Source organism: Saccharopolyspora sp. NPDC000995, from assembly GCF_053599315.1.
This window is the reverse complement of the sequence record NZ_JBSFLZ010000004.1, coordinates 1-112,621: the sequence shown is the minus strand read 5'-3', so window position 1 is coordinate 112,621 and position 112,621 is coordinate 1. Positions and strand designations below refer to the sequence as shown.

Below are 112,621 nucleotides of genomic sequence, written 5' to 3'. Positions count from 1 at the left end.
TGCTGGGCCTGCATTGGCAGGTCAACGTGATCGAGCCCGAGGGCTTCTTCGGCGGGATGCTCGCGGAGCCGGTGGCCCGCAGCGGCGTGGTCGGGCGGGCCGCGCGATTCCACCAAGCGGCCCGCGAAGCGGGGGCCGAGCTGGTGTTGACCCGGTTCACGGTGCCCCCGGGAGAAGGCGGGTTGGTGCGCAACACGGCGTTCATGCGCGCCGTCGGCGATGCGCAGCACGCGTTCCGGCCGGATGCGCCGGGATCAGCGCTGATCGGGGAGATGTCCGATTCGGACGGGCGGGTGGTGGACAACCAGCGGCTGTCCGGACTGGCCGGCAACGACATGGTGCCGTGGCTGCGCGACCGGGGCATCGACATCCTGCTGATCACGGGCGTGGCCACGAACCTGACGGTCGAGCAGACCGCCCGGCACGGCACCGACCTTGGTTTCACCGTGCACGTGGTGCGCGACTGCGTGGCGGCGGCCGACGATGCGGTGCACGCCGCGTCCCTGGCGAACCTCGACTTGGCGACGGCGGGCTGCCTCACCGCGGAACAGGCCCTGGCCCTGCTCAGGTGACGCGTTTTCGCAACTCCGGACATCGAGTCTCTCGGGCCGCCACACATAGCAGTCCAGAAGACTCACGGCCGGAGTGACCAGCGTGGATCTATTCGAGCAGTGACAGCACCGGGGCGGCCTTGATGATTACTTCCTGCCACTCCCGGTCCGGGTCGGAGTCCGCGGTGATCCCGCCGCCGACACCCAGGTGCAGCACGCCGTCTGCGTACTCCAAGGTGCGGATGGCCACGTTTAGCTCCATGCCCGCGACGGGCGAGACCATGCCGACCGCGCCGCAGTACGCGTCGCGCGGCTGCGACTCCAGCTCCGCGATGAGCTCCAGCGCCCGTACCTTCGGCGCACCGGTCACCGAGGCGGGCGGGAACGCCGCCGACAACAGCGCCGAGTTCGGCAGGTCGGCGGGAACCTCCGCCCGCACGTCCGACACCAGGTGCCACACGCCGGGGTGCGGCTGCACGTCCAGCAGCCGGGGCACCGTCACCCGGCCGACCTCGGCGACCCGCCCGAGATCGTTGCGCGCCATGTCCACGATCATCACGTTCTCCGCGATGTCCTTTGTGGACGACCGCAGCAGCTCGGCATTGCCGTCCTCGTGCGGGCCCCGGCGCGGCAACGTGCCCTTGATCGGACTGGAGCGCACCACCCGACCGTGCCGGGCCAAGAACAACTCCGGCGACAACGACGCGATCGCGCCCCACGATCCGGCGACGTAAGCGGCCCGCGCGGGCTGCAAACGCGCACTACCGGCGGCGAAAACCTCCAGCGGATCGCCCCGGAACGGCACCTCGAACCGGCTGCAGATGTTGGCCTGGAAGATCTCGCCTGCGGCGATCTCCGCCACGCAGCCGCGCACGGCTTTTCCGTGCTGGTCGGCGTCCGGTCTGCCGACCGGCCCCGCCTCCCAGGTCGCCGTCGGCGGATCGCCTGCGGCGACCACCTCGGCGAGTTCCGTGACCAGGTCCGGTTCTGCGGCGCGGAGCGCCTCGAACCACCACTGCCCGTCGGAGTCGAGGCGGAGCACGTGATCGGCCCAGCCCCACGCGGCCAGCGGCAGGCGTCGGGGGCGGGTGTGCTGCCCGGGGTCGGTGAGGCCGTAGCCGAGGTAGCCGATCCACCCGCCGCCGACCGCCCGCGGCCCCGCCTGGCCAGGGCTGCTCGGCGTACCCGGGCTGCTCGCGTCGCCGGAGGGGCCTGGCAGGTCCGGGGTGGTGAAGGCCAGCTCCGGTGGGGTCGCGGCGATCTGCACGGATGGGGCGAGGACGGCGGTGCCGCCGAACCAGTCGCCGGTGAGCGCTGCCGGTGGCGGGAGCCCGCGGCGACGCGCGCGAGCCGCGAGGCGGCGCAGCACCTGGGCCGCGCTCGCGTCGCCGTCAATCGGTCGGGTGAAGACCGGCACGCCGACAGTATGACCACGCCCAACGCCTGCTCCGGACCGGCATCCGCGTTGCCGGGGACGAGCCCCATCACGCGAGCCCCCGCCCTGGCAAGCTGTTCGTCTTGATCAGAGCCGTCCGCCCAAAGCTGGCTGCCGTGCTGTCCGTGACGAGCACCACGTTGCTCGGACGTCAGCGCCGGACTGGTGGAGGTGCCCGACTGGCCGTGAAGTCCTGGCCGTGCCCCACAAGTGGTGAAACGCGCTCCGGACTGAGATCTGCCTGCGACGTACGCCACCGCTGGCGAGCACGGCTGCGATGCCAATGCGGACCCCATCGCCACACCCGCCCGTTTTCGCTGGTCAGAGCCCCTTGAGCGCGGTGCGGTGCCATCGCCGGCAAACGGCCACCTACCTGCGGGAACACCACTCCTGCGCGAGCTCGTGCGCCACTGGTCCCGCCGGGCGCCGTTTCCCTAAGGTGGTGGCATGGTGCGCGTGCTCTCTGCGACCAGGCTCACGAGGATCACCGGCGAGGACTCCTGCAACCGCACGGCCAGCCGGTTCGGCATCCACGCGACCGACCTCGGGATCATGTGGGACGACGGCCGGGGCGGCGTGCTGGCGGCGTTCGGCGACACCTACGGCGAGGGTTGGGGCGGGCACGGCGCAGGCCCCGGGCACGCCGACTGGCGGTACAACGTGATCGCCCGGTCCACCAACACCGATCTCGACGTCGGCCTGAAGTTCGACTCGGTCCTGCAGCGCGAGGACGGCATGGCCGGGCAGGTGCTGCCCGGCGACCGCAGTGGGGTGCCCGAACACACCGTGATCCCCACCTCCGGTATCGCGGTCGGTGGCCGGAATTACTTGCATTACATGTCGGTCCGGCACTGGGGGACGCCGGGCGTGTGGCACACCAACTACGGCGCGCTCGCTTACTCCGACGACGGCGGCAGCACCTGGACGAAGTCCGAGACGGCGGTGTGGCCGAACCGGCGGCAGTCCTGGCTGAGCCGGTTCCGGCGGCGCGACCAGCGCGGGCACCCATTCCAGATGATCGGTTTCGCGGGCATGCTGGACCGCCGCGTGTACCTGCTCGGCACCCCGAGCGGGCGGTTCGGCGCGGGGCACCTCGCCCGCGTCGGCGTCGATGACCTGCTCGAACCGGCGGCCTACCAGTACTGGACCGGGGCGGGCTGGGGCGCCGACCCGTTCGCCGCCGAACCGGTGCTGCCGGGCCCGGTCGCCGAGCTCTCGGTGCAGTACAACCGGCACTTCGGCCGGTGGTTCGCCGTGCACCTCGACGAGCACCGGGCGGCGATCGTGCTGCGCACCGCGCCGGATCTCACCGGGCCGTGGACCGACGGTGAGGTGGTCGTGTCCGGCGCCGACTACCCGGCGCTCTACGGGGGCTTCCAGCATCCGTGGGCCGCGGACCGGCCGGCGATCTACTTCACCCTGACCCAATGGGGCCCGTACAACGTCGACTTCTTCCGCGCCGATCTGGCGTGATCGAGGGCCCCTGGCGAGTTCCGTGCACACCCGCCACTCGCACCGCAGCGGGTTCTCAGCGGTCGCCTTGCGAGGACAGCACCGATGCCGTGGCCGTGCACAACCCGGCAGATCCCGCAGCCGAGATGGTCTCTGGGGTTCCGCTACCGGCACCACCGCGCGAACATTTCCACTTACCAGAACCCGTTCGAGATCAGGTCCTCCGGAACCGTAGGCTAAGCGCTATGAGTGCCTCTGTGTTGACCGCTGTGGCCTGGCCCTATGCGAACGGCCCGCGGCACATCGGCCACGTTTCCGGTTTCGGTGTGCCCTCGGACGTCTTCTCGCGCTACCAGCGAATGGCGGGCAACCGGGTGCTCATGGTGTCCGGTACCGACGAGCATGGCACCCCGATCTCGGTCCAGGCTGAGAAGGAGGGCCTCACCACCCGCCAGCTCGCCGACAAGTACAACCGGGTGATCGCCGAGGACCTGCAGGGCCTCGGCCTGTCCTACGACCTGTTCACGCGCACCACCACCGGCAACCACTACCAGGTCGTCCAGCAGATCTTCCTGGCGCTGCACCGCAACGGCTACATCGTGCCGAAGACCACCACCGGCGCGATCAGCCCGTCCACCGGCCGCACGCTGCCCGACCGCTACATCGAGGGCACCTGCCCGATCTGCGGTTACGACGGCGCGCGCGGCGACCAGTGCGACAACTGCGGCAACCAGCTCGACCCGTCCGACTTGATCAACCCGGTGTCCCGGATCAACGGCGAAAAGCCGGAGTTCGTCGAGACCGAGCACCTGTTCCTGGACCTGCCGGCGTTTACCGAGTCGCTGGGCAAGTGGCTGTCCACCCGCACCGGCTGGCGGCCCAACGTCCTGAAGTTCGCCCAGAACCTGGTCGAGGACATGCGGCCACGGGCGATCAGCCGGGACCTTGACTGGGGCGTGCCGATCCCGCTAGACGGCTGGCGCGACCAGCCGATGAAGCGTTTCTACGTCTGGTTCGACGCGGTGATCGGCTACTTCTCGGCCAGCGTCGAGTGGGCCCGCCGCATCGGGCAGCCCGACGCCTGGCAGCAGTGGTGGACCAACCCGGCCGCCGAGGGCTACTACTTCATGGGCAAGGACAACATCACCTTCCACGCCCAGATCTGGCCCACCCTGCTGATGGGCCACAACGGCCAGGGCGACCGCGGTGGCGAGGTCGGCCCGTACGGCGAGCTGAACCTGCCGGACGAGATCGTCTCCAGCGAGTTCCTCACCATGAGCGGGTCGAAGTTCTCCACCTCCCGCGGCACCGTGATCTACGTGCGGGACTTCCTCCGCGACTTCGGCCCGGACACCCTGCGGTACTTCATCTCGGTCGCCGGGCCGGAGAACCAGGACACCGACTTCACCTGGGACGAGTTCGTCCGGCGCACCAACTTCGAGCTGGCCAACGAGTGGGGCAACCTGGTCAACCGGTCCATCTCGATGGCCGCGAAGAACAACGGTGCGGTGCCCGCGCCGACCACGCCACAGGCCGCCGACGAGGAGCTGAAGGCGTTGTCCCGCAACGCTTTCGACACCGTCGGCGGGCAACTGCAGCGGTCCCGGTTCAAGGCCGCCGCACAGGAGGCCATGCGGGTCGTGTCGGCGGCGAACAAGTACCTGTCCGACCAGGAGCCGTGGAAGCTCAAGGAGGACCCGGACCGCCGGGACGCCGTGCTGCACACGGCGCTGCAGGTGGTTTCCGACGCGAACACGCTGCTAACCCCCTTCCTGCCGCACTCGGCGCAGAAGGTGCACGAGCTGCTCGGCGGCACTGGGGTCTGGTCGGCGCAGCCGGAGATCCATGAGGTCACCGACCTCGACGACGCGAGCGTCGAGTACCCGGTGCTGATGGGCGACTACGCCAACGAGCAGGCGTCGTGGCGGTCCACCGAGATCGAGGTCGGGCGGCCGCTGCAGAAGCCGACGCCGCTGTTCGCCAAGCTGGACCCGAAGCTCGGCGAGACCGGCCCCGAGTGGGCCCCGATCGAAACCTGACCACCTGAGGTGAGGGGCACCGGCACCCGTTGAGACCCGCGGGTGCCCCTCACCCACGTAGAACCCCAGTTTCAGTTGAAACTGCCTTTCCACCCGAGGTCTGGCCGCGGTTTCAATTGAGACCGCGGTCGACCCACCCGAGTGCGGCCTGCGTTGGAGGGTGCCATGAGCAAGCGGGAGCTGCCGCCGGTGCCGGAGGCGTTGCCCGCGCCCGCGGTCGACGCGCACACCCACCTGGACGCGTGCGGCGCGAAGACGCCCGAGGAGGTGCGCGCCATCGTGGATCGCGCGCAGGCCGCTGGGGTCGGCCGGGTGGTGACCGTTGCCGACGACATCGCCTCCGCGCAGTGGGCCGTCGAGGCGTCCACTTGGGACGACCGGGTGTTCGCCGCGGTGGCGCTGCACCCCACCCGGACCAAGGACTTCGACGACGCCGACCGCGAGGTCCTGGAGCAGCTCGTCGAGCACCCGCGGGTCGTCGCGGTCGGTGAGACCGGGCTCGACTACTACTGGGACTACTCACCGCCGGGGCCGCAGCAGGAGGCCTTCCGCTGGCACATCGACCTCGCCAAGCGCGTCGGCAAGCCGCTGATGATCCACGACCGCGAGGCGCATCAGGACATCCTGCAGATCCTGGCCGCGGAGGGGGCTCCGGAAACGGTGGTCTTCCACTGCTTCTCCGGGGACGCGGAGTTCGCCCGGGACTGCGCGGACGCCGGCTACGTGCTGTCCTTCGCCGGGACGGCGACCTTCCGCAACGCCAAGGCGCTCCGGGAGGCCGCGCAGCTGGTTCCGCTGGAGCAGTTCGTGGTGGAGACCGACGCGCCGTTCCTGACCCCCCACCCCTTCCGCGGGCGCCCGAACGAGCCGTACTGCGTCAATTACACCCTCCGGGATCTCGCCGAACTCCGTGGCATGACGCTCGAAGAACTGGTCGTAGCGACAACGGCCACTGCCGAGCGAGTCTTCCGACTCGATCAGGCGTAATCCCACCCTGCAGCTTCTCACCCGCTGTCTTTTGATACCGGGCGTTGAGCCACGCCCGCTTGCGGTCAGCGACGCCGTCCCTACCGTCCACTTTGGAAGCCGGGATGGGGACAACCCCGAAACTTCGTCCCCGCTGGACGGAGGTCCTCCTGCCCGGAGGCACGGCAGTCAGGATTGCGATGAAGTTCGGTTTGTTCGCGAAGGCGACGGTAGTGGCGAGCATCGTGGTCTGCGGTGGCGCGCCGATGGTGGTGGCGTCTCCAAGTGCGCCGCCAGCCGCACGAGCGGCCGTTTGGGACCGGCTGGCGAAGTGCGAGTCGGGCGGGAACTGGTCCGCCAACACCGGCAACGGCTACTTCGGCGGCCTGCAGTTCAACCGCCGAACGTGGGCGGCCCACGGCGGCGAGAAGTACAACCGGTACCCGCACCGGGCCTCGCGGGAGCAGCAGATCGTCATCGCGGAAGCGCTGCGCAGCACCCGGGGCGGATTCGGCGCCTGGCCCGCGTGCGCGCGGAAGCTGGGCTTGCCGAGGTGAGGTGATCAACTCGATTCGTGGGCCCGGATCCCACGGGCGAGGGGAGGGTGGGACCGGCCCGAGCGCGTTGCGTGCTCGGGCCGGACTCATGTTCCGGCCCGAGCCGATCATGGAAACCGCTGGTGTCAGCGACGTGTGATATGTCACCAAGGCGGGCAGCGCTCCGTTAATGCACCGTCGGCGGTACCCCCGAATGGGTCAAAGCGGGGCGATCTCGCTTACTGATCGTGCTTGGTTGCGCGGCAAAGCGCTGTAACGCAGGTCACATGATCGATCGGACTTCTTGGCTACCGCCATTGATCACGCTAGAGTCTCGGCCTCGTAACCGATGACAACCAGTCATGGGGAACGCCCGTTAGTCTCGCCGGTGTACGTCGGGGAAGCGGGCCACGGGCAAAGGCGCTCGCGGTCGGCTAGGACGGCGCTTGGCTACGGGAGTCGGATACAGACGCGAAGCACGAAGGTTGTGTGCCCGCAAGGACCGAGGGAGTCAAGCGACGACATGGGTCTCGCCCGACACCGCCCCCGTTCCGAAACGCGCGAGCGCGACTTCCGCCTTCGGGAGGTAACGACCCTGTGAACGGACGCGGCGAGCCCAGCTATCCCGGCCATGCCCATCGGTCGGACGACGGCTACTGGGCCGAATCCTTCGAACCTGCGACGGACTGGTTCACCCCGGTTCAGGCCGACCAGCACACCGCTGTCGGACTCCTGGACCGTCCGGAGCCGCAGCACTACCCGGCCGAGGACCACCCGAGCTTCCCGCCGGGAGCGCTCGAGATCACCTCGGCGGACATCTACGAGGTGCTCGGGCCGGACGCCGAGGACATGCTCGCGACCGCCGAGATCGACATCGACGAGGTCATCCGGCTGATCAGCGCCGAGACCATCGTCCTGCCGCCGCTGGTCATCCCGGAGGCGCTGCCGGAGGGCGAGGAGAGCGACGCCCCGCCACAGGAGGTCGTCGAGGCGATCACCACCTGGAAGCGGCGCTTCCTCAAGGGCGCGGTGGCCGGCGTGCTGCTCACCCTCACCGGCACCGGCGGCGCGGCCGCCGCCATGGACAAGTCCGTGACCGTCGAGATCGACGGGCATGACCGCACGATCAGCACCTACGAGGGCACCGTCGGTGAAGTCCTGGAGGACGAGGGCATCACCGTCGGCCAGCACGACGCGCTGAGCCCCTCCCCGCAGGCCAAGGTCAGCCACGGCGACACCATCACCCTCGACCGCGGACGGCTGCTGAAGCTGACCGTCGATGGCGAGCAGCGTGAGGAATGGGTCCGCTCGGTTACGGTGGACCAGGCGCTGCGCCAGTTCGGCGTCCAGGCCGACGGCGCGTGGGTCTCCGCCGACCGCACCATGGCCGTGCCCGAGCAGGGCATGGACCTGGTCGTCAAGACCAGCAAGAACATCACCATCATCGACGGGGCGAACGAGCCGCGGCAGCTGACCACCACCGCCGTCGACATCGACGAGCTGGTCCGGGAGCAGAAGCTCGAACTCGGCCCCGAGGACGCGATCACCCCCGGCGGCGACCAGCGACTCGCCAGCGGCGCCGAGGTGCGCATCGACCGCACCGGCAGCACGGTGATCAACGTGACCTTGCCGGTCCAGCCTCCGGTGCAGGAGATCGTCGACAACACGATGTTCAAGGGCGAGGAGCGGGTCGAGTTCCCCGGCGTGCCCGGCGAAAAGATCGTGTTCACCCGGGTAACCACCCGCAACGGCGAGGAGACCGGCCGGGAATCCGTCGGCGAGAAGATCACCAAGGAAGCCCAGCCCAAGGTCGTGCGGATCGGCGGCAAGCAGCCCCCGACCTCCGGGGTCTGGGACAAGCTGGCGCAGTGCGAGGCCACCGGGAACTGGGCGGCCAACACCGGCAACGGCTACTACGGCGGCCTGCAGTTCAACAAGTCGACCTGGGATGCCTACGGCGGCGACCAGTACGCGCCGTACCCGCACCAGGCCAGCCGCGAGCAGCAGATCGCGGTGGCGGAGAAGATCCGCGCGGCGCGGGGCGGCGGCTACGGCGCCTGGCCGGGTTGCTCCTCGAAGCTCGGCCTGTGAGCTGACCTTCCGGGTATCAGGCCATATCGTCAGGTGAGGGGTACCCGCGGACCAGTTCGGACGCCACGGGTGCCCCTCGCTCGTCACCTGGTCGGGGTGGTGAGTTCGGGCGCGGGTAGTTTTTCGGTGTGGACGACCAGCAGGCGACGCTGCTCGGCCCGGCCGATGTGCGACGGCTGGCCGAGGAACTCGACATCCGACCGACTAAGAAGCTCGGCCAGAACTTCGTGCACGACCCGAACACCGTGCGCCGGATCGTGGCCGCCGCGTCGGTCTCCGCCGCCGACGTCGTGCTGGAGGTCGGCCCCGGCCTTGGCTCGCTGACCCTCGCCCTGCTGCCCGCTGCGGGCGCCGTAACGGCGGTCGAGATCGATCCGGTGCTCGCGGCGCGGCTACCGCGCACCGCCGCCGAGTTCGCCCCGGCGCTGGCCGATCGGCTCACCGTGATCGAGGCCGACGCCTTGCGGGTCCGCGCCGAGGACTTCCCGGCGCCGCCGACCGCGCTCGTCGCGAACCTCCCGTACAACGTCGCCGTGCCGGTGGTGCTGCACCTGCTGGCCGAGTTGCCGAGCCTGGCGCATGGTCTTGTCATGGTGCAGTCCGAGGTCGCCGACCGGATGGCCGCCAAGCCGGGCGGCCGCGTCTACGGCGTGCCGAGCGCCAAGGCTGCGTGGTTCGCCGACGTGCGCCGCGCGGGCCCGGTGCCGCGCAAGGTGTTCTGGCCGGTGCCCAATGTGGACTCCGGCTTGGTGTCGTTCCAGCGCATCGAGCCGCCGTCGACCGCGCCGCGCCAGGACGTCTTCCGCGTGGTGAACGCGGCGTTCGCCCAGCGACGCAAGACGTTGCGCGCCGCGCTGTCCGGCTGGGCCGGATCCGCGGCTCGGGCGGAGGAGGTTCTCCGGGCCGCTGGGGTGGATCCGGCGGTTCGCGGTGAGCAGTTGGAGATCGGCGATTTCGCGCGCATCGCAGAGGCTGCGGCTACCGAAAGTGGTCGCTGAACCACCCGTCAGGCCCCTTGCCCATCCGAGACCGATCCGCTACCCGGAGTCACCGACAACACCTGGCGTGCCGGGAAAATTCCCCTTCGTCCGGGTGTGTGATTTGGCAAACGATTTCGGAAAGTGACGACTATCAACTTGCGCTGGAATCCGCCAGTGGGGTCTACTATTCGGGAAATCCATCCCGAGCGGCCGAGAGACCTGGCTCCGCGAAGCCGCAGCAACCACCCGGTGGGCAGGTGCTAACGCCAGGACCGATGGAGTTGTTGTGGAGTCCAACGCACTGCCAGCCGGCCCGCCTGCGGGTCAAACCCGAGCCCAGCTGGCCCGATCCCGGCGAAACCACATCCGGAGGCTGCTGACGCAGCGTCGCGTCATCGACCATGGGCGTCGCACCACCACCGCCTGTCGTCGCGAGATGTGACCCAGCTCTTCCTCTCTTTCCGAAGTTCCTTGGCCTGTCGCCCTTTCGCGTGCGCGGCCGTCGCGAGCTGATGTGGAGCCGATCGTGATCACAGTCGAGAACCTGACCAAGTCCTTCCAGTACAACAACGGAACCGTCCGCGCCCTCGACGGCGTGACGATGGAGGTTTCGGCCGGCGCGGTGTGCGGTGTGGTCGGTCCGAGCGGGGCCGGCAAGTCCACCCTGGCCCGGTGCATCGCGCTGCTGGAGAAGCCGGACAGCGGTGCCATCCGCGTCGACGGCACCGACCTGGTTTCCCTCGGCGGCAAGTCCCTTCGCGCCGCGCGCCGACAGATCGGCGTTGTGCCGCAAGGAGATTCGCTGCTGCGCCAGCGCACTGCCGCGGGCAACGTCGCGTTGCCGCTGGAAGCGGCCGGTATCAGCGGCCCGCAGCGGCGCACCCGCGTCGGCGAGCTGCTGGACCTCGTGGGCCTGACCGACAAGGCCTCGGTCTACCCCGACCAGCTCTCCGGCGGGCAGCGCCAGCGCATCGCGGTGGCGCGTGCGCTGGCCGCCAAGCCTTCGGTGCTGCTGGCCGACGAGCCGACCTCGGCGCTCGACCCGGGCACCACCGACTCGGTGCTCACCGTGCTGGACCGCGCCCGCGCTGAACTGGGTGTCACCGTGCTCGTGGTCACCCACGACATGGCCGTGGTGCGCAAGATCGCCGACGATGTCGCGGTGCTGGAGAACGGCCGGGTGGTCGAGCACGGCAAGGTCCTCGACCTGGTCGCCGAGCCCGGCAGCCGGGTGGGCACCACGCTGCTGCCGGACACCGACCAGGCCGAGTCGTTCAAGCCAGCCGGCGGTCGGCACGACGTCGTCGCCGAGGTCGTGCTGGTCGGCTTCGCCGCGGTCGGCGCGCTGCTGCCGGAGGCCGCCAGCAGGTTCGGGGTCGACCTCGCGATCCTGGGCGGGGGGCTGACCCGGCTGGGGGACACGCCGGTAGCGAAGTTCAAGGTCGGCCTGAGCGGCGAGCGCGCCGAGTCGGCCCTGAAGTGGATGGTCGATCGGGACGCGCATGTGCGACGTGCCCCGGTTTGCGTTGACGGAGCTGCTGCGTGAGTGATGTGACCCCCTGGTCGGAGGTCCTTGGACTACTTGGTGAAGCGACGGTCGACACGCTCTACATGGTGTTGGTGTCAACCCTGCTGGCAGTGCTGGGAGGGCTGCCGCTCGGCGTGCTTCTGCATCTGACCTCGCCGGTCGGCCTGAGCCCGAAACCCGTGCTGTACCGGGTGCTCGGCGTGGTCGTCGACGTGGTGCGGTCCGTGCCGTTCGTCGTGCTGCTGGTAGTCCTGGCGTCGTTCACCCGGCTGCTGATCGGCACGTCGATCGGCAGCTCCGCGGTGATCGTCCCGCTGACCATCGGCGCCGTCCCGTTCTTCGCGCGGTTGACGCAGAACGCGTTGCGCGAGGTCAGCTTCACCGTGGTCGAGGCCGCGATCACGACTGGATCGAGCCGGCTGCGGATCGTGTGGACGGTGCTGCTCGGCGAGGCGCGGGCCGCGCTGGTCGGCGCGGTCGGCGTCACCGCGGTGGCGCTGATCGGCTACGCCGCGATGGCCGGTGCGATCGGCGGCGGCGGGCTGGGCACGACCGCGATCCAGGACGGCTACCAGGGCTACGACGACCGGATCCTGTGGGCATCCGTCGTCGTGCTCGGCGTGCTGGCCTTCGCGATGCAGCTGATCACCGACCGCACCGCGAAGCTGGTCGACCGGCGGCGAACCGCTACCAGCTGACACCCCCGGAGCCACCCCTTGCCTGGGGACCTTCCCACTCTGTCCAGAAAGGACAAACCCTGATGCGTTTGCGTTTTGCTGCCCTGGTGGCCGTGGCCGGCCTGGCGCTGGCCGCGTGCGGGAGCGGCGGCAGCTCGGCCGCCGAGGACCCGAACGCCCCGCTGCGGATCGCGGTCAGCCCGACCCCGCACGGCGAGATCCTGCAGTACGTCAAGGACAACTTGGCGCAGCAGGCCGGGATCGGCATCGAGATCACGAAGTTCGACGACTACAACCGGCCGAACGAAGCCGTCGCGCACGGTGAGCTGGACGCGAACTACTTCCAGCACCAGCCCTACCTGGATGAGTACACCAAGCAGCGCGGTGGCGACTTCGTCTGGATCCAGGCGGTGCACCTGGAGCCGCTGGCGGTGTACTCCAAGCAGTTCAAGTCGCTGCAGGAGATCCCGAACGGCGCGACGGTCACGCTCTCCAACGACCCGGCGAACCAGTTCCGCGGGCTGAAGCTGCTGGAGCAGGGTGGCCTGCTGGGGCTCAAGCCGGAGGCAGCGGTGGGCACCCGGCTGGAGTCGGCGATCGCCGAGAACCCCAAGAAAATCCAGCTCAAGGACCTGTCGCCGGACCAGCTGCCGCGCTCGGTCGATGACGCCGCCGCCGCAGTTGTCAACGGCAACTACGCGATCAAGGCGAACCTGCAGAACCCGATCGCAGTGGAGAGCCCGGCGAACAACCCGTACGCCAACGGCCTGGTGACCACCCCGGCCCTGGCCAAGGACCCGCGGATCCTGAAGCTCGCCGAGCTGCTGCGTTCCCAGCAGGTCAAGGACTTCATCAACCAGAAGTACGGCGGCGTCGCCGTCATCCCGGCGTCCTGACCGGAGTTCCCTCGGAGGTGAGGGGCACCCTTGAGTGGTTTAGCCGATGGTTTAGCCGCCCAAGGGTGCCCCTACCTCGTTTGTGTGCTGTCTTGGAGCCCGGTTTCGGGGTTTTTCTTTGAATCGGCGCTTAGCCCAACCTCGCAACTTGCACCGCCGAGGGTTCTCAGACCTCGCCTGGCGAGGACAGCCCCAGCGCTGCGTCATGGTGATACGCAAGTCGGGGATCGGCGGAGTCCACGTGGCGACCGTAATTCCCGCAGGGGACCGCGACCCGCACCGCCGAGAAAGGTCAGCCGGAAAGGATCTCAAGGTGCAGGGAAGCAAGCGGTGGGCTTTCGCGGACACGTACGCTCTAAGAGTGCTCTCCGTGGTTCCTACCCCCATCACCGTTCGCGTCCCGGCCAAGGTGAACCTGCACCTGTCGGTCGGTGACCCGCGCCCGGACGGCTACCACGAGCTGGTCACCGTCTTCCAGGCGCTGTCGATGACCGACGAGGTCACCGTGCTCGTCGCCGAGGAACCGGGCATCGACGTGCACGGCGAGGGCGCGGATTCGGTGCCCACCGGGCCCAGCAACCTCGCGTGGAAGGCCGTGCAGCTGCTCGCCGAGCACAGCGGGCGGGATCCGGAGGAACCCGGGGTGCGGCTGTCGATCAGCAAGGGCATCCCGGTCGCTGGCGGGATGGCCGGGGGCAGCGCCGACGCGGCGGCGACGCTGCTGGCACTGAACAACCTGTGGCGGCTGGAACTGGGCCGCGACGAGCTTAGCGAGATCGCCGCGAAGCTGGGCAGCGACGTCCCGTTCTCGCTGCAGGGCGGCACGGCGCTGGGCACCGGCCGCGGCGAGCGGCTCGTACCGGTTTTGGCCCGGCACACCTTCCACTGGGTGATCGCGCTGGATCGCCGGGGCTTGGGCACGCCCGGCGTCTACACCGAGCTCGACCGGCTGCGGGCGGAGGCGAAGCCGAACCGGGTCGGGGAGGTCGAGCCGCTGCTGGAGGCGCTGTCGTCCGGCGATCCGCGACAGCTCGCCCTGCTGCTGGGCAACGACCTGCAGGCCGCGGCCGTCTCGCTGCGGCCCGGGCTGCGGCGCACGCTGCGCGCGGGCGTGCAGGCGGGAGCGCTCGCGGGGATCGTGTCCGGCTCGGGCCCGACCTGCGCCTTCCTCTGCACCGACGCGGACGCGGCGGTCCACGTGGCGGCCGAGCTCTCCGGTGCGGGGGTGTGCCGCACGGTCCGCGTCGCGCACGGCCCGGTCCCGGGCGCGCGGATCGTTTCCGAGGAACCAGCGCACCGCCCGACCCCGCCCCAGGTCCACGCCTGAAGTCCGTTTCAATTGAAACTGGACGACTAGGACTCCCTTGGCGCAGTTTCAATTGAAACTGCGCCGGGATGCCAGCCCGTGATCACGCAACGCAGTTGATGGAGTAGACGAGCACCCGATGGTGAACCTGGTCAATCTGGAGTCGGTCAGCAAGAGCTACGGCGTGCGCCCGCTGCTGGACGGAGTTTCGCTGGGCGTCTCGGCGGGCGAGCGCATCGGGGTCGTCGGCCTCAACGGCGGCGGCAAGACGACGCTGCTGGAGGTCCTCTCCGGCATCGCCGAACCCGACAGCGGCCGGGCCAGCCAGTCCCGCGACCTGCGGATGGCGGTAGTCACGCAGCGCACCGAGCTGCCCGCGGACTCGACCGTGCGCAACGCGGTGCTCGACCCGCACGGCTTCAGCGCCGAGCACGAATGGGCCGCCGACCCGCACGTGCGATCGGTGCTGACCGGCCTCGGAATGACCCGCCTCGGCCTGGACACCCCGGTCACCGACTTCTCCGGCGGCGAGCGCCGCCGCGTCGCGCTGGCCGCCGCGCTGGTGCGCGACCTTGACTTGCTGGTGCTCGACGAGCCGACCAACCACCTGGACGTCGAAGGCGTGCACTGGCTGGCCGACCACCTGCTGGAGCGCAAGTGCGCGCTGGTGATCGTCACCCACGACCGCTGGTTTCTGGACACCGTCTGCAACCGCACCTGGGAGGTCGTCCAGGGCCGCGTCGAGCAGTACGAGGGTGGATACGCCGACTGGATCTTCGCCCGCGCCGAACGCGCCCGCATCGCCCAGCAGGCCGAGGAAAAGCGACAGAACCTCGCCCGCAAGGAACTCGCTTGGCTGCAGCGCGGCGCGAAGGCCCGCACCTCGAAGCCCCGATACCGGATGGAGGCCGCCGAGGCGCTGATTGCCGACGTGCCGGACCCCCGCGACACCGTCGAGCTGGTCGCGTTCGCCAAGCGGCGCCTCGGCAAGACGGTGCTGGAGCTGGAGGATGTCGACCTCCGCATCGCGGACCGCGCGCTGCTGGACGCCGTCACCTGGCGCATCGGCCCCGGCGACCGGATCGGCCTGGTCGGCGTCAACGGCTCCGGCAAAACCACGCTGCTCAAGCTGCTCGCCGGGGAACGCGAACCCGACGCGGGCAAGCGCGTCGAGGGCAAGACGGTGCGGCTGGCGCACCTGACCCAGGAACTACACGATCTGCCCGGGCAATGGCGGGTGCTGGAAGCGATCGAGGACGTCGCCGAGCGGGTCACCCTCGGCAAGTACGAGCTGTCAGCGTCGCAGCTCGGCGAGCGCTTCGGGTTCGGCAAGGGGCGGCAGTGGACGCCCGTCGAGGACCTCTCCGGCGGCGAGCGCCGGCGCCTGCAGCTGGCGAGGCTGCTGATGGCCGAGCCGAACGTGCTGATCCTCGACGAGCCCACCAACGACCTCGACATCGACACGCTCCAGCAGCTCGAAGACCTGCTGGACAGCTGGCCGGGCACGCTGGTGGTCGTCTCCCACGACCGCTACCTGGTGGAGCGGGTGTGCGACAGCGTGCGCGCGCTGTTCGGCGACGGTCGGCTGACCCACCTGCCGGGTGGTATCGACGAGTACCTGGAGCGTCGGCAGTCGCTGCTGGACGCCGCCGAAGGCAGCGTCGGCAAGCAGGCAACCGACGCGGCGAAGCCGCGTGGACGCTCCGGAGCGGAGGACCACGCGGCGCGCAAGGAGCTCGCGCGCTGCGAGCGCCAGCTCGACAAGCTCTCGGAGCGCGAGGCGGGCCTGCACGAGAAGCTCGCGGAGGCCGCGACGGAGCCGGAGCGGCTGGCTGAGCTGAACGCGGAGCTGCGGGCGCTGCAGCAGGAGAAGGACGACATCGAGACCCGCTGGATGGAACTCGCCGACCAGCTCGGGTGACCAGGAGGCGTCAGACCGGCACCCACCGGAGTGGCGAACGCTGTGCGGCCGATCACGGTGCTCGTAAGCTGCGTCACATGAGTCGGTTCGTGGAGACACTGGTGGCGTCCGCCCGTGAGAACTCCGGTGCGCAGGCGCGGGGGCTCACGACGGGCGAGCCCGAACAACCGTGGTTCCGGACGTGGGCTGAGGTGCACGCCGATGCGCTGCGGATGGCCGGGGCGCTGGGCGACGACCTCGCGCCCGGGCGGGTCGTCGCTATCCTCGCCGCAGATCCGGGGCTGATCGCGCCCGCCGTGCAGGCCGTGTGGCTGGGTGGCGGCAGCGTGACCATGCTGCACCAGCCCACGCCGCGCACGGACCTCACGCACTGGGCCGAGGACACCGTTCGGGTGCTCAAGATGATCGGTGCCCGGCTGGTGCTGCTGGGCGCTCCTTTCGAGCAGCTGGCCGGGGTGCTTGAGGAGAGCGCGATCGTCTACCGGGACCTGGCCAGCCTCACCGGCGGCGAACCGCTCGCCGAGCCGGTCGCGGTCGACGAGGACGCGACGGCCCTGCTGCAGCTAACAAGCGGCTCAACCGCCGAGCCCAAGGCAGTGCGGATCACGCACGGCAACCTCTACGCGAACCTGCGGGCGATGGTTGCTACCGCCGATCTCACTCCCGAGCGCGACATCGCGGTGTCCTGGCTGCCGCTGTTCCACGACATGGGGATGGTCGGTTGCCTGACGGTGCCGATGGCCATCGGGATGTCGGCGGTCAAGGTCACCCCGGCGGACTTCGTGGCCCGACCGCTGCTGTGGCCCGAGCTGATCAGCCGGTACCGCGCGACCGTGACCGCCGCGCCGAACTTCGCCTACTCCATCGTCGCCCGCCGGATGGCTCGCGCCGACGACGGCGACTTCGACCTCTCGAGCCTGCGGTTCACGCTCAACGGCGCCGAACCCATCGATCCGTCGGCGGCGCAGTCGTTCACCGAGGAGGGCGCCCGGTTCGGACTCCGCTCGAACTGTATGGTGTGCGCCTTCGGGATGGCCGAGGCCACGCTCGCGGTGTCCTTCGCCCCGCTGGGCCGGGGTTTGGAGGTCGACGTCGTCGACGCGGATGTGCTGGAGCAGCAGCACCGTGCGGAGCCGGTATCGGCGGATGCCGAGCGGGCGCGGCAGTTCGCGCTGCTGGGCCACCCGCTGCCGGGGCTGGAGGTCGACGTCGTCGACGACGCCGGGCAGCAGCTGGGGGAGCGGCAGGTGGGGCGGCTGCGGATCCGGGGAGCGGCGGTGACGCCGGGCTACCTCACCGTCGACGGGCCGCTGTCCACACAGGACGAAGACGGCTGGCTGGACACCGGGGACGACGGGTACCTGGTCGATGGGCAGGTGGTGATCTGCGGTCGCCGCAAGGACGTGATCATCATGGGCGGCCGCAACATCTACCCGGTGGACATCGAGCGGGCCGCATGCCAGGTCGAGGGGGTGCGCGCGGGCAACGCCGCCGCGGTCCGGCAGGACGCCGGGAGCCGCCGCGAACGCTTCGCGGTGGTGCTGGAGTCGCGCTTGGCGGGCGAGGAGAACGCGGAGAAGGCGCTGCGCAAGGAGGTCGCGGCCCGCATCGTCGACGCCGTGGGCGTCCGCCCGTCGGCGGTCGTGGTGCTGGCTCCGGGTTCGCTGCCGAAAACCCCGTCCGGGAAGCTCAAGCGAGCCGCGACCGCGTCCCTGGTTCCCAGCAACTGACCGCTGGCTAAGGGTTTGCTGTCCGGGTTTCAAGTTCAAGCAGCGGCTGGCGCATTTGCAGGCGCTAGACGCGATCGGCCGACCGAGGTTTGGCTGGAGGGTGTGCCACCGGGGAAGGTCGTGCGCTTCGCCGGTGAGGCGCGGATCGCCGACGTCGACGACATGCGCAAGACCGGCGACGCGAAGCGGGTGACGCTGCTGATCAGCCTGGTGCACCAGCAGCGGATCGAGGAGCGCGACGAGGTGGTGACCATGTTCTGCAAGAGCATGGCCGCCGGTGCACAAGCGGGCCAGGGAACGTCTGGCGGAGCTGCAGGAGGAGCACCTGCGCGGAAACCGAACGGCTGGTCGGAATGCTTGCCGACCCCGCTGCAACCAAGGGCCCAATGGCCACACACGACACGCTAGAGATGAACCTGTCCGGCATACTTGCCGACCCCGCCGACTACCCCATCAGCGGAAAGATCCACCGGGTGAAGCGGGCGCAGTGATCTGGGAGGGCAGGGGCGGCGATTTCGCGCGAAATCGCCGTTGTGGGTTTCAGTGGAACTGGTTCTGGGCGGCTTCGAGGCCCTTGGTGACCACAGCTTCCACCGCGTCCGCGCAGACGTCGATGAAGTAGGCGAGCTCCTTGCGCTCCGTCCCGGAGAAGTCCTTCAGGACGTAGTCGGCCGGGTCCATCCGGCCGGGCGGGCGGCCGATGCCGAAGCGGACCCGCACGTAGTCGCGGGTGCCCAGGGACTTGCTGATCGAGCGCAGCCCGTTGTGGCCGTTCTCGCCGCCGCCGCGCTTGAGCCGGATGGTGCCGAACGGCAGGTCGAGCTCGTCGTGGATCACGATCAGGGTTTCCGGCGGCGCCTTGTAGAAATTCACCGCGCCGGCCACCGGGCCGCCGGAGAGGTTCATGAACGAGCGCGGCTTGACCAGCACGGCACGCGCGCCAGCCAGCCGTCCCTCGACGGCCTCGGCGCCGGCCTTGTGCGCCTTGAACTTCCCGCCGATCCGGTCGGCGAGCTCGTCGGCGACGAGGAAACCGATGTTGTGCCGGTTTCCGGCGTAGCGCGGACCGGGGTTGCCGAGCCCGACGATCAGCGCAACCGAGTCCGGAGTGCTCACGGGAAGAAGTCTCCTGCTCTAGATGGCACGCAGCGCGCTGTCCCGCTCAGGTCGAGGGGGACAGCGCGCGGTGCGCCCGACGTCGGGGGCTCAGGCCTCTTCGGCCACGCCCTCGGCGGCCTCGGCGGGGGCCTCTTCGGCCATCGCCGAGGCGGCTTCGGTTACGTTGACGACCAAGGCCTCGGGGTCGGATTGCAGCGTCACGCCCGCGGGCAGCTGGATGTCGGAGGCGTGGAACTGGGTGCCGATCTCGGCACCGGCGATCGACAACTCCAGCTGCTCGGGGATGTGCAGCGCCTCGGTCTCGATCTCGACGTCGGTGATCTCCTGGCTGACCAGGCCGCCGGGGCCGGCCTCGCCGGAGAGCACCACCGGAACCGCGACGGTGACCTTCTCGCCGCGCTTGACCAGCAGCAGGTCGACGTGTTCGATGTAGTTCTTGATCGGGTGCGTGGTGATGGTCTTGGTTAGCGCGAGCTCGCTGTCGCCACCGGACACATCAAGCGTCAGCACTGCGTTGTTCCCGTTCTCGCGGATCGCGCGGGCGAACTCCACGGAGGGCAGGGACAGGTGCTTCGGGTCGGAACCATGACCGTAGAGCACCGCGGGGATCTTGCCGGTGCGGCGGGTGCGGCGGGCCGCCCCCTTGCCGAACTCCGTGCGCTGCTCGACGGCGATACGTACCTCGGACACGGTGGTGCACTCCTCATGACGTCGGGCGGAACGTGAATTGGTCGCTGGCCTGCGGCGGTGGGGCGCGCTACTGGCGTGACTACGACGCGGTGCCGAACGGGCACCCAGGGTATGAGCGACATCAGTGCGCCAACCGAATGGTCGGCGGCCACCGTGCCACCGCGCCGATCACGCCGGGCGAACGTCCCGACCTCGCCGAGGCAACCCGAACAGTCTAAACGGTGCTTGCACAGTCGTTTTCGCATGGGTGACCCCACCCGGTTCAGGTCCCTTCCGGGGTTCAGCGCAGGCGTCCGAGCTCGATGGTTACATACAGGAACTTAGTGCACCTTGAAAATCATCAGTAACTAATGGTTAGCGTCGGTGACCAGGGCAGAAGGAGGATGCGATGATACTGGTCCTGTTCGGCGCCACCGGCTAGTTCGTGCTCGGCGCGACTGCGGGTGCGGATGGGGCTGATCGTGGCGATGCCGGGGCGGCCGAGCCGGACGGCACGAAGCTGCTCGACGCGGTGCCAGCGCTGTTCGCCGCGGCCGAGCGGCACGGCCTGCGGATCGCAGTGGTCGGCGGTGCCGGCAGCCTGAGGGTCGCCGGTGGCGGCCCGAGGTTGATCGACACCCCGGAATTCCCGGACGAGTTCAAGCCGGAGGCGGGCGCGCACGCGGAGGTGCTCGCGGCGCTCCAGGAGGCGTCCGCCGGGGTGGACTGGTTCTACGTCAGCCCAGCGGCGAACTTCGGTGCCCACGCCCAGGGCGGGCGGACCGGGGCCTACCGTCTCGGCCGCGACGTGCTGGTGACCGATGCCCGGACGGCAACTCCTCGACCAGCGGCGAGGACTACGCGATCGCGTTCGTCGACGAGCTGGAGCGGCCCGCGCACCGGCGGCAGCGCTTCACGGTCGGCTGCTGAGCAGCCCGAGGCCGGTGATGCCACTCACAGAAGGCCGGTCCCGAAATATTTGAAGAATCAATAATGTTGAGTTGGGAGAGGCTCGCGCCGTGCGGTGCGAGCCCCCGATTACCCGACGGCTCCAGGAGTTAGTTCATGACCGCGATCGACCAGGCCGAGCAGTTGGTGCTCGGCGCGGACGCCCAGGATCTGCTGTTCCGCGACGCCCGCACAGCCAACAGCTTCAGCAACGAGCCCGTCACCGACGAGCAGGTCCAGGCAATCTATGACCTGGTCAAGTGGGCCCCGACGTCGATGAACCAGCAGCCGCTTCGGATCGTGCTGGTGCGAACCGAGGAGGGCCGGCAGCGGCTGCTGCCGCACCTGATGGAGGGCAACCGGGCCAAGACCGAGAAGGCCCCGCTGGTGGCGATCCTGGCCGCTGACACCGACTTCCACGAGAACCTGCCGCGGGTGTTCCCGCACGCGGAAGGCGTGAAGGACATGTTCGCGGCCAACGACGAGCTCCGCCTGAACCACGCGAAGCTCAACGCGAGCTTGCAGATCGCCTACTTCATCCTCGGCGTGCGCGCCGCTGGGCTGGCCGCGGGCCCGATGAGCGGGTTCGACGCGGCCGGGATCAACGCGGAGTTCTTCCCGGAGGGCAAGCAGCAGTCGCTGGTGGTCGTGAACATCGGCAAGCCGGGCGAGAACCCCTGGTTCGACCGACTGCCGCGCCTGGACTACGACGAGGTCGTCACAACCGTCTGAAATCAGCGGTCCGATTTCCATTGAAATCGCGGAACCGCGAAGCAGCGAGCGGCCCCGGTCCGAAGTGGACCAGGGCCGCTGGTGATTCGTGGCAGTTGGACCTCGTCGGTCAGGCGCGGCCGTCGAAGAGGCTGGTGACGGAGCCGTCCTCGAAGACCTGGTGGATGGCCTCCGCGACCAGCGGGGCGATCGACAGGACCGTGAGGTTCGGGAACCGGCGCTCCTCCGGGATCGGCAGCGTGTTGGTCAGCACGACCTCCTTCGCGCCGCAGGACGACAGCCGCTCCACCGCCGGGCCGGACAGCACGGCGTGGGTGGCGGCGATGATGACGTCCTTCGCACCGGCCGCCAGCAGTTGCTCGGTGGCCTTGGTGATGGTGCCGCCGGTGTCGATCATGTCGTCGACCAGCACGCACAGCCGACCTTCGACGTCACCGACGACGCGGTTGGCGACCACCTGGTTGGGCTTGCTGGGGTCGCGGGTCTTGTGGATGAACGCCAGCGGCGTGCCGCCGAGGTCGTCGGCCCACTTCTCCGCCACCCGGACCCGGCCGGAGTCGGGGGAGACCACGGTGATCTGCTCGCCCGCGTAGGTGTCGCGGATGTAGCTGGCCAGCAGTTTCTGGGCCATCAGGTGGTCCACCGGGCCGTCGAAGAAGCCCTGGATCTGGTCGGTGTGCAGGTCCACCGCCATGATCCGGTCCGCGCCGGCGGTCTTGAACAGGTCGGCCATCAGCCGCGCCGAGATCGGCTCGCGACCCTTGTGCTTCTTGTCCTGGCGCGCGTAGCCGTAGAACGGCATGACCACGGTGATGCGCTTGGCGCTGGCGCGCTTGAGCGCGTCCACCATGATCAGCTGTTCCATGATGGCGTCGTTGAGCGGGTTGCAGTGCGACTGGATGACGAAGGCGTCGCAGCCGCGCACCGACTCGTCGTAGCGCACGAAGATCTCGCCGTTGGCGAACTTGTAGGCAGCCTGGGGCGTGACCGTTACGTCGAGCTGCTTGGCCACCTCCTCGGCAAGTTCCGGGTGACTGCTACCGGAGAAGAGCTTGAGGCTCTTCTTCGGGGTCGCAGACATGGCACTCACGGTCATCGTCCCTCCCCGTAAGACGTCCGTCACTGGGCGTCGTTCGTCGGATTGGTGGTTGGTACTTTCGACAAAGCCTGTTGCGCGGCCTGGTCTGCGGCGGTGCCGGGGCGGCGTCTGGCGACCCAGCCTTCGATGTTGCGTTGCTGCCCGCGGGCGACCGCCATCGCGCCTGGCGGGACATCCTGGATGATCACGGAACCGGCGGCGGTGTAGGCGCCGTCACCGACCTCGACTGGGGCGACGAACATGTTGTCCGCGCCGGTCCTGGCGTGTGATCCGATCACGGTGTGGTGCTTGGCCACCCCGTCGTAGTTGACGAAGACGGTGGCGGCGCCGATGTTGCTCTGCTCGCCGATCGTCGCGTCGCCCACGTAGCTCAGGTGCGGCACCTTGCTGCCGTCGCCGATCGCGGCGTTCTTGGTCTCGACGAAGGTGCCGATCTTGCCCTTCGTGCCGAGCCGCGTGCCGGGGCGCAGGAAGGCGAACGGCCCGACATTGGCGTCCGGCCCGATCTCGGCGCCCTCGCCGTGGGTGCGCACCACGGAGGCGCCGGGGTGGATCACGCAACCGGTGAGCGTGGTGTCGGGGCCGACGATCGCGCCCTCGCCGACGGTGGTGCCGCCGCGCAGCTGCACGCCCGGCTCCAGCAGGACGTCGCGCTCCAGCACCACGTCGCAGTCCAGCCACACCGAGTTCGGGTCGGTGATCGTGACGCCCGCGCGCATCCAGCGCAGCAGCAGCCTGCGGTTGAGCTCGGCGCCGAGGCGGGCCAGCTGCACCCGGTCGTTGATGCCTTCCACCAGCCACGGGTCGGCGCAGACCAGGGCGCCGACCGGGCGGCCGTCGTCGCGCGCGATCGACAGGACGTCGGTCAGGTAGAGCTCGCCCTGGGCGTTGTCGGTGGACAGCCGCTTGAGCGCGTTGGTGAGGACTTCCGCGTCGAAGGCGTAGACCCCGGAGTTGATCTCGGTGATCGCCGCCTGCTCGGGTGTGGCGTCCTTCTGCTCGACGATGCCGGTCACCCGGCCGTCGGCGTCGCGCAGCATCCGGCCGTAACCGGTCGGCTCGTCGACCACCGCGGTCAGCACGGTGACGGCGTTGCCGGAGTCGTGGTGCTCGGCGAGCAGGCCGCGCAGTGTGTCGCTGTCGAGCAGCGGCACGTCACCGTAGCTGACCAGCACCGTGCCGGTGAGGCCGTCGGGCAGTTCGGAGAGTCCGCACGAGACAGCGTGCCCGGTGCCGAGCTGCTGTTCCTGCACCGCTGTGCCGATCGGGCGGTCGAGGGCGCCCGCCAGGCCTTTCAGGTGCTCGGTAACGGCGTCGCGGCCGTGCCCCAGCACGACCACCAGCGCATCGGGGTCGACACCGGCCGCAGCGCGCACGGCGTGTTCGACCAGGGGCCTGCCCGCGAGCCGGTGCAGCACCTTCGGCGTCACCGATCGCATCCTGGTGCCCTCGCCGGCGGCGAGCACGATCGTGCTGACGGATTCCGAAGACGCATCGCTGCGGGAGGAGGGCTGGGCGGTGTCGCCCTGGAGCATCAGCGCTCTCCCTTGATCTCTAGAAGCGGCTCGGCGGCGTCGATCAGCCGTCGCGCCGACAGTGCCTGTTGCGTCCAAGCGGGTGAAGGGTATCCGGCCCGCCGCCCCCTCGGCTCCGGTGCCCCTGCGCGCCTGTCCGGCGGATGTGATGGTACCGCCGACCGGCGGTATTCCGTGTGCGGAGTCAGCCCCCTAGCTGCGGCTTTGTGATCTTCCCTGCATTTTCGGAGCCCCTGCGGCGCTGCCCGCTGTGGCCGATCACACGCCTGGTGAACCACGGGATCTGACAAGGGCGGAGGGCCCTCCGGTCGACGATGCCGGGCAGAGGGACCCTTCATCGCCACTCGAAAGCGTCAGCGGGCGTCCGGGGGGATCCACACCGAGTGATCTTCGACGGGTGTGTCTGGCGCGTCGTTGGTCACGCCGGAGAACGCCCAGACGCGGTTGCCGCCGTCGCGCTTCGCCTGGTACATCGCGGCATCCGCGCGCGCCAGCACCTGCGAGGCCGATTCCTGCGGGCGCATCGCGACGACGCCGATCGACAGGGTCACGCCACGCGAGAGCTCGCCGGGCAGCCGGTCGACCGCCTCGGCGGTGCGCTGCAGCGCAGCCTCCGCGGCACTGAGGGTCGCGCCAGGTAGCAGCACGACGAACTCGTCACCGCCGTAGCGGGCCACGAAGTCATCGGTGCGCAGGGTGTCGCGCAGGGTCATCGCGACGGTGCGCAGCACGTCGTCGCCCTCCGCGTGTGAGCAGCGGTCGTTGACGCCCTTGAACCCGTCGAGGTCGACCAGCGCCACGGCCAGCGGCTGCGCATCGGGCGCGTTGAGCAGCGTCTCCAGTCGGTCGTCCAGCGCGCGGCGGTTCGACAGGCCGGTGAGCGGGTCCTGCAGGGCCTGCCGGGTGATCGCGTCGTGCTTGTGGATCAGCCGCGAGTTCTCCAACCTGGTGACCAAAGTGGACAGTCGGGTCTGGCGCATCGCCCACAGCTCGGTTTCCAGCTCCAGCGCGTAGTCCCGCAGCGCGTCGTGAGTGCCTCCGGTGCCGACTTCGATCAGCTGCGCGTACTCGCGGGCCAGCGAGATGCGCAGTGTCGGCTCTGACGTGTCGCTGGCCGTGTCCGCGCGGGTGTCCGACAGCACGCGCACCGCTTCTTCGCTGAGGTCCGCGCGGGTCAGGCAACGGGACAGCGCGATCGCGACGATGATCTTCTCCCGCGGGTGGATCGCCCGGTCCAGGGCGCGCAGCACCTCGAGTCGCTCGATGTGCTCCACGTGCGGCTGCGCCAGCGCGTGGGCCGCACCGAGCACCGGCACCTGCTCGGCGGCGGGGCGGTCGGACACGCGGGGGAACAGTGACTCGCGCCACGGGCCCTCCACCGCGACCGCGATCGCCGACGCGGTGGTGAACCGGGCGGTCGCCTCCTCATGTTGACCTATGCGCTCCAGCCGCAGCCCCCAGCCCAGCAGCATCCGGCACCGGTTGATCATGTGCACCGCGATCTCGTGCGGACCGCCGCTCTCCCGGATCCGCTGGTGGGCCCGGGTCATCACCTCGTCGGCCGTCTCGTAGACGCCGAGCTGGGTGAGCACCAGGCCGATGTCGATCAGGGAGGTGGCCAGCAAGCGCTCCCACGACCGGCGGCCCAACGTGCGGTCCGGGACCAGCTCGTCGTCGAGCATGGCCAGGCCGTGCGCGACCTCGGTGAGCGCGTTGTCCTCGCTGCCGCCGAGCAGCGCCCGCCGACTGCGCAGCGCGTGCGCATCGGCCAACAGGACGTCCAGTCCGTGCCGCCGGGTGTGCGTGAGGAGCTCGTCGAGCAGTGGGTCGGCGCTATCGACGAGGCCGGGCGTCACCAGCCGCATCGAGGCGCAGTGCCGCAGGAGTTGGCCGACGATGCGCGGTTCGCCGCGCCGCTGGGCCTCAGCGAGGAGGTTGTCGGCTTCGCGGATGGTGCTGCGCTGACTGGTGGTGTCGCTGTGCTGGCCGACTGCGTTGAGTTCGCGTGCGCGTCCTACCAGCCACGCGTCGGACACCTCGCTCAGCGTGGCCACCGGGTCATCGCGCACGGCGGTCGTGTCGTCGCGCAGCGGCGCACACCCCCTGTTCACCATTCCACCCCGGCCGCCCGCGCGGCGCGCTGCGCGATGTTGCCGGCCGCGCGCCGCATCGGACCTGGGAGGACCGCTCGCTCCGCCGCCAGGATTCGAACCTGGACCATCGGAACCAAAATCCGAGGTGCTGCCTTTACACCACGGCGGATCGGGTGCTGTTGGCCCGCAGTGCCGGCATGTGACTCCTGGCACCGCTGCCCGAGCTTACCGGCCCGGGGTGACAGGCGGTGGTACCCGGCAGACATCGTGGCATGCCCCGACTGACGGGTCGGCGTCGGGCTGGTTGGTTCGCGGGTTTCGCCGAGGGCTGGCACGTGTATGTGACGCACCGAGCTGTTGCCCGGTTGCTTTCAAGATCACCGCTGTTCGGGTGAACAAGGGCGATTCGGACACGCCCGGGCAGGTGCGACACGCCGCAATTTTGGCGCCGGGGGTGACGATTCGGCATCAAATAACTTACGCTTGCGTAGGTTACGGTTCCGTAGGGTGGAGGTGTTGCGGGGTCGTGAACCCAGCGCTGACCGCAGTTTTCCCACCTCCCCAACGCCATTCGAGGTATTGAGTATGACCGCAGCAACCGAGCGCGTTGCCTCTTCGGAGGCCCGCGCGGAGTCCGGGCCGAAGCCGCTGACCGCGGGCACCCGACCCTGGGTGGCGCAGCTGGCGGTGTACGTGTTCGTCCTGGTGCCGTTCCTCGCACTCGTGCTGGCGGTGCCGGCGGCCTGGGGTTGGGGCCTCGGCTGGGTCGACATCGGCTTGGCGCTGGTCTTCTACGTCGCGTCGGGACTCGGTGTGACGGTCGGTTTCCACCGGTACTTCACGCACGGCTCGTTCAAGGCCAAGCACGGCGTCAAGATCGCGCTGGCGATCTTCGGCATGATGGCCGTGCAGGGCCCGGCGATCACCTGGGTCGCCGACCACCGCCGGCACCACGCCTTCTCCGACCGCGAGGGCGACCCGCACTCGCCGTGGCGTTTCGGCAGCTCGCCCGCCGCGCTGGCGAAGGGCTTCTGGCATGCGCACATGGGTTGGCTGTTCGAGCGCGACCTGACCAACGAAGACCGCTTCGCGCCGGACCTGCACAACGACGAAGCACTGGTGAAGGTCAACCGGCTGTTCCCGCTGTGGACGGCCCTGAGCCTCGTGCTGCCCGGCGTGCTGGGCGGGCTGTTCACCTGGTCGCTGTGGGGCGCTTTCACCGCGTTCTTCTGGGCCGGTCTGGTCCGGGTGTCCGTCCTGCACCACGTGACCTGGTCGGTGAACTCGATCTGTCACATGATCGGCGAGCGGCCGTTTAAGAGCCGGGACAAGGCGGCGAACTTCTGGCCGCTGGCGATCCTGTCTTTCGGCGAATCGTGGCACAACCTGCACCACGCCGACCCGACCTGCGCCCGGCACGGCGTGCTGCGCGGGCAGATCGACATCTCGGCGCGAGTGATCTGGATCTTCGAGAAGCTCGGCTGGGCCTGGAATGTCCGCTGGTCCAACGAGAAGCGGCTGGCCCGGATCTCGGCCACCGAATACAAGGGCTGATCGCCCAGCTCCAGGAGTGCCCGCGCGGCGGTGGTCGCGTGGGCACTTTTCATCGGGCTTGCACATCGGTGTCGGCCCCGCACCTTAGGGGTTGTGCGAGTGGTATCACGGCGACGCGGGCGGACTGTGCCCGAACCGGAGGCGCGACCGAAGGGACGCACCGCACGGGTCAGGATGACGGGCAAGGAACGTCGGCAGCAGTTGCTGGACGTGGCCCGGGCGTTGTTCGCGGAGAAGGGTTTCGACGGTACGTCGATCGAGGAGATCGCGCACCGCGCCGGGGTGTCCAAGCCGGTCGTCTACGAGCACTTCGGCGGCAAGGAAGGCGTTTACGCGGTGGTGGTCGACCGCGAGATGCGCAACCTGCTGGACCTGGTCGTCTCGGCCCTGTCCGCGGGACATCCGCGGGAACTGCTGGAGCAAGCGGCGCGGGCGCTGCTGGACTACATCGACAACAACACCGACGGTTTCCGGGTGCTGGTGCGGGATTCGCCGGTGGCCAGCAACAGCGGCACGTTCTCCAGCCTGCTCAACGACATCGCGAGCCAGGTCGAGCACATCCTCGGTCTTCAGTTCAGCGCGCGGGGCTACGACTCGAAGCTCGCCCCGCTGTACAGCCAGGCGCTGGTGGGCATGGTGGCGCTTACCGGCCAGTGGTGGCTTGAGGCGCGCAAGCCGAAGAAGGAGGAGGTCGCCGCGCACCTGGTGAACCTCGCCTGGAACGGGCTGTCCCACCTGGAGCACAAACCCCGCCTCTCGACGAAGTGACCCGCACCGAGCCCCACCGACCCCGCCCAGACGCCCGGGTGCGCCCGTTCCGCCGCAATTTCAATGGAGATCGACGGTCCCGATTTCAATGGAACTCGCGGTTCAGGATGCCGTGATGCGGAGGACCTTGTCGTCGGTGCCGTTGGACGTGGTGATGTAAAGCGCCCCGTCGGGGCCTTGGCGGGCGGCTCGGAGCCGGCCGTGGGTGTCGTCGAGTTCGGACGGGATCTCGACCTGGTTGACCGAGCCGTCCGGCTGGACCCCGAACAGCAGCAGCTTGCTGCCCTTGAGCGCCGTGACCGCCAGCATCCCGTCGAAGCGCTTCCACTGCGGACCGGTCAGGAACGTCGCGGCGCAAACGGCTTCCGTTCGGTCTCCCGACGACCAGACCGCTTTGACGGCGTCCGGGAAGCGGCGCAGGTCGGTCATCGGCACCGACTCGTCGTAAGAGGATTCGGTGCCGCCGCGCGAGGGGTCCCAGCCGTAGTTCCCGCCCGGCCGCAGCAGGTTGATCTCGTCGTCGACGTCCGGCCCGTGCTCCGCTACGAACACCTGACCGCCGGGCCGCGGCGCGATGCCCTGCGGGTTGCGGTGGCCGTAGGTGTAGAGCAACCGCTCGCTCGGGTTCGGTGAGGCGATGAACGGGTTGTCGGGCAGGGGAGCGCCGGTGTCGATGTTCACCCGCAGCACCTTGCCGCCGAGCGAGCCGCGGTCCTGCGCGATCGCGGGCCGCGCCGTGTCCCCGGTGCTCACCAGCAGCGCGCCGTCTTCGGCCAGCGCCAGCCGACAGCCGGAGTGCCGTCCGCTGCTGTTCACCGGCAGCCCGACGAGCAGATTGCCGACCCGGTCCGCGCGCGAGCCGTCCTCGGACAGCCGCCAGGTGATCAGCCGGACGTCCACCGGCGTGCCGTTGCGCTGGTGCGTTTGGCAGGTGATGAACCGCCGGTTTACGGCGAACGACGGGTGCACCAGCAGACCCATCAGCCCGGCCTCACCTTCCGCGAGCATGTCGCCGAAGTCCGCCTGCACCGGCCGCACCAGCGCGCCCGGCCGATGATCGGCGAGCAGCGCGAACCTGCCGGGGCGCTGGCTGACCAGCGCGGTGCCGTCCGGCAGGAACCCGATGTCCCAGGGATGTTCCAGCCCGGCCGCGACGATCTCGACGCGCAGCGCCGACGGTGCCGGGGCCGCCGTGCTCGCCGGCGCGGGCCGATCGGTGCTGTCCGCGCTGCTGCACCCGATCAAGCTGCTGATCAAGGGCAGCAGCAAGGCGAACGCGGCGAACCGGCGCAGCAGCATGCGCACAGTGTGACATCGGACATGCGGTGACTTCGGGCCATCGCGTTCGTGTCGCACCCGGGTCGTAGTCTGGGACCCGATGCCCCTCCCGGTGTTGGCGTTGGTCCCGGGCAGGGGTGTGCCCGCATTCGCCATGTCTCGCTGCGAGGTAGCTCCATGAGCCAGGCCGGTCCCCTGCGCGGACTGCTCGAAATCGTGCTGCGCGATCCAGCCATCCGGCAGGTCGTGGCGGCGGCCGGGCGGCCGCGCCTGGTGTTGGAAGGCCCCCCGGCGGCCCGGTCGCTGACCGCGGGGGCGCTGGCCGCCGAGGACGGGGCCGGACGCCCGGTGCTGCTGGTTACCGCCACCGGCCGGGAAGCGGAGGAGGCCGCGGCGGCGCTGTCGGACCTGCTGGGTCCGGCCGGCATCGAGGTGTTCCCGTCCTGGGAAACCCTGCCGCACGAACGGCTTTCGCCCCGCGCCGACACTGTTGGCCGGCGGCTGTCGGTGCTGCGCCGCCTCGCGCACCCCGAGGAGTACGCGCACGGCGCCATCCAGGTGCTGGTGACGACGGTGCGCAGCCTGATCCAGCCGATCGCGCCCGGGTTGGGCGAGCTGGCCCCGGTGCGGCTCGCGGTCGGCACCGAACGCGACTTCCAGGAACTGGTCGAGCGGCTCGCGGAGTTGGCCTACGACCGCGTCGACATGGTCGAGAAGCGCGGCGAGTTCGCGGTGCGCGGCGGCATCGTCGATGTGTTCCCGCCGACCGAGGAGCACCCGCTGCGGGTGGAGTTCTGGGGCGACGAGGTCACCGAGATCCGCCCGTTCGCCGTCGCCGACCAGCGCTCGCTGCAGGACGCGCCGAGCACCGAGCTGTTCGCCCCGGCCTGCCGGGAGCTGCTGATCACCGAGCAGGTCGCCGAGCGCGCCGCGAAGCTCGCCGAGCAGCACCAGACCGACACCCACCTCGCAGAGATGCTGGAGAAGATCGCCTCGGGCGCGCCGGTCGAAGGCATGGAGGCGCTGATCCCGGCGCTGTGCGAAGGAGAGATGCGGCTGCTGACCGATCTTGCCCCGGCGGGCACGCACGTGCTGCTCGCCGACCCGGAGAAGATCCACGCGCGGGCCGCCGACCTGGTGCGCACCGGGCAGGAGTTCCTGGAGGCCTCCTGGATGGTCGCCGCCGACGGCGGCAAAGCACCCATCGACCTGGGCGCGTCGGCCTATCGCAGCCTGGCCGAGGTCGCCGAGCACACCGTCTCGATCGGCCTGCCGTGGTGGCCGCTGACGCAGCTGACCAGTGAGGAAAGCGAGGACGACGACGAGGTCATCCGGCTCGTCCTCAAGCCGGTGGACACCTACCACGGCGAGATCGAGCGCGCCTTCGCCGACCTGCGCGCGCACACCGCCGCGGGCGGCGCGGCGGTGCTGGTGGTGGCCGGTGCGGGCACCGCGCAGCGCGCCGTGCAGCAGCTGCGCGAAGCGGAGTTGCCCGCGCGGTTGGCCGAGGACGGGCTGGCGGCGGAGCCGGAATCCGGCGTGGTGACGGTGGTCCGCGGCGGCCTGGAGGACGGCTTCGCCGCGCCTGAGGTCGCACTGGTGGTGCTCACCGAGGCCGACCTGACCGGCGGCCGGGGCGGAACCTCCACAAAGGACATGCGCCGGATGCCGTCGCGGCGGCGCAACGCCGTCGACCCGCTGGCGCTGGGGACCGGCGACTTCGTGGTGCACGAGCAGCACGGCATCGGCCGGTACGTCGAGATGGTGCAGCGCACCGTAGGCGGCGCGACCCGCGAGTACCTGGTGCTGGAGTACGCGGCGAGCAAGCGCGGCCAGCCCGGCGACCGGCTGTTCGTGCCGACCGACCAGCTCGACGAGGTCACCCGCTACGTCGGCGGCGAGGCGCCGACGTTGAACAAGCTCGGCGGCTCGGACTGGAAGAACACCAAGGCCAAGGCCCGCAAGGCGGTCAAGGAGATCGCCGCTGAGCTGGTGCAGCTGTACGCGGCCCGGCAGTCCTCGCCCGGGCACGCCTTCGGCGCGGACACCCCGTGGCAGAGGGAGCTGGAGGACGCCTTCCCCTACACCGAGACCGGCGACCAGCTGGCCGCCATCGACGAGGTGAAAGCCGACATGCAGCGCCCGGTGCCGATGGACCGGGTGATCTGCGGCGACGTCGGCTACGGCAAGACCGAGATCGCGGTGCGCGCGGCGTTCAAGGCGGCGCAGGACGGCAAGCAGGTCGCCGTGCTGGTGCCGACCACGCTGCTCGCCCAGCAGCACTTGAACACCTTCACCGACCGGATGCGGTCGTTCCCGGTGACCGTGAAGGGGCTGTCCCGGTTCACCGACCAGATGGAGTCCGAGGAGACCATCCGGGGCCTGGCCGACGGCTCGGTCGACATCGTGATCGGCACGCACCGGCTGTTGCAGACCGGGATCCGGTACAAGGACCTGGGCCTGGTGGTCGTCGATGAGGAGCAGCGCTTCGGCGTCGAGCACAAGGAGCACATCAAGGCCCTGCGCACGCACGTGGACGTGCTGACGATGTCCGCGACGCCCATCCCGCGGACGCTGGAGATGAGCATGGCCGGCATCCGGGAGATGTCGACGATCCTCACCCCGCCGGAGGAGCGGCACCCCATCCTGACCTACGTCGGCGCGTACGACCAGAAGCAGGTCGCCGCCGCGATCCGGCGCGAGCTGCTACGCGACGGTCAGGCGTTCTTCGTGCACAACCGGGTGCACGACATCGAGAAGGTCGCACGCCAGCTGCGGGAACTGGTGCCGGAGGCGCGGATCGTCACCGCGCACGGGCAGATGAATGAGGACCGGCTGGAGAAGATCATCCAGGGCTTCTGGGAGCGGGAGCACGACGTGCTGGTGTGCACCACGATCGTCGAGACCGGGTTGGACATCTCCAACGCCAACACGCTGATCGTGGATCGCTGCGATCTGCTCGGCCTCGCCCAGCTGCACCAGCTGCGCGGTCGCGTCGGGCGGGCCCGCGAGCGCGGCTACGCCTATTTCCTCTACCCGCCGGAGAAGCCGCTGACCGACACGGCGCACGACCGGCTGGCGACCATCGCGCAGAACTCCGAGCTCGGCGCGGGCATGGCGGTCGCGATGAAGGACCTGGAGATCCGCGGCGCGGGCAACATTCTCGGCGCCGAGCAGTCTGGGCATATCGCGGGCGTCGGCTTCGACCTGTACGTGCGGTTGGTCGGCGAGGCGGTGGACGCGTTCCGGCGGCACGCGGGCGCGGAGCCGGGGGAGACCGAGGAGGAGCTCACCGAGGTCCGGGTCGACCTGCCCATCGACGCGCACATCCCGCACGACTACGTGCCGGGGGAGCGGCTGCGGCTGGAGGCATACCGCAAACTCGCGGCGGCCGTCGACGTCGAGGCGCTGGACGCGGTGCGCGCCGAGCTCGTCGACCGCTACGGGCCGTTGCCGGAGCCGGTGGAGCGGCTGCTGAAGGTGGCCCGCTTCCGGCAGGCCTGCCGGGAGCACGGGGTCAGCGAGGTGACGTTGCAGGGCGCTTCGCTGCGGGCGGCGCCGCTGGAGCTGCCGGACTCGAAGCAGGTCCGGCTCAAGCGGCTGTACCCGAAGGCGGTGTACAAGCCCGCGGTCCGCACGGTGTCGGTGCCGCGCCCGACGGAAGGCGCGGCAGGAGGCCGGATGGGCGCTCCGCCGCTGCGCGACGAGGCGCTGCTGGACTGGTGCTCCAAGTTCCTGGAGGACCTCACCACCGCTCCCGCCCCGGTCGTGTGAACCCGAATGCTTGTTTCCAGACGCGTTTTGCTTCGTGGTGCGGGTGGTGGACCTCAGACGCCGCCTGGTCTGCGGGATCCCCGATTTGTGTATGACCAATACACGGCTTCGGTGCTGTCTTGGCCAGGCGACGTCTATAGAACCCGCGGCGGTGCGAGCTGAGAGGGTGGGCTAAGCGGCTGCGCCGCTTCAAAGGCAAAGAGCACCACCGGTGAGGCCAGCCGGGAGGTCGTGCTTCTGAGTTGCCGAGATACCGCCCCGGCGTGACCGTTGATCCGGCTTCGCAGTGCGTGACGAGGAGGCGGGGACCATGACCAGGAAGGCCTCGGAACCCGAAAAGACGGGCATACCGCAGTCACCCGCCGCGTTCGCCGCCGAGCACTCGGCCCGCACCGACTTCGTGATCTTCGGAGTCACCGCCGCGATTACGATCTTCTTCGTCTGCTGGGGCGTGTTCTCCACCGATTCGCTGGCGCGGATCTCGTCCGCCGCGCTGTCCTGGCTGGTGACCAACATCGGCTGGGGTTTCGTGCTCGCCGCGACCGGGTTCGTGGTGTTCGCGCTGTGGCTGGCGATCAGCCGCTACGGCGCGATCCCGCTCGGGCAGGACGGCGAGCAGCCGGAATTCCGCACCGTGTCGTGGATCGCGATGATGTTCAGCGCCGGCATGGGCATCGGCCTGATGTTCTTCGGCGTCGCAGAACCGCTGGCGCACTTCGTCGAACCGCCACCCGGCACCGTGGAACCGCTGAGCGAGGCGGCGGTGGAGACCGCGATGGCGACGTCGCTGTTCCACTGGACGCTGCACCCGTGGTCCATCTACGCCGTCGTTGGGCTGTCCATCGCGTACTGCAGCTTCCGGCGCGGTCGCAAGCAGCTGATCAGCGCCGTGTTCACGTCGCTGATCGGCAAGCGAAGTGCGGAGGGCCCGATCGGCAAGCTGATCGACATACTTGCGCTGTTCGCGACGCTGTTCGGCTCGGCGGCCTCGCTGGGGCTGGGGACGCTGCAGATCCGCAGCGGCATGCAGTCGGCCCGCTGGATCAACGGGGTCGGCAACACGGTGCTCGTGCTGATCATCGTGGTGCTGACGATCTGCTTCATCTTCTCGGCCGTGTCGGGCGTGGCCAAGGGCATCCAGTGGCTGTCCAACATCAACATGGTGCTGGCCGCGCTGCTGGCGATCTTCGTGTTCGTGGTCGGCCCGACGGTGTTCATCCTCGACCTGCTGCCCACCTCGATTGGCGTCTACCTGCGAGAATTCGGCGAGATGGCCTCCCGCTCCGGCGCCACCGGCGGCGCCGCGATGAACGACTGGCTGTCCAGCTGGACGATCTTCTACTGGGCGTGGTGGATCTCGTGGACGCCGTTCGTCGGCATGTTCATCGCGCGGATCAGCCGGGGCCGCACGATCCGGCAGTTCGTCACCGGGGTGATCCTGGTGCCGAGCGCGGTGAGCCTGGTTTGGTTCGCGATCTTCGGCGGCAGCTCTATCCGGGTGCAGCAGGGCGGCGTCGACGTGTTCCGCAGCGGCGGCGAGGAGGCGCAGACCTTCCGGGTGCTGGAGACTCTGCCGCTGTCGGCGATCACCACGGTGCTGGTGATGGTCCTGGTCGCGATCTTCTTCGTCTCCGGCGCGGACGCGGCGTCGGTGGTGATGGGCACGCTGTCGCAGCGTGGTTCGATCGAGCCGAAGCGGTGGATGGTGGTGTTCTGGGGCGCGGCGACGGGTGCGGTGGCCGTGATCATGCTCATCGTCGGCGGGGAGAACGCGCTCAGCGGCATCCAGAACATGACCTTCCTGGCGTCGGCGCCGTTCGCGGTGGTGATGGTGCTGCTGTGCGTGGCGCTGATGAAGGACCTGCGCGAGGACCCGCTGATGCAGCGCGGCGAGAAGGGCGCGCAGGTGCTGGAGCAAGCGGTCATCGCCGGTACCGAACGCCACGGCGGGGAGTTCCAGCTGGAAGTCGGCCCGGCTGAAGAGGATTCTAAGCTGCACTGACATCCTCCACCGTGGATGGTTCCCTCGTTGCCCGCGTCGATCCACAGTGGATTCCTCGTTGGTATCTCCGGGTCGGCTGCTCGGGTGTGATCTGTCCGGAAGATCAGTTCGATCCGGTTCGGCAACCTCTGGCGCCGCAGTGCGTCTCTAGGGGTAAAGGCTCCCCTGTCGAGAGGTCCTACCGATGTCCATGCGCACCAAGCTGATTATGGCGACCAGCTCGATCGCGTTGTCCGCGCTGGCGCTGACCGGATGTGCCGCGGGCGCCCCGGCACCGGCCCCCGCCCCATCGGCCAGTGGCGCCGTCCAGTCTGGGGCCGTGTCGAACCTGACCTCCTCCGCCGCCGAGCCGGAAATCCGCGCCGGCGTGCACGGCAGCGAGGAGCGGGTCGTGTTCGACTTCAGCAAGCTGCCGAACGTGAGCGGGCTGAAGGTGATGAAGCATGAGCGCAACGAGACGGCGCCGGTCTGGGGCGGCTCCGGCGAGCCGGTCGAAGGCATGACCGGTAAGGCGTTCCTACACGTCTACGTGGAGATCGCCGACCAGGACCGCAGCACCGCCGGACCTGAGCAGTTCGGCCAGGAGCTGGCGCAGAGCGCGGTCGTCAACGACAACTCGCACGGCACCGGCGAGTTGACGATCGGGCTGACCGAGGGCGTCGACTACGAGGTGCTGGTCGAAGGCGAGAAGGTGATCGTCAACATGGCTCAGGGTTCGTTGGGCCATTGAGCCGGACCGGTGTCGCGGGCGTCGACTTGGGACGGTGCCGAGGCTTCACCGGAACGTGGCTTCATGAGAGGGTGCCCGCTGTGAGGTTCCGCATGCCGCGCCACGGGCGCCTTCTCGCATCGATCGCCGCAGCCGGACTGCTGCTCACCGGTTGCGGCGCCGGCCCCAGCCAGGTCGGCGCGGCCGCCATCGTAGGCGACAAAAGCATTCCGGTCTCCGACGTCCAGTCCTGGTTCGGCGAGGTGCTCGCGAAGGAACCGGGCCTCAGGGCGAAGTGGCAGCAGCAGGGACAGCTCGACGACCTCGGTAGGCGACTGGCCTCGCAGCTGGTCCTGCAGGAGCTGGTCGCGCAGGCGGCCCGAGACGAGGGGCTGACCGTCACCGACCAGCAGGTCGCCGACCTGATCAACCAGATAGGCGGGCCGCAGACGGCGGCCGGGGGTGGGATCTACACCCCGGAGGGCCTCCCCGACGTGGTCAGAACCTACCTGCTGGAAACGGAACTCGGGCGCAAGTACGTCGACCGGCTGGCGATTACCTTCGACTACAGCCGGGCGAGCACGCGCGGCGAGGCGGAGGAGAAGGCCAAGCGCATGGCGCAGGGCCCGACGGAGGCCGCCGCGCTCGTCCAGGAAGATGCCAAGGCTGGCGTTCTGGCGGTGCTCGACCAAAAGCTGCGCGCCAGCGACGATCCGAAGCTCGCGCCGTTGTTCGGCGCACAGCCCGGCACGGTGCTGGCCTTCGAGCCGGAAACGAACTCCGGCCAGTGGTTGATCGCGCGGATCAAGGAGCGCCGCACCGATGCGCCCCCGACGGCATCCTCTGGTGGGATGGGCGACCAGATGCTGCAAAGCCTCGGCAGCGGCCTGCTCGGCATCACCGCGGACCGCGTCGGGGTGCGGCTCAGCCCGCGCTACGGCGTCTGGGACCGGGTGAACCTGGTGGCGGTCCCGAGCGAGGGCGAAACCGCGGGCTTCCGCTTGTCGGCACCGGCGGCCTCCGGCTGACCGGCGAGCCCGCAGTTTCAATTGAAACTGCGGCCGGGGTGACCGACGACTCTGCGCCCGGGCCCACGGCGGGCGTTGCGGGTTGGGACAATCGCAACATGAGCGAGGTCCGGGTGCAGGAAGGTTCCGCGGTCGTCGTGGTCGATGACCGGCTTGGCGACGTTGTACCGGCCGGGGCGCTGCCGCTGCTGCGCAGCGCTGCCGCCGTCTACGCCGAACCCGGCCTCGCGCCCGCTACGCGCGCCGCGCTCGGGGCCCCTGCGCCGCCTGCGGCGGCAGATCTGCTGGCGCAGGCTGCTCGGGAACCCGTCGTGCTGATCGTCGGCGAACTCGGCTTGGTCGACGCCGACGCGCTCCGCGCCGCGGGTGCGCAGCTGATCGCCGCCCCGGCGCCAGCCGGGATCGAGCTGCTCGACGCGGTGACGGTGATGGACCGGCTGCGTTCGCCCGGCGGCTGCCCATGGGACGCCGAGCAGGACCACGACACGCTGCGCAAGTACCTCGTCGAGGAGACCTACGAGCTGCTCGACGCGATCGAGCACCGCGACCGGGAGGCGCTGCGCGAGGAGTTGGGGGACGTGCTGCTGCAGGTCCTGTTCCACGCGCGGGTCGCGACGGAGGATCCGGCCGATCCCTTCGACATCGACGCGGTCGCCGCGGGCCTCGTCAGCAAGCTCGTGTCGCGGCACCCGCACGTCTTCGCCGACGGACCGGCGCTGCTGGACGCCGAGTCGCAGCACGCCCGCTGGGAGGAGCTGAAGCAGCAGGAGAAGCAACGTGAGTCCATTGTGGATGGTGTCGCGCTGGGGCAGCCGGCGGTGGCCCTGGCCGCCAAGCTGGTGCAGCGCGCGAAACGCGCCGGGATTCCGGCGGACGCGATGCCGCGAGGCGAAACCCCTGGTGAGGTGCTGTTCGACACCGCCGCGCAGGCGAAACTGGCCGGTCACGACCCGGAGGACCAGCTGCGCGCGGTCGCGCTGGCATTCGCCGAGCGTGTCCGTTCGGCCGAGCGGCGGGCCCGCGAGTCCGGCCGCGAGCCGGCGGAGCTTTCGGCGGCCGACTGGCGCGAGCTGCTGTCCGATTTGCCGGACCCAGCGGGTGCGCGTTCGGAGTAGTGGCGCACACTGGTCGCGGGCATCGGCTGACGAAATACGTCTCGCGGCGATATTCCTCCATGGGGGCACGCTCAATTTCTCCATGGGCACGCTCTGCTGAAATCGGCGCCCCGGTGCATCCGGGGTGTAGTAGGGAGGATGCTCTTGCCGCGTCGGTTATGGCTGCTGTTGGCCCCGGTGCTCACGTTGCTGGCTTCTTGCGCACCCCCAGTCTCGTCGTCGCGAGGAAGCACCGAGTTCACGCCGCCGCCGGCGGTCGCGCCGCCCGACCCCGGCGTCGCCCCGCCAATGGTGGAGTTGCTCGCCCCGGGCGGCCCGCCGATACCGCCGAGCGCCCGGCCGCAGCGGCAGCTCGCCGGCTGGGCCGAGTCGATGGCCGACGAGCTCAACATTCCGCGCGCCGCGCTCCAGGCCTACGGCTACGCGCAGCAGGCCATCGAGGCGAAGTCGCCGACCTGCGGGCTCAGCTGGTCGTTGCTCGCGGGGATCGGCGCCGTGGAATCCAGCCACGGCCGGTTCGGCGGGGCGCGGCTGGACGAGACCGGGCGGCCGAGCAAGCCGATCATCGGGCTACCCCTGGACGGCAGCTCCGGGGTCAAGCGCATTCCGGACACCGACGACGGCGAGTTCGACGGCGACACGGTGTGGGACCGCGCGGTGGGGCCGCTGCAGTTCATCCCGAGCACCTGGCGCGACTGGGCGATCGACGCCGACGGCGACGGGGTCCGGGATCCGCAGGACATCGACGATGCCGCCCTGGCAGCGGGCAACTACCTGTGCAGCGTGGGCGGTGACCTCAACGATCCCGAGCGGTTCTGGGCCGCGCTGCTGACCTACAACGAGAGCCGCAGCTACGGCCAGAAAGTCCTGGACTACGCCGACTACTACGGCAAGGCCAGCCGCGCCCTCCCGGTCGAAGACTGACGATCGGAATTCCAGACGCGTTTCTCGTGGCAGTGCGCCGGCTGTGCCTCGCGAGCGTTGCAGCCGCCGTCTTGCCCAGCGGGTCGGTCCGCGATTCTAAACGGAAATCAGAGCCGTGATTTCCATTGAGCTCTTCTGATCCGGATTGATCGGCAGCCGAGATGCTGGAAGGCGGTTGCTCGAGGCTGCCGCACGCGGCGCAGCCGCCTTGGTGCACCTTCGCAACCGGCACCGCGGTGGGTTCTCGGCGGCCTTCTCGCGAGGCAGCCCGGGCGCGCCGGAGGACCGGAAGTTCCAATTGAAATGCGGCCGGTCCCCGGTGGCGGGGACCTGGCCGGCGGACCTTCGCGCTGCAGGAGCGATCGGGGGCGGTTGCTCTCGACTTGAGACAGCTGATCGGCCTCTGGAGGCAGGATCTACTAGCGAGTAGCCTGGGCGACGTGATCAAGAACACGTCCCCGGTGTCGGCCGCATTAGGGCGGCTCGTGGTCGCCGTTGCGCTGCTGGCCGCGATGGTCGTCGGGGTCGGGCTGGTCAGCGTGTTCGGCAAGCCCCCGACCGCGCCGGTGGCCGAGCCGCCATCCGAACAGGACGTGGCGCCCGCGGCGGTGGTACCCGGCTCGATGGCGCCGACGGTCGAGGAACCCATCCCGCAGCCCCGGCCCGGCGCGGACCCAGTGCGGGAATGGGCCGACGAGGTGTCAGTGGTGGTGGACATCCCGGCCCGCGCCATCGTCTCCTACGTCAATGCGGACCTGGCAATGCGCCGGCACCAGCCAGACTGCAAGGTCTCCTGGGCGACGCTGGCGGGCCTCGGCCGCATCGAGTCCAACCACGGCCGCTTCGCCGGGCGGCTGCTGCGCGAGGACGCCCGGCCGTCCAGCCCGATCATCGGGGTGCCGCTCAACGGCGCGCCGGGGATCCGGGTCATCCCGGACACCGACGGCGGCGCGCTCGACGGCGACGTCGTGCACGACCGCGCGGTGGGGCCGATGCAGTTCATCCCATCGACCTGGCGGAAGTGGGCGACTGACGGCAACGGCGACGGGACCGGCGATCCGCAGAACCTGGACGACGCCGCGATGGCCGCGGCTCGTTACCTATGCGCGGGCGGCCGGGACATGACCACCGGTGCGGGCTGGTGGTCGGGAGTCATGTCGTACAACAACTCGGTGGAGTACGGCCAGAAGGTGTTCGCCCTGGCCGAGTCCTACGCCGAAGCGGGCAACCGCCGCCGCTGACCGGGGGCGAAAGCTGATTTCGCGCGCCGGAGGGCGACGGCGCGCGATTTCCGCAACCCGTGGTTCCCGCGACACAGGGCAGTGCGGGGGTCAGATGTCGCGGGTGGCGATGTGGGCGTTGATCTCGCCCAGCGCTTCTTGGTACGCGGGCACCGGATGCATCGTCGCGGCCAGCCTGATCTGGGCGCGCGCCTCGTTCAAGCGGCCCAGGCGCTGCAGGGTGCGGCCCAGCACCAGGCGCGCGTAGTGGTCCGACGGGTCGAACTCCAGTACGCGCAGGAACGCCCGCTCGGCTCGGCGCAGCTGGGCCGAGAAGTAGTAAGCCCGCCCGAGCAGCAGTTGCACGCTCGGCTTGTCGGCGGCGATGTCGAGGACGGGTTCTAAGACGCGGATGGCTTCCAGGGGGCGGCGCTGCGCGAGCAGTTCTTCTGCCCGGCGGAACGCTTCGACGGTGCCTTCGGTCGTCATGGCGTGGACAACGTTACGTGCCGATCGGCTGTTCCGAGACGTCCGTCCGGATGGTCTTCCGGCTGGTGTCCGTGATGCGAATACCGGCCGAACGCCGGGCTTGTCGACCGGGGTCGAAAACCCGCGAGCCCGTCGGCAGCGCGCGAGCCTGCGTCGGCGGCCTCACCGGCCCCGTTAGGCTCGTAGTCGGTCGTCGGGCGTTCGGCCGGTTCGCCGCGCGCGGGAACGCCGGGGCGGCCCGCTTCGTCCATAGTTCAAAGGCTGGTTAGGAGCACACGTGGCGATCATCGAGCAGGTCGGAGCCCGCGAGATCCTCGACTCGCGCGGGAACCCCACCGTCGAGGTCGAAGTGGCATTGGAGGACGGCACGCTCAGCCGCGCTGCGGTCCCCTCGGGGGCCTCGACCGGCGAGCATGAGGCCGTCGAGCTGCGCGACGGTGACGCCGCCCGCTACGGCGGCAAGGGTGTCGAGAACGCGGTCGCGGCGGTATTGGACGAGATCGGCCCGGAACTGACCGGGTTGGACGCCACCGAGCAGCGCGTCGTCGACCAGAGGCTGGTCGACCTGGACGGCACGCCGGACAAGTCCCGGTTGGGCGCCAACGCCATCCTCGGCGTCTCGCTGGCGGTCGCCAAGGCCGCCGCGGAGACCTCCGGACTGGAGCTTTTCCGCTACGTCGGCGGACCGAACGCGCACGTGCTGCCGGTGCCGATGATGAACATCCTCAACGGCGGCGCGCACGCCGACACCGGCGTCGACATCCAGGAGTTCATGATCGCGCCGATCGGCGCGGACACCTTCACCGAGGCGCTGCGCTGGGGCACTGAGACCTACCACGCGCTGAAGTCGGTGCTCAAGGCCAAGGGTCTGGCCACCGGCCTTGGCGACGAGGGCGGGTTCGCCCCGGACCTGCCGAACAACCGCGAGGCACTGGACCTGATCGCCTCGGCGGTGGAGAAGGCCGGCTACAAGTTGGGCCGCGACATCGTGCTGGCGCTGGACGTCGCCGCGACCGAGTTCTTCTCCGAGGGCACCTACAACTTCGAGGGCTCCAAGCGCACCGCCGAGCAGATGGCGGCCTACTACCAGGAACTGCTCGGCGCCTATCCGCTGGTGTCCATCGAGGACCCGCTGGCCGAGGACGACTGGGACGGCTGGACCAGCCTGACCGAGCAGGTCGGCGGCCAGGTGCAGCTCGTCGGCGACGACCTGTTCGTCACCAACCCGGAGCGGTTGGAGGACGGCATCAGCCGGGGCGCGGCCAACGCGCTGCTGGTCAAGGTCAACCAGATCGGCACGCTGTCGGAGACCCTGGACGCGGTCAGCCTGGCCACCTCGTGCGGCTACAAGAGCATGATGAGCCACCGCTCCGGCGAGACCGAGGACACCACGATTGCCGACCTGGCGGTGGCCACCGGCTGCGGCCAGATCAAGACCGGTGCCCCGGCCCGCAGCGAGCGCGTCGCCAAGTACAACCAGCTGCTGCGCATCGAGGAGGGCCTCGGTGACGCCGCCCGCTACGCGGGCGAGCTGGCCTTCCCACGGTTCACGCCGGAGAGCTGAGCCATGCCGGTCGGGCGCGCATCGGATCCACAGCGGCGCAACCGCCGGGGCGAGTCCCCGGCGGAGCGCCGTGGTGAGCGCGTCCGCCGGGACGGGACCAGGACCTCGAGCCGGAGACCGGGTCGGCAAGCGTCGACCCGGTCCCGCCCGCGGTCCAGCACGGGGGGAGCGTTCAAGCTCTCCTCGACCAGGCGGGCCGCAGGCCTGGCGATGCTGGTCTGCGTGATGGCGCTGAGCGTGTCGGTGCCGCTGCGCACCTACCTGAGCCAACGCGCCGAGCTGGCCCAGCAGGACCAGCAGCAAGCGGAGCTGACCCAGCAGGTCAGGGAGCTGGAACAGCGCAAGGCGGAACTCTCCGACCCAGCGCAGGTAGAAGCAGAAGCGCGGGCCAGGCTGGGCTACGTGCGTCCGGGCGAGACGCCCTACATCGTGGAGTTGCCGACCGAACCGGCCGCGCCGCCGCCCCCGGTCGCCCCCGCCGAAGACGGCGTGCCGTGGTACGAACAGCTCTGGAATTCGGTGATGGGAAAGGGATCTTGACGGTGAACTCGGGCGTGCCGACGATCAGCGATGCGGATCGGGAATGCATCCGCCGGCAGCTAGGTCGGCCACCGCGCGGCCTGCACGCGATCGCGGCGCGGGACGCGGCCGGAGAACCCACGGTGGTCCAGACCTGGCCGCGGCTGGAGGACGGCACCCCCTTCCCGACGCTGTACTACTTGACCGCCCCGCAGTTGGTGGCGCACGCTTCCACCTTCGAGGCGGAGAGCCTGATGCGGGAAATGGCCGAGCGCCTGACCACCGACCCGGAGCTCGCGGAGCGCTACCGCCACGCGCACGAGTCCTACCTCGCGGAACGCGACGCGCTCGAATCGTTGGGCACCCAGGTCAGCGCCGGCGGCATGCCGGACCGGGTCAAGTGCCTCCACGTGCACATCGCCCACGCCCTGGCCAAGGGGCCTGGAGTCAACCCGTTCGGCGACGAGGCGATCGACCTGATCGCCGAACGCTGGCCCGAGCACCGCTACCTGCTCAACCGCTGACCCGCTCCGTGACGGCGCGATTTCCATGGAAATCAGACTTTCGATTTCCATGGAAATCGTGTCAGCGCGTCGCAGCGATGCGACCGAGGAGGGCGCGAGCGCCCGGGATCGGCGTCGCAGCGAAGGTGCGGCCAGCACGGAAGGTGCGGCCAGCGGCAGCGAGCCGCGTAGCGGCGAACGACTCCGCGACGTGCGTCGGCGCGAAGCGCGGCAGCAGCGACGCCCGGAGCGTCAGCGACAGGAGCTCTGCGAGGCGCGCGCCCGTTCGGGCGGGGGCGTCGAGCTCCGCGAGGACGGCGTCCGGAGTGGACGGTTGTTTGTCCAGTGCGCGCAACAGGTCCAGCGCTGTGACGTTGCCGAGCCTTCGCCGATCAGGTGGCCGAGCGCGCCCGCGTACTCGATCTCGGCCGACGCGTTGGATTTGTTGCCCAGCCTGTCCTTCAACGGCTGGAGCCGGATCTCGTTTCGGCTGCCGTCGGGCAGTACCCGCGGCACCAGGAAGCAGCTCAGCCCGCCGGATGTCTGAGCCAGGGTCAGGAACAGGTCGTTCATCGGCGCCGAGGTGAACCACTTGTGGCCGACGATCCGGTAGGTGCCGTCGGCGAGCGGTTCGGTGGTGGTGTTGGCCCGCACGTCGCGCCAGTCGGACGGGTGACGTGCCCGCTCGCCATCCGGCGTTCCTCGAACCGGTGGTGTATCCAAGGAGCCATCTCGGTTTTTCCGGTGATGTTGGTCTGGGGATGGAAGCTAGTGACGGCTCGCAACAAGCGCCGCGGCAAGCACGAGTGGAAAACGACACCGCGGCTCCGCGCGGCGGCTCGGCGAAAGGCGCGCAAGTGGGTCGCCGTGACCGCGATGGCTCCGGTGCTGCTGCTGCCGACGACGCTGGCGGCGTCGAGTTCGTTCCTGACCGATCCGCGGCAGCCGGTCGGCGAGGAGCCCGATCCGCGCGAACTCGGCGTCAGCGGGAACCTCCCGCAGGTACCGCTGCTCAGCCTCGAGGTGCTGGCTCGGGCGGCCGATCCACGGCAGCTCGCCACCGGCGCGGGGCCGCAGGTGGAACTGCCGACCGGGTCGCTGGGCATCCCGGGAGAGCTGCTGGACGCTTACGTCCGCGCCGCGAACCAGGTGGATCGCGGTGGGCAGCGCTGCGGTTTGCCCTGGTCGGTGCTGGCCTCGATCGGCCGGATCGAGTCCGGCCACGCCCGCTCCGGCAGCGTCGACGTGCTCGGCACGACGGTGCGGGCGATCCTCGGCCCACGGCTGTCCGGCGACCCGGGCCTCGCGGCGATCCCGGACACCGACGCGGGCCGCTACGACGGCGACCCGGTGTGGGACAGGGCGGTCGGGCCCATGCAGTTCATCCCGTCGACCTGGCAGAAGTACGCCGTCGATGGCAACGACGATGGGGTCGCGAGCCCGCACAACATTTACGACGCCAGCCTCGCGGCTGCGCGGTACCTGTGCAGCGGCGACGACTTGCGCAGCCCGCAGAACCTCGCGGCGGCGGTGTTCCGCTACAACCACTCCGACAGCTACGTGCGGACGGTGCTGATCTGGGCGGCCGCATACGCCAACGGTGTCACGCCGACGCCTTCCGAGCTGGCGCCGGAGGTCGGCGACGTGCTCGAAGGCGAGCGCCTGCCGGACGGCCCGCAGGTCCTGGCAATGGTTCCGCCTGCGCCTCCAGCGCCGACCGGAGCGCCTGCGCCGCAGCCCACCCCGGCCACGCCCGCCCCGACCGGCCCGCCGCCCGATACGACGCCCCACCCGGCGGAGCAGTCGCCGACGACCGGAGTCCCGCCGCTTGAGATCCCGGAACCGTCCCCGCCGGATCTCACCCCACCGGAATCGGCCACCCCGCCTGCCGTGCCGCCGAGCGCTGCACCGCCTGGTGCACCGGCTGGGGTTGCACCTCCCACGACCCCGCCTGGCGCGCCGCCGAGCGCTGCACCGCCTGATGCACCGGCTGGGGTTGCACCGCCCACGACTCAACCTGACACCCCGCCGTACCCGACGCCGTCGGGTACACCACCGGGTACGATCCCGCCTCCAGCGCCGTCGCCCGGGACTCCGGAGAATCCGGCGCCGCCGATGTCCGCGCCGGGCGGATCCGCACCGCCGGCCGGAAGCACCGTGCCATCACCGGAATCAACCACCCCGCCGAGCTCGGCGCAGGGCGAGCTGCCGAAGGCCTGCGACCCGGCCGTGCTCATCAGAGGTGAGTTCGCCTCGGAGCAGTCGCCAGCCACGACCCTCGACCCGGGGGTGAGCGACCCGCACACCGTGGTGCCCGGCCAGACCGTCTACGTCGAGTCCGGCACCCCGGGATCGCTTGAGCCTTGTGCTGTACCGAACGTTTGGGCACCACCTTCGTAATCTCAGTATCGTGCCAGCGAGAGTGCCAGTTCATTTTATTGAGTTTAAGAAGGCTCGATGGCGTATTCGGGACGGTGGATGGTATTGCCTTGACGTGTGAAAAGATTTGCGATAACGTGCGCTCATTCTGGATGTGAATCACTCTAAACCCAAGGGCTTAAGTGCGCAATAGTGTGCGCGAATCATTGCGCTGTGCTTTGATTTTACCTCTCGTGTCGTTGCTGTTCTGGCGTCGCAATCAGTCGCGCTCGCGTATCTGAATCCGCCGTCCAATCAGACTCGACCAGTTCCGGCAAATGCCGTGATCGCTCTGGGGCTGAACCCGTGGACGATGCCTGATGGGTGTCGGCCGGAGTGGATCAAAAGCCGAGTTGATCGTGCACGTGGGTGACGTTAACGGTGGTGGCGTCTTCGTTCGTCAAGTGGACGTCAGGTTCAACGGCCCACGAGGTGGCACTCTGGGAGGCTTTGGTTATTCATCGGCGGAGACGGCAGTCCGGCGAGGCTGTTCTTTAATCCTGGCGGCATTCCGCCGGGTCAAGTGTTTTCGCTGCTCCGGTAAACCGGCGGATTCCGATGGGTGGCGCTCATCCCATTTACCTCAACCAGTATTACGCCAGTGATGCTGGATGGCGTGCCCGCATATTGTGGAGGAGGGAACGAAACGGCAGGCGCCCACATCATCTCCGGCGCAACCCCAGGCTGATTTTCCTGGACGCGTGGCCACTCGGCGGCCACGCGTCCTTTGATTCGTGGTGGGGCCGTGGTTGCGGATGTCTGGCGGATTTTTCATCCTGGCATGTCGGAGTAGGCGGTAGTTTGGTGTGGGTGCGCAATGGGCGCTACCCGACGAACGAGGAGGACGCAGATGTCACGGGTCGCGGCGATCGACTGCGGGACGAATTCGATCCGCCTGCTGGTGGCCGACGTGACCGCGCACGACGACGGTCGGCGCGATCTGCGCGACGTCTACCGCGGGATGCGGATCGTCCGGCTCGGGCAGGGCGTGGACGCCACCGGGCGGCTTGCCGACGAGGCGCTGGAGCGCACCCAGGCGGCGCTGGCGGAATACGCCGCGATCGCCGTTGGCAAGGGGGTCGAGCGGGTCCGAATGGTGGCTACCTCGGCCACCCGGGACGCGTCCAACCGCGCGGATTTCTTTGCCATGGTCCGGGAGACATTGGGGGTTGACGCCGAGGTCATCACCGGTGACGAGGAGGCGCGGCTGTCGTTCACCGGCGCGGTCGGCGACCTCGACCCGGAGGACGGACCGTTCGTCGTCACCGACATCGGCGGCGGCTCCACCGAGCTAGTCGTGGGCACCTGGGACGGCGTGCGCGCCGACATCGCAGCCGCGTACTCCGCCGACGTCGGCTGCGTGCGGCTGACCGAGCGCTGCCTGCGCAGCGACCCGCCTACCGACGAGGAGGTCCGGGAGGCCGAGAAGGTGGCCCGGCAGACCCTCGACGACGCGTTCGCGGCGGTGGACTGTTCGGGCGCGCGCACCTGGGTCGGGGTGGCCGGCACGGTGACGACCTTGTCCGCAATCGCACAGCGACTGCCCGAATATGATCCGGCGGCAATTCATCTTTCCCATGTTTCCCAGATTCGAGTCGAACAGATTACCGACGATCTTCTTCGGATGACGCATGCCGAACGCGCCGCAATCGGCGCCATGCACCCGGGTCGAGTGGATGTGATCGGCGGCGGTGCGCTGGTCGTGAAGGTGCTGGCAGACGAATTGGCGGAGCGCGCAGGCATTTCCGCCATTACTGTCAGTGAGCACGACATACTGGACGGTATAGCACTGTCTATCAGCTAGTTCTCGGGATGTGGACGCCCGATACCACCTTTTGGGTGAATAGTAGACTTGAACGATTCAGAAAGTGACGGCTTTGTGACGGGGCATTGCTGTGAAATGGTTCTCACTTATGTTTACGCTCATCTGACGCGGCGGTGAATGATCCGCCGCGCGTGATGACCCCGGAAATCAACACCTGGGGCACGCGTGGAAGCGGGAGGACCTACATGCGAAAGGGACGCTTGGCCGCAATGGTCGCCGCCCCGCTGGCGGTGGCGATGATCGTCACCGGCTGCGGTGGAGGCGGCAGCGGCTCCGGAGACGACGGCATCGTTACCCTCGACTGGGGCGAGCCGGAGAACCCTCTGGTCCCGGCGAACACCACCGAGGAAAACGGTGGCTTCGTCATCAACGCCCTGTTCACCGGCCTGGTCGACTACCGGGCCAGTGATCTGAAGGTGGAGAACGCGGTCGCGGACTCGATCGAGTCCACCGACCACCAGAACTACACGATCAAGCTGAAGCCGGGCTGGACGTTCCACGACGGGACCCCGGTCAAGGCCAAGAACTTCGTGGACGCCTGGAACTACAACGCATACGGTCCGAACGGCCTCCAAGGCGCTAGCTTCTTCGAGCAGATCGACGGCTACGACCAGATGCAGTCCGAGGACCCGGACGGCAAGGACGGGCCGCAGCAGGCCCCGCCGCCGGCGGCCAAGGAGCTGTCCGGCCTCAAGGTCGTCGACGACAACACCTTCACCGTCAGGTTGAAGGCGCCGTTCACGATCTTCCCGGTCGTGTTGGGCTACTCCGCCTACATGCCGCTGCCGGACTCGTTCTTCAAGGACCCGAAGGCCTTCGAGGAGCACCCGATCGGCAACGGGCCGTTCAAGTTCGAGTCCCGCGTTCCGAACCAGGAGCTGAACGTCACCGCGTACGAGAACTACGCGGGGACCAACAAGCCGACCATCAAGGGCGCCAAGTTCAAGGTCTACGAGCAGCTCGACAGCGCCTACCAGGACCTGACCGCGGGCAATCTGGACTTCCTGCGGGCGATCCCGGTCTCCGCGCTGATCGGTGACAAGTGGAAGCAGGACCTCGGCGAGCGCGCCCACCAGAAGCCGGGTCTGCTGACTCAGACGCTGGGCTTCCCGCTCTACGACCCGAAGTTCAAGAACCCCTTGCTGCGCAAAGCGATCTCGATGTCCATCGACCGAAAGACGATCACCCAGCAGGTGTTCGCCGGTGGTCGAGACCCGGCGGACGGCTTCGCCACCGCGGCGGTCGACGGCTACCGCCCGAACCAGTGCGGCGAGGCCTGCGAGTTCAACCCGGAGAAGGCCAAGCAGTACCTGCAGCAGGCGGGTGGCTTCCAGGGCGTGCTGACCGTCGAGACCAACGGCGACGGCGGCCACAACGAGTGGGTGCAGGCGGTGGCCGCGAGCATCAAGCAGAACCTCGGCATCGAGACGCAGTTCGTCCCGACCCCGACGTTCGGCGAGTTCCGGCAGAAGGCCAACGGATACAAGTTCAGCGGCCTGTTCCGGACCGGTTGGAAGGCCGACTACCCGAACATCGAGACCTTCCTGACCCAGCTGTACCGCACGAACGCGTCGTCGAACGATTACAAGTACAGCAACCCGGCGTTCGACGCGGCGCTGGACAAGGCGAACGCGGCTCCCACCATCGAGGCGGCCACCGCTGCCTACGCCGATGCGGAGAAGCTGCTGGCCGACGACATGCCGCTGATCCCGCTGTGGACGCAGCCGGTGCAGTACGGCTTCTCGGAGCGGATCGCTGAAGGTGAGGTCAAGGCTTACCGTGAACTTGACCTGACCACGGTGCGCCTGAAGCAGTAAGAACCGAGCCGGAGCCCGGCCCGCCGTGATCCGGCGGGCCGGGCCCTGCATTGGCTGTGATTAGGAGGCCCGAATGGGTCGCTACATGTTGCGGCGGCTGCTGCAACTGATCCCGGTCTTCATCGGGACAACTCTGATCATCTACTTGCTCGTCTGGGCGATCCCGGGTGACCCGTTCGCGGGAAAGTGCGGGGACCGCGGCTGTCCGCCCGCCTACATCGCCGAGATGCACGAGAAGTACAACCTGGACGATCCGTTGATCGTTCAATACTTCAAGTACCTCGGGAAGCTCCTAACGGGTGATTTCGGGGAGACCTACGCGGGCATCCAGATCAGCACGCTGATCCAGAACGCCTACCCGACCACCATCAAGCTCGCCGTCGTCGCGCTGGTCATCGAGGGCGTTATCGGCCTGGCGGCCGGCATCCTGACCGGCCTGCGCGGCCGCGGATTCCTGGACAACCTGGTCCTGGTGTCCACCCTGTTCCTGATCTCGCTGCCGGTGTTCGTCACCGGTTTCGTGCTGCAGATCACCCTGGGCAGCGAACTAGGTATCATCAAACCAACGGTCAGCGCGAACCCGTCGATCGGGGAGCTGATCGTGCCCGGCTTCGTGCTCGGCTCGCTGTCCATGGCCTACGTGGCGCGGCTGACCAGGACCGCCATGATGGAGAACCGCCACGCGGACTTCGTCCGAACCGCGGTCGCCAAGGGGCTGGAACCCAAGCGCGTGGTCGGCGTGCACCTGCTGCGGAACTCGTTGATCCCGGTGATCACCTTCCTGGGCACCGACCTCGGCACGCTGATGGGTGGCGCGATCGTGACCGAGGGCGTGTTCAACATCCACGGCATCGGCGGCCTGGTCTTCAAGTCGATCCTGACCAAGGAAGGCGCCACGGTGACCGGGATCGTCACCCTGCTGGTGCTGGTTTACCTGCTGATGAACCTGCTCGTGGACATCCTCTACGCGGTTCTCGACCCGAGGATCCGATATGACTGACCAAAGTGCTTCCAGCCTGGTCACCGGCCCGGCCGTGGAACCGGAGGGGCCGGCCCCCTCGACCAACGGGGGCAAGTCCCAGAAGCCCCGCGGCCTCTGGGGCGACGCGTGGCTTGACCTGCGGCGCCGCCCGCTGTTCATCGCGGCGTCGCTGATCATCCTGGTGCTGCTGTTCATCGCGGCGTTCCCGGGAATGTTCACTTCGGTAGACCCGTCGTGGACGAACCTCTCCAAATCCAGGCAGCCGCCTTCCGCCGAGGCCTGGTTCGGCTACGACAACCTCGGACGGGACATCTTTGCCCGCGCGATCTACGGCACCCGCGCATCAATCGCGGTGGGCGTGCTGTCGACGCTGCTGACCGTGCTGTTCGGCGGTGCCGTCGGCATCGTCGCCGGCTTCTCCGGTGGTTGGGTGGACAACCTGCTGTCCAGGTTCTCCGAGATCTTCCTGGGCCTGCCGTTCGTGCTGGGCGCGATCGTCATCCTGACCACCTTCAACGCCGAGGTTGCCATTCCCAGCGCGACGCGGATCGTCGGCCAGGTCGTGCTGACTATCGCGGTGCTGTCCTGGCCGATCTCGATGCGCATCATGCGCTCGGCGGCGATCTCGGCGAAACAGCAGGACTACGTGAAGGCGGCGCGGGCGCTCGGCGCCAGCGCGCCGCGGATCATCCTGCGGCACATGCTGCCGAACTGCCTCGCGCCGGTGCTGGTGTACTCGACGATCGCGCTGGGCGGCTTCATCGGTGCCGAGGCGACGCTGTCGTTCCTGGGCATCGGGTTGCGCGACCCGGTCGTGTCGTGGGGCGTGATGATCGCCGAGTCGCGCTTCTACATCCAGGCGGCGCCGCACCTGCTGTTCTTCCCGGCCGGGTTCCTGGTGATCACGGTGCTGGCGTTCGTGATGCTCGGTGACGCCGTGCGCGACGCGCTCGACCCGAAGCAGAAGTAGGAGAAACCACTTTGTCTACTGTGGACAAGAAGGCTCCGGTGGAGCGGCTGCTGGAGGTCGACGACCTGCACGTGGAGTTCCGCACCAGGGACGGCGTGGCCAAGGTCCTCAACGGGGTGAGCTACCACGTCGCCGCCGGCGAAACCCTCGCCGTGCTCGGCGAATCCGGCTCCGGCAAGAGCGTCACCGCGCAGACCATCATGGGCATCCTCGACATCCCGCCCGGTGCGATCACCGGCGGGGCGATCCGGTACCAGGGCGAGAACCTGCTCACGGCGTCGGACAGCCGTCGCCGGGAGTTGCGCGGCGACTCGATGGCGATGATCTTCCAGGACGCGCTGTCCGCGCTGAATCCGGTCTACACCGTCGGATTCCAGATCGCCGAGCAGCTGCGGATGCGCCGCGGCATGTCCCGCAAGGCCGCCATGGCCAGGGCCGTCGAGCTGCTGGACCAGGTGAAGATCCCGAACGCCAAGCAGCGCGTGAAGGAGTACCCGCACCAGTTCTCCGGCGGCATGCGGCAGCGCGCGATGATCGCGATGTCGCTGGCGCTGGACCCGGAACTGCTCATCGCCGACGAGCCCACCACCGCGCTGGACGTCACGGTGCAGGCCCAGATCATGGACCTGCTCGACGAGCTGCGCCGGGAGCGCGGCATGGGGCTCATCCTGATCACCCATGATCTGGGCGTGGTCGCCGAGGTCGCGGACCGGATCGTGGTGATGTACGCGGGGCGGATCGTGGAGGCCGCGGACGCCTACTCCCTGTACAAGCAGCCGGGCCACCCGTACACGGAAGGCCTGATGCGGTCGATCCCGCGCCTGGACCTCAAGGGGCAGGAGCTGGAGACCATCAAGGGCCTGCCGCCGAACCTGCTCGCGGTGCCGCCGGGTTGCCCGTTCCACCCGCGCTGCCCGCGCGCCCAGCAACGCTGCCGGCAGGAGGTGCCGACCTACCACCAGTTGGGTCTGGGGCGGGCCAGCGCCTGCCACTTCGCGGAGGAGTTGATGACCCGTGGCTGAGCCGATCCTCCAGGTGCGGGACCTGGTCAAGCACTTCCCGGTCACCCAGGGCGTGCTGTTCAAGCGCACCATCGGCCACGTGCGGGCTGTTGATGGCGTGTCGTTCGACCTCAACCGGGGCGAAACGCTCGGCGTGGTGGGCGAGTCCGGCTGCGGCAAGTCGACCCTGGCGCAGGTGCTGATGCGGCTGGAGAAGCCGACCAGCGGCACTGCCCTGTTCGAGGGCCGCGACATGTTCAAGATGCGCGGCGCCGAGCTGCGCAAGCTGCGCCGCGACCTGCAGATCGTGTTGCAGGACCCGTACACCTCGCTGAACCCGCGGCGCACCGTGGGCGACATCATCGGGGAGCCCTTCGAGATTCACCCCGAGGTGGCGCCGAAGGGCGAGCGACGGCGGAAGGTGCAGGAACTGCTGGACGTGGTGGGGCTCAACCCGGAGCACATTCAGCGCTACCCGCACCAATTCTCCGGCGGTCAGCGGCAGCGCATCGGCATCGCTCGGGCGCTGGCGCTGCGTCCGAAGGTGATCATCTGCGACGAGCCGGTGTCCGCGCTCGACGTCTCGATCCAGGCGCAGGTGATGAACCTGCTCGGCGACCTGCAGCAGGAGTTCGGGCTGTCGTACGTGTTCATCGCCCACGACCTCGGGGTGGTCCGCCACCTGTCGGACCGGGTGGCGGTGATGTACCTCGGCAAGATCGTGGAGATCGGCTCCGACGAGCAGATTTACGAGCACCCGCAGCACCCGTACACGCAGGCGCTGCTGTCATCGGTGCCGGTGCCGGACCCGACGCTGCGCGGCAAGCGCGAGATCATCCGGCTGACGGGTGACGTGCCGAGCCCGGCGAATCCGCCGTCGGGCTGCCGCTTCCGCACCCGGTGCTGGAAGGCACAGGACATCTGCGCGGAGAAGGTTCCGGAGCTGCGGGTCCGCCTGGGCGACCATCCCTCGGCCTGCCACTTCGCCGAGGAACGCCCCCGCGTAATCTCCTGACGGGCGATTTTTTCGAGGTGAGGGGCACTTTTGAGCGGTATAGCCACCCCAGCGTGCCCCTCACCTCTCACCCGATCCGGTGGTTCAGGCGTCGAGTGCGCCGTCCTTGACGGAACACAGGAACGCCTGCCACTGGGCAGGAGTGACGGCTAAGCGCCCGCCGTCTCGATCCTTGGTGTCCCGAATCCCGACGGCGTCGAAACCAACACCGACCTCGACGCAGTTGCCGCCATTGCCGCCGCTTCGGCTGCTCTTGCGCCAGCCGACCTCGACGCAGTTGTCGTTGTGGGGGCTATAACTGGACTTCCGCCATCCGACCTCGACGCAGGTGCCTTGCCCCTGCGAGTACGAGGACTTTCTCCAGAGAATCGCTTCATCGCGCTGCATCCGTAGTCTCCAAAACGTCATCGCGCGAACTCGTCCGCGACGCGCAGGATGAACTTCTCGGACTCCACCGGGTCCAGCGCAGCCGCCACGAGCTGTTGCCACAGCAGAGTGTATGCGTGCACATCGTCTTGTCTGTCCAGGTAGCGGCCGTCAGTGAAGTCCTCGACGTAGACGAACTCAAGCGGACCGGCGTTGCCGGGCGACGGTACGCGGAAAAGCTTGAAGTCGTGCGTCGCACGCGGTGCTGTTGCTGCAGCGAACGGAAGAACCTGGATCTGAACGTTGCGGAGTCGCGCGATTTCTGCGGTGTGGTGGAGCTGCTTGATCATCAGATCCCGGTCACCTACAAGGCGACGAAGTGACGACTCAGACAGGACGAAGCTGACCTGCGGCGCTTTCGGCTTGGTCAAGACGGATTGGCGTTCCAGCCGTGCTTCCACGGCATCCTCAGTGGACTGATCACTGAGCTGCAGCCGTGCGGTGGTGAAAAGCGCGCGGATGTACTGCTCCGTTTGAAGCAAGCCTGGCACGATCTCGGTCTGGTATTGGAAGATCGCAGCGGCGTCGGCTTCGAGATCCACTGCCATGCGGAAGTACTTGGAGTACACGGACCGATAGCCTGACCATCGACCACGATCCTGGCTCCCGCGTGCCAGATCGAGCAGCTCGTCCAGGTCGATGGCGTTCGGTGCGCGCTGCTCGTACGCGTTCGCGAGCTTCTTCAACACATGCTGCGGCAGCGCGGTGTGGCCGCGTTCGATCCTGCTCATCGTGCTGTTGGTCTTCCCGATGAGCTTGCCCGCGGCATCGAGGTCGAGACCGGTCTGCTCCCGCGCGTGACGCAAGAGATGACCTACGAGCAGTCGCCGGACAGTCGGTGTTGGCATGCCGTAGAGCATCGCATTTGATCTGTGCTCCGCAGCGTAACCCGTTCGCATGGTTGTTGATCGTTTAGCTTGCGCCCCATGAGACTCGTCAATCACAGTAAAGTGGGATTGCAACAAGTCGGGAGAGCGATGTTTGGAAAGGCTTGTGTGGAGTGGTTTTGGCGGCCTGTGGGGGTTGGGCGGCACGCCTTTGGCGTGGCCGCGAAGCGGGCCGAGCCGCATGCGCGCGTGACATCTTTCTGCGGGGTTGAGGTGGAGGCGTGGCAGGTGCAGCGGTTGCCTCCCGAGGCGGAGTGGATCGACGAGGACACCTGCATGGACTGCTGGCGCCGCATCAGCTCGCGGTGGGCCACGGGGTCGTGAGTGCGAGATCCGGTTCTTACCGGTTTCCGCACTCACGACCCCTGACCGGCGCGAACTCAACCGATGGCAATGAGGAGAAATCATGTTCTGGCTTCAGGTGAGCACTCTTGTCCTGGTCAACGTGCTGATCGCGAGCATGCTGCTCATCCGGGCTCCGCGTGCGCAGCACGGCGGTGCCGGTGAGGGTGCGTTGAATGTGTGGCAGCTGATCGAGGACGTCGAGGCGGAGCGACAACGGGAAGCCTTGGCCATCGGGCGACATCACCTCGATACCGAGACCCTTGCGCGTCTGCGCATCTGACCGCGAGACCTGGTCCGGCGCATCCCCTCCCTCGCCGGACCTCATGGTGGCCGGGCGCTCCGCCCCCGACCCGGCGCCCGGCCACCCCCGGAGGGACCGTTGCGCCCGGCTCCGCTCGTGAGTGCTTTGGGCTGCTACAGCAACCCAAAGTGCTCACGGCACCCGGGGATCAGCTGAGCGGGCGGAGGCCTGCGTAGAGGACCGCTAGTTCGTGCGCCGGGCGTTGCTCGGCCACGGCGCGGCGGTACATGTTCAGGGCTCCCACGATCAGCGATCGGACCTCGGCCGCCGTGACGTCGGCGCGGACCGCTCCCGCCTGTTGCGCGCGTTGCAGAAGCGTGCCGATGGCGCAGTCGAAGTCGCTTTCCCGGCAGGTCGTCCGCGGCTGCTGGCCCGTCGATTCCAGGGCGTCGCAGATGTCCTTGTTCAGCGCGGCGTACTCGATTACCCGCTGGAAGTAGTCGTAGAACGCCTGGCCGGGATCTTCGGCCGTCGCGTGGTCGCGGGCCTCCTCGACCATCCGCTGGATTCGCTCCGCCACGACCGCCTCGAAGAGCGCTTCCTTGGTGGGGAAGTGCCGGTAGACGGTGCCGGGCCCGACGCCGGCCCGGCGGGCGATGTCGTCCAGGGGGACGGCCAGGCCTTCGGCGGCGAACAGTTCCTGGGCCGCGGCCAGGACCCGTTCCCGGTTTCGCTGGGCGTCTGCGCGCAGCCGCTTTCCCGAGGCGTTCTTGGTCGTCACAAGTCGAGCCTACCGCTGCCGGTGGACAAACGGGGCGTGCGTTCCGTCTGTCGCCCGGAGATGCCGGGGCAGGCTGCCACGGACGGCGGGCTGGTGAGCGCGGTCAGGGCCGACGTGTCGCAGCCCCTGATCGCGCTGGAGGACATCGGCGCGTTCGCCGCGCTGTCCTTCGAGAATCCCGACGAGTACGTCGCCCGGAGAGTGGAGATCGCCGGGGATTCGTTGACGCCGCCGGAGATCGCCGCCGCGCTGTCCCGGGCGACCGGCCGGGAACTCCGCCACGTCGAACTGCCGCTGGAGCCCCTGCGCGAGCAGAACTCGGTCCTCTGCAGCGCATACTCCGCGATCAACGAGCTGTACCTGTCGGTGGACATCCCGGCCCTGCGCCGAGTCCACCCGGGACTGATGACCTTCGAAACCTGGCTCGCCAAGAAGTCCTGACCTGCTCTGCCGAGGCGAAGGACGCCCTCGGGCGGCTTGCTCGACCCGAGGCGAAAACTTCGCGTGCGCTCACATGGTGAGGATGCGGTTGCCGAAGTTCTCCGCGTACTCGACGACGAACCCCGGCGGCAGCGCGGCGCCGAGGCGCTTGGCCAGGGTGAGCCCGGTGCGCCGGAAGTTCAGCGCGGCATCCTCGGAGGAGAACGCCGAGTCAGGCGGGTAGTTCTGGTCGAGGATGCCCTGGTAGTCGTGGTCCCAGCGGGCGATGTCCAGCAGCAGGTCGGCCGGGAGGTCGAGCACATCGCGGATCTCCTCCGGCAGGTAGTTCGCGGCGACCGCCTCTGGGCCGAAGCGGACCCAGAACGGCCCGGCTCCCCATTCGGCGCCGAGCCGGACGCTGGTCGGGCGGCTTCCCGCCGGAGGCCACTGCGAACCGTCGACGCGGGCCAGCGGCTCGGGATGCGCGGAGATCACATAACCGCTGGCGGCGATGCTGAGTGCGACAGGAATCGGCTTGCCGCCGAATTCGACGACGTAGGTCGGACGGTTGTGGCCGACAACCCGGGCCGCCTCGGTTCCGCTGGTCGCGACGTGCATGACCAGCTTGTTGATCAGGTCGCCGCTGACGCCGCACCGCGCGAAGTCCTCGCCGTGGCGGTTTCTGATCAAATCCGCGCCTGATTCAGTCATCGTCCCGTTCTCTGTCCGCCGCGCCAGCCTGGATTATTTCCTTGTAATATCTTACCCGGACGCTCGGTCCGAGTTCGGCGGCCAGTTTTTCCGCCAGTCGCCTCCCGCGCTCCTCCCAGCGAACTTCCGCTTCTTCGCTGGGGAATTCCGCTGAAGCGGGGTCGGCCGGATCCCAGATCTGCTGGAATTCGTCGTCCCACTGGTCCAGTTCGGCGACCAGTTCCACGGATACGCCGAAATTCTCCGCCAGGTCTTCGGGATCGGCGTTGTCCTCGAAGCGATCCGCGCTGGTGGTGACCCAGAGCGGACCCGTTCGCCATTCCGGCGAGATGCGCACCGAGAGCAGAGTTTCGGCTTGATCCATCGTTAATATCCCCGGTGGTTCGGATCGGTCTCTGATTTGGGATCTTTCTGGGCGCCTTTGAACGGATCATCGCCGCTTCTCATATTGGCTCCGACGATGAATCCATTGCTTCCGACGCTTACCGCGACGTACTGCTTCTGGCCGTTGTGCTCGACCTCGTAAATCGGGCGGCCGGGTGCTTTTCCCTGGGTGTACCCGGTGTACTCGCCTTCCGTGGCCGCTTTGTGAACGAAATCCGGCACTTCTTCCTTGGGGATCCCGGCTTGCTCGAACTGGCTCCCGTGCTCTTCATAGATGTGCTCCAGCCCGGCCCCGCGCTTGCCACCTTTGCCCTCTTCGAGGAAGACGATCTTGCCGTTGGGGTCCTTGCCGATCTCCACGACCCGGTCCGCGCTGACCTTGATCCCCTGCGCCTGGGCTTCCTCGATGAGGGCCTGCTTCTGCTGGGCCTTGGGATCGGTCTTCGCCGGGTCGGAGGGATCGGTCGAGTTGGTGGATTGATCGCCCTGTTCGGCCCGACCCTTGTCGGCGTATTCCTTGGTGGCCCTGATGGCGCTCTTGGCGCCCTTGCCGGCGTCGACGTTGCCGACCTTGGTCGGCTGGTGTTTCCTGCCCCTGGGGTTTCCGCCGGGGCCGTCCGGGGTTTTGGTGCTGTGCAGCCCGAACCAAACGGCGAGGGCGAGGAATGTGAGGAATCGCATCGCGCCCGCCTAATCGTTGAGCAGCTGGTTGAGGTTGGTCAGGCTGGTGATCAGGGCGGTGGTGTAGGTGAAGATGCGCGCGGCCCACTTGACCACCGCGGCGGCGATCTGTGCGGCGACCACCGGGATGGTGACCACGAAGATCGCCTCGACCGCCCACACGATCACCCTGGCCACCAGGTCGGCGATCAGGTCGCGAACAATTTCGCGGGTCTGCTCCACCAAACCGCCCGCGCCCTGGGTGGCCTCCGCCATCGCCGCGGAGATCGCGGCCAGCCCCCCGACGGCCTCTACGTTGTTGCCCATCAGGCGGCGGTAGGCGTCTGCGGCCTCGCCGTGCCAGCTGGAGACGTCCGCCTCGACGCTCGCGCGCAGGTCCTCAGCCATGGACCCGAGTTCTTGGGCCATGTTGGTCCACGTCGAGGCGTGCGACATGACTACGTCCGGCTTGCCGGTCAGCTCGTCCAGGATCTCGCGCAGCGGCTCGAAGTACTCCATGGCCCAGCCCAGGCCGTTGGACAGCAGTGCGCTGAACGGGTCCAGCGCGCTCGCCGCGACCTCGATCGCCAGGCCCGTGCCGGCCAGCAGGTCGTCGACCCAGCCCTCGCTCTTGATCGCATCGACTAGGCCCTCGATGCTGTCGGCCAGCCCGGCGCCGGTCCATGCCTCGCGGGACGACTCGACGGGGGCGACCAGTGAGTTGTCGGTCATGGCATGCCCTCGCCTGCGGAGCGGATCAGGTCGGCGTGGTCCTTGTCGAGGGACTCGTAGTAGTCGGCGGTGTCGCGCAGCGCTGCGGCGGCGAGTTCGAGGTTCTCCGCCACGTACGCGATCAGTTCGTCCTGGTCGGCGTGCCGTTCCTCCAGCACGCCGGAAATCCACCCGCACAGCAGTCCGTACGCCTGGTCGTCCTGCGTGATGTGCGAGCTGGCGGATCTCACCGCGCCGAACCGCGCCTGGATCTCCGACACCTTGCTTGCGTGGGCGCGCAACTGGTCGGCGTCGACGTTGTAGCCGTCGCCCATGTCACCACCGCCGCTCGTCGAGGTAGGAGTGCGTCTCGTAGTCCTGGTCGTCATCGCCGGGAGCGGCTGCGCTTTCCGGGACCGGATCGCTGCGCAGGTGCTGCCCGACGCTGTCCGCGATCGCCCGCGCCGCCGGGGATTCGGTGCCCACCGTGTCGGCGATAATCTCCTGCGACCGGTCGGCGAGCTTGTTCTTGGCCTCGCCGAGGGTCGCCATGATCGTGCCAGCGACGACGTCCGGGCTCGTACGCTGCATCCGGTCGGTCAGCCGCAGGTCCACCAGCGCGCCGGTCGAGTCGATCGTGACCTCCGTCAGCCCGTTCGGATCGCTCGCGGTGACCCGCACTTCCTGCAGCCGTTCGCTCATCGCTCGGGTGTCGGCGGCCAGCTTGTCGATCCGGTCCTTCCAAGCGGCCAAGCGCTCGTGAGCGCTGTCCGGATCGAGGATGTTCCCCTCCATGTCCCTCCGATTCGCGTAAGGGCAGAGTGCCGAGATCGAATCTTAGACAGCGGAGCACCCATCTCGAGACGGAACTGAAGAATCGGTCAAACCAACGTTGTCGGTACAAATGCGCTCAGTCACGGTAGTGTTGCTGGGCGCTACGGCGCTCTTCGCGAGCCGACCGACCCATTCTTCAATCGGTCCATTTTGGACGGAGGGTGGACCGGCTTGGCCAGCGGGGACGACGGCGCCCATGGCGGCGGTGGTCTTATCGAGGTGAAGGCGCCTTATGCCGGGTGAACTCGGGGAAAGGTGCCCTTCGGGCCTCGTCGGGTCGGTCAGGCGGAGCGTTCGCCGCTGCCGATGCGGGGGAACGGGCGGATGGAGAACACCACCTCGACCGGGACCTCGAAGTGCTCCGCTATGCGCAGCGCCAGGTGCAGGCTCGCGCTGTACTCGCCGCGTTCCAGGTAGCCGATCGTCTGGTAGTGCACGCCGAGCGCCTCGGAGAGCTGCCGGCGGGAGATACCGCGTTCGGCCCGCAGCATCGCGATGCGGTTGTAGATCGTCTCGCTCATTTTCCCCTCCGGCGTCACCGCACGCGCTGCATGGCCTTCTCGCGCCGCGCGGCCACGCTCGACCCCGACTCGCGCCGCGCCATCCGGCGCAGCACCACCGGGGCCACCACCAGGCCGACCACGGCCCACAAGCCCAGCACCCCGACAGTCTCCAGGTGCCGCCAGGACTCGCCGATCTCGGCCGCCGCCATCCCGTCCGGCAGCAGCGCCGACCGCATGCCGAGACCGAGCCAGTACATCGGGAAGACCTGTGCGATCCACTGCAGCCACTCCGGGTACCCGGTGATCGGATAGAAGATCCCGGAGATCGCGATCAGCCCCATCATCGGCAGCATGATCAGGCCCAGGCTCCGCGGGTTGGCGAACAGCGAGCCGATGATCGCGCCGATCGGCATCGTCGCGACCAGCCCCAGCACCAGCACCCAAACCAGCGTCAGCCAGGTGCCGACACCGGTGGCCAGGCCGTCGAACATCACCAGGCCAGGCACCAGCAGGATCACCAGGCTGACCAGCGACATGCAACCGATCAGCGTGATCTTGCCGATCAGGTAGCCGAACATCCCGTCCGGGGTGGCCTTGGCGCGCAGCAGGGTGCCGTCCTCGCGCTCGACCGTCAGCTGCTGGGCGATGGTGATCAGCCCGGAGAACCCGATGCCCATGCCGAGCGCGCCGGGCAGCGTCATAGCGCCCAGCGAGAAACCGGCCACTGTGGACCCGCGCTGGAACGACATCACGACCAGCAGGATCACGGTGGGGAACAGGTAGCCCCACAGGTCCTGCGGGGTGGTCAGGGTCTGGCGGAACTCGATCCAACCGCGCTGCAGGCCGGCGCGTGCGGCGTTGGCCTTCACCGGTTGTCCTCCTCGGTGGCGAACGGCAGCGCGGCGTCGTCGCCGTGCCCTGATTCGTGCGCGCGCACCATCGCCATGTAGGTGTCCTCCAGGGTGGCCCGGCGCACCTCCAGTTCGGTGATCTCGTCGCCGTGCTGCGCGAACAGGTCCCGGACGAACCGGGTGGCGTCGGCGGCCGAGTGCACGTAGCGCTGGCCATCGCGGGTCCACTTGACCTCCGACTCGGCGGCCACCTGCCGGGACAGCTCGTCGGCGGAGCCGTCGGCGACGACCCGCCCGCCGGCCAGGATCAGGATCCGGTCGGCCAGCTTCTCCGCCTCGTCCAGGTCGTGCGTGGTCAGCAGGATGCCGGTGTTGTCGTCGGCGAGCCGGTGCACGAGGTCGTGGAACTCCCGGCGGGCCTGCGGGTCGAAGCCGACCGTGGGCTCGTCCAGGAACAGCAGTTCCGGGCGGCCGACGATGCCGATCGCAACGTCTAGCCGGCGGCGCTGACCGCCGGAGAGCTGCCCGGCCCGCTTGTTCGCGTGCTCGGTCAGGCCGACCGCCGCGATGAGTTCGTCGACGTCCCAGGGCCGGGTGAGCTGCGCCGTGGAGTACGGCGAGTAGTAGGTCCCTATGTGCGCTAGGAGTTCCCGGACGCGCCACTTGCCGTGGTCGCGCCAGGACTGCAGCACGACGCCGAGCCGGGCCCGCCAGCTCTCGTCGCCGTGCGCCGGGTCGGTGCCGAGGACTTGGACGGCACCGCCGGAGCGCATCCGGAAGCCTTCCAGGACCTCGATCGTCGTGGTCTTGCCCGCTCCGTTCGGCCCCAGCAGCGCCACCACCTCGCCCCGGCGCGCGGTGAAGTCGACGCCCTTGAGGACGTCGGTCGTGCCGTACCGCATCCGCAGGCCGCGGACGTCGAGCGCGGCGTCATCGTCGGGTAACCGCACCGGCGGCAGTGGTGCCGCCGATTCGTTCGCGACTGTCATAACTCCATTGCCTTCCGTAGCAAGGGTAGGTCTGTATGTAGCACAAATACTACATACTGAACGATCACTGCATCGACCAGAGTGGAGGCCGCGCCCAAATTTCGGGCAATTGGGATGAATCTGGGCGGGTGGTTGAGGCGGCTGGATTCGCGTCGCCGTCGGTGAATCCGCGCGGTGTTGCCTGGATGGAATTGTTTTCGTATTTTTCGGGTGATGTTCCGATCTGATCTTCGGATTTGTTTTCAGCGCGGCGATTCAATTGATCTCGCGAAATTGATCAAATCTGCTCGCTGTGCGTCGCGAAAAAGGATGGAATGTTCCTCAAAAAGCCTCTGGTGTCGTGTCGAGCTGGGAAAATGTCGATCCTTGCGCCGTTCGCCGATCCGTGATTTCAATTCTCGAACGCGGTGTCACCGCATGAGGTGAGCCCTGTTGTTCCGAGTTGCCGACCTTTGTGCCGATGGCGATACGGTATTCCGTGCGAGGCTGACGGAGAAGTGTTGGAACCGGTTTGCCTCGTTCGAATTGGTCGGCGCGGAACTCGGCGCCGCAAGTCCCGGTTCTCATGGAAGGAAGTGCTTTGATGCGTACTGCGAAGCGCGTGCTGACGGTTGCCGCGGTGAGCTTCCCGATGCTGCTCGGAGCGACGGCCGTGGCGATGGCTGACGGCAGCCACGACGGCTCCCCGACGCAGGTGCAGAACCAGGACGAAGTCCAGGTGAGCAAGCCGACGAACACGAACGTTTCGCCCTCGACCGTGGTTCAGATCGGCGGCCACAAGCAGGTCGCCAACACCGGCTCGAGCCAGACCAACAACGCCGACCAGGACCAGGACGGAGACTGGGACGGCAACGCCCAGGCACAGCTGGTCAAGGCCGACGGGTCCCCGACGCAGGTGCAGAACCAGAACGAGATCCAGGTGAGCAAGCCGACGAACACGAACGTTTCGCCCTCGACGGTCGTCCAGATCGGCGGCAAGGAGCAGATCGCCAACACCGGCTCGAACCAAACCAACAACGCCAATCAGACCCAGGCCGGGGACTGGCAGGACAACACCCAGGCCCAGGTGGTCGGCAAGCACTGATTTCAGCGTCAGAAGGCCCCGCTCCCGTTCGGGGTGTCAACGGCACGGGGCGGTTCTTGAGGTCCTAACACCTGATGGCCTATGTGGCTGGCAGTAGCTCACGCAGGCGCTCGGCTGGAGTTTTCCAGCCGAGCGTTTTGCGTGGTCGGCTGTTGAGTTGTTGGGCGACGTGTTCGAGCATCAGCTCGGCGAGGCCCGGCCAGCCGGAGCGGGCGGGTCGGATGCCCGTCCCGCTGCTCGAGGTCTTCGGCGCTGTGGATGGACAGGTCAGTACCTTTGGGGAAGTACTGCCGTAGTAGCCCGTTGGTGTTCTCGTTCGATCCGCGCTGCCAGGGTGAGTGCGGGTCGCAGAAGTAGACCGGCACTCCCGTGATCACCGTGAACTGCTTGTGCGCGGCCATCTCACAGCCTTGGTCCCAGGTCAGCGAGCCGCGCAGGTGCACGGGCAGGGACTGGATCAAGGGCACCAGCACGTCGCAGACCTCCTCGCGGCACCCGCTGATCAACTACCCATGCGAAAAATCCACTATGGACGGCTTGGCGCCACAAAGTTCGCGAGGTCTTGCGACTGCTGGATCCGGGACTCCTCGTGGACGTACATCATGTGGCCCGCGGGGTAGTAGCGGACGTCGATGTTCTCCCGCAGCCGCTCCGGAATCGGCAGCTGCGCCAGCACGTGCTCGGCCGCGAAGTACGGGGTTGCGCCGTCGGTGTAGCCGCAGCCGACGTGGATCCGCAGGTGCGGGTTGGCCTGGAACGCCGCACCGAGCTTGTCCACAACGGACACGCTCGCGCCCTCGAACTCCTTGTAGGACCAGGGCTGCACCCGGCTGGACAGCGTCTCGTACGGCAGATCGCTGGCGTAGTCGAGTTCTTCGCGCAGATAGTGGTTGATCGCCGCCGCGTAGGCGCCACGGATGCCGGAGATGCTCGGGTCGTCGCTGAAGTGCTCCCCGGCGGCATCCGGCTCCCAGCCGGTGAACCGGCCGTCCATCCGCCCGACCGTCGCCCGCTGGTCGCGCAGCAGCTCGGTGAAGAACCGGATGTGCTCGATGCGCAGGTTGGCACGGTCGACGTATTCGTCGGACAGCCCGGACAACGCGGCGACCCGCCGGACTATGTCCTCGCGCTCGGACGAGCTCAACCGCGCGCCGCGAGCCAGCGCCCACGGGTAGTCCTCGGCAGCGAACTTCTCCGCCTCGTCCAGGACCTCGCGCAGCGGCCGGTCGCCGTGCTTGCCGTGGTAGTGCGCGATCGCCGCGTACGTCGGCAGGTACAGCGAGTACGGCAGGTCGTTGCCTTCGGTGAACCGGATCGTGCCCATGTCCAGCACCGAGGAGATCAGCAGCAGGCCGTTCGGATAGAGGCCGTGCCGCGACTGCAGGTGCTCGGCGAGCGCGGCGGCGCGCAGCGTGCCGTAGGACTCGCCGGCGAGGTACTTCGGCGACATCCAGCGGCCGTTGCGGGTGGTCCACAGCCGGATCACCTCGGCGATCGACTCGATGTCCCGCTGGTAGCCGTGGAAATCGCCCGGCGTGCCGCCCTCGACCGCCCTCGAGTAGCCGGTGGACACCGGGTCGATGAACACCAGATCGCTGTGTCGCAGCAGGGTTTCCGGGTTGTCGACCAGTCCGTACGGCGGCGGCGCGAGATCGCCGGCGTCGCCGGAGACGACCCGGCGGGGTCCGAGCAGCCCGAGGTGCAGCCACACGCTGGAGGAGCCCGGGCCTCCGTTGAACGCGAACGTCACCGGTCTGGTGCCGGGTTCGGCATCGGCCACGTAGGAGGTCAGGAACACCTCGGCCTTGGGCTTGTAGCCCTCGAACTTGCCGTCGGTGTGGACCTCTTCGCGCAACACGATCCGGCCGGTAGTGACGGTGTAGGCCAGTTCCGCGCCGTCCGCGGGGATCGTGTGATGGGTGCTGACCAGATCATCGACCGGTTCGGCTGGGGTGGTCGATTCCTTGACCTCGTCGGATTTCTCCTCGCTGGCTGCCATGCCGCCCACATTACGTGCCCTCGAACGGGTTTTCTGCCACTTTTGGGAGGTGCCCGACACACCCTCCAGGCTGATCGCCGACTCGGTCGGCGAGCCCGCCGCCGCAGCCCCTAATGCGAACCGGATCGCCGAACTCGACGAGCTCGTCACCCGCTGCACCGCCTGCCCGCGGCTGGTCGAATGGCGGGAAGAGGTGGCACGGGTCAAGCGCGCGGCGTTCCGCGACGAAGAATACTGGGGACGACCGGTGCCCGGCTTCGGCCCGCCGGACGCGGAGATCGCGATCGTCGGGCTTGCCCCGGCGGCGCACGGCGGAAACCGGACGGGCCGGATCTTCACCGGCGACCGCTCCGGCGATGTGCTGTTCCAGGCGCTCTACGACATCGGCCTGGCTTCGCAGCCGGAGGCCCGGCACATCGACGACGGTTTGACGTTGCGCCACACCAGGATCACGGCGCCGGTGCACTGCGCCCCGCCGGCCAACAAACCGACGCCGACCGAACGTGACACCTGCCGCCCGTGGCTGGTCCGCGAACTCGACCTGCTGCGCCCGACGCTGCACGTGGTCGTGGTGCTGGGCGCGTTCGGCTGGCAAGCCTTGCTTCCGGTGCTGGCGGACGCGGCCTGGGAAGTCCCCAAACCCCGCCCGAAGTTCGGCCACAACGTCCACGTCGAGCTCCCGTCTGAGGATGGCGGGAATCCCCTCCACCTCCTCGGCTGCTACCACGTCAGCCAGCAGAACACCTTCACGGGAAAGCTGACCCCGGAGATGCTCTGCGGTGTACTGGAGCACGCGAAGGAATTGGCGGGGATCCACTGACTGCGCCCCACCGTCGCTCCAGGAAGGCCATGAGTGCGTGACGTACTTGGCTGGATCGGGCGCATATCGAGCGTGCTCGGGTCAACCCCCGCAGCGGGCGACCGTGGCGGCACGGAGCCCGCTGCCACGGGATGCCCCTAGTCACTCAGCGGGATGAATCGCTTGAGCTTGCCCGTCGCGGCGTGGCGCGGGATCCGGTCGACCGGCCGAAGGTTGATCTCGGGATGTGCGAGTCCGTAGGACCGTAGCGAGGAAACCAGCGCCGCGGTCACGGCACACACGTCCGGCGCGCCGACGACGAGCACGTCCGCCCCGCCCGCAATCTGACGGACCTGGTATTCCAAGATCAGCGGGTCGGTTCCCAGCACATGCCGGAACGCACTGGCCGGGACCGTCCGCTCGCCGTAGCGGAAGTCGTCGTCGCGACGTCCGGCGATGTCGCCGACGCGCAGCATCGCGCTGCCGCACGCGCAGCGCCCGGGCAGCAGCGTGACCTCGTCGCCGAGGTCGTAGCGAATGAACGGGAACGTGTGGCCGGCGAGCCCGGTCGCGAGCGTGCGCACGGCTGGCTCGTCGGGGCCGACCGGGCGCCCAGCCGGATCAACCCGTTCGAGGATCACCTCGTCCTCGCAGACGTGGAGACCGTCGCCCAGCCCGCAGCCGACCGCCTGGACGCCGATCTCGGTCGAGCCCCAGAGGTTGTGGACGGGAGCACCCCAGGCGATGTCGATCGCCTTACGGTCCTCCCTGTTCAGCGGCTCGGAATTGGTGCTGACCCGGACCGGCCGGATGTCGAGCGAACCCGCGATCGCGGCACGGGCGAGGCGCCCGATCACCGAGGCGTAGCCGACGAGATGGCTGGGCCGTGCTTCGGCCACGGCCTCCAGCACCTGGTCGAACGGCGCAGCCGCTGAGATCACGACGGTCGCCTCCGACGGCCCGGTCGCGACGTCGAACAACGGCGTACTCGCGTGCGGCGGCTCGCCTGCCTCCAGCACGACCAGCCGCGCTCGGCGCACGGGCGATCCGGAGGCGCGCTCGGCACGCACCTGCCACCGCCAGGCGAGGCAGGCCAGCGTGACGAACTGCTCCCAGTCCCACACGTACACCCCGCGCACGCCGCTCGAGCCGCCGGAGCTGAACACCTGGTGCCGCGCGGGCGTGTAGGAGAACCAGCGCTGCTCGGCCAGCGCCCGTTCGGCGCCGTCGCGGTCGATGCCGGGCGAGGTCACGATCCTGTCCCACTCGTACTGGGCCTCCTGCTTGACCATGACCGGCAGCCGTGCGAGATCGTCGACGGTCGCCGTGGTCGGGTCAACATCGGCCATCCGGGCCGCGTGGAACGGTGAGCGCTCGCGCGCGAATCCCAGCAACGACCGGAGTCGTTCGACCTGGTAGCGCTCGATCCGCTCGCGCTGCCACGCGAGCCGCGCCACGTGGTCCTCAAGCGAGGCCCGCACCGCGCTCAGGTGCGCGGCGCGCAAATGCGCGTAAGCCGCCTTCCAGTCCTCGGTCGGCACGGGCACAAGTGTGCGCGCCTGTCGGCTGCAACGCGTTCCGGCAGTCCGCGGATGGTGTTCCCGCCCGGCATCCCGACGGGGCCACGCAGCTAGGCCGGATCGATACGGCAGCTCGGAAGCATCGCAGCGGATGGTCGTGCGGATATCGCGGTGTACTCGGGTTTGCTGCCGCAGCGTCGGGACCTCCCGTCCGTTCACGTCAGCCAGCCGAACACCTTCACGGGAATCAGACCCGGCGATGCCGCGCGGCGTGCTGGAGCACGCGAAGGAGCCGGCGAGGACTGCGAACCCGTTCACCCGGATCTTCGCCACCAGGCTCCGTCACCAGCCGATGCGTAGCGTTCGGCCAGCTCCAACCCGATCCTGACGAGCTCGGCGCGGACCGAAGCCGGCTCCACCACTTCGACCGAGGCGCCCAACCTGGCCAGTTGCTCGGCGATGGACGGGACCAGGTGCGCGGCCACGCGCGCACGGACACGTGCGTCCTCCTGCCCGATGACATGGCATTGCCGCCCGAAATGCGTGCGCAGCACCGGGAAGAGCCGTGCGTTGATCAGTACCACGGCCGAGACGAGCGAGCGCCGCGGTTCGACTCCCTCCACGACCCGTGCCCACTCCGCCGACAAGCTGAAATCGGCGGGGCGCTCAGCTGGCAGGTCCACGGCCTCCGCCTTGGCAACTCGGTCTACGCGCAACGTTCGCCGACCGGACTCGGTGCCCGCGATCAGATACCAGATCCCGTCCTTGTCGACCAGCCCGAGCGGATCCACGAGCCGGACCGTCGAGCGCTCATCCCGGCCCGCATACGTCAGCCGTACCTTGACCTCGCGCGCCGTGGCGGGCTGCAGGAACTCAACCAGACCAGGCACCTGGCCGCGCTCGCCCCAGCGCGCCGAGTCCGGCACCACGGCTGAGGCTGCGGCCTCGGCGTCGGAGCGCAACGTGGCCGGCAGGGCTCGGATGAGCTTGCGCAGCGCGGAGGTCAGCTCGGGCGCGGCGGAGCTAGCTGGGCCGAGGAACAAGAAGACTCGGCCGCGTTCAGCCCGCTGAGATCGGTGCGGGCACCACCGACGAGCGACCACCCGCCGCCGCGCCCCGGCTGCGGATACACCGGGATGCCCGCGGCGGACAGCGCCGCCAGGTCGCGGCGGGCGGTGGCCACGGACGTCTCCAGCTCGTCGGCCAACTCGGCAGCGGTCACCCGGCCACGGGCCTGGAACAGCAACAGGGCAGCGACGAGACGGTCGGCGCCATATCTCCATGCTCGCGAACAAAGTGCCCAATCGATGAGCACTTTGGCCGCGAAGGTGGTCACACGACCCTGCCGTGGTCTGGCCGACCGTCCGCTGAATTTCGTCGTGCCACCTGGCCGATGGGTCGCGTATCGCCGAGCGGCATGCACCGGGTCACATCCAGACCCGGGGTACGGGTTGGGGTGGGTTGGCCTTCTCGATGGTCAGGTCCTCTAGTGCGACAGCGTTGTCGATCTTCCGGAAGAAATTGCTTGGGCGTGGTCATCCGGGTCCAAGATTCGGTAGGGTGGCGGAAACCAACCTTCATGACACCTCGGCGATGCCACTCTGACGTCATCCGCCGCCGCCCATTTCGGGCGCGTACGCAGCGCGTTTGTCCGTGCACAGCGCGTTGATCGTGATCGATGCCACCGGCGACTGGCGTCACATTAAGGGGGGTCGGCGCAGCGCGGATGCAGTCAGTGGTGCGACCATGAGCGCATGGCTGGTAAATCCGATCCCACGCGGATTCTCATCCTCGGCGGCGGTTACGTCGGCATGTACACGGCACTTCAGCTGCAGAAGAAGCTGGGGCGCCGCGAGGCCTCCGTGACGGTCGTCGATCCTCAGCCGCACATGACCTACCAACCCTTCCTCCCGGAAGCGGCCGCGGGTTCGGTCGAACCCCGCCACGTGGTAGCGCCACTGCGACGAGTGTTGAAGCGGTGCAACGTAATCACCGCCGCTGTCACCGAGATCAAGCACGACGAGAAGGTCGTCACGGTCGAGAACCCGCAGACGGGTGCGGAGACCATCGCCTACGACGTGCTGATCGTGGCCCTCGGCTCGGTCTCCCGGCTGCTGCCGATCCCCGGCCTCGCCGAGGAGGGCATCTCCCTCAAGACCGTTGGTGAGGCCACCTACCTGCGCAACCACGTGCTGGGCAAGATGGACGCCGCTGCCAACACCGACGACCCCGAACTGCGCAACCGGTTGCTGACCTTCACCTTCGTCGGCGGCGGCTTCGCGGGTGTCGAAGCGCTGGCCGAGCTGGAGGACATGGCGCGATACGCCACGCGCTACTACGACAACGTCAAGCCCGACGACATGTCCTGGGCGCTGGTCGAGGCCGCTGGCCGGGTGATGCCCGAGGTCAGCGAGAAGATGGGCGTCTACGTCGTCAAAGCCCTCGAAGAGCGCGGTATCAAGGTCTACCTGAACACCTTCCTGAAGTCCGTCGAGGGCGGTCACGCCGTGCTCTCGGACGGCACCGAGTTCGACACCGACACGCTGGTGTGGAACGCGGGCGTGAAGGCCAACCCGGTGCTGAAGAACAGCGATCTGCCGCTGGACGAGCGCGGTCGGGTCAGGGCGACCGCACACCTGCAGGTCGAGGGTCTGCCCGGCGTGTGGGCGGCCGGGGACTGCGCCGCGGTCCCGGACCTGTCCAAGACGGAGGAGAACCCCGGCGCCACCTGCGCGCCGTCCGCGCAGCACGCGGTGCGGCAGGCCAACCAGCTGGCCAAGAACCTGCTGAACTCGCTGCGCGGCAAGTCGACCAAGGAATACCGTCACGCTTACGCAGGCTCGGTCGCCGGTATGGGGCTGTACAAGGGCGTCGCCGACGTCTACGGCTTCAAGGCCAAGGGCTTCATCGCTTGGTTCATGCACCGCTCCTACCACGTGAGCCGGATGCCCACGTTTAACCGCAAGCTGCGGATCATCATCGACTGGACGTTAGCGTTCCTGTTCAAGCGCGAGGTGGTGTCCATGGGTCAGATCCAGAACCCGAGGGCGGCCTTCGAGCGCGCCGCCGCGAGCTGACCGACCGAGCGCCGGACACTCGCAGCAACCAGGCCGCGTGCCGCACTGGGCACGCGGCCTTTTCGTACCCAATGCGATACTCCGTGCGGGCTACATGGGCGCCGACTATCCTTGACAATCTGTAGTGAGAAATCGAAGACTGTGGCAAGGTCTTCACCTGAAAGGATGCGGCAACGGGGGGAGGGGTGAATCCCTTGACGCTGAAAGAGCTAGCTGCCCTGCTGCGCAGCGGTGAGGTCGAGGAAGGACCGCTCGCCGACTTCGCGGTGGACTACCAGGAAGCATCTCGGGTCTTCCGGAAGAAGGACGACTGAGCATGGATGCGGCCGAGGGGCGGCTCTCACGTCTCCGGAACCCGTCCGGGACGACCGGTCAACCGTCCCTTCGTCCAACCCCTATGTTGTTGCAGGGCCAGGACTACTTTTTCCGATCGCCCGACACCCCGCTGGACTTCCAGGAGCGGATGTTCCGGGCCGACCTGGTCGCCGACGAGCCGGGCGACCCGGAGCCGTGCGTGCTGGTGCTGGCCCGCGCCGCCGACATGGAGATGAACGAACTGTCGCTGGCGCTGGCGGACCACGACATCCGCATGGTGCGCATCGACGCCGACCGCTGCCTCGACCTCCCGCTCACCATCTACACCGACACGCCGCTGATCGAGTTCCAGCGCTGGCTGCTGCACCCGGTCCTGGTGTGGCGGCGACACTTCGACATCACCGCCATCCCGGTCGATCCGACCACGGTGCACGGCGCTTACGTCCGCGAGCAGTGGCAAGCCGTGGCGAACTGGCTGGCCTGCCGCGGCGACTGGGAGCACGTGAACTCGGTGCGCTCCACCGAGCACCTAGACCGGCTGACGCAGCTACAAGGCGCGTCGGCGGTCGGCCTGCGGGTGCCGCGGACCGCGGTGACCACCATGCCCGGGCGCAGCCGCCCGGGTGGCGGCCGGTGCATCGTCAAGACAGCCGGCCACCACCTGCTCGAACCCGAACCGGGCGCGCTGCGGGGCCTCTTCCCGCAGCCGTTGGACATCCGGCGCACGGGCGAAGCTCGCGAACCGGCACCGGTGCTCGTCCAGCAGTACCTGGACGCGGACCGGGAGCTGCGCGTGTTCGTCATCGGCGACCAGGCGATCGGCTTCCGGGTGCGCAAGCTCGACCCCGCGCAACTGTGGGTCGACCCGGATTCGGTCGCGGTGGAGCGCGTCGATGTGCCCGAGGACCTGCTCCAGCGACTGCTGGCGCTGTGCCGCCAGTGGCGGCTGGACGTCGCGGGCTTCGACTTACTCGGAGTCAGAGACGAGTGGGTGTTTCTTGAGGTGAACGTCAACTGCGACTGGCGTTGGTTCGAACACCGAGCCGACTGCGCGGACGTCTCGACCGCTGTGCACGACTGGGTGCGAGGTCGCTTCGCGGACCTGTCCGCCGCGACGAGCGGGCGGGGGCGCCGGTGACGGAGCCGACAGGAAAACACGTTCGGCGGTTCCTGGGAACCGAGCGAACCGCTCCTGCGTCATAACCAGTGCGGCGCGCGTACGCGCGGCGGAAGGCCCCCGTAGCCCAATTGGCAGAGGCAGACGACTTAAAATCGTCCAAGTGTCGGTTCGAGCCCGACCGGGGGCACTTACAACATCTACACGAACGGTTGACGCCTGCTGAACAGGTATTTCTCGTGTAGATGGCATGACTTGGCTTGATCCTTTCCGCCGCGTGGGCGATGTCGGATAGTTGGTCGGCGGGCAGTTTGATCGTGATGGTGGCGTGGTCGCTGTCGTCCCGTAGGCGGACGGTGAGCTGGGTGACCTCGAACAGCCGCCGGAGCAGTGCCTCGGGGACGTGGGCCAGATTCAGCGCCAGGTAGGGCAGTGAGTCGAGGAGGGCCGTGTCATCTGGGCTGGGCCGACCTGGCTCGGCTTCACCGGCGGCGTCGAGTTCGGCCACGCTGGCGAGGGTCGTCTTCTTCTGGGTTTCCAGTTCGTTGTAGCTGCCTCGTAGGCCCTTGGTGAAGGGGTCGTCGTCCTGGGCTTGCCGCAGGATCGTGTTCTGGCGGCGGGCGATGTCGGCCAAGACGCGTTGCAGGCGGTCGCGTTCGGCTTGGCGTTGCCGGGTGACGCGGCCGTCGATGCCGTCGACGTCGGCGGCCAGGATCTCCCGCCGGTGCGGGCCGAACACGCGGTCGGGGAAGAATCGTGACACGGCGTCGAGCACGTGGTCTTCGCGGAGGTAGACGGTCTTGGGGTGGCCCTCGTACCTGTCCGGTCGGCCTCGGTTGTTGTTGCGGGGCCAGCACAGGTAGTAGAGCTTGTTGTGCCGCTGGCCGCCGAACATCCGCCGACCGCAGCCGCAGAACACCATGCCCCGGAACAGGTACGTGCGCCGTGCTTCCGGGTGAGTGTTGCGGTTGTTTCCCACGCGGGAGCCGCGCTTGGCCTGGGTGCGGGCGGTCATCTCGTCGAACATCCACTTCGGGATCAACGGCTCATGAGTGGGCTCCGGCGACCACACCCACTTGACGGGGTCGTTGACCTTGCCCCGCTTGGATCGCGACGCGCGCCGGTTGAACACCCCGGTTGTCACCTCCTCGCGACTCGGGCTTCGGGTGGTGGGTGGATACGGTGGCGGGTGGGCGGTTTTCGGCCAGTCCCACGAGTTCCGGGTCTATCGGGTCAAAGGCAACCTCGCTGTAGGGTTGGCCCAGCCACGGTGCGTGCGGCTCGATGTACGGTCCTCGCTGCGGCAACTCCGCCAACCGATAGCGCCGCGCCACTGCGTCATCGGAACCTGGTCCTCACAAGGCCCACACCGGTCCCGCTGGGCCGTCGGGATGCGCCTGATCGCGCGGTAACAATCCTGCCGGGGCACATACCGTATCCACACGAGTCGCGCCTGCCGCGTGAGCAGGCGTTTCTTGCGTAGATGGCATGGCTTGCGATCGGGTATGCAGGGTCTGACTTCCCGGTGCGGCTTTGGGGAGCATCCCGCAGGGTGTCCCCGAGGTCTGGCGGGACTCCTCGGTTGTCTGAGGAAGTGGCTGGCCTGCCTGGTTCCCATCTCCTGGCGGTTTGGCGCCCGATCGCCAAGTGCCAGGCCCCCGCTTTAGCGGCCAAGTGCCAGGTTCCCGCTCGAGCGGGAACCTGGCAGGTGGTGGAAGCCCTCAGCGGACCAGGGCGGGATCGGCTAGCTGAAACTTCTCCGCCTCGGTGGGCACAAAACCGGCCTTGAGCTCGGCGCGGAGCTTCTCCGTGTCGAGCGCACGCTGCCATTTGGCCACGGCGATGCACGAGACGATGTTGCAGACGGTGCTGGTGAGGGCGCGGGCCTCACTCATGAAACGGTCGATGCCGACGATCAGGGCGACTCCCGCGACGGGGAGCGTGGGCATGACCGTCAGCGTCGCGACGAGGGCGACGAAGCCGCTGCCCGTGACGCCGGCTGCGCCCTTGGAGGTCAGGAGCATCATGCCGAGCATGAGGATGATCTGACCCCAGCTGAGGTGGATGTCGCAGGCCTGACCGATGAACATCGACGCGAGGGTGAGGTAGACGGCGGTGCCGGTGAGGTTGAAGGAGTAGCCGGTGGGGACGACGAGTCCGACGATGCCGCGGTCGCAGCCGATCCGCTCGAGCTTGGACAGGAGGCGGGGCAGCACGGGCTCGCTGGATGAGGTGGCGAGGACGATGAGGAATTCGTCCTTGAAATAGCGGAGCGTGCGCCAGAGGCTGAAACCGGTGATCTTGGCGAGGACGCCCAAGCCGACGACGACGAAGACGATGCAGGCGGCGTAGAAGGCCAGGATCAGCATGCCGAGGTTGCCGATCGACTGGGCTCCGTACTTGCCAATGGTGAATGCCATCGCGCCGAACGCGCCGATGGGGGCGACCTTCATGAGGTAGCCGAAGACGACGAACAGCAGCCGGTTGAAGCTGTTGACGACGTTGAGGGCCAACTGTCCGGGAGCGCCGAGCTTGCTGAAGGCGAAGCCGCACAGCAGCGCGATGACGAGCACGGGCAGGATCTCGCCGTCGGCGAAGGCTCCGACGAAGGTCGTGGGGATGATGCTTAGCAGGAAGTCCGCTGGGTTGCTGCTGGGCAGCTGGCTGGTGTACTTCGAGGCAACCGAGGAGTCGAGGTGGGCGGGGTTGATGTGCATCCCGGCACCCGGCTGGAACAGCATGACCGCGCCGAGGCCGATGGCCAGGGCCAGAGTTGTGAGCACGTAGAACAGGCCGAGCGCGCGGACCAGGGTCGGGCCGACCTTTTTGGTGTCGGTCAGCGAGGTGATCCCGCTGACGATGGTGCAGAAGACGATCGGCGCGATCATGAATTTCACGAGCTTGACAAAGCCGTCGCCCAGCGGCTTGAGCGAGGAGCCGAGCTCGGGCCACAGCGCGCCCACGAGGACGCCGAGCGCCACACCGATGAGGACCTGGACGTACAGGTGTCCGAGGATGGATTTGATCTTCATTGAACAACTCCTGGGTGAACCCCCGTCCATGATGGCAGGGGCTGGTTGACGAGGCCTACGCCGTCCGGGCCACAGGTCGTGCGATTTCGATATCGGCGACGGCTAGATGGCGGGCCGCCCGGTGGAGGGCGACTTCGCTGACGTGACCGGCGTGGTCGGTGACGACTTCGGTCGTGATGACGCCGGCCGGTGTGCCGATGCGCAGGAGCCGGGGTCGTGGGTGCGCACCGTGCACCGAAGGCAGGGCTTTGGCCACGACTGATCCCGGCAGGGCAGAGGCGAGGGAGACAGCAACCGCCGAGGTGAGGCCGATCGCGGGGTGGGGGGCGAGCATCGAGAGCATGCGCACCCGGAGGTCGTGGCTGTTAGCCGCGATCCTCGTTCCGTCGGCCGCGATGTAGTCGCCGGGAGGTGCCACGACACCGACCTTCGGTACCGCGTTCTGCGGCGGATCCTCGGGCTTGCGCAGTCCCATCGCCAGACCCGCGGCGGCGCGGGCCGCTAGGAGCTGGGGAAGGTGCTCGGAGAGGTTGCCGGTCATCGACGACAAGTCGATGCCCACCTCGTCCGCCGGCATGAGGGCTGAAGGTGCCCCGGCATCGACCAGCGTCGCGGTGAGCGTGGTTTCACTGACCGCTATCTCGTCGGCCACGCTCCCTGTCGGCAGGACCGCGCCCGTCGTCTGGCCCCACGGCGCGTGGAACGACAGGCTCACCGGCACGCCGAGCGCGCTGCTGCCCGGAACTTTCGCGGAGCCCGACGTCGGAATGCGGCCTCCGGGCGTCGCGATCGTCCCGCTCAGCACCGCCCCCGTGTTGAGGTTTTGCATACCCACCCGCGTCGTGCCCTCACTCGGGGCAACGATGCCTGTCCGCACGGCATACAGGGCGATCGCCGTGGCGCAGTTCCCGCAGTTGGACCCGAGTTCCACGGTCGCGTCCCCGATCCCGACCTGGGCGAAGAGGTAGTCCAGGTCCGCAGGGCCCTCCGGAGTCGCCTTGATGATCGCGGCCTTCGAGGTCGTCGACGTCGCGCCGCCGACGCCGTCGAGCTGGCGGGCATCTGCCGCCCCGAATGCCTCGGCCAGCAAACTGAGGACCTCCTCACGGCCGGTGGCGTGCTGGGCCACGTCCTCGGCGTCGAAGAGCCAGCATTTGCTCGTGCCGCCCCGATACCAGTGACCGCGGAGTTGCACGGTCTTCTCCTTCACGCTTTGTGGTGCCGCGCCGCGCAGCGCCTGCTCCTTCTACGATCCGAGCCACAGAGGGTTCAGCACAATCACAGGAAAATTGACCATTATCTAGTTTTGCTAAAGTCATGGACTGTGGCTGACCTTGATCTGCACCGGCTCCACCTGCTCCGCGAGGTGGGCCATTTCGGCTCCCTGACATCCGCCGCGACAGCGCTCTCTTTTACGACCTCGGCCGTCTCACAGCAGATCGCCAAGCTCGAACACGAAGTGGGGGTCGCGTTGATCGAGCGGCATCCCAGAGGCGTGGTGCTAACCGACGCGGGCCAGGCACTCCTGCGGTACGCGGACGACATCGACCGGACGATCGAGGCCGCGCGGGCGGAGATGGCCGAGTTCGCGGGTCTCCGGCGGGGCCAGCTGCGGATGGGGACCTTTCCGACGGTGGGCGCTTCGCTGATGCCCGACGTCGTGCTCGCCTTCCGTGCACGCCACCCGGAGGTCGCCGTCACCGTGGTCAGCGCCCGCCGAGCCGGCCTCCTCGAACGGCTTAGGCGGCGGGACATCGAGCTCACGCTTCTGTGGGACTACCCGTGGGAGCACGTCGAGGACGAGGATCTGACCCTGATCCCGCTCATGAACGACCCCACCGTGCTCCTCGTGCCCCGCGAGCACCCTCTCGCCGCCCGTCGTTCCGTGCGGATAGAGGCGCTGCGGGACCAGGAGTGGATCGTGCGCGACGAACACCCCGTAGCCGACGTCCTCCGCGGCATCTGCAGCGACGTGGGTTTCGAACCACGAATCGCCTTCGCCGCCAACGACTATCAGGAGACCCAAGGCATGGTCGCCGCGGGCATCGGCATCGCCCTCGCCCCCCGGCTCGCGCTCAGCGCGCTCCGCCCCGACGTCGTCGCGGTCCCGCTAGCCGGGTCCCCGACCCGCAGGATCCTCCTCGCCCACCTCGCCAACCGCAGGCTCAGCCCCGCAGGGCAGCAGGCCGCATCTGTGTTCCGGTCAACCGCGGAGCGGGCGCAGACCGGCAGCCGCGCGTAAAGCGCCAACCCCTGGCTAGTGTCCTGCGCCGGAATGCGTTGACAATATGATCGCAGTGACTCCAAGATCTCGTCAGCGTTCTTGGTCCAGATGAACGGCCGGGGATCGTTGTTCCACTCGTCGGCCCAGTTGCGGATATCGGCCTCGAGTGCCTGGACGCTGGTGTGTACGCCGCGTTGTACCGGTTCCAGAAAAACCTCGTCCAAGTTCGGGAATCGGCGCGCAACGCCGAGTCGATGCGCTCCACCGCGCGTTCCAGCTCGGTGGAGTCCAGCGAGGCGGCGAAAGTCCAGGCGGGCACAGAACACACCCGGTCGGTGCCGGTGTTCCCGACAGCACGTCCACCCCACGAAGTCGACCGCCCGCCGGGGCTGGCCGAGCAGGGGCCACTCCGCGCAGGAGCGCTCGAAGGCGTTCAGCACGTCCAGCAACCGGTCCTCGGCCAAGGCCAGCCACGCGGTCGCGCGGCTGCGGGTTAGCGGTGCCAGCTCGAAGTTCGCCGCGGTGACCACGCCGTATTCGCCGCCGGTGCCGACGAAGAGCTGGCTGACGTCCTGCGAGGTCGCCTCGCCGTCGGCGCTCGCGCTGCTCGCCGGCCGGCGCCGCGGACTGCTCCGCCGGGTGCCGTCGCGGCACCGCCACGCCATGCTGGTTGAGGTCGGGGTGCCGGACAGTTCGGCGGAGGAGCGTCTGCTCGCGGTGCTCGCCGAATTGGACGAGCGTGGCTGGCTGATCGGCGCGCAGGTGAAAAGCCCGGTCGGCATGTGGGAGGTCCGCCACACTTCCCGGAGATCGCCGAGCGGATGAGCCGGTGTGGAGCTTCGACGTGTCGACACCGCGCGCTGAGATCGCCGCGTTCCGCCTGCGACGTGCTCGCGCGCCTGACCGACCGGTACCCGGAGATCGCCGCCGATCGAGCACGGCATCGGGCTGAAGAACGCCGATATGTACCGCCGCTAGGTTCTGGAGGACGTGCGGGAGCTGTCGTCGGCGTTGAAGCGGCGGTTCGACACCCGGACGGCATCCTCGGTTGGTCGCTGGCCTCACCGGGCCGGGTGAGCAGGTGGAACGGGGGTCGAGCCCGGCGCCCGGGTGGCTTGAGTCGCGCCACATTTCCAGGGGCGACGGCCGGGCGATGGCCGGGCATGGCACCCTTGGTATGGCTGTTCCTGCATTTCGCGACGGGTACGGCTGCGCATGTACGCCCCGGTAGCGCCGGATAGCCGGGCCATGACCAGGAGTGGCTGAGTGGAAAGTTTCTTCTCCTTCATCCTCTACCCGGTGTCGGCGATCTTGTGGTTCTGGCACAAGGTCTTCGGCACCGTGCTAGGGCCTGACAACGGCTTCGCCTGGGCGCTCTCGGTGTTCTTTTTGGTGTTCTCGCTGCGCGTGGTGCTGCTGAAGCCGGCGATCAGCCAGCTGCGCGCGGGGCGCAAGATGGCGAAGTTCGCGCCGCAGATCCAAAAGCTGCGCGAGAAGTACAAGGGCGATCGCCAGCGCATGGCGCAGGAGATGCAGAAGCTGCAGTCCGAGCACGGGGTGAACCCGCTCGGCGGCTGCCTGCCAGCGCTGCTGCAGATCCCGGTGTTCCTGAGCCTGTTCCACGTCCTGCGGAACTTCACGCCGACCGCGCAGAGCAACTTCGTCTTCGACCGGGCGGGCGTCGAGTCGTTCGTCAACGCCAACATCTTCGGCGCCAAGCTGTCGAACTGGATTACCCAGCCCGCGGACCAGCTCGCGCTGTTCGGCACCGACCGGACGTCCATGATGATCGTCGGCATTCCGCTGATGCTCATCGCCTCGGTGGCCACCTTCTTCACCATGCGGCTCTCGGCCAAGAAGCAGACCGACGCCGCGATGGCCAACCCGCAGTCGGCCATGATGGCCAAGTTCATGATGTACATCGCGCCGGTCGGCGCGATCATCTCCGGCTGGTTCCTGCCGATCGCGGTGCTGCTGTACTGGCTGGCAAACAACGCCTGGACGCTGGGGCAGCAGCACTTCCTGACCAAGAAGATCGACCACGAGCAGGAGCGGGAGAAGGAAAAGGAGATCGAGGCCAAGAAGTCCGCGCCGCGGCCGAAGCCGGGCCAGAAGCCGGTGCGCTCCTCTGAGGCCAAGGCCGCTGACGCGGAGTCGGAGTCCGAACCGGCCGCCGCGACGACGGGTGGGCAGCAGGCGACCAAGAGCAGCAGCAACGGCCAGCGGCCGGGAGGCCGGCCGGGCGGTAAGAAGAGCCAGCCGAAGAACCGGCCGGGCAAGCAGGCAGCGGCGTCGAAGAAGGGCAAGAAGCGCCGTTGAGTCTGCAATTTCAACGGAACGCGAGTTCCGAGATTCGGAAGAAGTAGCGGAAGGTCGGTGGGAGGAAAGCCCCACCGGCCCTTCCGCGATTCGGGTGTGGTTTACGCCGGGGTGGCAAGGACGATGCGGTTCTCGTCGTAGCCGAGGTCGCCGCCGACGTAACGACCACCGCAGGTCACCAGCACCAGCCGGTGCGCACCGCCCTGGCCTGCTGCCCGTTGACGAGGTAGGAGTCCAGCCAGTCGCGGGCCCGCTCCCGCCCGCCGTAAGGCTGACCGGGCCGCGTCTCGTGTCCGATCGCCTCCTGCGGGTCGGCGTTCGCTGCGGCGGGGGTGGCGAGCAACGTGCCCCCGGCGAGCACGGCGGAGCCCAGCGCACCGCCGTGAGCCATTTCCTGAACTGCGCATGCAGCTCCAGTTCCGGTGGTGGAGGTGAGAGGCACCGCGCAAGGGGGCATTGGGTGGACCATCCCGGTTACACAACGCCGAAGATTGTGCACGCATCGTTCGCTTCGATCACCTGTTGAGCCCTGCCGCGGGCGGCGGTGCCGCCGGGCGCTCGCGCGGTGCAGCGCCGGTGATCGATTGGCAACGACTGGTGACCGTTGCTGTTCGCGAAATCGATATCTAGTAGTGCCCCACCGCGGTGGGGATCGGCGAGATCAAACGGTAAAGTCGGCTTTACCGAAACGGGAACCGGTCAACGCCCCCGATCGTTGTTCCGAGTGACGGCGCAAGCACGCCCCAGGAGGATGAGTTGCGCACAACGAGCAACCCAGCGTTCCGTAACCTGCCGACAACCGGCGGTTACGCGAACTTCAACTACGGCCAGGGGCAGACCGCGCCCTTCGGCCAGGCGCCGGCTGCGCCGCTGCAGACCGCGCGACCGATGACGATCGACGACGTGGTCACCAAGACCGCGATCACCCTCGGTCTGGCGGTGATCACCGGCACGCTGACCTACCTGGTCGGACCGCCGGCCGTCGCGCTGGCGCTGCCGGCCGCGATCGTCGGCCTGGTGATCTCGCTGGTGATCATCTTCAGGAAGAAGGTCAGCCCGGCGCTGGTCATCGCCTACTCGGCCGTGGAGGGCGTGTTCCTCGGCGGGATCAGCTACGTGTTCGGCGCGCTGTTCTCCCCGGGGATCATCATCCAGGCCATCGCGGGCACCATTGGTGTCTTCGCGGCCATGCTGGTGGTCTACAAGACGGGTGCAATCCGCGTCACCCCGAAGCTGACCAAGTGGATCATCGGCGCGGTGGCCGGTGTCGCGGTGCTAATGCTGGTCAATCTGATCGCCAGCTTCTTCACTCCCGGCGGCCTGGGGCTGCGCGACGGCAGCGGGCTCGCCATCGCGTTCAGCCTGCTGTGCATCGGGATCGCGGCGTTCAGCTTCCTGCTGGACTTCGACGCGGCGGACAAGGCGATCAAGGGCGGCGTGGAGGCCAAGTTCGCCTGGTACATCGCCTTCGGCCTGATGACCACCCTGGTGTGGCTCTACCTGGAGATCCTCCGCCTGCTCTCCTACTTCCAGAGCAGCGACTGACGGGAAAATTTTTCCAGACTCGCTTTGCGTAGCGGTGCGGGTGGCGCAACCTCAGACGCTGTCTGGCTACGGGATCCCCGATTTGCCTATGGCCAACAACGCGGCTTCGGGGCTGTCCTCGCCAGACGGCCGTCTGAGAACCCGTGGCGGTGCCGGTGGAGGGTGGGCTTAAGCGGCTTCGCCGCTTGCGACGCCCCAGGCAGTGCGAGCATTCACCGGCGCGGCGGCGGTTTCAGCAGTTGATTGCAGGGGCTGCCAGCGGCCATCGAAACGGGCCCAACTGTCCATGTTGGACGGCGGGGCCCGTTTCTTGTCGTTTTATGGGGTCTATTCGGAGTGGAGGGCACTTTGACCGAGTGGTGAGTTGGTCAAAGGTGCTCTTCGCCCGGCACCTCATCGTTTGAATCAGCTGAGGCGTTCCAGGACCATTGCCATGCCTTGGCCTCCGCCGACGCACATTGTTTCCAGGCCGAACTGCTTGTCGTGCCACTGGAGCGAGTTGATCAGCGTCGTCGTGATCCGGGCGCCGGTCATGCCGAACGGGTGCCCCACGGCGATCGCGCCGCCGTTGACGTTCAGCTTCTCCAGCGGGATGCCCAGGTCCTGGTAGGACGGGATCACCTGGGCGGCGAACGCCTCGTTGATCTCCACCAGGTCGATGTCGCCGATGCCCAGCCCGGCCCGCTTCAGGGCCTGCTTGGAGGCTTCCACCGGGCCGAGGCCCATGATCTCCGGCGAAAGGCCGGAAACGCCGGTCGACATGATCCGCGCCAGAGGGGTCAGGCCGAGCTGCTTGGCCTTGGTGTCGCTCATGATCACCAGGGCGGCGGCGCCGTCGTTGAGCGGGCAGCAGTTGCCCGCGGTGATCCGGCCGTCGGGGCGAAACACCGGCCTGAGCCCGGAGACGCCCTCCTTGGTCACGCCCGCGCGAGGGCCGTCGTCGGTGTCGACGACCTTGCCGTCGGGGGTGGTGACCGGGGTGATCTCGCGGCTCCAGAAGCCGTTGGCGATCGCCTTCTCGGCCAGGTTCTGCGAGCGGACGCCGAAATCGTCCATCTCGTCGCGGCTGACGCCCTTGAGCCGGGCGAGGTTCTCGGCCGTCTGCCCCATCGGGATGTAGACGTCCGGGATCTTGTCGAAGGTCCGCGGGTCGGTCCAAGAGTCCGCGCCCTGCTCGGCGGTCTGCTGGGTGCGCGCCTGCGCGTCGGCGAACAGCGGGTTCTTCGTGTCCTCGAGCGAGTCGGAGTTGCCCTTGGCGAACCGGGACACCATTTCGACCCCGGCGCTGATGAACACGTCGCCCTCGCCGGCCTTGATCGCGTGCAGGGCCATCCGCGTGGTCTGCAGGCTCGACGAGCAATAGCGGGTGACGGTAGTGCCGGGCAGCTGGTCGTAGCCGAGCAGCACGGCGACCACGCGCGCCATGTTGTAGCCCTGCTCGCCGCCGGGCAGCCCGCAGCCCAGCATCAGGTCGTCGATGTCTGCCGGGGCCAGCTCGGGCACCTTGTCCAGCGCGGCGCGGATGATCTGCGCGGTGAGGTCGTCGGGCCGGAGATCCTTCAGCGACCCCTTGCCGGCTCGGCCGATGGGGGATCGCGCGGTGGCGACGATGACTGCTTCGGGCATGGGAACTCCTTTGTCCGCGGTCGCAGGCGGGCGGGACGCCGCGCTCGCGACCGCCTCAGGCGACGTGGCCTACCGAACGGTCACTTTAAGGCCGGTACCCACATCTTGGCGGTGATGACGGTCACCGGACAAGAGGCAAACCGACCGGTCAGTACGTCGCTTCGGGTGAGGTCAGGGGTCCGTGCGGCGGTGCAGCCGCTGGTTGAGCCGGGCCACGAGCCGGCTGGTCGGACGGCGTGCCTCGGCCGCCTTCGACCTGGTCGGAGCGGGGGGCAGCGGGCCGCCCTCCCACTCGCCGAGGGCCGCGCACATCGCCGGGAGCAGGATCGTCGCCGCCGCCTCGTAGCCCGCCGCCGACGGGTGGAACCGGTCCGGGCTGAAGAACTCGCCCGGCCGTGCGAGGAACTCCGGCGACAGCAGGTCCGCCAGCGGCACCGCGCGCCCACCGGAGGCTTCCACCACGCGCCGCTGCGCACGACCGAGCGCGAGGCTCCAGTGCCGCGCGATGGAGCGCAGCGGCTGCGGGATCGGCCGAATGGAGCCCAGGTCCGGGCAGGTGCCGACGACCACCGCGACACCCGCGTCGACCAGCCGTCGCACCGCGTCGCCGAGCAGTTCCGCGCAGGCCGACACCGGCAGCTTCGACGTGACGTCGTTGGCCCCGATGATGATCAGCACCAGCTGCGGCGGACGGATCAGCGCGGCGTCCACCTGCGCCGCCAGCTCCTGCGAGGTGGTGCCGACGATCGCGCGGGTGGTCAGCGTGACCGGCCTGTCGAGCTCCTCGGCGAGGCCGCGGGCCAGGCGCACCCCGGGCAGGTCGGCCGGGAAGTCGACGCCGAGCCCCGCCGCGGCGGAGTCGCCCAGCACGGCGAGCTCCAGCGCTTCGACGTCGTCGGGCAGGTCCCGGCGCGGCACAGGGCCGACGCCGCTGGGCAGGTGGATGCCGTCGGCGCGCAGGGGATCGTTGGCCGGTGGGCCGATCACCCGCCGCGCGTACCGGGACTGCCCGTTGAGCAACCCGTACGCCGCGCCGGAAAGTCCGCCTGCGGTGCCCGCCGCCAGCAATGCGAGCCGGAATGCCTTCGCCGCGATCATTCGGCCCTCCCTCACCAGTACTGCGGCCGGGTTGCGGACGCACCAACGGGGGATGGGAAATATTCACCCACATCGCCCCGAAACCGCGCGGCGAACACACCCCGTCATTAGGCAAGACGCGGCGCGGACCGAAATCGTTCCCTGTTCGTGTGTCGCTTTCCAGGTCCCTTCGGTTAGCCGGTGACCGGCCGATTAGGCTCGGCGTCACACACCGGCGAGCAGCAGTTACGAAGGATCGAGGACCGGACGTGGACTACGTCGAGCACGTCACCGAACTGGTGGGCAATACACCGCTGGTGCGGCTTAACGCGGTGGCCACCGGGCAAACCCCGGTGCTTGCCAAGGTCGAGTACCTGAACCCCGGCGGCAGCGTGAAGGACCGCATCGCGCTGCGCATGATCGAGGCCGCCGAGGCGTCCGGCGAACTACGCCCTGGCGGCACCATCGTGGAGCCGACCTCCGGCAACACCGGGGTCGGACTGGCGATGGTCGCCCAGCGCAAGGGCTACCGCTGCGTGTTCGTCTGCCCGGACAAGGTCAGCGAGGACAAGCGCAACGTCCTCAAGGCCTACGGCGCGGAGGTCGTGGTGTGCCCGACGGCCGTGCCACCGGAGCACCCGGAGTCCTACTACAACGTCTCCGACCGCTTGACCCGGGAGATCGAGGGCGCCTGGAAGCCGAACCAGTACGCGAACCCGGCAAACCCGGAATCGCACGTGCACTCCACCGGCCCGGAGATCTGGAAGCAGACCGGCGGCAAGGTGACGCACTTCGTGGCCGGCATCGGCACTGGCGGCACCATCTCCGGCACCGGCGACTACCTCAAGAAGGTCTCCGACGGCCGGGTGCAGGTCATTGGTGCCGACCCGGAGGGCTCGGTCTACTCCGGCGGCAACGGGCGGCCCTACCTGGTGGAAGGCGTCGGCGAGGACTTCTGGCCGACCACCTACGACCGGGACATCTGCGACGAGATCGTGGCGGTTTCCGACGCCGACTCCTTCGAAATGACCCGCCGCTTGGCCCGCGAGGAGGCGCTGCTGGTCGGCGGCTCCTGCGGGATGGCGGTTGCGGCGGCGCTGAAGATCGCCGAGAAGACCGGCCCGGACGACGTGATCGTCGTGCTGTTGCCCGACGGCGGCCGCGGCTACCTGACGAAGGTCTTCAACGACTCCTGGATGGCCTCCTACGGTTTCCTGTCCCCGGACCACGGCGGCGGGTCGGTCGGCGACGTGCTGCGCCGCAAGGACGGCACCATCCCGGACCTCGTGCACGTTCACCCGAACGAGACCGTCGCCGAGGCGGTCGCGATCCTGCGCGAGTTCGGTGTCTCGCAGATGCCGGTGGTCAGCGCGGAGCCGCCGATCATGGCCGCCGAGGTGGTCGGCGCGGTCAACGAGCGGGACCTGCTCGACGCGCTGTTCGCCGGCCGCGCGAACCTTGCGGACCGGGTCGAGCTGCACATGTCGCCGCCGCTGCCGACCATCGGCGCCGGCGAGGAGATCAGCGCCGCGATGGCCGCGCTGGCAGGGGCTGACGGGGCCATGGTGCTGATCGATGGGAAGCCCGCGGGCGTGGTGACCCGACAGGATGTGCTCGGGTTCATCGCTGGCCGATGACGACTTGTTGCGGAACGGCACTACGCTGCTGGTCGATCAGCTAGCGTGTGTGATCGCATGCCCAGGATTTTTGCTTTAAGCCTCGAGGAGTAGGACACCCGATGAGCTCTCCGCAGCCGCCGGACGGCGGTCAGCAGGGTTCGGACCCCATTTCGAACCGGATGGACCCGCAGGACCCCAACCAGGCCGGCAGCGACGCGACCCAGGTCGTCCGACCTGTGCAGGCGCAGGGCCAGCAGCCACCGTCCGACTCGACGCAGGTTGTGCCGCCGTCGATGCAGCCGCCGCAGCCCATGTACCAGCAGCCAGGCCTGGCCGGTCAGGGCGGCGGTGCGGAGGCGACCGCGATGGTGCCGCCGTCGATGCAGCCCCCGCAGCCCATGTACCAGCAGCCGGGCACCCAGAGCCAGCCCGGCGGTTTCCCGGCGCAGCCGCAGCAGTCGGGCCCGTCGAGCGGCGGCTTCCCGGCGCCGCAGGCGCAGGCGGGCTACGGCGCCCCGGCGCCCCAGGCCACCTACGGCCAGCCCGCGGGCCAGGACCAGGGCAGCAAGGGCCTGGCGCTGACCGTCGGCTGGATTTCGATCGCCATCGGTGCCATCGGCGCGATCTTCAACCTGATCGCCGTCATCGGCCTTGGTGCCGCGTACCAGTACCTGGAGAGCCAGGCATCTGATCTCGAGGGATACGGTGTCGACACGGCGAAGATCACGGGGTCTTTGCCGCCGTACGGTCTGGTCCTGACGCTCCAGATCGTGCTGCTGCTCTCCAGCCTCGTGCTGCTGGCTGGCGGCATCATGATCATTCTGAAGAAGAGTCTCGGCCCGATCCTCGTTGTCGCGGCTTCGGGTCTGTACATCATCGCGCAGCTGGTGACCCTCTTCACCGGCTACGGCTCCGGCCCCGCCATCTTCGGTGCCATCTTCTTCTGTCTGGTCGCAGCCGCGATCGGTGTGCTGGCGTTCCTGCCGGGCACCCGGCAGTACATCGCCGCTGGTTCCGGCGCCCCGGCCCCGGCCGCCGGAGGCTTCGGCCAGCAGGGGCAGCCTGGCCAGCCCCAGCAGTTTGGCCAGCCTGGCCAGCCCCAGCAGTTTGGCCAGCCTGGCCAGCCCCAGCAGTTCGGCCAGCCTGGCCAGCCCCAGCAGTTTGGCCAGCCTGGCCAGCCCCAGCAGTTCGGCCAGCCTGGCCAGCCCCAGCAGTTTGGCCAGCCTGGCCAGCAGCCCGGTGGCTTCCCGCCCGCCAGCGGGCAGCAGCCGCCGCAGCCGCCGCAATGGTGACGAGCTGATCTCCTGGAACGGCCCCCGACCTGCCATCCGGTCGGGGGCCGTTTCGCATCGCGGGCCCGGGTCGGCGGATCGGCCGCCGGGCCGTACGCTGCTCAACATGAGTGACGGCTTCGCCACCCGCGCCATTCACGCGGGCCAGGAGGCAGACCCGACGACCGGTTCGGTGATCGTGCCGATCCACGCCACGTCGACCTACGCCCAGGACGGGGTCGGCGGCATGCGCGGCGGCTACGAGTACTCCCGCACCGGCAATCCCACCCGCACCGCGCTGGAGGAATGCCTGGCCGCGCTGGAAGGCGGCCGGCACGGGCGCGCGTTCGCCTCGGGCATGGCGGCCACCGACGCGGTGCTGCGCTCCACCCTGCGGCCCGGGGACCACCTGGTCATCCCGGACGACGCCTACGGCGGCACGTTCCGGCTGGTGGACAAGGTGCTCAGCGGCTGGGGCATCGAGTACACCCCCGCCCCGGTGTCCGATGTGGACGCCGTTCGGGCGGCGATCCGCCCGAACACCAAGGTGATCTGGGTCGAGACGCCCACCAACCCGCTGCTCAACGTCGGCGACATCGCCGCCCTTGCGCAGGTGTCCCGCGATGCGGGCACGAAGCTGGTCGTGGACAACACCTTCGCCTCGCCGTACCTGCAGCAGCCGCTGGAGCTCGGCGCGAACGTCGTGGTGCATTCGACCACCAAGTACCTGGGCGGGCATTCCGACGTGGTGGGTGGCGCGGTGGTCACCTCCGACGACGAGCTCGCCGAGCAGGTCGCGTTCCTGCAGAACGGGGCGGGCGCGGTGCCTGGGCCGTTCGACGCGTTCCTGACGTTGCGCGGCGTTAAAACCCTCGCGGTACGGATGGAGCGGCACAGCGCCAACGCCGAGCGCATCGTCGCTGCGCTGGTCGGCCACCCGAAGGTTGCGAAGGTGCTCTACCCGGGTCTGCCGGAGCACCCCGGCCATGAGGTGGCGGCGAAGCAGATGCGCCACTTCGGCGGCATGGTCTCCTTCCTCCACGCCGACGGCGAGGCGGCGGCGCTGGAGGTCTGCTCGCGCACCCGGCTGTTCACGCTGGCCGAATCGTTGGGCGGGGTGGAGTCGCTGATCGAGCACCCGGGCCGGATGACGCACGCCAGCACCGAGGGCTCGATGCTGCAGGTCCCGTCCGACCTGGTGCGGTTGTCGGTCGGCATCGAAGATGCCGACGACCTGGTCGAGGACCTCCTCACCGCCCTCGGCTGATCCCGGCGTTCCGGGACGGAGCTTCGGGCGAATGTCGAGCACACGGGGTTTCGGCGGCTCGGGGATCAGCGTTCGAGGGACGGGTCGCTGCTGCCGAGCGGACGAGTGTCGGTCGCGTACCGGGGATTGACCGGGAGGTCGTCGGGCCTCAGGCAGCCGCCGATCAGCTCCACCACGCCGTCTTGCCAACGGTAGGAACCCGGCTCGTCACATCCGGATTGCAGCACCGCGAACACCGCGGCGCCGGACAGGGCCGCCGCCGTGACAAGGCCGGTGACCAGCGGGAACGCGCTGTTCATAGGGGTCAGCCGCGTCATGCTTCCTCCTATGTTCGACCCCGGCACCAACGTCGGACGAACGGCACGCGCGCCACCGGGCCCGGTGCTTCACGAGTGCTCGACGACCGCGCAGTGCCCCCTCCGCGACAGCTTGCCCCGCACAGCCCTCGTCGGCTGCCAAGCCTTCCTCGCGGTGCGGTCCGGGTGACCGGCCGCTCGTTCGAGGGTACCGAAAGTGCCGCAGGTGGCCCGGGTTGCGAGGTGGCACGATTGGCCCATGCCGCTGGTCGATCTCGGCCGAATCCGGGCCGCCGACGAGCAGCTCGCCGGGATCGCGCGGCGCACCCCCGTCGAGCATTCCCGGGTGCTCGGCGAGTACTGCGGCGGCGAAGTCTTCTTCAAGTGCGAGAACCTCCAGCGCACCGGTTCGTTCAAGCTCCGCGGCGCCTACGTTCGGCTGCTCGCGCTGGACGAGGTGCACCGTGGTGCCGGGGTGGTCGCCGCAAGCGCTGGGAACCACGCGCAGGGTGTGGCGCTCGCGGCGTCGCTGCTCGGCATCCACGCCACGGTGTTCATGCCGGAGCTGGTGCCGCTGCCCAAGCTAGCGGCCACCAAGTCCTACGGCGCCGACGTCAGGTTGTACGGCGCTGTGCTGGAGGAAACGCTCGCGGCGGCGCGGGAGTACGCGCGGCAGACCGGGGCGGAGTTCATCCACCCCTACGACCATCCCGACATAATCGCAGGTCAGGGTACTGTCGGACTGGAGATCCTGGCCCAGGTACCCGAAGTTCGCAGCATCGTGGTCCCCACCGGAGGCGGCGGGTTGGTCGCGGGCATCGCCGCGGCGGTCAAGGCCGAACATCCGCACACCAAGGTGCTCGCGGTGCAGGCCGAGCAGGCCGCGGCGTGGCCGGTTTCGCTGGCCGCGGGCAAGCCGGTGCGGCTGACCGAAGAAACCCAGACGATGGCCGACGGGATCGCTGTCGGCGAGCCGGGTCCGGTGCCGTTCGCGCACGTGGCGGAGCTGGTCGACGGCGTGCTGACGGTCAGCGAGGAGGCCCTGTCGCGGGCCCTGCTGCTGTGCCTGGAGCGGGCGAAGCTCGTGGTCGAACCGGCCGGGGGAGCCGCCGTCGCGGCGCTGCTGGAGCATCCCGAGCAGGTCACGTCGCCGACCGTTGCGGTGCTCTCCGGCGGCAACATCGACCCGTTGCTGCTGCTCCAGCTGATCCGGCACGGCATGAGCTCGGCAGGCCGCTACCTCTCGCTGCGGGTGCGGGTGCCGGATCGGCCAGGTTCGCTGGCGGGCCTGCTGGCGAAGCTGGGCGAGCTCTCCGCGAACGTCATCGACATCGAGCACTCCCGGATCTCCGGGGCGCTAGCGCTTGGCGAGGTAGACGTCGAGATCTCGTTGGAAACCCGCGGCCCCGAGCATCGCCAGGGCGTCGTCGACGAACTCGAAGCCGCGGGCTTCACCCTCGTGTCCGAAGGCTGATCCCAATTGAGCTTTCCAGCCGCACCATCAGGCTTCCAGCATCGCGGCTGCAAATCGGCCAGAAGAATAAGGCCCAATGGGAATCGGTGCGCCGATTCCCATTGGGAGCGTAATGTTCACAGATTTCCGCGGCGCTCCTGCTCGCGTTCGATCGCCTCGAAGAGGGCCTTGAAGTTGCCCTTGCCGAAGCCCAGCGAACCGTGCCGCTCGATCAGCTCGTAGAACACGGTCGGCCGGTCGCCGACCGGCTTGGTGAAGATCTGCAGCAGGTAGCCGTCCTCGTCGCGGTCGACCAGGATGCCGTGCTCCTTCAGCGTCTCGATCGGGACCCGCACCTCGCCGATCCGGGCCCGCAGCGCCGGGTCTTCGTAGTAGGCGTCCGGCGTGCTCAGGAACTCCACGCCGGCGGCCCGCATCGCGGTTACGGTCTTGATGATGTCGCCGGTGGCCAGCGCGATGTGCTGGCATCCCGAGCCCCGGTAGAACTCCAGGTATTCGTCGATCTGCGACTTCCGCTTTCCGACGGCCGGCTCGTTGAGCGGGAACTTGACCCGGTGGTTGCCGTTGGCCACCACCTTGCTCATCAGCGCCGAGTAGTCGGTGGCGATGTCGTCGCCGACGAACTCGGCCATGTTCACGAAGCCCATGACGCGGTTGTAGAACTCGACCCAGCGGTCCATCTGGCCGAGCTCGACGTTGCCCACGCAGTGGTCCACGGCTTGGAACAGTCGCTTGGGGGCGTCGGTCGGCTTGACGTAGCTGCCCTGCTGTGCGACGTATCCGGGCAGGTAGGGGCCGGCGTAGCGGCTGCGGTCCAGCAGTGTGTGCCTGGTCTCGCCGTAGGTCGCGATCGCCGCCGTCCGGATCGTGCCGTGCTCGTCGGAGACGTCGTGCGGTTCTTCGAGCACCGTGGCGCCCTGCGCGCGGGCGTGCTCGACGCACTTGTCGACGTCGAGCACATCGAGGGCGAGGTCGACCACGCCGTCGCCGTGCCGGCGGTGGTGGTCGGCGAGCGGGCTGTCCGGGTCCACCGCGCCCTTCAGCACGAACCGGCCCGACCCGGACTTCAGCACGAAGGCCTTGTGGTCCCGGTTGCCGTGCTCGGGACCGGAATACGCGATCAGCTCCATGCCGAACGCGACCTGGTAGAACAGCGCGCTCTGGGTGGCGTTGCCGACGACGAACACCACTGCGTCGAGCGCTTTGACAGGGAACGGGTCCTTCGAGTCGTCGTGTTCGACGAGGCCGACGAGGCGCTGCATCTGGCCGAACGTGACGTCGTCGAGCTCCGCGGTCTGGCTGCCGTGGTTGACGGTGCCGGTCACGATGTCCTCCCGTGTTTTCGCCGAAGCGCTGACGGGGTTAGCGTGCGCTGGACAGGTCATCCTGAGCAATAGTCGTTGATTTCGCTGCACAAACTGGTCAGCATTTGATCCAAATGGCTGGCTGTATTGGTCAATCTGAACAAGGGATGTGACATGCCCAATGCCGAGGGGCTCGATGCGTTGGACGCCCGGTTGCTGCTGTTGCTCTCCGACGAGCCCCGGCTCGGGGTGCTGGAGTGCTCGCGCCGGCTCGGCGTCGCGCGTGGCACCGTGCAGGCGCGGATGGATCGGTTGGTGCAGCGCGGCGTCCTGCTGGGCTTCCCGCCGGAGCTGGACCTGGCGGCGATGGGTTACGGCCTGACCGCCTTCGCGGTGCTGGAGATCGCACAGGGTTACCGGCGCCTGGTGTCGGAGCAGCTGGCGGCGATCGACGAGGTGTGCGAGGTGCACGCGACGACCGGGCAGGGGGACCTGTTCGTGCGGATGGTCGCCCGCTCCAACGCCGACCTGCAACGGGTCATCGACGAGATCGTCGGGGTGTCCGGGGTTCGGCGCACCTCGACGTCGATCGCCCTGTCCACGCCGGTGGCTCCGAGGGTGCGCCCGCTGCTGGAACGCCTAGCGGCCGATGACGCACGCCGGGAGTCCTGATCTGGCGCAAAACACAGCGGGCGTCCCCCTTTACCGGGGACGCCCGCGGGAAAAATCAGATCGGCTCAGCCGGAGAAGGGCTCGGCCTTGACCAGGGTTACCGTCATCGTGCCGCCGTTGGGCAGCTCGTACTCCCGGCTCTCGCCTTCCTTGGCGTCCAGCAGCGCCTTGCCCAGCGGGGAGCTCGGCGAGTAGACCTCCAGCTCGCCGTGCGCGCCTTCCTCGCGGGTGGCCAGCAGGAACTTCTCGGTCTCGTCCTCGCCGTCGTAGCGGACGGTCAGCACCGAGCCCGGGCGGGCGACGCCCGACTCCGTGGGCACGTCGCCGACCTTGGCGGTGCGCAGCAGCTCCTGCAGCTGACGGATGCGGGCCTCGATCTGGCCCTGTTCCTCGCGTGCGGCGTGGTAGCCGCCGTTCTCCCGCAGGTCGCCTTCCTCGCGGGCCTCGTTGATCTTCGCGGCGATCGCCGGGCGGTTGGCCACGAGCTCGTCCAGCTCTCCCTTGAGCCGGTCGTAAGCATCCTGGGTCAGCCAGGTCACCTGGGTCTCGCTCACGGTCACCACTCCTCGTCGACTGCGGCCCGCGTTTCCCCACGGGCGAATTGCATTTCCGCGCTTTATTTCTCGGCGATAGCCAAGTAACGGAAAAACACGGCCCGCGCGGGACCGTGCTGAAGTCGACAATAGCACGAGGCACCACGACCCGGGGCGGGATTTTCCCAGCACCCGGCGCGGTACGCCGGTGTTCACCCAGTTGGCCGTAGGCGGGTGGACAAATATTCAGGAACGTTGTAAGTGCAGCCGTACACCTCCCCGATGGTCGCTCGGGCGGAGGTCCGCAAGATAGTCTCCTGCCTGGTGATGTCGTCCGCAGGTTGGATCAGGACCTCTTTGCGACCGACTTCCTCACCGGACTCGGCGCGGGCGCGCACCACGCAGTCGGCGGGCCGCTGCGGTTCGTCGCGCCGGACCTCCAGGACGATCTGCACCGAGTGGTCGTCGAGGATCTCGAACGCGACCTGCTTGCCCTCGATCGGCGCGCTGCCGAGGTTGCGGTAGCCCACGATCGCCACGCTCACCAGGGCGACCAGCACGACCGCTGTCAGCGCCCAGCGGAGACCCGGGCGCGTCCGCGTGCGGGCACGCGAACCATACCGGTTCTGCGGGATCTGCTGGTTCGTCACCGAGCTGGGAGGCCTTTCGACTGCGGGCTTCGCCACCGCCCGCGGACGGGTCATGCGGGGGCTGGCGCCAGGAACGTCGGACCCACCGGGAACAATGGGACCCGACATCCACGTTAAGTATCCCTGGGGTGTCCCGCGGCCTGTCAGCGGGGCCGCGTTCACGAGAGATGCTGCAAAGCGGGAGGACTACCGGGCGATGGCGGACAAGCTGCGGCTGATGACGGTGCACGCGCACCCGGACGACGAGTCCAGCAAGGGCGCCGCGACGACCGCGCGCTACGTGGCCGAAGGTCACGAGGTGATGGTGGTCACCTGCACGGGCGGTGAGGCGGGCAGCATCCTCAACCCGGCCATGGACCGGCCCGAGGTCGTCGAGAACCTGACGGAGGTCCGCCGCGCGGAGATGGCCGCGGCGGCCGAGATCCTCGGGGTGCAGCACCGGTGGCTGGGCTTCGTAGACTCCGGGCTGCCGGAGGGCGACCCGCTGCCGCCGCTGCCGGAGGGCGTCTTCGCCACCGTGCCGATGGAGGTTTCGACCCGCGAGCTGGTGAAGGTGATGCGGGAGTTCCGCCCGCACGTGGTTATCACCTACGACGAGAACGGCGGCTACCCGCACCCGGACCACATCCGGTGCCACGAGATCTCGGTGGCGGCCTTCGACGCGGCCGGCGACCCGGACCTGCACCAGGACGCGGGCGAGCCGTGGCAGCCGCTGAAGCTGTACTACTCGCACGGCTTTTCCCGCAAGCGCATGCAGCTGTTCCACGAGGCGCTGCTGGCCGACGGCCTGGAGTCGCCGTACGGCGAGTGGCTGGAGAAGTGGGACTCGACCCGGCCGGACCCGGACGAGCGGGTCACCACCCGGGTCGCGTGCGGGGAACACTTCGAGCAGCGGGACGACGCGCTGCGAGCCCATGCGACCCAGATCGACCCGAACAGCCGCTGGTTCGCGGTACCGCTCGACATCCAGCGCGAGTTGTGGCCGACTGAGGACTACGAGCTGGTGCGCTCGCTGGTCGACACCACGTTGCCGGAAGACGATCTGTTCTCCGGCGTGCAGGAGAAGGTGTGCGCATGACTGCCTGGGAGACTGTCGCCCACGTGCTGGCGCAGGCCCCCGCTCCGCCGAACGACCCGGGCGGCCAGGGCGAAGACTTCGGCAAGTCTTCCCCGGTCGGCCTGGTGCTGCTGATCGTCTTCGCCATCGCGGTGGTGCTCCTGGTCCGCTCGATGACCAAGCACCTGAAGAAGGTCCCGGTGGTCTTCGACGAGAAGAAGGCCGAGGCAGCGGCCCCGGCGAGGGTGAAGCAAGCGGAGGCGAAGCGCGGCGAGGAGCCGGAAGCGGAGCCCGGCGAGGCGAAGCCGGACAAGGAAGAAGCCCCCTAGCGGGCGCGAAGCCGAATCCGGTGGCGGTGCGACCGGTGGGTTGGCATGGGTGGCCTACCGGCCGGAGGGCCCGGGCAGGCCCTGGTGCCTCGGTGGTGCCATCGGGCGGTTGGTTGGAAGCCGCCCCTGCAGGCAACGGAATCTCCCCTGATCGATCAGCTGCGGTTGTCCCACCAGAGCCGGTGGCGGCCCACGTAGTCCGACACCGGTTCCTCCGGCCACCGGATCACGTCTTCGGGCGGAGGTTCGTCCACAGTTTCAGGGAAACTGTGAGATCCCCGGGGCCGTCCGCAATTTCAATGGAATTGCGGGGATGCGCGCAGCCGCGAGCCCGGCGGTGCGCTCGGCTTCCAGGGCCTCGCTGAGCTGCCAAACCGTCACCGCCGGGTCCGGTACCGGCGTGTTGGCCGGTGCCGCCGCGTATCGGTATCACCGCGAGAACTCCTGCCACGATTGCGAAAGGGCCGATCACAGCAAGGTAGCCGGGCGGATTCTGGAACAGGCCCAGCAGGATCATGACGCACCACCCTGCCGGGCAGCGGCGCTGCTGCCGCCAAGAAGATGGGCATCGCGGCCGCATATCTCTTTGATGTCGAACGCGGGAAGAAGAACCTCTCGGCGGACCGGCTGGATATCTTGATCGATTCTTACGAGTTTCCGCGGCCAGTTCTCGTTGCCGCGTGCGCAACACCTGCTCCCGGCGAATGAGTGACCGACGAAACCGAGAGACCCCCAGGGTGCCGTAGCGCCCCAAGAGCACTCACAGGCCCTGACCGGTTCAGGTGGTTTCGCCGTGCACCTGGGCGAACGCCCCGTGGTGGAGTTCGCGGATGCGGGCGCCCGCCTCGGAATCGACGACTTCGAGCTCCGCCGCTCCCGGCAGCGCCCATTCCGGAGGCTGCGCCGTTCCCGCCAGCGCCCACGCCGCCTGCCGGGCGGCTCCCCGGGCGACGTACTCCGCGGGCGCGGGCACCGTCACCGGCACGCCGAAGATCAGCGGTGCCGCGACCTGCACCGCCCGTGATTGGGCTGCGCCGCCGATGAGCAGCACCCGGGCCACCTCGACGCCATCCGCGCGCAGCGCATCGACACCGGCGGCGAGTCCGCACAGCATCCCCTCGACGGCGGCACGCGCGAGGTTCTCGGGTGTCATGTTGTCGCGCCGGAGTCCCACGAGGGTGCCGCTGGCGTCCGGCAGGATCGGGGTCCGCTCGCCGTCGAGGTACGGCAGCAGCGCGAGCCCGCTGGCACCGGGCTTGGCCCCGCAGGCCAGCCGGTCGAACTCGGCCATCTCGACGCCGAGCATCGTCGCCGTCGCGGTGAGCACCCGGGCCGCGTTTAGCGTGCACACCAGCGGCAGGAATCTGCCCGTCGCATCGGCGAATCCGGCGATCTGGCCGGTGGGGTCCGCGCTCGGCTTGTTGACCGAGGCGAACACGGTGCCGCTCGTGCCCAGCGACACCACGACGTCGCCGGACCGGACGTCCAAGCCCAGCGCGGCGCCCATGTTGTCGCCCGTGCCGGCCGAAACCAGTTTGCCGTCCCGGGTGCGCCCGGCTGCTTCGGCTGGGGCGAGCACCCGGGGTGTGCGGGGTGTCCGACCGCCGAAGGCGGTGGCCAGCACGTCCTGCCGGTACCGGCCTTCCCTCGGTGACCAGTAGCCGGTGCCGGACGCGTCACCGCGGTCCGTAACGAATTCGCCGGTCAGGCGCCAGATCAACCAGTCGTGCGGCAGCAGTACGTCGGTCACCCGGTCTGCCAGGTGCGGCTCGTGCTCGGACAGCCACCTCAGCTTGCTGGCGGTGAGGCTGGCGACCGGCACGGTGCCGATCGCCTCGGCGCACGCCTGCGGTCCGCCGAGCTCCCGGGTCAGGTCGATCGCGGCCTGCGCGGAGCGGTTGTCGTTCCACAGCAGGGCGGGGCGGACCGGCGTGCCCTGCTCGTCCAGCGCCACCATGCCGTGCTGCTGGGCGGCGATGCCGATGGCGGCGACGTCGTCGAGGAGACCTTCGGTGGCGTTGGTCAGCGCCTGCCACCAGCTCTCCGGGTCCGCGACCGTGCCGTCCGGGTGCGGTGCGCGGCCCTCCCGCAGCACGGTTCCGGTCGTGTCGTCGCAGATCACGACCTTGGCGGACTGGGTGGAGGAGTCAATTCCGGCGACCAGGGTCATCGTGGCGCTCCTATGCTGACCACAGTGGAATTCATCAGTTGCTTTCCTCGGATGGGTGTTTGGTTTCGGGCAGCGGCGCGACCCGCACTTCGGTGCCTGCGTCGCGGATTGCAGCCAGTTCTGGCTCGGGAGTGGCGTCGTCGGTGACGACCAGGTCGTAGGAGCCGACGTCGTGGTAGGCGAAGGTCGCGGTCTTGCCGAACTTGGAGTGGTCGACCAGCAGCACGTTGTGCGCCGCGGATTCGATGACGGCTTCCTTGATGTCGGCGTAGTCCTGGATCGGGTGGAACAGCTGGCCGTCGGCGATGGCCGTAGCGGACGTGAAGGACACGTCGGCGCGCAGCCGGGCCAGTGCGCGCAGCACGTCCGGGCCGGTGCACGAGTCGAATTCGCCGCGGTAACGGCCTCTCAGCAGCACCACTTCGCGTCCGGTGTCGGCGAGGATCTGCGCGACGGCGACCGAGTTGGTCACCACGGTCAGCCGGTCGACCGCCGAAATCCCCTTGGCCAGTGGGAAAACCGTGCTGGAATCGTCGATGAGCACCGTCATGCCCGGCCGGACCTCCGCTGCCGCTGCCGTGGCCAGCGCTTCCTTCTCCGCGACGCGCAGCCCGACGCGAAAGCGGGTCGCGGTTTCCACCGTGAGCGACGGATACGACTCGACGCGTCCGCGCAGCTTGCGCAGCAGCTGGCGTTCGGCGAGCTCGTCGAGATCGCGGTGCATCGTCATGAGGCTGGCCTCGAAGCGTTCCGCGAGTTCGTCGATGCGGGCCCCGCCGTGCTCGATGACATGCTGCAGGACGGCCCGCCTGCGTTGCTCGACCACCGCATCCGACGACCGCACGTTGCCCATACCCGGCTACTCCTGCGGTCGGACGACGGCCTTCACGGCCGCCTCGTCGCGGGTGGAGATGGTGAGCGCCTGCCCGACTTCGGCCAGCCCGAAGCGGTGCGTGACCAGCCGATCCAGGTCGACGGCGCCCGAAGCGGCGAGCGCGATGGCCGTCGGCCACGTGTTGGCGTAGCGGAACGTGCCCGTCAGCTCGATTTCGAAGTTCTGCACGTGGGACAGCGGCAGGGCCAGTTCGTCGCCGCCCATGCCGACCAGCACCACGCGCCCGGCGCGGGCGACCGCGCGGATCGCCTCGACGGTCGCGCCCGGAACTCCCGAGCACTCCAGGAGAACGTCGGGTTCGCAGCCGGACTCGGCCAGCGAGGTCTGCCGAACGTCGACGGTTCCGGTCGCGGCAAGTTCAGCGGCCAGGGCCAACCGGTGGGCGTTGACGTCGGTCACGACGACCTCGCTCGCGCCGAAGGCCCTGGCGGTCTGCGCGGCGACCAACCCGATCGGTCCCGCGCCGGTGATCAGCACCCGCGACCCGGGGCCGACGCGGCCCTTGCGGCAGGCCCACACCCCGACTGAGAGGGGTTCGAGCAGGCCCGCCGCGTCATCGGAAACCGTTTCCGGTACGGGGTAAGCGAATTCCTCGTGCACCGCGACGTATTCGCAGAACGCCCCGTCGATCGGTGGGGTGGCGAAGAAACGCATGTCCGGGCACAGGTTGTATCGGCCGCTGCGGCACTGCGTGCACACGAAGCACGGCACTCCCGGCTCGATGGCGACTCGCTGGCCGGGGGTGTGGCGGGTGACCGCGGCGCCGCACGCGACGACGACTCCACCCGCTTCGTGCCCGAGGATCAACGGCTTCTCGACCAAGAACGAGGCGATGCGGCCGTGCTGGTAGTAGTGCGCATCGGAGCCGCAGGCGCCGACCGAGGTGACCTGGACCAGCACCTCTTGCGGGCCTGGTTCGGGCACGGGGCGCTCTTCCAGCGCGATGTCCCGGGCGCCGCGCAGCACCGAGGCGCGCATGGTCTTCGACATCATTGGCAAGCTCCCGAGGTCAGGCCGGTGGTGAGCCACCGGCGGCCGGCCAGCCGAGCCGGCCTGCGAGCGCCGCAGCGGCCGTAATTATTAGCAGAGATGAGACTATTTGTAACACCTTTTGTGAGAACAAATCGGGCTCGTCGCGCCACCGGGGCTGTGTGCGCCGGGTCGGTCGAAGTGGGAGGCTGGGCGCATGGCGAACCGGCTTGCGAACGCGACCAGCCCCTACCTGCTCCAGCACGCCGACAACCCGGTCGACTGGTGGCCCTGGTCGCCCGAGGCGTTCGCCGAGGCTCGGCGGCGGGACGTGCCGGTTCTGCTGTCCGTCGGCTACGCCGCCTGCCACTGGTGCCACGTGATGGCGCACGAATCGTTCGAGGACCCGGAAATCGCGCGGGTGATGAACGAGAACTTCGTGAACGTCAAGGTGGACCGCGAGGAGCGGCCGGACATTGACTCCGTGTACATGGAGGCCACCCAGGCGATGACCGGGCAGGGCGGCTGGCCGATGACCTGCTTCCTCACCCCGGACGGAGAACCCTTCCACTGCGGCACCTACTACCCGGCGCAGCCGATGTCCGGCATGCCGTCGTTCGGTGAACTGCTGCACGCCGTGGCGCAGGCGTGGAGCGGTCGTGGCGAGGAGGTCCGGAAGGCCGCCACGCGGGTGGTGGAGCAGCTAGCCGCGCAGCGAGCCCCGCTCCCCGAGTCCATTTTGGACGAAGATGTGCTGACCGGTGCGGTCTCCCGGCTGCACGCGGAATTCGACGCGGTCCACGGCGGATTCGGCGGTGCGCCGAAGTTCCCGCCGTCGATGGTGCTGGAGTTCCTGCTGCGCCATCACGAGCGGGTCGGCATGCCGGAGGACGGTCACTCCGCGCTGCAACTCGCCGAAGCCACCTGCTCGGCGATGGCCCGCGGCGGCATCTACGACCAGCTCGCGGGTGGCTTCGCGCGCTACAGCGTCGACTCCGCGTGGGTGGTGCCCCACTTCGAGAAGATGTTGTACGACAACGCCTTGCTGCTCCGGACGTACGTGCACCTCGCCCGGCTCGGCAACCCGCTCGCCGAGCGGGTGGCCCGCGAGACGGCCGGGTTCCTGCTGCAGGACCTGCGGACGCCGGAAGGCGGCTTCGCGGCTTCGCTGGACGCCGACACCGAAGGGGTCGAAGGGCTGACCTACGTTTGGACGCCGGAGCAGCTGCGGGAGGTCCTCGGCCCGGTCGACGGGGAATGGGCGGCGCAGCTGTTCGAGGTCACCGAGGCGGGCACCTTCGAAAACGGCGCGTCGACGCTGCAGCTCAAGCACGACCCCGACGACCCGGCCCGCTGGCGGCGGGTGCGCGACAGCCTCCGCGACGCCCGCGACCAGCGCCCGCAGCCGGACAAGGACGACAAGGTTGTAACCGCCTGGAACGGCATGGCGATCACCGCGCTGGCCGAGACTGCCGAGGTGCTCGACGAACCGCGCTGGATCGACGCGGCGGCGAAGGCGGCGGAGCTGCTGCTGGAGCGGCACCTGATCGACGGCCGGTTGCGGCGCACATCCCGCAACGGCGTGGTCGGAACGGCCGCTGGGGTGCTCGACGACTACGGTTGCTTCGCCGACGGGCTCCTCGCGTTGCACCAGACGACCGGAGAGCCCCGCTGGCTCGAAGCCGCGTGCTCGCTGCTGGACACGGCCTTGGAGCAGTTCGCCGACGCCGACCACCCGGGCATGTTCTACGACACGGCGGCCGACGCCGAATCCCTCGTCCGCCGGCCCTCCGACCCCACCGACAACGCCAGCCCCGCCGGGGCCTCGGCTCTCGCCTCGGCCCTGCTCACCGCTGCCGCGCTCGCCGGCCCGGACGCCACCGCGCGCTACCGCGCCGCGGCGGAGCGGGCGCTCGCCCGTGCCGGGCTCCTCGCGCAGCGCGCTCCCCGCTTCGCGGGTCACTGGCTCAGCGTCGCCGAGGCTCGCGCCCACGGCCCGCTCCAGGTCGCGGTGGTCGGCGAAGCCGACGACGTCGACCGGGCGGCGCTGCTGTCCGCGGCTCGGCGGAGCGCCCCGGGCGGAGCTGTGGCGCTGGCCGGGGAGCCGGAGTCGAGCCGGGTGCCACTGCTGGCGGGGCGGCCGCTGGTCGGCGGAGCCGCCGCGGCGTACGTGTGCCGCGGCTATGCGTGCGACCGCCCGGTCACCACGACCGAAGACCTCATCGATTCCCTGACCCGCTGAGGGCGTCGTGAGTCCGTTGGGTGGCTTGGCTCCAGCTGCCCAGAAGACTCACGGCCCCGCGCTGGCCGGTTTCGCTGCGGGCCGAACGACAACCCTCCCCACCTGCGAAGTAACGGTGTAATTCTGTAATTGGGAGGTGGAGTCATGTATTCGAGGTTTAATCGAACGGCTCGCGGTCGAGGTCGGGGAGGTCCGTCGTGGGCGGGTGGCGGGCGGCGCAGCGAGCCGCCAACGGCCGAGGACGCCAAGGCGTGGTTCACCGGGCGGCTGCCCGATGGGTGGTTCACGGGTAGCCCGACCGTCACCGTGGACCGCGAGGAGATCCTGGTGGTCGGCGAACTGCCGCCGGTGGGCGGCGAATTCGCCGACGACGCCGAGCGCGCCGCCGCGGAGAGCGGCCGGGTCGCGCGCTTCCGCGAGGAGACCCGCGAGGAGCGGATCGAGATCGCCCGCCAAGCGGAGCACCGCTACGGCCGCAAGGTCGCTTGGGGTGCCCGGCTCGGCGACTCCGAGGAGCTGTTCACCACGCTGTCCGTGCCGGTGATGACCCGGCTGCACCAGCCCGAGCGCATGGTGCTGGACACGCTCGTGGACGCGGGGGTGGCCCGGTCCCGCTCCGAGGCGCTGGCCTGGGCGGTGCGCCTGGTCGGCCAGCACACCGAGGACTGGCTGGGCGAACTCCGCGAAGCCCTGTCCAAGGTCGACGAGCTACGCAACCGCGGCCCGCAGCCGCAACCCGGCGACTAGCTTGTTCGGAAGGTGCTGGTGTGGAGCGAATGGACCGTTTGTGTCGTTGATGGAGGTGAAAGATCCATTCGCTTCACAGCGGTTGGTGAGGTGGAGCCAGGCCGTTCTGTGCCCGCCGAAGGGCTCTCGGTGAGGCCCGTCCCCGCCACGACGTATTGGTCATACGTGTGCTGGGATCCCGGAGCCGAGAAGGCCTCTGTGGTCCCGCCACCCGCGCCGCCACGCAAAACGGCGCCTGCGACATTCCTATGCGTAGAGCGCCAGCCAGATCGCGATGTGGTGGCAGACCGCGGCCAACGACACCGCTGCGTGGAAGAACTCGTGGTAGCCGAAGGTCTTCGGCCACGGGTCCGGCCACCGGGTCGCGTAGAAGATCGCGCCCGCCGTGTACATCAGCCCGCCGGCGATCAGCAGCACCAGCACCGCCATCCCGGCGTTGTGCAGCAGGTCGGGGAGTACGAACACCGCGACCCACCCAAGCGCGATGTAGACCGGCACGCCCACCCAGCGCGGTGCGTTGGGCCAAGCGAGCTTTAAGATCACGCCGCCCAGCGCGCCACCCCAGACGACAGCAAGCACCACCGCGCCCGTCGTGGGTTGCATGGCCACCATCGCCAACGGCGTGTAGGTGCCCGCGATAAACAGGAAGATCATCGAGTGGTCGAGGCGCCGCATCCAGGTGCGCGCCCCGATCGTCTTCCAGGTCTTGCGGTGGTAGAGGGCGCTGACGCCGAACAGGCCAAGCACGGTCGCGACGTAGATGGAGGTGCCCACAGCGGCGGCGGCCGACACGGTCGAAGCTGCGAGGGCGATCAACGTGGCACCGGCGGCGACGGACACCACCAGCGACCAGAAGTGGATCCAGCCGCGCATCCGCGGTTTCACTAATGCGGTCGGGCGGCGAGCGGAGAGAGCGCTAGTCACACCTCGAGATTACGGGACCGTAGGTTCGCGGCCAGGGATCCAACGGACGACGTGGTCAACGGCACCGGCGCTCCACCGTGCGTGCAAGTCGGTTACCTGGGGTTCCGCAGCGGCGCGAGCCGCGGCGTTCCGGCGTGATCTGCGCGGCATATCGGACTGCGGCATATCGGACTGCGGCATATCGGACTGCGGCATATCGGACTGCGGCATATCGGACTGCGGCACTTCGGACTGCGGTACTTCGGACTCGAGGTGGAGGACACGCGGCTTCGGGATCCGCGTAGGCTCATCGGGCGTGGCGCTCAAGGTTCGGTTGAAAGAACTCATCTACGACGTGTACGAGCGGCGACTGCGCCGGAAGCTCGACGGGGTGCAACATCCCCGGCACGTCGGCGTCATTCTGGACGGCAATCGCAGGTGGGCCAAGGAGGCCGGCCTGGACGCCGCCCACGGCCACCGCGTCGGCGCCCGCAAGATCGCCGAACTGCTCGGCTGGTGCGAAGAAGCCGAGGTCGAGGTCGTGACGTTGTGGCTGCTGTCCACCGACAACCTCAACCGCACCCCCGACGAGCTGAACGCCCTGATGGAGATCATCGCCGGGGTGGTGGACGAGCTCACCGACCCGGCCACACCGTGGCGGGTGCGGATCGTCGGTGCCCTCGACGTGCTGCCCACCGAGACCGCCGCGCGGCTGTCCGCCGCCGCACTGCGGACCAAAGGGCGCACGGGCATGGAGGTCAACGTCGCGGTCGGCTACGGAGGGCGCCGGGAGATCGCCGACGCGGTGCGCAAGCTGCTGCAGAAGCACGCCGAAGCCGGCACCACGATCGAGGAGCTGGCCGAGGTCCTCACCGTCGACCACATCGCCGAGCACCTCTACACCTCCGGACAACCCGACCCCGACCTGCTGATCCGCACCTCGGGGGAGCAGCGCCTGTCCGGCTTCATGTTGTGGCAGTCAGCGCACTCCGAGTTCTGGTTCACCGAGGCGTACTGGCCGGCTTTCCGTCGGGTCGACTTCCTCCGCGCGCTCCGCGACTACGCGGTCCGGCACCGTCGCTTCGGCGGCTGATCCCGACAAGCGGAAAGGCCAGGTCCGAGAGACCTGGCCTTTCCCGTGCGCTGCTCTCGGTCAGCTGACCTTGGGGTGGTCGACGATCGGGGCGTTGATGCAGTTGTTGAGCTGCGGCGACAGGATCGGCACGACCGCGCCGGCCACGGCGATGTTGTTGCCGCAGGCCTGGACTGGCAGGACGCTGACGTTGTTGTCGTTCGCGATGTTGATGCCGTCGTTGTCGGCGCTGTCGGCGTTGGCGACGGGGGCCAGGGCAAGCAGCCCGGCGGCGGCACCGGCGACGATTGCAGCCTTCTTGAGCACTTTGTTCACTCTCCTCTGTTAACCGCGGTATTCGGAGTTTGCACCAGGTGGACTTCGGAAAAGTCCGCGAGGTGGACATCGAGTCTGTCTTGTTCCGGCTGAAAGCTACCTGCGGCATGCCGGATACCCAAACTCGTTAACACTATTGTGTGAACGCGAATCTCGTATTAGCACGTGGCGATGCGGAATTGCGTGGCGAGAACCTTCCGGCCCGGCGATTGCGCGCAAAAAGGGAGCGTCGGGGTTGGCCCGACGCCCCTTTTCGACATCTGATCCGCCTACCAGAGGCAGCTGGTTCGGCTCGGTCAGCTGGCCTTGGGGTGGTCGACGATCGGGGCGTTGATGCAGTTGTTGAGCTGCGGCGACAGGATCGGCACGACCGCGCCGGCCACGGCGATGTTGTTGCCGCAGGCCTGGACCGGCAGGACGCTGACGTTGTTGTCGTTCGCGATGTTGATGCCGTCGTTGTCGGCGCTGTCGGCGTTGGCGACGGGGGCCAGGGCAAGCAGCCCGGCGGCGGCACCGGCGACGATCGCAGCCTTCTTAAGCACTTTGTTGCTCCTTGTTGGATGGGATGAAGAGCGCGTTCCTTCCCCGGCTGCGCACCCCATAAGTTCCAGCCGGGAGGGCGTACTCGGCGTGAAAGATATCCAGGTGAGCCGAAGAAAAAACACCTCGTTAACACCATTGTGTGATCCGCGTGTGTCGTGTCGCACATTTTTCGTTGCGGCGGCAAATTGTGTGGTTTCGATTACTTGGGGAAACGAGCCCAGTGGTCCGCGCGCGAGTGCGCGGCGTAGTGTCCCGATATGGACTCCGAAGCGCTCGTGACGGAATACGTGCTTCTCGGGCTCAGATTCGAACGGCTCGTCCCGGGATTCGTGGATTCCTTCACTGGGGACCCGGCGCGGCGTCGGCGGGTGCAGGACGAGTCGCATCCCGACCCGCTGCGGCTGACCGCCGACGCGCAGCGGCTGCGCGCTGCGCTGCCGGAGTCCGGACTGGCCGAGCCGCGCCGCCGGTTCCTCGCCGCGCAGCTGACGGCGCTGGAGTGCTCCGGGCGTGGGCTGGCCGGCGAGCAGCTGACGTTCCCGGCCGAGGTCGAGGCCTATTTCCAGGTCACGCCGATGCTCGGTGATCAGGACGAGTACCGCGAGGCGCACCGTGAGCTGGCCGAGGTGCTGCCGGGCCGGGGCTCGCTGCCCGCGCGCCTGAATGCCGTCCGAAGCCGGGATGCGGTGCCAGCCACGCGGCTAAAGGTCTGCGTCCAAGCGGTTTCCAGCGCGCTGCGCGACCGCGTTCGGCGCGAGTTCGGCCTGCCGGCCCAGGAGGTCGTCGACTACCAGATCGTCACCGACAAGCCGTGGAGCGGCTTCAACCACTACCTCGGCGAGTACCGGTCGCGCGTGGCCGTGAACGCCGACGTCGGGCACCGGGCCGCGAACCTGCCGCAGCTCGTGGCGCACGAGTCCTACCCGGGCCACCACACGGAGCACTGCCGTAAGGAGGCCGGGCTGGCGATCCGGGACGCACAGGCCGAGCACACGATCTTCCTGGTCAACACGCCGCAGTGCCTGATGGCCGAGGGCCTGGCCGACCTCGGACTGCAGGCCGCGGTGGGGCCGGGCTGGGGGCCGTGGGCGGCGGAGATCTTCGCGGACCTGGGCATCTGGATGGACGGCGAGCTGGCGGAGCGAATGGAGATCGCGATGAGCCGCCTGCTGACGGTCCGCCAGGATGCCCTCCTGATGTTGCACGATGGCGGCGCGGACGACGCCGAGGTGGCTGCCTACCTGCAACGCTGGTTGCTGATGTCGCAACAGCGGGCCCGGCACCTGGTGCGCTTCATGCGGGATCCGCTGTGGCGCGCCTACACCACCACTTACGTCGAGGGCTACCGGCTGCTGCGCCGTTGGCTGGAAAACCGGCCGGCAGGCACTTCGAGCACCGATCGTTATCGCCGGCTGCTCGACGAACCGCTGGTTCCGGAGTCCGTCCGGGCGGAGCTGGCGGCGAGGGTCTGATCCGTTCACCCGACGCCGATCACCCATTCGGTGGAGTGTTGATCACGTGGAGTGCCTGAGTGGAAGGTGCTCCGCGATGGCCGCCGAAGGTGGTCTGACCGCCTCCGAACGGTGTTCCACTCCCGGTCGACGCGGTCGGCAAGCCCGTGACCTGCGCGGACTTCGAGGAACATGAAGAGAAGTCGACGACTCGGCGAATCACCTGTGTGGCTGCCTGCCGAGACGCAACCTACGCAGGTAGCGTGCGCTGTTGACGGGCCGTTCCAATCGCAAGTCCGTACGCGGCCCGTCCGGGAGGCCCTGATCGTGGCTGCTGGATGGAGCGGACGGTTAGCACGTCCACCTTGGTCGCGAAGGGCCGGTGCCTGGCCCCTGCGGCCACGGCGGACGACCGGTCCGGCCGGGGCGCGACGGGGCCAGGCCCGGCCCGCCGACGAGCGGGTGTGCATGCCACGCCCGCGAGGGAGTAGCCGTGACCGCACGACGTTCCCAGCCTCCAGCGGAGATCCCAGCACGTAGCGGCGAGTCCGCGAGCACCGCGCAAGCCGGCGGCAGGGAGATCCGGACCTACGTCCTGGACACCTCGGTGCTGCTGTCCGATCCATGGGCGATGTCCCGCTTCGCCGAGCACGACGTCGTGCTCCCGGTGGTGGTCATCAGCGAATTGGAGGGCAAACGCCACCACCCCGAACTCGGCTGGTTCGCCAGAGAAGCCCTCCGCGCCCTCGACGACCTGCGGATACAGCACGGGCAGCTGGACAAACCGGTTCCCGTCGGCGCGGACGGGGGCAGCCTGCACGTGGAGCTCAACCACTCCGACCCGCGGGTGCTGCCGCCGGGGTTCCGCACGGACTCCAACGACGCCCGCATCCTGGCCTGCTCGTTGAACCTGGCCGCCGAAGGGCACCGGGTCACGCTGGTCACCAAGGACATGCCGCTGCGGGTCAAGGCCGCAGCGGTGGCCCTGGACGCCGAGGAGTACCGCGCGCAGGACGTGGTGCCGTCGGGGTGGACCGGAATGGCCAACGTCGAGGTGCCGCCGGATACGGTGGACGTCCTGTTCAAGGACGGTATCGCCGACCTCGACGAGGCCCGGGACCTGCCACCGAACACCGGGGTGCGGCTGCTTTCCGGCTCGCAGAGCGCGCTGGGCAGGGTGACCGCGGACAAGCAGGTCAGGTTGGTGCGCGGCGACCGGGAGGCGTTCGGCCTGCACGGCCGCTCCGCCGAGCAGCGGATCGCGTTGGAGCTGTTGCTCGACCCCGACATCGGGATCGTTTCGCTTGGCGGTCGGGCCGGTACGGGCAAGTCCGCGCTCGCGCTGTGCGCGGGCCTGGAGTCGGTGCTGGAGCGGCAGAAGCACCGCAAGGTCCTGGTGTTCCGGCCGGTGTACGCCGTCGGCGGTCAAGAACTCGGCTACCTGCCGGGGACCGAGAACGAGAAGATGGGGCCGTGGGCGCAGGCGGTGTTCGACACCCTCGGCGCGCTGGTCAGTGAGAACGTGCTGGATGAGGTGATGGACCGCGGGATGCTGGAGGTCCTGCCGCTGACCCACATCCGGGGCCGGTCGCTGCACGACTCGTTCGTGATCGTCGATGAGGCGCAGTCGCTGGAGCGCAACGTGCTGCTCACGGTGCTGTCCAGGCTGGGCGCGAACTCCAGGGTGGTGCTCACCCACGACGTCGCCCAGCGCGACAACCTCCGGGTGGGCCGCCACGACGGGGTGGCGGCGGTGATCGAGAAGCTCAAGGGCCACCCGCTGTTTGCCCACATCACCCTCACCCGCTCGGAACGCTCCCCGATCGCGGCCCTCGTGACCGAACTCCTGGAAGGTGACTTCACCCCGTAGAAGATGAGGTGCGGGGCACCTCGTGACCGAGTAACCCGGGCACGGGTGCCCCGCACGCGGCACCACAGCGGGTTCGGGGTCACCAGCCGGTGGGCAGCGGGCGGCCCTCGGCGAAGCCGGCCGCCGACTGGATGCCGACCACGGCGCGCTCGTAGAACTCCTCCAGGCTGCGGGCACCGGCGTAGGTGCAGGACGAGCGCAGACCGGAGGTGATCTGGTCCAGCAGGTCCTCGACGCTCGGCCGCTGCGGGTCCAGGCGCATCCGGGAGCGGGAGATCCCCTCCTCGAACAGCGCCTTGCGGGCCTGGTCGAAAGCGCTGTCGGTGCGGGTCCGGGCGGACACGGCGCGCTTGGACGCCATGCCGAAGGACTCCTTGTAGGCCCGCCCGTGCTCGTCGCGCTGCAGGTCGCCGGGCGACTCGTAGGTGCCCGCGAACCACGAGCCGACCATCACCGATGCCGCACCGGCGGCCAGCGCCAGCGCCACGTCGCGCGGGTGCCGGACACCGCCGTCGGCCCAGACGTGCTTGCCGAGCTTGCGCGCCTCCGCGGCGCATTCGGCGACCGCGGAGAACTGTGGCCGGCCGACACCGGTCATCATCCGCGTCGTGCACATCGCGCCCGGCCCGACGCCGACCTTGATCACGTCGGCGCCCGCCTCGACGAGGTCGCGCACGCCCTCGGCAGTCACCACGTTGCCGGCCACCACCGGGACGGTCGGGCTCGCCGACCGCACAGCGCCCAGCGCGGCGATCATCTTCTCCTGGTGGCCGTGCGCGGTGTCCACGACCAGCGTGTCGACCCCCGCGTCCAGCAGCGCGGAGGCCTTGGCTGCGACATCGCCGTTGACCCCGACCGCCGCGGCCACCCGCAATCGGCCGGAGTCGTCCAGCGCCGGGGTGTAGATCTCGGCGCGCAGCGCGCCCCGGCTGGTCATGATTCCGGCCAGGCGGCCGTCGGCGTCGATGGCGATCGCCACGTTGCGGGCGTGCTGGTCCAGCTGCTCGAACACCTCGCGGGGCTTGGTCTCCAGCGGCAGCACGACCGGGTGCCGGTCGGCGACCTCCCCGACCCGTGCGAACCGGTCGACCCCGGTGCACGCAACCTCGTCGACGACCCCGAGCGGCCGGTTGTCGTCGTCGACGACGACAACGGCGCCGTGGGCACGCTTGGGCAGGAGGTTGAGGGCGTCGGCGACGGCGTCATCGGCGTGCAACACCAGCGGGGTGTCCCACACGGGGTGCCGCGCCTTGACCCAGGCGGTGATCTCGGCGACCGCGCTGGGATCGACGTCCTGCGGCAGCACGACCAAGCCGCCGCGCCTGGCGACGGTCTCGGCCATCCGGCGGCCGGCCACGGCGGTCATGTTGGCGACCACGATCGGCAGGGTCGCCCCGGTACCGTCGCTGGTGGCCAGGTCCACGTCGAAGCGGGACTCGACGCCGGAACGCCGAGGCGCCAGGAAGACGTCGTCGTAGGTCAGATCGGTGGAGGGCCTCTGCCCGTTCAAGAACTGCACGTCTGACCACCATACGGGGTCGAACGTCCCCAGTCGCCTCCCCTGACCTGGCGGGCTGACCTCTGCGTTTCCCAAGGCACAGTTCAAGATCACCAGATCGGTTAGGGTTGAAGTTGATGCCTCGGCGCCTCCCATTGCCACACTTGCCGTGGCTGCGTACCGAGGTACGTGGAAGTACGCCGGGTGTGCCCGCTGTATTGCCGGACCCTGGCCCCTGCGTTTCTAGGCTTCTTCTTCCGTGAGGGGTTCGAAGGAGCTGTAGGCCTGGTAATTGCGGAAGAATCGGCTGTAGATTTCCGTGCCGTCGTCGAAGGTGGCGTCTTCGAGGGTTTTCACCTCGACGATCTGCTTCAGCTTCCAGGTGATCAGTTCGTGGTTCTCGTTCTGGTAGCTGATTTCCTGCTGCTTGCCGTGCTCGGCCGCCTTCTCCCTCGCCTCTTCTTCGGATTCCGCCTTGAGCAGCACGAAGGATTCCTCGTAGAGCGGCTCGTGGTCGGCCGCGTCCGAAGTGGCCTCCAGGACCAGGACCGCGACGTAGTAGTCCAGTTCGACCGCGCCCGCGTTCGCCTGGAACTCGCGCGGGTCGATGGTGCCCGGTCCGATGTTGATCGAGCCGATCGCGTCGAAGTCGTTGCCGCTCATACCGTCAGGATCTCACCCGCCCGGCAGCATGGCGCGAACCGCCTCGATGCTGTCGGCCGATGCGGCGTCCTTGTCGGGCCGGTAGCGCAGCACGCGGGCGAAGCGCAGCGCGACACCGCCCGGGTAACGGGTGCTGGCCTGCACGCCGTCCAGTTCGATCTCCACGACGAGTTCGGGCACGACGTGGACGGTCCAGGCATCGCGGTGGGTCTGACGGCCCTGGAACTGCGCGGTCTGCCAGGCCAGCAGCTCGTCGGTGAGGCCCTTGAACGTCTTGCCGACCATGATCGGCGGGCCGCCGTCGGGGTCTCGCGCGCCCAGATGCAGGTTCGACAGGTACCCGCGACGGCGGCCGTGGCCCCACTCGGCGGCGAGCACGACCAGGTCGAGGGTGTGCTCGGGCTTGACCTTCCGCCAGGACCGGCCGCGTCGCCCCGCCGCGTACACCGAGTCCAGCGCCTTCACCATGACGCCTTCGTGCCCGGCGTCCAGCGCTTCGTCGAACAGATCCGCCGCGCGTTCCGCCGACGGCGAAAGGACCGCCGGAATCCGGTGCTGCGGTGCGATTCGTTCCAGCGCGTCGAGGCGGTGCTGCAGCGGCCGGTCTAGCAGGTCTTCGCCGTCGACGTGCAGGCAGTCGAAGAAGTACGGGTGCAGCAGGAGATCGCGTGAGTTCTGGGCGCCGAACCGGCCCATGGTCTCCTGGAACGGCCGGGGACGCCCGGCGTCGTCGAGCGCGAGCGTCTCGCCGTCCAGTACCACCGCCCGGCAGTTCAGACCTCGCACCAGGTCGACGAGTTCCGGCACATTGCGGGTGATCTCGCGGAGCGTGCGGGTGTAGACGTGCACCTCGTCGCCGTCGCGGTGCACCTGGATGCGTGCACCGTCCAATTTGTACTCGACGCTGACTTCGCCGAGTTCGTCGAGCGCCGTACCCAGGGATTCGGCTGGCGAAGCCAGCATCGGACGGACGGGCCGTCCCACCTCCAAGCGGAACCCGGTGAGCGCCGGTTCGCCGCCGCGCAGCGCGGCCTCGGCAGTCGCGGGAAGCCGGCCGGAGAGCATGAAAGCCCGCCGCACCGCTTCGGTCGGGACCTCGCCTGCTGCGGCGATGGCCTCGACCATGACGCCTTCCAGCGCGCCCTGCCGGAGTTCGCCGCCGAAGAGCCGCACCAGGAACTCCTGCTCGCCGCCGGTCGCCCTGCCAAGCAGGCCGGTCAACGCCTCGGCCCGGCGCTGTCCCGAACCGGCGCCCCGGATCTGTCGCACCGCGTCGATCGCCGAGTCGACATCGGTGATCGTCAGCGCGGGCTCGGCTGCGGGTTCGACCTCCAGCGCGGCCAGCGTCGACCAGCCCACCCCGGCCCGGCCGCCCGGCAGCTCACCGGCCAGCAGCGCTGTCGCCGGGCAGACCTCCTCGGCGTCGAGCCGCGCGAGCAGCCCGGCGATAGCCGCGGTCTTCGCCTTGCGGGAACGCGTCGCCGAGACCTTTCGCGAGGTCGCCACCAAATCTGCGAGCAGCACCATGCGCTCATGGTGCGCACTGCCCCCGACAACCCGCACCCGCGCCGCGCCGACCGGGCATTTCGGGATCGCCCGGAGACCGATGTGCGCAGTGTCCGTCCGATCGTGTGATCCCGGGGCAGGCGAGTGATTGGGTGGTCGCATTGCGCGGGTTGGAAGTGCTTTGCGCCCGCCGCCCCGCTGTTGCCCGCGACGGCGGTTGCGCAGGAATCGCGGCAACCAGCGCCGGTGAAGGTGTCGCCGGACGCCGCTTGATCGATGACCGAGCAGCTGCCGACCGGCGGCATCCGGATGGATGCCGCGAAGCACGCGCTGAACTCGCTGGTGGACGGATTGTGCGCGGACACGCAGCGAAGCCTGCCGGTCTACGCCGACGCAGACCGGCAGCGGCGATGCGGAGTAGGCGTGGGGCTGCCAGGACATCGTCACCGCTCGGCCGGTCGGCCCGCTCGACGCCGCCGAGCTGAAGCAGTAGGTCGACGGGATCCGGCCGTCCGGGTACACGCCGATCGGGCAGGTGCTGCGCGCGGCCGCCGAAGCGCTGCCTGAGGAAGTTCTGCGCTCCATCACCCTGATCTCCGACGGTCTCGACACGTGCGCGCCGCCGGACCCGTGCGAGGTCGCGAGGGAACTCGATGCCTCGGTGTGGACCTGAGCGTGCACACCGCGGGCTACCAGGTGGACGACCAAGCGCGGCAACAGCTTTCGTGCATCGCCGAAGCCACCGGTGGCACCGACACCGATACCGGCGCGGGCACCCTGGAGCAGAAGCTGCCGACCGTGGTCGAAAGCGCCCGGCGCAGCTACGAGGCGTCTTGCGAAGGCCGACCACACTCGGTGGCGGTGGCGGTGGCGGTGGCGGTGGCGGTGGCGCTGATCCTGTTGCGGCGCAAGCGAAAGGCGGCCGCGCCGACGCCGCAGTAGCACCGAAGGCCGGCGGCCGGCCGATGAGGGGTCGGCATGCGCACTTCCAGATCGATTCACCGCAGCGCCCTCACCGTGATCATCGGC

Annotated in this window: 101 protein-coding genes, 2 tRNA genes, 6 pseudogenes and 1 riboswitch (1 of these 110 cut by a window edge); of the genes and pseudogenes, 63 read left to right on the top strand and 46 right to left on the bottom strand. The window is 68.7% G+C overall.

Annotated elements, in window-relative coordinates:
- Window positions 1–572 carry the 3' portion of a cysteine hydrolase gene (locus ACWDKQ_RS03185; protein ID WP_450137115.1) on the top strand. The gene continues 13 nt to the left of window position 1, outside the view, so the window shows 572 of its 585 coding nt (coding positions 14–585); its start codon lies off the left edge, out of view; the stop codon is at window positions 570–572.
- An 88-nt stretch (window positions 573–660) separates the two neighbouring features.
- Here the strand turns inward: ACWDKQ_RS03185 and ACWDKQ_RS03180 are convergent, their stop codons facing one another.
- Window positions 661–1,968 carry an aminodeoxychorismate synthase component I gene (locus tag ACWDKQ_RS03180; protein ID WP_450137114.1) on the bottom strand — a complete coding sequence of 436 codons (1,308 nt, stop codon included), beginning with the start codon at window positions 1,966–1,968 and terminating at the stop codon, window positions 661–663.
- Window positions 1,969–2,433: 465 nt separating this feature from the next.
- Between ACWDKQ_RS03180 and ACWDKQ_RS03175 the strand changes: the two genes are divergently transcribed.
- The 13 genes and pseudogenes from ACWDKQ_RS03175 to ACWDKQ_RS03115 all read left to right on the top strand — a co-directional run bounded on the left by ACWDKQ_RS03175 (window position 2,434) and on the right by ACWDKQ_RS03115 (window position 18,516).
- On the top strand, window positions 2,434–3,459 hold the full coding sequence (locus ACWDKQ_RS03175; RefSeq protein WP_450137113.1) for a DUF4185 domain-containing protein: 1,026 nt from the start codon (window positions 2,434–2,436) through the stop codon (window positions 3,457–3,459).
- 224 nt (window positions 3,460–3,683) lie between these two features.
- A complete protein-coding gene (metG, locus tag ACWDKQ_RS03170; protein WP_450137112.1) occupies window positions 3,684–5,477 on the top strand; it encodes a methionine--tRNA ligase in 1,794 nt (597 codons plus the stop codon).
- Between the two features lie 165 nt (window positions 5,478–5,642).
- Window positions 5,643–6,464, top strand: coding sequence for a TatD family hydrolase (locus tag ACWDKQ_RS03165; RefSeq protein ID WP_450137111.1), 822 nt, complete (start codon window positions 5,643–5,645; stop codon window positions 6,462–6,464).
- 284 nt (window positions 6,465–6,748) lie between these two features.
- Window positions 6,749–7,000, top strand: a pseudogene (locus ACWDKQ_RS03160) (transglycosylase family protein); the annotation flags it as partial.
- 576 nt (window positions 7,001–7,576) lie between these two features.
- Window positions 7,577–9,070 (top strand): transglycosylase family protein, encoded by a 1,494-nt coding sequence (locus ACWDKQ_RS03155; RefSeq protein ID WP_450137110.1) that lies wholly within the window; start codon window positions 7,577–7,579, stop codon window positions 9,068–9,070.
- A gap of 128 nt (window positions 9,071–9,198) precedes the next feature.
- Window positions 9,199–10,068, top strand: a complete 870-nt coding sequence (rsmA, locus tag ACWDKQ_RS03150) for a 16S rRNA (adenine(1518)-N(6)/adenine(1519)-N(6))-dimethyltransferase RsmA (protein ID WP_450137109.1) — start codon at window positions 9,199–9,201, stop codon at window positions 10,066–10,068.
- Between the two features lie 176 nt (window positions 10,069–10,244).
- Window positions 10,245–10,332: riboswitch (SAM riboswitch) on the top strand.
- A gap of 244 nt (window positions 10,333–10,576) precedes the next feature.
- Window positions 10,577–11,596, top strand: coding sequence for a methionine ABC transporter ATP-binding protein (locus ACWDKQ_RS03145; protein WP_450137108.1), 1,020 nt, complete (start codon window positions 10,577–10,579; stop codon window positions 11,594–11,596).
- The gene (locus tag ACWDKQ_RS03140) at window positions 11,593–12,276 is read left to right on the top strand and encodes an ABC transporter permease subunit (protein ID WP_450137107.1); all 684 of its coding nucleotides are present in this window, start codon (window positions 11,593–11,595) and stop codon (window positions 12,274–12,276) included. The genes ACWDKQ_RS03145 and ACWDKQ_RS03140 overlap by 4 nt, the downstream gene beginning before the upstream one ends.
- A gap of 62 nt (window positions 12,277–12,338) precedes the next feature.
- Entirely contained in the window at window positions 12,339–13,151 is an 813-nt protein-coding gene (locus ACWDKQ_RS03135) for a MetQ/NlpA family ABC transporter substrate-binding protein (RefSeq protein WP_450137106.1), read from the top strand.
- A gap of 370 nt (window positions 13,152–13,521) precedes the next feature.
- Entirely contained in the window at window positions 13,522–14,478 is a 957-nt protein-coding gene (locus tag ACWDKQ_RS03130) for a 4-(cytidine 5'-diphospho)-2-C-methyl-D-erythritol kinase (protein WP_450137136.1), read from the top strand.
- Window positions 14,479–14,596: 118 nt separating this feature from the next.
- The gene (locus tag ACWDKQ_RS03125) at window positions 14,597–16,378 is read left to right on the top strand and encodes an ABC-F family ATP-binding cassette domain-containing protein (protein WP_450137105.1); all 1,782 of its coding nucleotides are present in this window, start codon (window positions 14,597–14,599) and stop codon (window positions 16,376–16,378) included.
- Between the two features lie 77 nt (window positions 16,379–16,455).
- Window positions 16,456–18,108, top strand: coding sequence for a fatty acyl-AMP ligase (locus tag ACWDKQ_RS03120; RefSeq protein ID WP_450137104.1), 1,653 nt, complete (start codon window positions 16,456–16,458; stop codon window positions 18,106–18,108).
- 102 nt (window positions 18,109–18,210) lie between these two features.
- Entirely contained in the window at window positions 18,211–18,516 is a 306-nt protein-coding gene (locus ACWDKQ_RS03115) for a hypothetical protein (RefSeq protein ID WP_450137103.1), read from the top strand.
- Window positions 18,517–18,648: 132 nt separating this feature from the next.
- Here the strand turns inward: ACWDKQ_RS03115 and pth are convergent, their stop codons facing one another.
- Window positions 18,649–19,224, bottom strand: coding sequence for an aminoacyl-tRNA hydrolase (gene pth, locus ACWDKQ_RS03110; protein WP_450137102.1), 576 nt, complete (start codon window positions 19,222–19,224; stop codon window positions 18,649–18,651).
- A gap of 90 nt (window positions 19,225–19,314) precedes the next feature.
- The gene (locus tag ACWDKQ_RS03105; RefSeq protein ID WP_450137101.1) at window positions 19,315–19,917 is read right to left on the bottom strand and encodes a 50S ribosomal protein L25/general stress protein Ctc; all 603 of its coding nucleotides are present in this window, start codon (window positions 19,915–19,917) and stop codon (window positions 19,315–19,317) included.
- A gap of 424 nt (window positions 19,918–20,341) precedes the next feature.
- Between ACWDKQ_RS03105 and ACWDKQ_RS03100 the strand changes: the two genes are divergently transcribed.
- Window positions 20,342–20,890, top strand: coding sequence for an NAD(P)-dependent oxidoreductase (locus tag ACWDKQ_RS03100; protein ID WP_450137100.1), 549 nt, complete (start codon window positions 20,342–20,344; stop codon window positions 20,888–20,890).
- 71 nt (window positions 20,891–20,961) lie between these two features.
- Window positions 20,962–21,576, top strand: a complete 615-nt coding sequence (locus ACWDKQ_RS03095; protein WP_450137099.1) for a malonic semialdehyde reductase — start codon at window positions 20,962–20,964, stop codon at window positions 21,574–21,576.
- Between the two features lie 109 nt (window positions 21,577–21,685).
- Here the strand turns inward: ACWDKQ_RS03095 and ACWDKQ_RS03090 are convergent, their stop codons facing one another.
- The 4 genes from ACWDKQ_RS03090 to ACWDKQ_RS03075 all read right to left on the bottom strand — a co-directional run bounded on the left by ACWDKQ_RS03090 (window position 21,686) and on the right by ACWDKQ_RS03075 (window position 26,472).
- Window positions 21,686–22,657 (bottom strand): ribose-phosphate diphosphokinase, encoded by a 972-nt coding sequence (locus ACWDKQ_RS03090; RefSeq protein WP_450137135.1) that lies wholly within the window; start codon window positions 22,655–22,657, stop codon window positions 21,686–21,688.
- A gap of 38 nt (window positions 22,658–22,695) precedes the next feature.
- Entirely contained in the window at window positions 22,696–24,210 is a 1,515-nt protein-coding gene (glmU, locus tag ACWDKQ_RS03085) for a bifunctional UDP-N-acetylglucosamine diphosphorylase/glucosamine-1-phosphate N-acetyltransferase GlmU (protein ID WP_450137098.1), read from the bottom strand.
- Window positions 24,211–24,563: 353 nt separating this feature from the next.
- Window positions 24,564–26,321 (bottom strand): tetratricopeptide repeat-containing diguanylate cyclase, encoded by a 1,758-nt coding sequence (locus ACWDKQ_RS03080; RefSeq protein ID WP_450137097.1) that lies wholly within the window; start codon window positions 26,319–26,321, stop codon window positions 24,564–24,566.
- Window positions 26,322–26,401: 80 nt separating this feature from the next.
- Window positions 26,402–26,472: transfer RNA gene (locus ACWDKQ_RS03075), tRNA-Gln, on the bottom strand.
- 416 nt (window positions 26,473–26,888) lie between these two features.
- Here ACWDKQ_RS03075 and ACWDKQ_RS03070 point away from each other — a divergent pair.
- Both ACWDKQ_RS03070 and ACWDKQ_RS03065 read left to right on the top strand, forming a co-directional pair.
- The gene (locus ACWDKQ_RS03070; protein ID WP_450137096.1) at window positions 26,889–27,857 is read left to right on the top strand and encodes an acyl-CoA desaturase; all 969 of its coding nucleotides are present in this window, start codon (window positions 26,889–26,891) and stop codon (window positions 27,855–27,857) included.
- A 174-nt stretch (window positions 27,858–28,031) separates the two neighbouring features.
- Window positions 28,032–28,625: a TetR/AcrR family transcriptional regulator gene (locus ACWDKQ_RS03065; RefSeq protein WP_190818741.1), complete on the top strand. Its 594-nt coding sequence runs from the start codon at window positions 28,032–28,034 to the stop codon at window positions 28,623–28,625.
- A 102-nt stretch (window positions 28,626–28,727) separates the two neighbouring features.
- Here the strand turns inward: ACWDKQ_RS03065 and ACWDKQ_RS03060 are convergent, their stop codons facing one another.
- Window positions 28,728–29,924 (bottom strand): PQQ-dependent sugar dehydrogenase, encoded by a 1,197-nt coding sequence (locus ACWDKQ_RS03060; RefSeq protein ID WP_450137134.1) that lies wholly within the window; start codon window positions 29,922–29,924, stop codon window positions 28,728–28,730.
- Between the two features lie 156 nt (window positions 29,925–30,080).
- Here ACWDKQ_RS03060 and mfd point away from each other — a divergent pair, with 156 nt between their 5' ends.
- The 7 genes from mfd (at window position 30,081) to ACWDKQ_RS03025 (ending at window position 40,696) form a co-directional block, all read left to right on the top strand.
- Entirely contained in the window at window positions 30,081–33,677 is a 3,597-nt protein-coding gene (gene mfd, locus ACWDKQ_RS03055; protein ID WP_450137095.1) for a transcription-repair coupling factor, read from the top strand.
- 310 nt (window positions 33,678–33,987) lie between these two features.
- Window positions 33,988–35,679 (top strand): BCCT family transporter, encoded by a 1,692-nt coding sequence (locus ACWDKQ_RS03050; RefSeq protein WP_450137094.1) that lies wholly within the window; start codon window positions 33,988–33,990, stop codon window positions 35,677–35,679.
- A 184-nt stretch (window positions 35,680–35,863) separates the two neighbouring features.
- Window positions 35,864–36,409 (top strand): AMIN-like domain-containing (lipo)protein, encoded by a 546-nt coding sequence (locus ACWDKQ_RS03045; RefSeq protein ID WP_450137093.1) that lies wholly within the window; start codon window positions 35,864–35,866, stop codon window positions 36,407–36,409.
- A gap of 92 nt (window positions 36,410–36,501) precedes the next feature.
- A complete protein-coding gene (locus tag ACWDKQ_RS03040) occupies window positions 36,502–37,416 on the top strand; it encodes a SurA N-terminal domain-containing protein (protein WP_450137092.1) in 915 nt (304 codons plus the stop codon).
- 98 nt (window positions 37,417–37,514) lie between these two features.
- Window positions 37,515–38,531 (top strand): MazG family protein, encoded by a 1,017-nt coding sequence (locus tag ACWDKQ_RS03035; protein ID WP_450137091.1) that lies wholly within the window; start codon window positions 37,515–37,517, stop codon window positions 38,529–38,531.
- A 138-nt stretch (window positions 38,532–38,669) separates the two neighbouring features.
- Window positions 38,670–39,455, top strand: a complete 786-nt coding sequence (locus tag ACWDKQ_RS03030) for a lytic transglycosylase domain-containing protein (RefSeq protein WP_450137090.1) — start codon at window positions 38,670–38,672, stop codon at window positions 39,453–39,455.
- A gap of 440 nt (window positions 39,456–39,895) precedes the next feature.
- Window positions 39,896–40,696, top strand: coding sequence for a lytic transglycosylase domain-containing protein (locus tag ACWDKQ_RS03025; RefSeq protein WP_450137089.1), 801 nt, complete (start codon window positions 39,896–39,898; stop codon window positions 40,694–40,696).
- 90 nt (window positions 40,697–40,786) lie between these two features.
- On the opposite strand, the gene ACWDKQ_RS03020 is transcribed toward ACWDKQ_RS03025, so the two are convergent.
- A complete protein-coding gene (locus ACWDKQ_RS03020; RefSeq protein ID WP_450137088.1) occupies window positions 40,787–41,164 on the bottom strand; it encodes a tetratricopeptide repeat protein in 378 nt (125 codons plus the stop codon).
- A 277-nt stretch (window positions 41,165–41,441) separates the two neighbouring features.
- Here ACWDKQ_RS03020 and eno point away from each other — a divergent pair, with 277 nt between their 5' ends.
- The 3 genes from eno (at window position 41,442) to ACWDKQ_RS03005 (ending at window position 43,771) form a co-directional block, all read left to right on the top strand.
- A complete protein-coding gene (gene eno, locus ACWDKQ_RS03015; RefSeq protein WP_450137087.1) occupies window positions 41,442–42,728 on the top strand; it encodes a phosphopyruvate hydratase in 1,287 nt (428 codons plus the stop codon).
- A 210-nt stretch (window positions 42,729–42,938) separates the two neighbouring features.
- Window positions 42,939–43,268, top strand: a complete 330-nt coding sequence (locus ACWDKQ_RS03010; RefSeq protein ID WP_450137086.1) for an FtsB family cell division protein — start codon at window positions 42,939–42,941, stop codon at window positions 43,266–43,268.
- A 2-nt stretch (window positions 43,269–43,270) separates the two neighbouring features.
- A complete protein-coding gene (locus ACWDKQ_RS03005) occupies window positions 43,271–43,771 on the top strand; it encodes a DUF501 domain-containing protein (protein WP_450137085.1) in 501 nt (166 codons plus the stop codon).
- Between the two features lie 363 nt (window positions 43,772–44,134).
- Here the strand turns inward: ACWDKQ_RS03005 and ACWDKQ_RS03000 are convergent.
- Window positions 44,135–44,410 (bottom strand): annotated as a pseudogene (locus tag ACWDKQ_RS03000) (acyl-CoA dehydrogenase family protein); the annotation flags it as partial.
- Window positions 44,411–44,521: 111 nt separating this feature from the next.
- Between ACWDKQ_RS03000 and ACWDKQ_RS02995 the strand changes: the two are divergent.
- The 7 genes from ACWDKQ_RS02995 to ACWDKQ_RS02965 all read left to right on the top strand — a co-directional run bounded on the left by ACWDKQ_RS02995 (window position 44,522) and on the right by ACWDKQ_RS02965 (window position 53,778).
- The gene (locus ACWDKQ_RS02995; protein ID WP_450137084.1) at window positions 44,522–46,150 is read left to right on the top strand and encodes a lytic transglycosylase domain-containing protein; all 1,629 of its coding nucleotides are present in this window, start codon (window positions 44,522–44,524) and stop codon (window positions 46,148–46,150) included.
- A gap of 868 nt (window positions 46,151–47,018) precedes the next feature.
- Window positions 47,019–47,972, top strand: coding sequence for a Ppx/GppA phosphatase family protein (locus ACWDKQ_RS02990; RefSeq protein WP_450137083.1), 954 nt, complete (start codon window positions 47,019–47,021; stop codon window positions 47,970–47,972).
- Between the two features lie 206 nt (window positions 47,973–48,178).
- Complete coding sequence (locus tag ACWDKQ_RS02985; protein WP_450137082.1) at window positions 48,179–49,810, top strand: peptide ABC transporter substrate-binding protein; 1,632 nt, start codon at window positions 48,179–48,181, stop codon at window positions 49,808–49,810.
- 73 nt (window positions 49,811–49,883) lie between these two features.
- A complete protein-coding gene (locus ACWDKQ_RS02980) occupies window positions 49,884–50,810 on the top strand; it encodes an ABC transporter permease (protein WP_450137081.1) in 927 nt (308 codons plus the stop codon).
- Window positions 50,803–51,762, top strand: a complete 960-nt coding sequence (locus ACWDKQ_RS02975) for an ABC transporter permease (protein WP_450137080.1) — start codon at window positions 50,803–50,805, stop codon at window positions 51,760–51,762. The genes ACWDKQ_RS02980 and ACWDKQ_RS02975 overlap by 8 nt, the downstream gene beginning before the upstream one ends.
- Window positions 51,763–51,773: 11 nt before the next feature.
- Window positions 51,774–52,784, top strand: a complete 1,011-nt coding sequence (locus ACWDKQ_RS02970; RefSeq protein WP_450137079.1) for an ABC transporter ATP-binding protein — start codon at window positions 51,774–51,776, stop codon at window positions 52,782–52,784.
- On the top strand, window positions 52,777–53,778 hold the full coding sequence (locus ACWDKQ_RS02965; protein WP_450137078.1) for an ABC transporter ATP-binding protein: 1,002 nt from the start codon (window positions 52,777–52,779) through the stop codon (window positions 53,776–53,778). Before ACWDKQ_RS02970 ends, ACWDKQ_RS02965 begins: the two co-directional genes overlap by 8 nt.
- An 84-nt stretch (window positions 53,779–53,862) precedes the next feature.
- On the opposite strand, the gene ACWDKQ_RS02960 is transcribed toward ACWDKQ_RS02965, so the two are convergent.
- Complete coding sequence (locus tag ACWDKQ_RS02960; protein WP_450137077.1) at window positions 53,863–54,165, bottom strand: DUF397 domain-containing protein; 303 nt, start codon at window positions 54,163–54,165, stop codon at window positions 53,863–53,865.
- Between the two features lie 17 nt (window positions 54,166–54,182).
- Window positions 54,183–55,274, bottom strand: coding sequence for a helix-turn-helix domain-containing protein (locus ACWDKQ_RS02955; protein ID WP_450137076.1), 1,092 nt, complete (start codon window positions 55,272–55,274; stop codon window positions 54,183–54,185).
- Between the two features lie 6 nt (window positions 55,275–55,280).
- On the opposite strand from ACWDKQ_RS02955, the gene ACWDKQ_RS02950 reads away from it, so the two are divergent.
- Complete coding sequence (locus ACWDKQ_RS02950; protein WP_450137075.1) at window positions 55,281–55,415, top strand: hypothetical protein; 135 nt, start codon at window positions 55,281–55,283, stop codon at window positions 55,413–55,415.
- Between the two features lie 82 nt (window positions 55,416–55,497).
- Entirely contained in the window at window positions 55,498–55,716 is a 219-nt protein-coding gene (locus tag ACWDKQ_RS02945) for a hypothetical protein (RefSeq protein ID WP_450137074.1), read from the top strand.
- Between the two features lie 169 nt (window positions 55,717–55,885).
- Here the strand turns inward: ACWDKQ_RS02945 and ACWDKQ_RS02940 are convergent, their stop codons facing one another.
- Window positions 55,886–56,458: a TetR/AcrR family transcriptional regulator gene (locus ACWDKQ_RS02940; RefSeq protein WP_450137073.1), complete on the bottom strand. Its 573-nt coding sequence runs from the start codon at window positions 56,456–56,458 to the stop codon at window positions 55,886–55,888.
- Between the two features lie 36 nt (window positions 56,459–56,494).
- Between ACWDKQ_RS02940 and ACWDKQ_RS02935 the strand changes: the two genes are divergently transcribed.
- Window positions 56,495–56,899: an NmrA family NAD(P)-binding protein gene (locus tag ACWDKQ_RS02935; RefSeq protein ID WP_450137072.1), complete on the top strand. Its 405-nt coding sequence runs from the start codon at window positions 56,495–56,497 to the stop codon at window positions 56,897–56,899.
- 69 nt (window positions 56,900–56,968) lie between these two features.
- Here the strand turns inward: ACWDKQ_RS02935 and ACWDKQ_RS02930 are convergent, their stop codons facing one another.
- The 9 genes from ACWDKQ_RS02930 to ACWDKQ_RS02890 all read right to left on the bottom strand — a co-directional run bounded on the left by ACWDKQ_RS02930 (window position 56,969) and on the right by ACWDKQ_RS02890 (window position 62,434).
- Entirely contained in the window at window positions 56,969–57,589 is a 621-nt protein-coding gene (locus tag ACWDKQ_RS02930) for a hypothetical protein (RefSeq protein WP_450137071.1), read from the bottom strand.
- On the bottom strand, window positions 57,582–57,953 hold the full coding sequence (locus ACWDKQ_RS02925; protein WP_450137070.1) for a hypothetical protein: 372 nt from the start codon (window positions 57,951–57,953) through the stop codon (window positions 57,582–57,584). The genes ACWDKQ_RS02930 and ACWDKQ_RS02925 overlap by 8 nt, the downstream gene beginning before the upstream one ends.
- 2 nt (window positions 57,954–57,955) lie before the next feature.
- Window positions 57,956–58,654, bottom strand: a complete 699-nt coding sequence (locus tag ACWDKQ_RS02920; protein ID WP_450137069.1) for a hypothetical protein — start codon at window positions 58,652–58,654, stop codon at window positions 57,956–57,958.
- Window positions 58,655–58,663: 9 nt separating this feature from the next.
- On the bottom strand, window positions 58,664–59,365 hold the full coding sequence (locus tag ACWDKQ_RS02915) for a WXG100 family type VII secretion target (RefSeq protein ID WP_450137068.1): 702 nt from the start codon (window positions 59,363–59,365) through the stop codon (window positions 58,664–58,666).
- The gene (locus tag ACWDKQ_RS02910; protein ID WP_450137067.1) at window positions 59,362–59,679 is read right to left on the bottom strand and encodes a type VII secretion target; all 318 of its coding nucleotides are present in this window, start codon (window positions 59,677–59,679) and stop codon (window positions 59,362–59,364) included. The genes ACWDKQ_RS02915 and ACWDKQ_RS02910 overlap by 4 nt, the downstream gene beginning before the upstream one ends.
- 1 nt (window position 59,680) lies before the next feature.
- Window positions 59,681–60,139 carry a YbaB/EbfC family nucleoid-associated protein gene (locus ACWDKQ_RS02905; protein WP_450137066.1) on the bottom strand — a complete coding sequence of 153 codons (459 nt, stop codon included), beginning with the start codon at window positions 60,137–60,139 and terminating at the stop codon, window positions 59,681–59,683.
- A gap of 320 nt (window positions 60,140–60,459) precedes the next feature.
- The gene (locus ACWDKQ_RS02900; RefSeq protein WP_450137065.1) at window positions 60,460–60,699 is read right to left on the bottom strand and encodes a helix-turn-helix transcriptional regulator; all 240 of its coding nucleotides are present in this window, start codon (window positions 60,697–60,699) and stop codon (window positions 60,460–60,462) included.
- A gap of 14 nt (window positions 60,700–60,713) precedes the next feature.
- Complete coding sequence (locus ACWDKQ_RS02895) at window positions 60,714–61,550, bottom strand: ABC transporter permease (protein WP_450137064.1); 837 nt, start codon at window positions 61,548–61,550, stop codon at window positions 60,714–60,716.
- Window positions 61,547–62,434, bottom strand: coding sequence for an ABC transporter ATP-binding protein (locus ACWDKQ_RS02890; RefSeq protein WP_450137133.1), 888 nt, complete (start codon window positions 62,432–62,434; stop codon window positions 61,547–61,549). The genes ACWDKQ_RS02895 and ACWDKQ_RS02890 overlap by 4 nt, the downstream gene beginning before the upstream one ends.
- Before the next feature lie 670 nt (window positions 62,435–63,104).
- Here ACWDKQ_RS02890 and ACWDKQ_RS02885 point away from each other — a divergent pair.
- Window positions 63,105–63,605 carry a hypothetical protein gene (locus tag ACWDKQ_RS02885; RefSeq protein WP_450137063.1) on the top strand — a complete coding sequence of 167 codons (501 nt, stop codon included), beginning with the start codon at window positions 63,105–63,107 and terminating at the stop codon, window positions 63,603–63,605.
- A gap of 79 nt (window positions 63,606–63,684) precedes the next feature.
- Here the strand turns inward: ACWDKQ_RS02885 and ACWDKQ_RS02880 are convergent.
- Window positions 63,685–64,087, bottom strand: a pseudogene (locus ACWDKQ_RS02880) (IS30 family transposase); the annotation flags it as partial.
- A gap of 44 nt (window positions 64,088–64,131) precedes the next feature.
- Window positions 64,132–65,604, bottom strand: coding sequence for a S10 family peptidase (locus ACWDKQ_RS02875; protein WP_450137062.1), 1,473 nt, complete (start codon window positions 65,602–65,604; stop codon window positions 64,132–64,134).
- A gap of 124 nt (window positions 65,605–65,728) precedes the next feature.
- On the opposite strand from ACWDKQ_RS02875, the gene ACWDKQ_RS02870 reads away from it, so the two are divergent.
- Window positions 65,729–66,424 (top strand): uracil-DNA glycosylase, encoded by a 696-nt coding sequence (locus tag ACWDKQ_RS02870; RefSeq protein ID WP_450137132.1) that lies wholly within the window; start codon window positions 65,729–65,731, stop codon window positions 66,422–66,424.
- A gap of 137 nt (window positions 66,425–66,561) precedes the next feature.
- Here the strand turns inward: ACWDKQ_RS02870 and ACWDKQ_RS02865 are convergent, their stop codons facing one another.
- Entirely contained in the window at window positions 66,562–67,950 is a 1,389-nt protein-coding gene (locus ACWDKQ_RS02865) for a phenylacetate--CoA ligase family protein (RefSeq protein WP_450137061.1), read from the bottom strand.
- Between the two features lie 287 nt (window positions 67,951–68,237).
- Window positions 68,238–69,232 (bottom strand): annotated as a pseudogene (locus ACWDKQ_RS02860) (helix-turn-helix transcriptional regulator).
- Window positions 69,233–69,677: 445 nt separating this feature from the next.
- Between ACWDKQ_RS02860 and ACWDKQ_RS02855 the strand changes: the two are divergent.
- The 4 genes from ACWDKQ_RS02855 to ACWDKQ_RS02840 all read left to right on the top strand — a co-directional run bounded on the left by ACWDKQ_RS02855 (window position 69,678) and on the right by ACWDKQ_RS02840 (window position 73,192).
- Window positions 69,678–71,000: an NAD(P)/FAD-dependent oxidoreductase gene (locus ACWDKQ_RS02855; RefSeq protein WP_450137060.1), complete on the top strand. Its 1,323-nt coding sequence runs from the start codon at window positions 69,678–69,680 to the stop codon at window positions 70,998–71,000.
- Window positions 71,001–71,397: 397 nt separating this feature from the next.
- Window positions 71,398–72,453 (top strand): ATP-grasp domain-containing protein, encoded by a 1,056-nt coding sequence (locus ACWDKQ_RS02850; RefSeq protein ID WP_450137059.1) that lies wholly within the window; start codon window positions 71,398–71,400, stop codon window positions 72,451–72,453.
- A gap of 95 nt (window positions 72,454–72,548) precedes the next feature.
- Window positions 72,549–72,622, top strand: a tRNA-Leu gene (locus ACWDKQ_RS02845).
- Window positions 72,623–73,024: 402 nt separating this feature from the next.
- Window positions 73,025–73,192 carry a hypothetical protein gene (locus tag ACWDKQ_RS02840; RefSeq protein ID WP_450137058.1) on the top strand — a complete coding sequence of 56 codons (168 nt, stop codon included), beginning with the start codon at window positions 73,025–73,027 and terminating at the stop codon, window positions 73,190–73,192.
- Between the two features lie 57 nt (window positions 73,193–73,249).
- Here ACWDKQ_RS02840 and ACWDKQ_RS02835 read toward each other — a convergent pair.
- The 3 genes and pseudogenes from ACWDKQ_RS02835 to ACWDKQ_RS02825 all read right to left on the bottom strand — a co-directional run.
- Window positions 73,250–73,327: pseudogene (locus tag ACWDKQ_RS02835) on the bottom strand (hypothetical protein); the annotation flags it as partial.
- 826 nt (window positions 73,328–74,153) lie between these two features.
- Window positions 74,154–75,464 carry a C4-dicarboxylate transporter DctA gene (dctA, locus tag ACWDKQ_RS02830; protein ID WP_450137057.1) on the bottom strand — a complete coding sequence of 437 codons (1,311 nt, stop codon included), beginning with the start codon at window positions 75,462–75,464 and terminating at the stop codon, window positions 74,154–74,156.
- A 55-nt stretch (window positions 75,465–75,519) separates the two neighbouring features.
- On the bottom strand, window positions 75,520–76,659 hold the full coding sequence (locus tag ACWDKQ_RS02825; protein ID WP_450137056.1) for a PrpF domain-containing protein: 1,140 nt from the start codon (window positions 76,657–76,659) through the stop codon (window positions 75,520–75,522).
- Between the two features lie 129 nt (window positions 76,660–76,788).
- Between ACWDKQ_RS02825 and ACWDKQ_RS02820 the strand changes: the two genes are divergently transcribed.
- The 4 genes from ACWDKQ_RS02820 (at window position 76,789) to yidC (ending at window position 80,007) form a co-directional block, all read left to right on the top strand.
- Window positions 76,789–77,706 carry a LysR family transcriptional regulator gene (locus ACWDKQ_RS02820; protein ID WP_450137055.1) on the top strand — a complete coding sequence of 306 codons (918 nt, stop codon included), beginning with the start codon at window positions 76,789–76,791 and terminating at the stop codon, window positions 77,704–77,706.
- Between the two features lie 164 nt (window positions 77,707–77,870).
- Window positions 77,871–78,185: a hypothetical protein gene (locus ACWDKQ_RS02815; protein WP_450137054.1), complete on the top strand. Its 315-nt coding sequence runs from the start codon at window positions 77,871–77,873 to the stop codon at window positions 78,183–78,185.
- 25 nt (window positions 78,186–78,210) lie between these two features.
- Window positions 78,211–78,513, top strand: a complete 303-nt coding sequence (locus ACWDKQ_RS02810) for a hypothetical protein (protein WP_450137053.1) — start codon at window positions 78,211–78,213, stop codon at window positions 78,511–78,513.
- Window positions 78,514–78,954: 441 nt separating this feature from the next.
- On the top strand, window positions 78,955–80,007 hold the full coding sequence (yidC, locus tag ACWDKQ_RS02805; RefSeq protein WP_450137052.1) for a membrane protein insertase YidC: 1,053 nt from the start codon (window positions 78,955–78,957) through the stop codon (window positions 80,005–80,007).
- A 101-nt stretch (window positions 80,008–80,108) separates the two neighbouring features.
- Here the strand turns inward: yidC and ACWDKQ_RS02800 are convergent.
- Both ACWDKQ_RS02800 and ACWDKQ_RS02795 read right to left on the bottom strand, forming a co-directional pair.
- A pseudogene (locus tag ACWDKQ_RS02800) lies at window positions 80,109–80,216 on the bottom strand (class F sortase); the annotation flags it as partial.
- Window positions 80,183–80,398, bottom strand: a complete 216-nt coding sequence (locus tag ACWDKQ_RS02795) for a hypothetical protein (protein WP_450137137.1) — start codon at window positions 80,396–80,398, stop codon at window positions 80,183–80,185. The gene ACWDKQ_RS02795 and the pseudogene ACWDKQ_RS02800, both read right to left, overlap by 34 nt.
- Window positions 80,399–80,763: 365 nt before the next feature.
- Between ACWDKQ_RS02795 and ACWDKQ_RS02790 the strand changes: the two genes are divergently transcribed.
- On the top strand, window positions 80,764–81,552 hold the full coding sequence (locus ACWDKQ_RS02790) for a Bax inhibitor-1/YccA family protein (RefSeq protein ID WP_450137051.1): 789 nt from the start codon (window positions 80,764–80,766) through the stop codon (window positions 81,550–81,552).
- A gap of 405 nt (window positions 81,553–81,957) precedes the next feature.
- Here ACWDKQ_RS02790 and ACWDKQ_RS02785 read toward each other — a convergent pair whose 3' ends face one another.
- A complete protein-coding gene (locus ACWDKQ_RS02785) occupies window positions 81,958–83,178 on the bottom strand; it encodes an acetyl-CoA C-acetyltransferase (protein ID WP_450137050.1) in 1,221 nt (406 codons plus the stop codon).
- Between the two features lie 171 nt (window positions 83,179–83,349).
- On the bottom strand, window positions 83,350–84,276 hold the full coding sequence (locus ACWDKQ_RS02780) for an SGNH/GDSL hydrolase family protein (RefSeq protein WP_450137049.1): 927 nt from the start codon (window positions 84,274–84,276) through the stop codon (window positions 83,350–83,352).
- Window positions 84,277–84,524: 248 nt separating this feature from the next.
- Here ACWDKQ_RS02780 and ACWDKQ_RS02775 point away from each other — a divergent pair, with 248 nt between their 5' ends.
- The 3 genes from ACWDKQ_RS02775 to ACWDKQ_RS02765 all read left to right on the top strand — a co-directional run bounded on the left by ACWDKQ_RS02775 (window position 84,525) and on the right by ACWDKQ_RS02765 (window position 88,412).
- Window positions 84,525–85,892: a cystathionine beta-synthase gene (locus ACWDKQ_RS02775; RefSeq protein WP_450137048.1), complete on the top strand. Its 1,368-nt coding sequence runs from the start codon at window positions 84,525–84,527 to the stop codon at window positions 85,890–85,892.
- Between the two features lie 161 nt (window positions 85,893–86,053).
- On the top strand, window positions 86,054–87,166 hold the full coding sequence (locus ACWDKQ_RS02770) for a hypothetical protein (RefSeq protein ID WP_450137047.1): 1,113 nt from the start codon (window positions 86,054–86,056) through the stop codon (window positions 87,164–87,166).
- Between the two features lie 106 nt (window positions 87,167–87,272).
- Window positions 87,273–88,412 (top strand): cystathionine gamma-synthase, encoded by a 1,140-nt coding sequence (locus ACWDKQ_RS02765; RefSeq protein WP_450137046.1) that lies wholly within the window; start codon window positions 87,273–87,275, stop codon window positions 88,410–88,412.
- A gap of 65 nt (window positions 88,413–88,477) precedes the next feature.
- On the opposite strand, the gene ACWDKQ_RS02760 is transcribed toward ACWDKQ_RS02765, so the two are convergent.
- Window positions 88,478–88,729: a hypothetical protein gene (locus ACWDKQ_RS02760; RefSeq protein WP_450137045.1), complete on the bottom strand. Its 252-nt coding sequence runs from the start codon at window positions 88,727–88,729 to the stop codon at window positions 88,478–88,480.
- Between the two features lie 238 nt (window positions 88,730–88,967).
- Here ACWDKQ_RS02760 and ilvA point away from each other — a divergent pair, with 238 nt between their 5' ends.
- The gene (gene ilvA / locus ACWDKQ_RS02755; protein ID WP_450137044.1) at window positions 88,968–90,182 is read left to right on the top strand and encodes a threonine ammonia-lyase; all 1,215 of its coding nucleotides are present in this window, start codon (window positions 88,968–88,970) and stop codon (window positions 90,180–90,182) included.
- Between the two features lie 116 nt (window positions 90,183–90,298).
- On the opposite strand, the gene hppD is transcribed toward ilvA, so the two are convergent.
- Window positions 90,299–91,444, bottom strand: coding sequence for a 4-hydroxyphenylpyruvate dioxygenase (hppD, locus tag ACWDKQ_RS02750; protein WP_450137131.1), 1,146 nt, complete (start codon window positions 91,442–91,444; stop codon window positions 90,299–90,301).
- Between the two features lie 216 nt (window positions 91,445–91,660).
- Between hppD and ACWDKQ_RS02745 the strand changes: the two genes are divergently transcribed.
- Complete coding sequence (locus tag ACWDKQ_RS02745) at window positions 91,661–92,158, top strand: Lrp/AsnC family transcriptional regulator (RefSeq protein ID WP_450137043.1); 498 nt, start codon at window positions 91,661–91,663, stop codon at window positions 92,156–92,158.
- A 65-nt stretch (window positions 92,159–92,223) separates the two neighbouring features.
- Here the strand turns inward: ACWDKQ_RS02745 and greA are convergent, their stop codons facing one another.
- Entirely contained in the window at window positions 92,224–92,712 is a 489-nt protein-coding gene (gene greA / locus ACWDKQ_RS02740) for a transcription elongation factor GreA (RefSeq protein WP_450137042.1), read from the bottom strand.
- 191 nt (window positions 92,713–92,903) lie between these two features.
- The gene (locus tag ACWDKQ_RS02735) at window positions 92,904–93,341 is read right to left on the bottom strand and encodes a DUF4307 domain-containing protein (protein WP_450137041.1); all 438 of its coding nucleotides are present in this window, start codon (window positions 93,339–93,341) and stop codon (window positions 92,904–92,906) included.
- Window positions 93,342–93,537: 196 nt separating this feature from the next.
- Here ACWDKQ_RS02735 and mca point away from each other — a divergent pair, with 196 nt between their 5' ends.
- Window positions 93,538–94,419 carry a mycothiol conjugate amidase Mca gene (gene mca, locus ACWDKQ_RS02730; RefSeq protein WP_450137040.1) on the top strand — a complete coding sequence of 294 codons (882 nt, stop codon included), beginning with the start codon at window positions 93,538–93,540 and terminating at the stop codon, window positions 94,417–94,419.
- A complete protein-coding gene (locus ACWDKQ_RS02725) occupies window positions 94,416–94,727 on the top strand; it encodes a hypothetical protein (RefSeq protein WP_450137039.1) in 312 nt (103 codons plus the stop codon). Before mca ends, ACWDKQ_RS02725 begins: the two co-directional genes overlap by 4 nt.
- Before the next feature lie 778 nt (window positions 94,728–95,505).
- On the opposite strand, the gene xylB is transcribed toward ACWDKQ_RS02725, so the two are convergent.
- From xylB to ACWDKQ_RS02710, 3 genes are read right to left on the bottom strand one after another with little or no spacing between them, the layout of a single operon-like run.
- Window positions 95,506–96,897 (bottom strand): xylulokinase, encoded by a 1,392-nt coding sequence (xylB, locus tag ACWDKQ_RS02720; RefSeq protein WP_450137038.1) that lies wholly within the window; start codon window positions 96,895–96,897, stop codon window positions 95,506–95,508.
- A gap of 34 nt (window positions 96,898–96,931) precedes the next feature.
- Window positions 96,932–97,750, bottom strand: a complete 819-nt coding sequence (locus tag ACWDKQ_RS02715) for a DeoR/GlpR family DNA-binding transcription regulator (RefSeq protein WP_450137037.1) — start codon at window positions 97,748–97,750, stop codon at window positions 96,932–96,934.
- 6 nt (window positions 97,751–97,756) lie between these two features.
- The gene (locus tag ACWDKQ_RS02710; protein ID WP_450137130.1) at window positions 97,757–98,782 is read right to left on the bottom strand and encodes an NAD(P)-dependent alcohol dehydrogenase; all 1,026 of its coding nucleotides are present in this window, start codon (window positions 98,780–98,782) and stop codon (window positions 97,757–97,759) included.
- A 196-nt stretch (window positions 98,783–98,978) separates the two neighbouring features.
- Between ACWDKQ_RS02710 and ACWDKQ_RS02705 the strand changes: the two genes are divergently transcribed.
- On the top strand, window positions 98,979–101,003 hold the full coding sequence (locus ACWDKQ_RS02705) for a thioredoxin domain-containing protein (RefSeq protein ID WP_450137036.1): 2,025 nt from the start codon (window positions 98,979–98,981) through the stop codon (window positions 101,001–101,003).
- A 144-nt stretch (window positions 101,004–101,147) separates the two neighbouring features.
- Window positions 101,148–101,750 carry a hypothetical protein gene (locus tag ACWDKQ_RS02700; RefSeq protein WP_450137035.1) on the top strand — a complete coding sequence of 201 codons (603 nt, stop codon included), beginning with the start codon at window positions 101,148–101,150 and terminating at the stop codon, window positions 101,748–101,750.
- Between the two features lie 246 nt (window positions 101,751–101,996).
- Here the strand turns inward: ACWDKQ_RS02700 and trhA are convergent, their stop codons facing one another.
- A complete protein-coding gene (gene trhA / locus ACWDKQ_RS02695) occupies window positions 101,997–102,623 on the bottom strand; it encodes a PAQR family membrane homeostasis protein TrhA (RefSeq protein ID WP_450137034.1) in 627 nt (208 codons plus the stop codon).
- A 346-nt stretch (window positions 102,624–102,969) separates the two neighbouring features.
- Between trhA and ACWDKQ_RS02690 the strand changes: the two genes are divergently transcribed.
- A complete protein-coding gene (locus tag ACWDKQ_RS02690; protein WP_450137033.1) occupies window positions 102,970–103,746 on the top strand; it encodes an isoprenyl transferase in 777 nt (258 codons plus the stop codon).
- 60 nt (window positions 103,747–103,806) lie between these two features.
- Here ACWDKQ_RS02690 and ACWDKQ_RS02685 read toward each other — a convergent pair whose 3' ends face one another.
- On the bottom strand, window positions 103,807–104,052 hold the full coding sequence (locus ACWDKQ_RS02685; RefSeq protein ID WP_450137032.1) for a hypothetical protein: 246 nt from the start codon (window positions 104,050–104,052) through the stop codon (window positions 103,807–103,809).
- Window positions 104,053–104,357: 305 nt separating this feature from the next.
- Window positions 104,358–104,603, bottom strand: a complete 246-nt coding sequence (locus ACWDKQ_RS02680; protein ID WP_450137031.1) for a hypothetical protein — start codon at window positions 104,601–104,603, stop codon at window positions 104,358–104,360.
- 276 nt (window positions 104,604–104,879) lie between these two features.
- On the opposite strand from ACWDKQ_RS02680, the gene ACWDKQ_RS02675 reads away from it, so the two are divergent.
- Window positions 104,880–106,076 carry a DUF885 domain-containing protein gene (locus ACWDKQ_RS02675; RefSeq protein ID WP_450137030.1) on the top strand — a complete coding sequence of 399 codons (1,197 nt, stop codon included), beginning with the start codon at window positions 104,880–104,882 and terminating at the stop codon, window positions 106,074–106,076.
- 472 nt (window positions 106,077–106,548) lie between these two features.
- On the top strand, window positions 106,549–107,925 hold the full coding sequence (locus ACWDKQ_RS02670) for a PhoH family protein (RefSeq protein ID WP_450137029.1): 1,377 nt from the start codon (window positions 106,549–106,551) through the stop codon (window positions 107,923–107,925).
- 79 nt (window positions 107,926–108,004) lie between these two features.
- Here ACWDKQ_RS02670 and ACWDKQ_RS02665 read toward each other — a convergent pair whose 3' ends face one another.
- The 3 genes from ACWDKQ_RS02665 to ACWDKQ_RS02655 all read right to left on the bottom strand — a co-directional run bounded on the left by ACWDKQ_RS02665 (window position 108,005) and on the right by ACWDKQ_RS02655 (window position 111,613).
- A complete protein-coding gene (locus ACWDKQ_RS02665) occupies window positions 108,005–109,444 on the bottom strand; it encodes a GuaB1 family IMP dehydrogenase-related protein (RefSeq protein WP_450137028.1) in 1,440 nt (479 codons plus the stop codon).
- A 222-nt stretch (window positions 109,445–109,666) separates the two neighbouring features.
- Window positions 109,667–110,086 carry a DUF4288 domain-containing protein gene (locus ACWDKQ_RS02660; RefSeq protein ID WP_450137027.1) on the bottom strand — a complete coding sequence of 140 codons (420 nt, stop codon included), beginning with the start codon at window positions 110,084–110,086 and terminating at the stop codon, window positions 109,667–109,669.
- Between the two features lie 12 nt (window positions 110,087–110,098).
- Window positions 110,099–111,613: an ATP-dependent DNA ligase gene (locus tag ACWDKQ_RS02655; RefSeq protein WP_450137026.1), complete on the bottom strand. Its 1,515-nt coding sequence runs from the start codon at window positions 111,611–111,613 to the stop codon at window positions 110,099–110,101.
- Between the two features lie 514 nt (window positions 111,614–112,127).
- Between ACWDKQ_RS02655 and ACWDKQ_RS02650 the strand changes: the two genes are divergently transcribed.
- On the top strand, window positions 112,128–112,265 hold the full coding sequence (locus ACWDKQ_RS02650) for a hypothetical protein (protein ID WP_450137025.1): 138 nt from the start codon (window positions 112,128–112,130) through the stop codon (window positions 112,263–112,265).
- Window positions 112,266–112,267: 2 nt separating this feature from the next.
- Complete coding sequence (locus tag ACWDKQ_RS02645; RefSeq protein ID WP_450137024.1) at window positions 112,268–112,534, top strand: hypothetical protein; 267 nt, start codon at window positions 112,268–112,270, stop codon at window positions 112,532–112,534.
- The last annotated feature ends 87 nt before the right edge of the window (window positions 112,535–112,621 follow it).

Excerpts from the sequence above, each read along its gene's own strand:
- ACWDKQ_RS03175 (WP_450137113.1), top strand. The coding sequence starts at position 2,434 with ATGGTGCGCGTGCTCTCTGCGACCAGGCTCACGAGGATCACCGGCGAG.
- metG (WP_450137112.1), top strand. The coding sequence starts at position 3,684 with ATGAGTGCCTCTGTGTTGACCGCTGTGGCCTGGCCCTATGCGAACGGC.
- ACWDKQ_RS03165 (WP_450137111.1), top strand. The coding sequence starts at position 5,643 with ATGAGCAAGCGGGAGCTGCCGCCGGTGCCGGAGGCGTTGCCCGCGCCC.
- ACWDKQ_RS03135 (WP_450137106.1), top strand. The coding sequence starts at position 12,339 with ATGCGTTTGCGTTTTGCTGCCCTGGTGGCCGTGGCCGGCCTGGCGCTG.
- ACWDKQ_RS03125 (WP_450137105.1), top strand. The coding sequence starts at position 14,597 with ATGGTGAACCTGGTCAATCTGGAGTCGGTCAGCAAGAGCTACGGCGTG.
- ACWDKQ_RS03120 (WP_450137104.1), top strand. The coding sequence starts at position 16,456 with ATGAGTCGGTTCGTGGAGACACTGGTGGCGTCCGCCCGTGAGAACTCC.
- ACWDKQ_RS03095 (WP_450137099.1), top strand. The coding sequence starts at position 20,962 with ATGACCGCGATCGACCAGGCCGAGCAGTTGGTGCTCGGCGCGGACGCC.
- ACWDKQ_RS03090 (WP_450137135.1), bottom strand. The coding sequence starts at position 22,657 with ATGTCTGCGACCCCGAAGAAGAGCCTCAAGCTCTTCTCCGGTAGCAGT.
- glmU (WP_450137098.1), bottom strand. The coding sequence starts at position 24,210 with ATGCTCCAGGGCGACACCGCCCAGCCCTCCTCCCGCAGCGATGCGTCT.
- ACWDKQ_RS03070 (WP_450137096.1), top strand. The coding sequence starts at position 26,889 with ATGACCGCAGCAACCGAGCGCGTTGCCTCTTCGGAGGCCCGCGCGGAG.
- ACWDKQ_RS03065 (WP_190818741.1), top strand. The coding sequence starts at position 28,032 with ATGACGGGCAAGGAACGTCGGCAGCAGTTGCTGGACGTGGCCCGGGCG.
- ACWDKQ_RS03060 (WP_450137134.1), bottom strand. The coding sequence starts at position 29,924 with ATGCTGCTGCGCCGGTTCGCCGCGTTCGCCTTGCTGCTGCCCTTGATC.
- mfd (WP_450137095.1), top strand. The coding sequence starts at position 30,081 with ATGAGCCAGGCCGGTCCCCTGCGCGGACTGCTCGAAATCGTGCTGCGC.
- ACWDKQ_RS03050 (WP_450137094.1), top strand. The coding sequence starts at position 33,988 with ATGACCAGGAAGGCCTCGGAACCCGAAAAGACGGGCATACCGCAGTCA.
- ACWDKQ_RS03045 (WP_450137093.1), top strand. The coding sequence starts at position 35,864 with ATGTCCATGCGCACCAAGCTGATTATGGCGACCAGCTCGATCGCGTTG.
- ACWDKQ_RS03040 (WP_450137092.1), top strand. The coding sequence starts at position 36,502 with ATGCCGCGCCACGGGCGCCTTCTCGCATCGATCGCCGCAGCCGGACTG.
- ACWDKQ_RS03035 (WP_450137091.1), top strand. The coding sequence starts at position 37,515 with ATGAGCGAGGTCCGGGTGCAGGAAGGTTCCGCGGTCGTCGTGGTCGAT.
- ACWDKQ_RS03030 (WP_450137090.1), top strand. The coding sequence starts at position 38,670 with ATGCTCTTGCCGCGTCGGTTATGGCTGCTGTTGGCCCCGGTGCTCACG.
- ACWDKQ_RS03020 (WP_450137088.1), bottom strand. The coding sequence starts at position 41,164 with ATGACGACCGAAGGCACCGTCGAAGCGTTCCGCCGGGCAGAAGAACTG.
- ACWDKQ_RS03010 (WP_450137086.1), top strand. The coding sequence starts at position 42,939 with ATGCTGGTCTGCGTGATGGCGCTGAGCGTGTCGGTGCCGCTGCGCACC.
- ACWDKQ_RS02990 (WP_450137083.1), top strand. The coding sequence starts at position 47,019 with ATGTCACGGGTCGCGGCGATCGACTGCGGGACGAATTCGATCCGCCTG.
- ACWDKQ_RS02985 (WP_450137082.1), top strand. The coding sequence starts at position 48,179 with ATGCGAAAGGGACGCTTGGCCGCAATGGTCGCCGCCCCGCTGGCGGTG.
- ACWDKQ_RS02980 (WP_450137081.1), top strand. The coding sequence starts at position 49,884 with ATGGGTCGCTACATGTTGCGGCGGCTGCTGCAACTGATCCCGGTCTTC.
- ACWDKQ_RS02975 (WP_450137080.1), top strand. The coding sequence starts at position 50,803 with ATGACTGACCAAAGTGCTTCCAGCCTGGTCACCGGCCCGGCCGTGGAA.
- ACWDKQ_RS02960 (WP_450137077.1), bottom strand. The coding sequence starts at position 54,165 with ATGCAGCGCGATGAAGCGATTCTCTGGAGAAAGTCCTCGTACTCGCAG.
- ACWDKQ_RS02955 (WP_450137076.1), bottom strand. The coding sequence starts at position 55,274 with ATGCGGCTCGGCCCGCTTCGCGGCCACGCCAAAGGCGTGCCGCCCAAC.
- ACWDKQ_RS02945 (WP_450137074.1), top strand. The coding sequence starts at position 55,498 with ATGTTCTGGCTTCAGGTGAGCACTCTTGTCCTGGTCAACGTGCTGATC.
- ACWDKQ_RS02930 (WP_450137071.1), bottom strand. The coding sequence starts at position 57,589 with ATGACTGAATCAGGCGCGGATTTGATCAGAAACCGCCACGGCGAGGAC.
- ACWDKQ_RS02925 (WP_450137070.1), bottom strand. The coding sequence starts at position 57,953 with ATGGATCAAGCCGAAACTCTGCTCTCGGTGCGCATCTCGCCGGAATGG.
- ACWDKQ_RS02920 (WP_450137069.1), bottom strand. The coding sequence starts at position 58,654 with ATGCGATTCCTCACATTCCTCGCCCTCGCCGTTTGGTTCGGGCTGCAC.
- ACWDKQ_RS02915 (WP_450137068.1), bottom strand. The coding sequence starts at position 59,365 with ATGACCGACAACTCACTGGTCGCCCCCGTCGAGTCGTCCCGCGAGGCA.
- ACWDKQ_RS02910 (WP_450137067.1), bottom strand. The coding sequence starts at position 59,679 with ATGGGCGACGGCTACAACGTCGACGCCGACCAGTTGCGCGCCCACGCA.
- ACWDKQ_RS02905 (WP_450137066.1), bottom strand. The coding sequence starts at position 60,139 with ATGGAGGGGAACATCCTCGATCCGGACAGCGCTCACGAGCGCTTGGCC.
- ACWDKQ_RS02900 (WP_450137065.1), bottom strand. The coding sequence starts at position 60,699 with ATGAGCGAGACGATCTACAACCGCATCGCGATGCTGCGGGCCGAACGC.
- ACWDKQ_RS02890 (WP_450137133.1), bottom strand. The coding sequence starts at position 62,434 with ATGCGGTACGGCACGACCGACGTCCTCAAGGGCGTCGACTTCACCGCG.
- ACWDKQ_RS02885 (WP_450137063.1), top strand. The coding sequence starts at position 63,105 with ATGCGTACTGCGAAGCGCGTGCTGACGGTTGCCGCGGTGAGCTTCCCG.
- ACWDKQ_RS02875 (WP_450137062.1), bottom strand. The coding sequence starts at position 65,604 with ATGGCAGCCAGCGAGGAGAAATCCGACGAGGTCAAGGAATCGACCACC.
- ACWDKQ_RS02855 (WP_450137060.1), top strand. The coding sequence starts at position 69,678 with ATGGCTGGTAAATCCGATCCCACGCGGATTCTCATCCTCGGCGGCGGT.
- ACWDKQ_RS02850 (WP_450137059.1), top strand. The coding sequence starts at position 71,398 with ATGTTGTTGCAGGGCCAGGACTACTTTTTCCGATCGCCCGACACCCCG.
- dctA (WP_450137057.1), bottom strand. The coding sequence starts at position 75,464 with ATGAAGATCAAATCCATCCTCGGACACCTGTACGTCCAGGTCCTCATC.
- ACWDKQ_RS02795 (WP_450137137.1), bottom strand. The coding sequence starts at position 80,398 with ATGGCTCACGGCGGTGCGCTGGGCTCCGCCGTGCTCGCCGGGGGCACG.
- ACWDKQ_RS02785 (WP_450137050.1), bottom strand. The coding sequence starts at position 83,178 with ATGCCCGAAGCAGTCATCGTCGCCACCGCGCGATCCCCCATCGGCCGA.
- ACWDKQ_RS02780 (WP_450137049.1), bottom strand. The coding sequence starts at position 84,276 with ATGATCGCGGCGAAGGCATTCCGGCTCGCATTGCTGGCGGCGGGCACC.
- ACWDKQ_RS02770 (WP_450137047.1), top strand. The coding sequence starts at position 86,054 with ATGGACCCGCAGGACCCCAACCAGGCCGGCAGCGACGCGACCCAGGTC.
- ACWDKQ_RS02765 (WP_450137046.1), top strand. The coding sequence starts at position 87,273 with ATGAGTGACGGCTTCGCCACCCGCGCCATTCACGCGGGCCAGGAGGCA.
- ACWDKQ_RS02760 (WP_450137045.1), bottom strand. The coding sequence starts at position 88,729 with ATGACGCGGCTGACCCCTATGAACAGCGCGTTCCCGCTGGTCACCGGC.
- ilvA (WP_450137044.1), top strand. The coding sequence starts at position 88,968 with ATGCCGCTGGTCGATCTCGGCCGAATCCGGGCCGCCGACGAGCAGCTC.
- hppD (WP_450137131.1), bottom strand. The coding sequence starts at position 91,444 with ATGCAGCGCCTCGTCGGCCTCGTCGAACACGACGACTCGAAGGACCCG.
- ACWDKQ_RS02745 (WP_450137043.1), top strand. The coding sequence starts at position 91,661 with ATGCCCAATGCCGAGGGGCTCGATGCGTTGGACGCCCGGTTGCTGCTG.
- mca (WP_450137040.1), top strand. The coding sequence starts at position 93,538 with ATGGCGGACAAGCTGCGGCTGATGACGGTGCACGCGCACCCGGACGAC.
- ACWDKQ_RS02725 (WP_450137039.1), top strand. The coding sequence starts at position 94,416 with ATGACTGCCTGGGAGACTGTCGCCCACGTGCTGGCGCAGGCCCCCGCT.
- xylB (WP_450137038.1), bottom strand. The coding sequence starts at position 96,897 with ATGACCCTGGTCGCCGGAATTGACTCCTCCACCCAGTCCGCCAAGGTC.
- ACWDKQ_RS02715 (WP_450137037.1), bottom strand. The coding sequence starts at position 97,750 with ATGGGCAACGTGCGGTCGTCGGATGCGGTGGTCGAGCAACGCAGGCGG.
- ACWDKQ_RS02710 (WP_450137130.1), bottom strand. The coding sequence starts at position 98,782 with ATGTCGAAGACCATGCGCGCCTCGGTGCTGCGCGGCGCCCGGGACATC.
- ACWDKQ_RS02705 (WP_450137036.1), top strand. The coding sequence starts at position 98,979 with ATGGCGAACCGGCTTGCGAACGCGACCAGCCCCTACCTGCTCCAGCAC.
- ACWDKQ_RS02700 (WP_450137035.1), top strand. The coding sequence starts at position 101,148 with ATGTATTCGAGGTTTAATCGAACGGCTCGCGGTCGAGGTCGGGGAGGT.
- trhA (WP_450137034.1), bottom strand. The coding sequence starts at position 102,623 with ATGCGCGGCTGGATCCACTTCTGGTCGCTGGTGGTGTCCGTCGCCGCC.
- ACWDKQ_RS02660 (WP_450137027.1), bottom strand. The coding sequence starts at position 110,086 with ATGAGCGGCAACGACTTCGACGCGATCGGCTCGATCAACATCGGACCG.
- ACWDKQ_RS02655 (WP_450137026.1), bottom strand. The coding sequence starts at position 111,613 with ATGGTGCTGCTCGCAGATTTGGTGGCGACCTCGCGAAAGGTCTCGGCG.